Source organism: Paenibacillus sp. D2_2 (assembly GCF_031199965.1).
GTDB lineage: Bacteria > Bacillota > Bacilli > Paenibacillales > Paenibacillaceae > Fontibacillus.
Genome location: NZ_CP133605.1, coordinates 4,307,451 through 4,422,793 on the forward strand (window position 1 = coordinate 4,307,451; position 115,343 = coordinate 4,422,793).

Sequence of the window (115,343 nt, forward strand, 5' to 3'; positions counted from 1 at the left end):
GGCATGTTCGCTTTTGCTCTTGCTGCACTTGGTCTGCCGACTGGACTCGGTCTGGGAATGGATCTGCTCATGTTCCTCTTCACCGCGACTATAGCGATGTTCCTCGTCGCTCATGGGGTCGCTGTTCTGCTGGCCTTAACCGGATTACCGGCACCGCGGCTCTTTATCGGCACTATATTGTTTGATCTTGGGGCCGTCTTCTTTATTTTCGATGGTGATGAGTCCCTTGAGATATCAATCGCCGTAGCGATAATCCTGACGCTAATTGGCGTCATTACAGGTCTTATGGCTGGACTTATCTTTAAGATCTATAACAGCAGTCCAGCTGGAGGGCGACTCAGAACAGGGATACGAATCATGTGTGCACTTTGTATATGTGTCGTGGTATGGTCAGTGATTAGCGGGAGCACTAAATCAATCCAGAGCGTCGCCGATTCGGATGAGGCTATGAACAGTCCTGCTGAGCCGGGCACCTATGCTGTTACTACTTTTAATTACGGTAGTGGTAAAGATATGTGGCAGCCGGAGTTCGGTGCGTCGACAGACTTGGTATCTCAACCTGTCGATGCCAGCGCTTATATTACGAAATGGTCCAAATACCGCACATTATATCTCGGATATGATCAGAAGGCACTGCCGTTGAATGGCCGCGTGTGGATGCCTCAAGGAAGCGAAGATGAGACCTATCCGCTCATCCTGATCGTTCACGGCAACCATCTGATGGAGGATCGTTCGGAAGCGGGTTACGCCTATCTAGGTGAACTGCTAGCCAGTCGGGGGTTCATCGCTGTATCCGTCGATGAGAATTTTCTGAATTACTCGGCATGGACGGGAATTCCTGATAATGACATGAAGGTAAGGGCATGGGTATTGCTGAAGCATCTACAACAGATCCATACCTTTGCACAGTCTCCCGGCACCCCCTTCTTCGACAAGGTTGATATGAACAGCATTGCCCTGATCGGCCATTCGCGCGGCGGGCAAGCGATCGCGATGGCAGCGGACTATACAAAATGGTTCAAATCCGACACTACCCTCGATAACGTGAAGCAGTTCAACATCAAGGCGGTTGCCGCAATTGCCCCAACGGATAAGAAAGTGGACGGCATGAATGCCAAATTAAAGGATATCAACTACTTGACCATTCAGGGTGCTAATGATGGCGATGTCAGTGATTTCGATGGAGATCGCCAGTACAACCGGACCTCCTTTACGAAGGGAACAGATTCCTTCAAAGCTTCTTTATACGTACAAGGAGCGAATCACAGCCAGTTCAATACGGATTGGGGATTGCGCGATATTAGCTTTCCGACAGGTATATTATTAAAGAGGGATAATTTCCTGAGCGGTGTAAATCAGAGAATGGTTGCTAAATTGTATATCTCCGCTTTCATGGAGACATCTCTGCATGGACAGGAACAGTATATGTCATTTTTCCGTGACTACCACGAAGTTCTTCCCATGCTACCAGAGACGACCTATATTAATCAGTATGAAGATGGTCATTTCACAATATGGACGCGGTTTGAAGAGGACTCAAACCGTAAATCTCTTCCGAAGAATGGTATTGCCGATGGCAAGAATATCATTTGGCGGGAGGAGGAGACGAAGAACCGCGGTAAATCCAACAAGGGGGATCACGCCCTAATCCTAGAGAGAAGTCATCCTTCATCTGAGGAGTCTGTCTACAGCATGAGTTGGCCAAATCGAGCGCCGCAACCAGCCGGCGGTCCACCTCAAGCGCTCTCCTTCGCGTTAGCGGATCAGAGCAAGACGCTGGACGAGATACAAGAGAAAGCTAATTCAGACAGTTTCGCTGTTGAAATTGAGCTTATGGATAAACACGGCACAAAATCGCGTCTACCTCTATCCCATTTTAATGATCTACCTGAGTTATCAGAAGTGCAATTTACACTTCATCCTTGGCTCGAGCTTCATATGTCGGATGGGAAATTTAACAATCCTACAGAAGCAATATTTCAGACATATACATTACCGATGACTGATTTTATAAGTGCCAACCCCGAATTTGCTCCTGAAGAAGGCATCAAATCGCTCTCATTCATTCTCATAGGTGATCGGGGTAAAATTATGCTCGATGATATTGGTATGTATTAATTCTGATAAACAAAAATAGCCTCTGCCTGTGCGAAAAAGCGCTCATTGATTAGGCGCTCGCAAAGGCGAGGCTATTTTTTTCATTGCTTAAACCCTTTAAATTGAATAAGGTCATATTACTCTTTTGGCACTAGGTCAAAAATCTCACCGTTCTCCATCGCATCAATCAGACGGTCAAGCCAGCTGTAGTATTTAACTGCCTCATTCATTTTGTGAACATCCTCTTCAAGGACACTCCGCAGAGATGGTTCAATATCCTCCGTTAAGTACTTGCTCATTTCCTTGATGGAACGCTTTAGCACCAGAATATTTCCCTCTACTGCCTTCCGCCATTTAATCGCGAAGAAGTCAGTAAACGTCTGATACCAGTCATACTCCACTTCGTATAAGTCCTTGCGAGAGCCCTTCTCCCACACTTTATTGACCATCTTCATATCGAGCAAGGTTCTTACTCCTGTACTCATGCTCGTCTTGCTCATTTTCATTCCCATACCCATTTCATCGAGGGTCATAGGTTTATCAGCAAAAAAGAGCAAACCATACAAATGTCCCGTTGATAACGGAATTCCATATAGATTCATATTCCTTCCTATCGCTTCTATAACCCGTTTACGCACGTTAAGTACCGCGGTTTGCTGTTCCGGGCTGAGCTGGTCCAAGCTCATGCTTGCAACCTCCTATCGTTCCGATCAAGCTATCTTGGTTGTATTACCTTTTGGTTAACATATTCATTTTAATGATATTTTTATCTTAAGAAAAGCATGCCCAAAAGTAAAGAAGCGAATCATACCGCAATTATGAGTAAACGGCAGTATTCGTAAGATTCTATTCGTACAGTTTTTTCTGTACGTTCTATACGTACGGATATTAACGTTGATTAATTTTCTATCCATTTGTTACACTATAGAACAGCGAAGCATGTTAAATCATATCGTCGTAACTTATGTTCAAATAAAGCAGTTGCGAATTACAGAGAACTGAGAGGAACTCGCAAATCCAGCTATCTGTTAAGTGGAACTCTAAGGGGTGAGTATATGGAGCAAAATATTCTTGAGATTAGAAAGCTGAGTAAACTGTTCGGTCCTAATGCAGAACAAGGCGTTCGGCTACTAGAACAAGGCTATAACAAAGTGAAGTTAGCCAATGAAAAAGGAATAACCGTTGGGGTTAACCAAATGAGTCTCAGCGTCCATAAAGGAGAAATATTCGTCATCATGGGACTATCCGGTAGCGGCAAATCGACGCTCGTCCGGATGTTGAACCGACTCATAGAGCCGACTGCAGGAGAGATTCTTCTACATGGCCAAGATTTACTGAAGATGAATAAAGCACAATTAAGAGAAGTGCGACGCAAGAAGATTACGATGGTATTCCAGAAATTCGCGTTATTTCCGCATCGTACAGTACTCCATAACGTGGAGTATGGACTTGAGATCCAGAAAGTCAATAAGGAAGAACGTAAGCAAAAGGCGCTGCAGGCGTTGGAACTCGTCGGACTTAAGGGTTGGGAGAACAAATTGCCTGATCAACTAAGTGGTGGTATGCAGCAACGGGTAGGTCTTGCTAGAGCACTCGCAAATGATCCGGAAATATTGCTTATGGACGAAGCCTTTAGTGCGCTCGATCCATTGATCCGCCGCGATATGCAGGATGAACTACTGGAGCTACAGGAGAAAATGAAGAAGACGATCATCTTTATTACGCATGATCTAGATGAAGCACTACGGCTTGGAGACCGCATTGCACTCATGAAGGATGGAGCGCTCGTACAGCTTGGTACGCCGGAAGAGATGCTAACACAGCCGGCTGATCGCTATGTTGAACGATTTATTGAAGATGTAGACCTATCGAAGGTCATTACTGCTTCAAGGGTTATGCGTCGTCCCGAGACAGTGGCCCTTGATCGCGGACCTCGTGTCGCGCTTCAGTTGATGCGTGAAAGAGGAATTTCCAACCTGTTTGTCATCGATCGCGGTAAACGTCTACTCGGCGTTATTACTGCCGAGGATGCTTCCAAGGCCTTGAAAGCGGGACAAGGATTACAAGACATTCTGATTACAGATGGTCCGCGGGTATCGCCGGATACATTACTTGGCGATCTGTTCGAAGTGACGAGTTCTGCTAAAGTGCCTCTTGCGGTCGTAGCGGATGACAATCGGTTGCTCGGCGTTATCGTACGCGGTGCTGTTCTGGGGGCGCTCAGCCGGTGAGCTTAGCGATGAAATTAGCGATTTGGAGGTGAAGGAACATGGACAAGATTCCTAAAGTACCAATAGCGGATTGGGTTGAAAATGTCGTTGATTGGATGGAAACCTCACTAGGTGGATTTTTTGACGGCCTGGCAACGGTCATTGAGTGGATCGTCAATTTATTCTCCGATCTGTTCCTTCTTCCGCACCCTCTATTATTTATCGCTATCCTGAGCGTGCTTGCCTATCTCGTCGGCCGATGGTCGCTTACGATCTTCACAGCCATCGGCTTCCTATTAATCGATAATCTCGGCTATTGGACAGAAACGATGAATACGCTCGGACTTGTTATTACCGCAGGGCTAATCTCAATTTTAATCGGGATTCCGATCGGCATTTGGAGCGCCTACAGCAAGACGGTACATCGGATCGTGTTCCCACTGCTTGATTTCATGCAGACGATGCCTGCATTCGTGTATTTGCTTCCCGCAGTTACTTTCTTCAGCCTCGGTGTCGTTCCAGGTGTGATTGCCTCGGTTATCTTCGCCATCCCGCCAACGATCCGCCTGACTACACTAGGAATCCAGCAAGTATCCGGCGAACTGGCTGAAGCGGCAGATGCCTTCGGCTCAACCTCATGGCAGAAGTTATTCAAGGTTGAATTGCCACTAGCCATGCCAACAATGATGACTGGTGTTAATCAGACCATTATGCTATCGCTCTCTATGGTCGTTATCGCCTCCATGATCGGCGCTCAAGGGATTGGCGCAACAGTATATCGCGCTGTCACACAATTGAAGATTGGCCAAGGCTTCGAGGCTGGGCTTGCTGTCGTCATTCTCGCGATCGTATTAGATCGATTTACTCAAGGTCTATTCAAAACCAGAAAAAGGGGAGAATAATATGAAAATATCTAGAAAGCTATTGCTTATCGGTGGTCTTGCCTCCGTGCTCGCGCTGAGCGCTTGCGGTCAAGCAGCCAATAAGAACGGGAATACCTCTGGGAATGGCGGAGCAGAGTCCTTCGGGAAGCAGGTCAATTATCAAATTATTGGTATTGATCCCGGTGCAGGGATTATGAAAGCGACGAATGAAGCGCTCAAGCAATATGATCTAAAGGACTGGACGCTGATCGAAGGATCAGGTGCGGCCATGACAGCAATGCTTGATAAGTCGATAAAGAGACAGAAACCGATCATAATTACGGGTTGGACTCCGCACTGGATGTTCACCAAATATGATCTGAAATTCCTCGATGATCCAAAGAAAGTGTATGGCGATACGGAAGAGATTCATACAATCGCCCGCAAAGGCTTGAAGGAAGATAAGTCGGTAGCCTATGAATTCCTTGACCGTTTTGAATGGACCGAAGGAGAAATGGGCGAGATCATGTCTGCCATCCAGGATGGCAAAGACCCTGAAGTCGCAGCCAAGGAATGGGCAGACAGCCATAGCGACCGTGTTGATTCTTGGACCAAAGGCCTGAATCCGGTAAATGGAGAATCACTTAAGCTAAGTTATGTGGCCTGGGATTCTGAAATCGCCAGTACAAACCTGTTGAAATATGTACTAGAGAGTAAGCTTGGTTATAAAGTTACAGCACTGCAAGTCGAGGCTGGACCCATGTGGACTGGTGTAGCCAGCGGTGATATAGATGCCATGGCAGCAGCATGGCTTCCATTAACCCACGCCGATTACTGGGCTAAGTATAAGGATCAGATTCAAGATCTCGGCACTAACATGACCGGAGTTCGTACCGGACTCGTCGTTCCCGCCTATGTGGATATCAATTCCATTGAAGATTTGAACAAGTAATAGAGGAATATCCTTAGACGATCGGAAGACAACCAAAAAACGGAGCCATCCCGATTCGGGATGGCTCCTTTGTGTTATATATTATGAAGAAGAGGGAGTATATATACAGTAACACTTCATTATTAATAGAACCTTACTGCAACCTGAAAATTAAATTAAAAATACTCAAATCATGGAATTCAACCCATACATCAGGGTACTTGCCGTTACTAGCGGCCATTCTCCTCATACCTTATTAAGAGGTAATTCAAAAGGTCTGGTTAAGATTATTGAACAGCCTTTTACAAAAGGAGGGAAACCGCTTAATGGAAGCCTATTATAACTGTATGCGTTGTAAGAACAGGCGTGTCCGTATCTTAACGGTAGACAGACAGCATTATGTAGGAACAATTGTAGATGTAGATTACAATAACGTTTATCTACGTGTTGATAATGATCGCGAAGTCACAACTTCAGCATTCTATCCTGGTGGATATGGAGCTGGAGCCAGCATATTAACCTTAAGCCTGTTCACTCTACTCGCCATTGCTCTGATATAATGGTCTACAATCGCACTGAAGGCCCTGCTATTAGCAGGGCCTTCACACATATATAATTTATGGGTACCTTTATACTAATTCTCCAACCTTAGAATTGGATTAAAAGAAGATGAGAATACAATAAAAGTTAGACAAGCTCCTCCCCCTCTGCCAAATCCAGCTAATATGAGGAAGGAAGAGCGCTTGATTAATTACTCGACGGATTTCAAAGCTTCAATCATGTCGATATGCTTCAGCTTGTAATGCATCGTGATCATGACGATGCCCGAGAACAACAGGGTCAGCACAGCGGCGTAGCCGTAGCTGAGCCAATGCACCGTTGGGCTAAACATCATCACATCTACTTCTGCCGTCTTCAGAACGAAACGATGCAGTACTATACCGAGGAAATCCCCGGCTATAATCCCCAGAACCGTTAGGATCATATTCTCACGGTAAATATACCTCGTAACCTCCTGATCATAGAAGCCAAGCACCTTGATCGTCGACAGCTCGCGAATCCGTTCGGACACATTGATATTGGTCAAATTATAGAGCACCACGAAGGCCAGCGCAGCGGCAGAGATGATCAATACGACAACGACTACGTTCATACTGTCCATGGTGTCCTTGAACGAGCCGCTTACCCCGCTTGTGAAGCTGACCATAGCTACCCGCTCATTCGCCGTCAATTTCTCACCGAACTGATCCTCAAACGAAGAATCATGATTGCTGTAATTTAACATCTGCATATTAAACTGTGGCTGCTTACCGAACACCATCTCATAATAGTGCGGCGTCATGTACACATAGTGCATAGCGTAGTTCTCCGTGATACCTGCAATTTTCAATTCGAAGGAATCATTACTGTTGTTCTGAATGACCAAGGTACTACCGATATGCAGATTAAATAACTTAGCCAGCTTCTCAGTAACAATCGCACCGTCATCCGGCAAGTTCAGGATTTGCTCATGCCCTCTCTGCCTTAACACCACAAAGTCAGAGAGTTGCTCTGTTGATTCCGGAATGAATAGATGAATCTCCTGACTATTGACTCCTTTACGAACAGCCTGCATAGCTTCCTGAGTCACATTCAGCGTACCTGTAATCTCGGGAGTATCTTCAATAAGCTTATGATAGGAATTGATCCCAGCCGGACTAGACTCGTCCTTAAACACGACTGCCGCATTATATTTCATGATCTTACCATACTGTAGTGGCGCGATATCTCGGATAGAATCTTTAAGTCCGAATCCGGTCAGAATGAGCGCTGTACAACCAGCCACACCACATACTGTCATGAACATCCGTTGCTTATAGCGAAACAGATTCCGTGCCGTCACCTTACCGGTGAAATTGAGCTGCCGCCAAATAAAAGGAATCCGCTCTAGAAAAATACGCGACCCGCTCTTCGGAGCCTTCGGACGCATTAGTACCGCGGCGTTACTGCGCAGCTCCACACGAGCTGCCGTAAAGGCCGTCACCGTTGTGCATAACATAGCGACGATGAGTGACATCAGACTATAACTGATGTGGAAATTAATCCGAACCTCTGGCAAATTGTACAATGAGCCGTACGCATTATAGATGATCGTCGGAAAAAGCGTAAATCCAACCGCAAGACCAGCGGCTGTGGCTAATACACTCGCCAATGTACCATAGACAAGGAACTTCCTCATAATATCTCCGTTGCTATAACCTAATGCTTTTAACGTTCCGATCTGCAATCTCTGCTCCTCAACCATCCGAGTCATCGTTGTTAGACTGACCAAGGCGGCAATAAGAAAGAAAAATACCGGAAATGCCTTGGCGATCGAGGCCAGTCTGTCGGCATTATCCTCAAACTCGGTATAGCCAGGATTGGAATCGCGGTCCAGCACGTAGACCTTTGGCAGCTTCAGATCGTCCAGTTTCTGCTGTCCTTTACTCAAATCGCGCTCACCGTCAGCAATCTTCGCATCAGCATCCTTCTTCTCCTGACGGTAAGTGGTTAAGCCCTCCTCGTAATCGCGGCGCCCTTGATCCAAATCCGCCTTCGCTTTAGCCAATTTGGCCTCGCCTTCTTGCTTGGCCTTAGCCAACGCTTCCTTCCCCTGCGTCCAGTCGAGCTCTCCTTGAGCCAGCTTCTTCTCCGCGGTCTTAAGCTGCGCAGCCCCAGACTCCAGCTCCTTCGCTTTGGAGTTTAGCTCCTGCTCAGCAGCTGTCAATTGCTGTTCCACTTGATTCAAGCCCTGTTCAAACGCTCCGATTGCTTGTTTCAGTGTAGCGGCATCTACTTCACCCGCCATATATCCAGCGACTGCCTGTCCTAATGTGGCATCGGCCGCTTTGGCGCCAGCAACCAATTGGTCTCGCTGTGATTGCGGAATATTGTCTGGAGGAAGTGCAGCAATCTGCTTCAGTGATCCGGCAAGCTCTCGTCCTCCAGCCAGCTTCGGCTGTACCTCTCGCTTCTGTGCATCCAATTGTTCCCGAGCTTCCTGAAGCTTAGCCTGTCCGGCGCTTATCTTTTGCTTATTCTGGGCTAGTTCAGCCCGGCCTTTATCAAGCTCTTTGGTTGCTCTATCCAATTTATCTTGGCCTTTGGCCAACTCGGATTGCAACTGGTCCACGCCTTCTTGATAGCTGTGCTCGCCTTCATCTAGCTTAATCTTAGCATCGCTAAGCTTCTTCTCAGCATCAGCAAGCTGCTGCTTGGCGTCAACGATTTGCTGCTTCGCCTCATCCAGCTTGGCCTGTCCTTCCTCACGCACCTCGCTAAGACGCTGCTCTGGCATCCCTGTCAGTGCTTGCTCAACCGCCTTCGTATGGACTTCGATCTTGGACGTATAATCATCGGAATAGGTGCGTAAACCCACGCTATCCTTGAAGGTCATATAAGCTTCCGTATACACAGACATATTGAAATCCTGCTCCGGAATAACGGCAAATACATCCGCCGTTCCTTTGCCAATTTGGCTTGTGCCCCGTCCAATCGTATTAATAAACTGCGGACTTTGCACGAAGCCGACTACCTTATAGCTCAGTGTATGAAATGTATCGTTCAAATCGACATCAGGATCGGGATTCATGAAAGTAATTGTATCGCCCAACTTGTAGTGCTTCGTCCTCCCACTCTTATCAAGAGCGATTTCCCCGAAGCCTCAGGTAATCTCCCTTCGACGATCAGATAACGATTTATTGTATCATCCGGTCGATAGGAGCGAATCTTCGCTACGAGACTGCTATCGTCCAAGAAAGCATCCGCACTATAGCCTGGCTGCACTGCTTCCACGTCAGGTACTTGCTTCAATGTATCGATATCACCTTGCTTCAATCCATAGGTTGTCTGAACCTTCAAATCCATCAAATTATACTGTTTATAATAATGCTCTGCCGTATCCAGCATATCCGGTCCGGTCGCTTTGATCCCTGCAAAGAATCCGACCCCAAGCATGATGATTGCAAAAATCGACAGGAATCTCGCCTTCGTTCGCCATATTTCCCGGAAAATATCTTTCCAAAGAGCACTCTTCTTCATGCTGTACAGCTCCTTACCACTCAATGTCTTCTACAGAGACCGGATTCGGGTTGACTACCATCCTACGGACTTTGGCGTTATTAATTTCAATCACTCGATTCGCCATCGGCGTAATCGCAGAGTTATGCGTTATGACAATAACTGTCGTTCCTGTATTGCGGCAAGTATCCTGCAGCAGCTTCAGCACTTGCTTGCCTGTATTATAATCGAGCGCACCTGTAGGCTCATCGCATAGCAGCAGCTTAGGCTGCTTAGCCAATGCCCGGGCAATCGCCACACGCTGCTGCTCTCCACCAGAGAGCTGAGCCGGGAAGTTGTTCAGGCGCTCACCAAGTCCAACATCGCGAAGCACCTGCTCCGCATCAAGGGCGCGTGGGGAAATTTGTGCGGCTAGCTCTACATTCTCCTTCGTCGTCAAATTCGGCACCAAATTATAAAATTGAAACACGAAGCCGACATCATTACGACGATAGCCTGTAAGTTCTTTACGATTGAACCTGGCGATATCCGTCCCGTCAACAAGTACCTGACCTTCATCGGCTGTATCCATCCCACCGAGAATGTTCAATACCGTGGACTTCCCGGCACCACTGGGACCGACAATAACCGCAAATTCTCCCTTCTCGATCTCGAAATTGATCCCATCATTCGCAACAATCGTCGTCTCGCCCATCTGGTATCGTTTGTATTCATCTTTGATCACTACAAATGTCATTAGTCCACTCCCTTTATCATCCTAACAAAGAAGCCAAAGAACACCGATTCTTGTATATCTATCTTTAATCCCAGTGTATCACAATCAACTATGTGAATAAAAACTCATGAGCGTGGGGGAGCCTTTTTCACTTAGATCAAGATTTGATATTATAGTAGTGTGATCACAAAATAACGAATTAAAATGAATAAGGTGATAATGATGGAATTTAAAACGAATGTCATGAGAATCTTGGACAAGTTAAAGGTAGAATATAAGAGCTATAGCTATGCGGACACGGATGCGATTAGCGGTACCGAAGTGGCTGAGACTCTAGGCCAGAATCCGGATCAAGTATTCAAGACCTTGGTCACCGTCGGCAAGTCGAAGAAATACTATGTATTTATAATTCCGGTTGCCAAGGAGCTTGAATTGAAAAAGGCAGCACAAGCAGTAGGGGAGAAATCGATTGAGATGATCAAATCGAAGGATTTATTGCCCATCACCGGTTATATTCACGGAGGCTGCTCCCCGATCGGCATGAAGAAGAGCTTCACAACGACAATCGATGAATCAGCCGCCGCTCATGAGGCGATTATTTTCAGCGCTGGCAAAATCGGCTATCAGGTCGAACTAACCCTGGAGGATCTACGAAGAGTCATTCCTATTCAATTAGGGATATTTCACAATAGTTGTTGTCTCAAATTATTGTTTTGTCATTTTACTACCTTCCCTTTTAAAAACCGATACACGTATCCTTCAATCCAGCTCCAAGGCAGGCACCGCTTTCCAATAGCTAGAGACTTTGCTCCATTGCCAACGGGATAACGAAATTTCGGCCTTGCCTTTTGAGCAATTTGCGCAACTAATCTAGCTACCTCCCGGGGATCAGCCCCGTTATCTCTGGATTTCATCGCTTCTTTCACTAAGTTTTCTTGAAAAGCATTCCGGGTCTGCTGATCTGCCACTTTCTCTAGTCCTCGTTCCCAAATTTTCGTCTGATAGGCTCCCGGCTGAACAAGAGATACCCAAATCCCCTCATTGAGCAGCTCCAGTCGTAAACTTTCACCCCAGCCTTCCAGAGCAAATTTTGATGACGTGTAGGCAGACATGCCTGGGAAACCAAAAAATCCGCTCACACTGCTGATCGCAATTATTTTCCCGCTTCCATCTCTTGGTATAAATGGTAATAGAGCTTTTGTGGTTCGCACGGCACCGAAAAAGTTAGTCTGGAACTGTGCCTGCCACTCCTCCTCCGTTAAATCTTGAAAGAAGCCGCCTTGGCAATAACCCGCATTATTCACCAAAACTTGAATCTGTATGGATTGCTGTTCCAAATATTCAGCGACTCGAACTAAATCCTCCTGCTTTGTCACATCGAGCTCCAATATGGTAAGTCTATCCTGAACCGATTGGTATTGTGCTATCGACTCTATCTTAGTGCGATTCTTTACATCTCGCATCGTCGCGAAGACATGAAACCCCTGATGGGCCAGCTCTAATGTCGTATACATGCCGATCCCGCTACTCGCCCCGGTCACGAGTGCATATTTCATCCTTATCCCTCCACTCTAAGATCCGTTCCATCTAGATTGAATTCACCTGCTTGTATAATAATTATACTGTATCGAACCTAAAAGAGCTTTCCTCAGAAAGCAGAAGATTCTACTTTTGGGAAAGCTCTCACCTTATCAATTAATGCGGCAAGTCGGTGGACACGACGGTTTGTAATGTGCGGTTTCTGTCTGCGTTTAATTCCCAGAACATCGCGCCACGTAATCCTTTGGTTTTAATAAACTCATTTTTCAAATGAACGGATTGCTCGTCATCATACGTAATAAAGATTTTCGTCGAAGGATTGTAGAGGAATGGGGTCTGCGTCACACTGTTCCAGTAGCGGGTATATCCTTGGCCAGCAACAGTGTATTTGCCTGTTGAATCGGCGGATAGTAAACCAGAGTTTTGCATGTAGGCAAAATCATACGTCGAGCCGTCAGAACCGCCTGTGGCTTCACCAGTACAACTTTGATACAATCCGTTGTTGTTTGGACCTGCGTTACATCCTTTCCAGCCATAGCCATAGAATGGTTCGCCGACGGTTAGTTTATTGGCAGGAATGCCTTTATTCAAGTAGTTGGTTACTGTGGAGTTGATGTTGAATTGGCTGTTGCCATTCGTGTTGGACGGGTCGTTATAGAGTGGCGATACGATACCACTTGTAGCATCCCATGGACCATAGTAGTCGTATGTCATAATATTGATCCAGTCCAAATACTGTGTAGCATTTGACAACCAGTTGTTGGTGCCGCCTGCATCGGCAAGGAAGCTGGAGTTCGCACTGGAAGCGATCGTAATGTAATAGTGCTTACCGTCTTGTTGTCCTGCTGTATCAAGGGCTTGGCGAAGTGTCTGCAGAAGCAGGACGTAGTTTGCTTTGTCGGCTGTACGTTGGCACGTCTGACCTGATGCACAAGGTACGCCGATGCTGTTCGGATATTCCCAATCAATGTCGATCCCGTCGAATTGATATTGGCGCAAGAAATTGACGGCAGAAGTAGCGAAGTTGCCTCTGGTTACCGGGTCATTCGCTGTGTTAGAGAATTGGTTGGACCAGGTCCATCCACCGACAGAGGCAAACAATTTAAGATTTGGATTGGTGGTTTTAAGCTGTCTCATCTTAACCAATTGATTGTATCCACCATCGGCTGTACCGTCTGTAACTGGATCTCCAAGCACGATTGAACCGTTCGGTGCGTTATTTACAGTGCCATCGCCATTTTGACAGGTCCATGTGTTCGGATTGGGATTATCAGCGCTCTTGGAAGGATTACCATGTTTGCCGTTCCAGCAAATATCCAGGAATGCGTAGTTGATCACAGTTACTTTTGAAGGGTCTATATTGACGGGGGTAAAGGACGGTGAATCGTAAGCAGCCCAGCTTGGGAAGTAACCAATGATCTCATATTGGGTTGAATTTTGAGAAAGGGTTGTAACAGTGAGCGCATTACTAGCGGGGGATACATTACCTGCTGCATCTTTTGCTTTCACAGTAAAAGTGTAAGTGGTGTTCTGAGTTAAGCCTGTAACTGTGTAGGAAGTTGTATTCGAAGAACCAGCCAGCGTCGTGCCATTATAAATATCGTAACCTGTCACTCCGATGTTGTCTGTCGACGCGGTCCAGCTTAATGATACAGAGCTTGTAGTTACTGTAGGTGCTGTTAAATTGGTAGGCGCTGTTGGCGGCTCTGTATCCACAACAACCGTGCCCGTCGTCACGTTGACAGGTCCGCCGGCAGCTGATATGTTACCCGCAGCATCTTTGGCTTTAACGGTGAAGGTATAAGCTGTACTAGCACTTAAACCCGTTACTGTGTAGGAAGTCGTTGTCGTAGTGCCAGCAAGCGTGGAACCGTTATACACCTCATATCCAGTGACACCCACATTATCCGTAGAAGCGGTCCAAGTTAATGTAACGGAGCTGCTGGTGACGTTGATAGCTGTTATATTCGTCGGAGCTGTCGGCGGCTGTGTATCAGGAGGAGATGTCTGTTTGCTCCAAAGTGCAGGAACGTTTGGCGGTTCCCATCCAACAAGAGAGGTATGTCCCTGTACACACTGGTAGGTATCTGTTCCATAGGTGACAAGATCGCCTGTTTTATAGGCAGTATTAGGTGCCCAAGGTGTTGCGCCGAAGGCAGTCAATGGTACGGCTGTGAATACCATGATGAAGACAAGAAGCACGATAGCACTAACTTTTTTGACTTTCCTCAATTTTAATCACACTCCGTAAAATAATGGTTTATGGTTCGTCAGACCTGAAGGGAACTTGATACATCTCCTTTCGCTAATAAATCTATGTAATCGCATTCCCGATTCCTAGAATGATAGAAGGATACCAGATAAGTGAATGGAATAAATGCGAATTACAAGCCAACGGGACTGTCGAGCATCGAATAATGAGATTACAGTGGAACAAATTGAGAACCAAACACTTTAATAGAATGGTTGGAAGTAAAAGGAGATCGTCACAGAGCTTGTGCCGAACTATCAGAGGACTAGGACGGTTGATAAGCGTTGTGTGTGAACTGAAGAGGATACAGAACTGATGAATCAATAGAATTTATAGAGAGGTCATACGAGTCGTTAATGAAGTATTTTCGGTAGTCGATAAGATGAAGCCGGAGAAAGAATCGTAGTTTAGTAGAAAACGGATCGTGACTTTCTATTAATCTAAAGAAATCTTGCCATAAGTATATCAGAGACTGCGACAAATTATAATATAAAATTCAAAAGTTTACATAAAATAGTAAAATCGACCTACATCGTAAAAAACCTCCCACAAGTCACTTGGACTTATGAGAGGCTTCATAATACTCAATATAAGCAAATCTTGGGCATTTAGCGTTTCCTACTCAGGAAACCCTTGATGCATAAGGCTTCGCAAGCCTTATTACATCATGCCGCCCATTCCACCCATTTCAGGCATAGCTGGTTTTTCTGGTTCTGGCTTATCAGCAACTACTGCTTCTGTAGTCAAGAACAAACCTGCTACGGAAGCTGCATATTGCAGGGCGGAACGCGTTACCTTCGCAGGGTCAACGATACCCGCATCGAACATGTTTACCCATTCGCCAGTAGCTGCGTTGTAACCTACGCCAACTTCTTCCTTCTTCAGGCGTTCTACGATGACGGAACCTTCTTCACCGGCATTTGCTGCGATGGTGCGTACTGGCTCTTCCAGAGCGCGCAATACGATGTTTACGCCTGTCTTCTCGTCGCCGCTCAGTTCAAGCGCTGCGACAGCATTGTATACGTTCACGAGCGCTACGCCACCACCCGATACGATCCCTTCTTCAACCGCTGCGCGAGTTGCGTTCAAGGCATCTTCGATGCGAAGCTTGCGTTCTTTCAATTCGGTTTCTGTAGCTGCGCCAACTTTGATAACCGCTACGCCGCCAGCCAGTTTAGCCAGACGCTCTTGCAATTTCTCCTTGTCGAACTCGGAAGTGGTCTCTTCCAGTTGCGCACGGATTTGATTTACACGAGCATCGATATCAGCTTTGTCTCCGCTGCCGTCCACGATTGTCGTGTTCTCTTTGGTTACGATAACTTGACGAGCATTACCAAGCTGGTCGATTGTCGTGCTCTTCAGATCCAAGCCGAGCTTCTCAGTGATTACTTGGCCGCCAGTCAAAGCTGCAATATCTTGCAACATCGCTTCACGACGATCACCAAAGCCAGGAGCCTTAACAGCTACTGCGTTGAATGTTCCACGAAGTTTGTTCACGATCAGCATCGCTTGCGCTTCACCTTCGAGGTCTTCTGCGATCACAAGCAGTGGTCTAGATTGTTGCACGATTTTCTCGAGGATCGGCAGAATTTCTTGCGTGCTGCTGATCTTCTTGTCTGTGATCAAGATGTATGGATTGTCGAGTACAGCTTCCATCTTATCGGTATCTGTGATCATGTATGGAGATACATAGCCACGGTCGAACTGCATACCTTCTACCACTTCAAGTTCAGTGAAGAAGCCGCGGGATTCTTCAACAGTGATAACACCGTCTTTACCCACTTTTCCATCGCTTCTGCGATTTGTTCGCCGATTTCTTCGTCTGCTGCGGAGATCGCTGCTACTTGAGCAATCGATTGCTTGCCTTCGATCGACTTGGAGATCTTTTGCAGTTCCTCAACCGCTACTTTAACCGCTTTGTCGATCCCTTTACGAAGACCGATTGGGCTAGCGCCAGCAGTAACGTTCTTCAATCCTTCACGGATCAACGCTTGTGCAAGGACAGTTGCTGTAGTTGTACCGTCACCGGCAACATCATTCGTTTTCGTCGCTACTTCTTTCACGAGCTGTGCACCCATATTCTCGAATGCATCTTCCAGCTCGATCTCCTTCGCGATTGTTACACCGTCATTTGTAATGAGCGGGCTACCGAATTTCTTCTCCAATACCACGTTGCGGCCTTTTGGTCCAAGTGTTACTTTTACTGCATCAGCCAATGTATCTACACCACGAAGCATAGCACGACGTGCTTCTTCACTAAATTTAATTACTTTTGCCATCGTTACGATTCCTCCTTAAGTATATTAGAACGTGACTAAATTGATCGGGAAAGGCTAATTAACCGACAATCGCGTGGATGTCGCTCTCTTTCATGATCAAATACTCTTTACCTTCATATTTCACTTCAGTACCCGCATATTTGGAGAACAATACACGGTCGCCTTCCTTCACTTCCAGAGGAACACGAACGCCATCCTTCAATGCGCCGCTACCTACTGCTATAACTTTACCTTCTTGCGGCTTTTCCTTCGCTGTATCCGGAAGCACAATGCCGAAAGCCGTTGTTTCTTCTTGTTCGATTGGTTCTACCAATACACGTTCACCTAATGGTCTAATCATGAGAAAATAGCCTCCTTATTAATATGTTGTAATGAAATCATAGACATATTCTTCTATGTATTAGCACTCGACATATTCAAGTGCTAATAACCACTATTATGATACTCAAATTAGGGACAAATTTCAAGTTCCGGGTTACATTTTTATCTGACCAGCCATTCTAGCAGAGGAGGACCAAAAGTGTCTTGAGCCCCTGATATAGAATGCAATGGGGAGAATCCCCATTGCTCAGGGTAAATCCTATTCATGAGTCCATTGTTTACGCTCAATTTGTTCAAAATAAATAGACTAAACAATACCGAAAATTAAACGGCAAAGCATCTCAGGCAGGTTCAGCCGTTTAATTTATGAGAAACAGATGTGTTAACGCCATGTTCCTTATGATCCAACTGGTGGCATATGACAGTGATCGCACAGGCGAAAATAGCTAAAATCCCTGCCATTACCGGGAGCATGGTTAGTCCGCCATACTGGGCTACTATCCCCCAATTGCAGAACCGCCTGCAATTCCCAGATTGGAAGCGACAGGATTCAGCGATGCCGCCAGATCCTTTGTTCTCGGCGAGAACTGCTTGGCCAAATCGATCAAATAAATCTGTGCTGGAGCACTTACCATGCTCGACATCGCTGCGATCACGATCAGCACAATCATGCCCAGCACAGAGACCGAGGCGGCCCAACTGAACATGATGTAAACCAATGACTGAATTAGAAATACGATTCTCAGCTTACCTGTCACATTCCCGGTCGCAATCTTCCCTCCGAGCCAATTGCTAACGATTGTAGCAAGCCCATACAGGAACAGCACGCCGCTAACCGAGCTCTTCGGTATGCTCATTACCTGCTCTAGCATAGGCGTAATATAGGTGTAGACCACGAATACGGCCCCTACCCCCATGACTGGGATCAGGAAGGCAAGAATAATGCGCCCGTTCGTAAGCAGTCCAATCTGGTCTTTAAGAGAACTTGGCACCGGTGTTGGCAATGCACGCGGAATAAACAAATAATTCAATAAAAACGCAATCCCGGCCAGTACTCCATTTAATACAAAAGCTGCATGCCAAGTGAAATAGTGTCCCACAAGTGTACCGATAGGTACACCAAACACATTTGCAATAGCGAAGCCGCTTAGAATAGTAGCTATCGCTTGGCCTCTCCTCTTCTGCTCAACAGATTCACTGGCCACTGTAATTGCTACAGATAGGACAAAGCCACACAAAATAGCCGTTACTACCCGGGTCACTAGCAACATCCCGTAAGATCCCGCTACCGCACTCCACAAATTCAATAACAAAATCAGAATGAGCGATACAAGAATCGTTATCCGTTTCGGAGAACGACTGAATACTGACATCATAATGGGAGTGCCTATTGCATAGGAAATAGCGAAGCCAGATAACGGTCCCCCAGCTGTCGCCAGCGTAACCCCAAGGCCTTGAGCTATTTCCGAGAGTAGCCCTACGATAATATACTCCGTAGTCCCAAGGATAAAAGCCATAAACGTAAATGAGAAAATTAATGCGCTCTGATGTGATGATTTCATGATGTCTCCTATCCCTCAATCATGTAAGGTTTTTTCTCTATATTTTAAAATTCGCAATACCCATAATACTCATTTTGACTACATTCAGCAATCTGTCTTTTGCTCACTCCTTTGCTTCAGCCCATCATAGCAAGAAGATTTCAAGTTCTATAATACAAGAAAAGAGCAATCTCAAATTTTCTACTTGAGACTGCCCTTCTATTCTTACATTTCTACTGAATATGTTAATTTATACCGATCATTTAATAGTCACTTTGATTGCTCCAGTATCTATTTGTTCAATATCGCCGTGAAGCACCTTGCTTACGAACTCGGCAGGAACATACATATTCTTGTTATTCAACTCCGGAGCCGCACCAAGGGAGAACGGTGCCACCTTGTTAATGAAATATTGATCCTTGCCAAGTGTAACGGAAGTGAATACAGCACCTTTGTTCAAATCTGCTCTTTTTCTTTTGCATCCCAAGTCAATTTAAAGCCAAGACCTTCAATCGTGGAGCGCAACGGAATCATAACCTGCCCATTTGCCCTCGTGTAGTATTCACCCTTGTTGATTACAACACTTGCCTTTGTAGCTTCATTTTCTCCTTTATCAGAAGAATCAGGTAGAGCAACAGTGAACTCTGGTGTTCCTTCAGCACCTGGTGCGATCGAGTATTTAGGGAATACGATCACTGCTTTGCCGTCCTTCACATAGAAATCTTCCTCTTGCCCAGCATCGATCCCTTTGAACTCATCAGCGAAGTAGTTTTCTGGGTGCTTGGCCATTTGCTCACGGATTTGCTTATCCAGCATATTCTTGTATTCGGCACCGAATAATCCTTCCAGGGTAACACGCTCAGCTTCAGCCTTATTCCATACATTGTAGAAATATTGAACCGGCGCAGAGGTTCCACCGCTGAAGCCCTCTTGGTTAACTACGAATGAAAGTACTTGCTGTGGTTGATCGGAAGATGACCCTTGCGATTTCACCTCAAAATTAATATACAATTCATATTGGTGGAATTCGTAATTTTTCTCTTTCGCTTCTTTGGCTCCATCCGCAGCTTGCTGCTCCCAATCCTTGATTGCTTTCTCTGCATTCCGTTCAATGATATCATTCATTTCCAGCTCATATTGATTGTCCTTCAAACTCTCAACTACCGGAATCTTCACATCAGCTTTCAAATAAGGACTGTTTGAGGACAACGTCTTCGTCTTGAAAGTAACCTTCTGCTCTTGTTTATTTGAAAGTTCTGCCTCAACAACGCTTTTGGCTGAAGGGGCAACACCTTGAGCCGCACTTACCGGTTGAGCCAACTGGGTAACACCTGCACCGGAGATCAACAATCCGACAGCCACTCCCAAAGCAATAATTGATTTTTTTGTCATCCATGTTTTCATGTCCATCGCCCTTTCAATACTGAGTAGCTTGTACTCTAGATTTTTAAAGTTAGCCTGAATTTACGGGCTTTTTGAACAACCACTAAATTGGGCTAATCTTCCTGTAAATCTATCGTAACAGGGCTGGCGAAGGAGATAGTTACAAATCAACAACAGCCTATATCAGAACCGACGAATCCAAAGGTAATTTAATAGTCACCGTTGTACCTTTATGTAATTCGCTGTTCATACTCATACTACCCCCATGCAACTCAATGATTTCTTTAGCCAGGGCGAGCCCAATTCCGCTGCCGGACTGCTTGCTCTTACCTTTGAAAAACTTAGTCATCATCTTCTCCAGATCAGCCGGAGCGATCCCCTCACCTTCATCGATCACTTCAAGCTGCAGCTCCTGTTCGTACCGCTGCGCTCTAAGCAATACCTCTCCATCTCCATGTGAAAATTTGATTGCATTGTCAAGCAGATTGATAAGCACCTGCTTGATCCGGTTGCGATCTGCGGTAATATATCCAGCACTAGCGTCATACTCTGTCCGTAGTTTAATCCCTTTCTGCTTGAGATGGGCCGAGAATTGGATCTTCAATTCATTAAGCAATTCCCCTACATTCCAACGTGTCGGGTGCATCTCCAGATGCTTCGCCTGGAGCTTAGAGAAGTCCAGTAGATCATTAACCATACCGTTCAATCGCTTCGCTTCATCCTGGATCGTCTGTAGTCCATCGAGAAGTTCTTCCTTATCCTGCATATCACCAGTAAGCAGTGTCTCCGACCAACCCTGTATAAATGTCAGTGGCGTCCTTAATTCATGAGACACTGTAGAAATGAACTCATGCTTAAGCTTGTCGGTCTTCATAATCTCTTCGGCCATCACATTCATCGTCTGACCAAGCACCGCAATCTCATCGCGCCGCCGATTATCGGAACGGACATGGAAGTCCCCTTTGATATATGCATTGGCTACGCGGCGCAGCTCAAGGAGTGGCCCAACCATTCTGCTGGACAAAAATAGACTGACAATAAAGGAAGCACCGATAATGCCTAGGCTAAGTACCAATGTGGCCATGACAATCTCAGCATACAGCTCGTCAATCGCCGATAGAGATGTAACGAACCTGACCACACCGACAGCACTCTCCTCACGATAAAGCGCATAGCTGTATGCCATCAAATGCTCTCCGCCCTGCTCCGCTCTTCCAGTCCATGACCCTTCTCCGGTCTGAATAGCTCTCGCAATATCTGGAGTGGACAATCTCCCCTCCTGCTGAAAGCCATTGGCGTCCATCAATACCTTCCCGGACATATCAAGAACCTGAACACTCATATAGTCAGCTGTAGGCAACTGTTGAAAGATCTCCGTTGCTTTCTCACGTAGCGTCTCATCGTTAATAAATTTATTGTAATAAGCAGACAGAACATCAACTCGTTCCGCGAACGCTTCCTTCGCTCCTTGGTAATAATACCGCTGAACACCATATAGGAAGAGCGTTGAGAACAATGTTGTAACGAGCATGATAATGAAAAAATGACTTAATAATAGCTTGCTCTTAATGCTCTTCATGCTGTGAACTCCACTTGTAGCCGTGTCCCCACACCGTATGAATCCATCCCGGATGAGAAGGATCATCTTCGATCTTGTTGCGTAAGCGACGCATGTGTACGTCCACGGTCTTCACTTCACCTGTATAATCTTGTCCCCATACCGCATTAAGGATATCATCCCTGCTCAGACTAGCATCTGTATTCTCCAGAAACAATTTCATTAACGCATATTCGGTCGGTGTTAGATCCACCTCTACTCCATTCTTCCATACCTTCCGTTCTTTGGACGACAACATAAAAATGCCCGACTGGAGCTGTCCCCCATTTCATACGCTACAGGATGCAATCTGCGATAGAGCGCATTAATTCGGGCCACCAGCTCCGTTGGACTGAACGGTTTACATATATAATCATCGGCCCCCATTTCTAGAGCGGCCACCAGGTCTTCCTCCTGTGTTAGTGCTGTGAGCATAATAATGCCCATTTTGGGAAAAGAACGTCGTAGCATTCTACATACATCAAGCCCGCTAATCGCGGGCAGCTGAATGTCAAGTAGAGCTATATCTATATCCTTTTCCCTCTCAACGGCCTCCATTGCCTCCTCACCAGACTCCGCCTCTATGACAACGATCTCCTGCCGTTTCAAGTTGATGCGCACAAAATTACGGATCGGTCGCTCGTCCTCCACGATCATTACTTTCATCTATACAACCTCCAGCACTGCCTCAATATTTCGTATTTTTAAAGCCGCCGACCAGTTCCATTATTGAAATAGTCAGCGATTTTATCGCATCTGGATATTTATCCAAGCTCTCCGGGAAAATCCCGAAAATCCATTTGTCATTGCCTTCACGCAAAGTAACATATTGATATCCAGATCTCTTCCATTTTTCGATCTCTTTGCTCTTATCAGACACCGGCACTACTTTTATCTCCAGTAGGTAGACATTTGGATTACTCAAAGGTCTGAACGAGATGCTATCTTTATCATTTTCGTAGCTAAGCGTTACCTGATCGGTCCAGCGCATCGGTAGATCAAAGCGATAGTTATACTCAAAATCATAGAAACTGTCCATGATCGTCTGCAACTTACCCTCTGTCGTCCATTGTACCCATTCATGGATGAATGGCATGTCCGAATAAGGGACATCCTCCGTTCCCGGAGGTTCCTTCATCCGATCAACCTCGAGGATTCCATCTCCGTTAACATCCTCACTTAATGTCGTCTGGGCATTGAAAAATTCCGGGTTGAGCGGGTTGGCATTTAGTACATCCTTTAGTTGCCCTTGATCCTCAATTAACATGGATGTAAAAGAGGAGTGAGCACCCATATCGGCCACAATAACGACGCCTTGACGTTCCTCATTCACTTTGCCTGTAACAACCTGGGCGTAGCCGTTAATGGAACCATTGAGATCAAGCGCCGTCTGTTTAACCAATTGGTGGTCTTGAAATTCATATAACGCCGCTTCCGCCACCATTTTCTCGGAATCCCAGGATAGGTTGAACAACTCCGGTTTATTGTCGCCATTAAGGTCTGTAACAAGCATCTTCGTATACAGCATATCTCCATCCAGCTCAAGTTTGTCCTCTTTATTCACCGAATGGATTTGCAGTTCATTGCGTCCGCGAACCCCGCCTTTCCAGCCGGTGATAATCTCTTTGCGCCCGTCTCCATCCAGGTCAGCGAGCTGAAAGAAATCAATGCCTCGACTCGGTACCGTCACTTGATCTAGGCGTTCCCATTTGCCGCTTTTCTCCCCTAATACGATATAGCCGTTCTCAAATTCATCGGCTTCATTCGCGAAGAAAGCGATAACCTGCCGATTCCCGTCCCCAAGAATGTCCTTAATAAATATAGCGGTTGCCCCATATGGCCCGTTATCGGGGATAACCAGCTTGGAATGGGGCGGCAATTGCTGCAATACTTCCTGCCTAATATTAGACTGCTGCTGAGACTCGGCAGGAGGCTGCAGCAATTGAAAAGGTGTACTGCTAAGGCTGCAGCCACTAATAAGTAAGACTATTCCGCTTATTATTAACACACTTATCATTCGATATATTCTCATGTCATCACCATTCAATTCAAAATTCATAGACCTGATTATATCTATAATCATAAAGAATGACATAAGATGAAGAGTTACAGAACTATTACATGAACAAAGGCTATCACACAAGGTCAGATGACCTTAGGATAGCCTACATTTAATTCTGCTCACCATTCAGTATCTCTTTCTTCAGCCTTCGGCCTGTTGGCGTGTCAGCAAGACCACCTTGAGCAGTCTCACGTAACGCAACCGGCATCGATTGACCAATACGATACATCGCTTCGATCACTTCATCGCAAGGAATCGCACTCGTGATACCGGCTAGTGACATATCCGCTGCTACCATGGCGATAGCGGCTCCCATTGCATTGCGCTTCACACACGGAACTTCAACCAATCCAGCGACGGGATCACAGACTAGACCCAGCAAATTTTTGAGAGCAATAGCCATCGCTGTAGCCGATTGCTGCGGTGTTCCTCCAGCCAGAGCAACAATCGAAGCCGCGGCCATACCCGTTGCAGAGCCCACTTCGGCCTGGCAACCTCCGGCGGCCCCACTGATAGAGGCATTGTTGGCGACAACCATGCCGAATGCCCCGGAAGTGAACAAAAAATCAATCATCTGATCTCGAGTCGGATGAAGCTTATCTACAAGCGCGAATAACACACCTGGAATAACCCCCGATGCTCCAGCGGTCGGCGTGGCACAGATCAATCCCATCGCTGCATTCACCTCATTGGTAGCTACCGCTTTGCTAACGGCATCAAGCACTGTAAAGCCGCTTAAACCTTGGCCACTGGAGATATATTGATGCATTTTTACTGCATCCCCTCCCGTCAATCCGGAATGGGACTTCACTCCGCTTAGTCCCCTTTCCACAGCTTTCTCCATCACCTCAAGATTACGCGACATTTGCCCGCGGATCTGTTCAAGGCTCTTTCCGCTAACTTCCATCTCCTGACGAATCATGATTTCTGCAATAGAGCATGACCCTTCCTCTGCCAGTGCGATTAACTCTGCCACATTAGAAAACATTGAAGTATTCCCTCCTTTTGCTAATCCTCCATCGACAGCACACGGTCGACTCCCTCCAGTTGACTAATTGTATCGATGACCTCGCTACCAATCATTTCATCCGTCTCGATAACCATTAGAGCCATTTTGCCTTTCTCCCTACGGGACACCTTCATATTCCCGATGTTGACATGATTTTCACTCAATATATGGGTCACTCTGGCGATCACGCCATAGCGGTCATGGTTAATAATAAGAATGGCTGGACTTTCGCCAGACAGGCCCAATTGAAATCCGTTCAGCTCACGTAATTCAACCTTACCACCGCCGATTGAAATCCCTACTAGGTCGATTTCCTCATTCCCACTCTGCATGGTGATGCGGACCGTATTTGGATGCTCCGGAATCGCCTCTTCAGTTCTAATACTAATTTCTATCCCGGCTTCCTCTGCATATTTCGCAGACTGAGGTAGACGTGGATCATCCGTATCATACCCCAATAATCCGGCAATTAATGCCACATCAGTAGCATGTCCCTTATAAGTATCAGCAAAAGAACCGTACAGCGACAATACAACACGTTTCGGTTCCTTGCCAAATATGCTGCGCGCCAGCCTGCCGATCTTCGCCGCCCCTGCTGTATGAGAACTAGATGGACCAACCATAACTGGACCGATCACATCAAACACGCTTCGGTATTTCATTATCATTCTCCCTTATCCTTAAATCATGAAATATCTCGTACATAAAGAACCACTAATACATAATATGCGCTTAGTAGCGCCGATGCAATGATATATAACCATGTCTGGAAACAACATAAAGGCCACCCCATCGGCCTTTCATGACCGCGAGACAGCCTGTGTATCTAGTTATCCATTATTCAATGTATATTATACTCTTAAACGATAAATTCCTTTATTCTCGAGACCGCGAATGAGCGGGTCCAATCTTCATCCTCCGAGGTTGTGTTCAATGCGTCCTCCACCATTTGCAGCTTCGCATCAAGCGCATCTATATGGTGCAGGGCTACGGCCTCCGCTGTCTGCGGCTGTACGGGGCTTCCCCACTCGCCTAAATTATGATGTGAGAGCACCAGATGTTGCAGTCCCATCACCTTCGGTGAATCAAGGTCAATATCAAGACGGATCGCCGCCTCTGTAATCCAATTGGACGCCATCGAGATATGGCCTAGTAGCTTACCAGGTGTGCTGTATTCTGACACAATGCCGAGCTGCGCCACCATCTCTTCAGGTTTGGCGATATCGTGCAAAATAATTCCCGCCCGGAGCATATCCGGATTCAGAAATGGTCGCTGGCCACACAGAAACTCACCAAGCTCCAGCATCCTAACCATGTGATAGGCAAGTCCGGCAAAATAAGCGTGATGGTGTGTCTTCGCAGCCGGATAATGCATTAGCTTCTCTTCCACTTTATCAACACAGTACGTTACAATTCTACGGATCTCCTCGTCCACAATAGAGGTGATCGTCGCCCGGATCGTATGGATTAAGTCTACTGCCCGGATCGGTGCGGAACGGACGAAGTCCGTTAATTTCACTCCATCTTCTTCTTTGACCGGGCGTATCTGAATAATCTTCATCTGCAGCCGTTCCCGATACGTCTGTACAACACCTCGTACCTTCACAAGTCCCATTGGGAAAAAGGTCTCTTTATCGACTTCTGAAGCATCCCATAGTTTTGCAGAGATTTCTCCACTGGAATCGCTCAGCACGATATCCAAATAATTTTTGGGAGGCGTACTATTGGTTAATTTAACCTCTACTTCCTTCAACAAATAATAACCGATGATTTCCTCTTGATTTACAAATTCCCTAATTAATGTCATGGATTCTCCCCAGAAAATGATCATATCTCTATTATACTATGGGTCCGAGAAAGCAGAAATGAAAAGGCAGGCAGCCCCGGATCTATCCGGTACGGCTGTCGGCCACACCTGCAACTATTCCACTATCGTGGATTCACTCTTACTTCCAATCGCAATCCAAGTAATAAAGCCATAATTGACCGAACTATCCTTCAGTCTTGATATCTCTACAGTAGCCATATCTAGAGACCGATCCTTCAAAGTAACATAGTAGGCTGGATGATTGGTCATAGCTACAAGCACATAATGCGGATGATCAAAGGGCTCATCGAACAGAATCGTAATCTCAGTCGACTTCTCATACCCCTGCAGAAGGAAAGCCGACATACCAAACTGCTGCACAACCTGTTGATCACTGATCGCCTGGATGGGATTAATTCGTAAATGCTCGGAACCGACAGAATGTGGCGATAGATGACGGGATGTGATCGATCCATCCGCCAGGTGACGGGACTGTACTGATTCATCAACCAGATGGTGGCTGGATACAGATCCCTCCTGAATATGTTCAGAGCTGACCGATTGCTTCGATAAATGATTGGATTGTACCGCTTCATCAGCCAAATGGTGCGACTGGACAGTTTCATCAACCAGATGGTGGCTGGATATCGAGCTCTCCTGAATGTGCTCGGAGCCTACGGATTGCGGCGACAAATGATTGGATTGTACCGCCTCATTAGCCAAATGGTGTGACTGGACAGTTTCATCAACCAGATGGTGGCTGGATATCGAGCTCTTCTGAATGTGCTCGGAGCCAACGGATTGCGGCGATAAATGATTGGATTGTACCGCTTCATTAGCCAAATGGTGTGACTGTACTGATTCATCAACCAGATGATGGCTGGATATCGAGCTCTCCTGAATGTGATCGGAGCTGACCGACTGCTTCGACAAATGATTGGATTGTACCGCTTCATCAGCCAAATGGTGCGACTGTACTGATTCATCAACCAGATGGTGGCTGGATATCGAGCTCTCCTGAATGTGCTCGGAGCCAACGGATTCCGGTGATAAATGATTGGATTGTACCGCTTCATTAACCAAATGGTGTGACTGTACTGATTCATCAACCAGATGGTGGCTGAATATCGAGCTCTCCTGAATATGCTCGGAGCCGACGGATTGCGGCGACAAATGATTGGATTGTACCGCTTCATCAGCCAAATGGTGTGACTGTACTGATTCATCAACCAGATGGTGGCTGAATATCGAGTTCTCCTGAATATGCTCGAAGCTGACGGATTGCGGCGACAAATGATTGGATTGTACCGCTTCATCAGCCAAATGGTGTGACTGTACTGATTCATCAACCAGATGGTGGCTGAATATCGAGCTCTCCTGAATATGCTCGGAGCCAACGGATTGCGGCGATAAATGATTGGATTGTACCGCTTCATTAGCCAAATGGTGTGACTGTACTGATTCATCAACCAGATGGTGGCTGAATATCGAGCTCTCCTGAATGTGCTCAGAGCCGACCGCTTGCTCACTAAGCACGTCGGAATCAACCGTATCATCCAGCAGGTGTTCTCGGGATACTGAACCTGCTTGGATATCTTCTCCTCTGATTCCGCCTGCGGGCAGCAGACCCTGTTCTTTAAGCTCCTTAGCCAAATGCTCGCTGCCGATTACATTTGGAAGAATATGATTTGAAGTGATCACCTTCTGTCCAATATGCACCCCATCAATGCAATTCTCTGTTAAATGACGCGAGTTGACCGACTTCTCCGCTAGATGCTGTGGCATCACCGAATCAGCTGTCAAATGAACGCTGTAAATAGAATCCGGTTGAATATGAACCGAGCCCACCGACTGGTTACGAAGAACCTCAGAATCGACAGATTGCTTCTGAAGATGCTTCCTGGTGATTGAATTATGCAATATATGCTCACCCTGAATGCCCTCCTGAGGTAAAATGCCCTCCTGCTTAAGCTCTGGGGAGAGATGCTGGAGAGATACAGCCTCGGGCTGAAGGTGATAGAGCCGATCACCGCTTCCCCGATATGCCGCGCCTCAATGCTGCCCTCGGACAAATGCCCGGATTCCACCACTTCTGCTGCCAGATGCTTCGCCTGTACCGCTTCATCCGTTAGATGCAGACTAAAGATTGAATTGGCCTGTAAATGTATAGCTCCAACAGAGTGGCTCTTCAGCACATCCGCGTCTACTGAGTTTTGTTCCAGATGGACCCGGCTAATCGAGCCAGGCTGCAGATCCTTGCCTCTGAGTCCTTCCTTCGGAAGCAAACCTTCCTGCTGAAGCTCGTAAGACAGATGATCACGGTTTACGACGCCGTCACGAAGATGCCTTGAATCAACTGCCCCTTCATGGATATGGGATTCATCCACGCTGCCTTCGGTTAAATGCTGTGCTCCAATAATCTTCGGGGCCAAATGCTGAATCTGCACAGCTTCATCCGCTAAATGATAACTTTGTACCGATTTCAGCTGCAGATGCAGCGAACCAACCGACTCATTTTGTAGCGTTTCATCATTAATTGATCCTTTTTGCAAGTGAATGCGACTGATCGAGCCGGGTTGTAGGCTTGATCCACCAATGCCCCCTTCGGGCAATATACCTTCTCGAACGATCTCCTCATCCATCAAACTCTTTGATATCGTACCCAGTTGAATGTGTTCTGCTGTAATCGACTGCTTCGCGAGTAATCCGCTATCAATCGCCTCTGGAGCGATATGTCGGGAGTGTACAGCCCCACTAGCCAGATGATCACTTTGTACGGAAGAAGCAACGATATGCTGACTTTGGACGCTATGTGCCTGTAGATGGCCTATACCAACCGAGCCTAGCTGAAGTACCTCTCCATCGACCGTCCCCTTCTGTAAATGGGCGCGGCGGATTGAAGATGGTTGAATATCCATTCCACTGATTCCAGCTTCCGGCAGCAACCCTCCTTCTCGCAATTCAACAGACAGATGCTCTAACTTCACTGCCTTTGGAGTAAGATGATGCGAATCAAGTACTCCTTCCCCAATATGGATGCCAGTAACACTAGCATCTGCCAAATGATGAGACAGAACGGAGTGATCCGCTATCTTGGTGGAAGTGACCGCTTGATCTTGCAGTGATTGCCCGGACACCGATTTTTCTGTAAAGTGAGTTTCCCTGATTACATTATCCTGTAGATGACTGGAATCAACCGCATCTTTTGCTAAATGAAGGGACTGTACGGCACCCACAGCCAGACCATCAGACAGCACGGCTCCTTGTGCCAAATGCCAGAATTGAATCGTCTCCTGGGCGATTTTCGAAGAGACTACGCTACCTTCGGCCAATTTATTGCTAGTAATCGATAGATCTGTAATTTTATCGCTACTCACGCTCTCTGGAGACAGCTTCAAGGCCGTAACCACATGATCCTGTAAATGATACGAGAAGATGGATCCCTTGCTCAAATGCTCCTCATGAATCGAGTCTATCTGCAGCTTATCGCTGCTCACACTGTTACCTGCCAGATGTTGTTGCTCAATTGAACCTGAGGCAATATGACGCGATAGTACTTGATCGTCACCAATTACCTTACTGGAGATTGCTCCCGTAAGATTTTACTCTCCGTTACACTACTTTCGGCCAACTTCTCTGATGTAATGCTTCCGGGCTGTAAATGTCTCCCTGCGATTGCTTCCTCTACAATATGCTCACCAGAGATCGCTTCGAAGTCGATCTTGTCACCAGTAACTGCGGAGCCGGCAATATGCCATTCCTGAATCACGCCTGGGGAGATATGATCGCGATGTACTACCCCTTGTTGCATATGTGAAGCATTAATCGTGTTAGCAGCAATTTGCGGCCCTTGCACGGCCCCTTTAGCCATATGTCTTGTCAGTACGGATTCATCAGCTAGCTTATGAGGCAGGATACTCTGGTCAGCGATCTTCGAAGAAGTAACCGCCTGCTCAACGATCTGTAACGTCCCCACAGACTGATCGGCCAGCTTAGTAGAGGTGACACTACGATCCGCCAAATGCCTCGCCTTGATCTCACCGCTTCCAATCTGTTCATCTCTAACGCTTCCAGCTTGCAAATGAGTGCTCTCAATAGCTGCTGGAGCGATGTGCATAGCCTCTACAATTTGCTCACCAAGATGATGCGCAGCCACGCTTCCCTTCTCAAGCTGCTCAGTTCCTACGCTAGAATGAGCCAAATGCACTTTAGCGATCAATCCGGGCGCAAGATGAGAAACGGTGATTGCATTCCCAGCCAGATGCCGGCTTTCGATTACACCGTCTTGTAACTTGATTCCCGTTACGGACCATCTCGAAGCTTCGTGGACGTCACCGCCCCCTCACCCAGCTTAGAAGCATCAATCGCTCCATTGGCGATATGGTAGGAATGGATACTTCCACTGCGCAGCTTCTCTGCTGATACCGCTTGATCCTGAATCAGATCCGTTGTAACAATCCATTCCCGCAAGTGGCGACTCTCGATGGACCCGTCAGCAAGCTTCTCTCCACCAATCACACCATCGCCGAGCTTATCGGCTGTAATACTGCCTTCCTCCAACTTACTTCCACTAATCGAGCGCTCACGGATTTTACGCCCTTCAATAGCTCCGTCTACCAAATGATCGGCTGTGATAGAGCCAGGGGCAATCTTGGAGGAATTTACTGCCGATTCAGCAATCTTAATACCGCTTACCGCATAATCAGCAATCCAGGCCGTTCCGATTGCACCATACTTGATCTTGGTAGAGTCGATCGCAAACGGTGCAATCTTATCACCGGTTACGGATGAACTCGACAGGTCGTCGGTATAAATAATTCCTTTTTCGAGCTGTGTTGCTCTTTTTCCTGCAAAGCTTCCTTAACCATCTCATCATGCCGATCGGGCTGCTCAGACACCTCATTAGAATGAAAGTCCTGTTCACTCTTCTCTTCCACTTTGTTGTCATCAACCTCGGCCAAAGCAAGAGACTGGTGCAGTTCAACTTCCTGTTCTTCCTGCTTGTTCTTTGTCTTGACAGAACTTAGTAGCTTCAGTTCATTCTTATCCGGATTATCCACGAAGTATAGCGAGTTTTTTGACTTGCCGTTTTTCGCGGTTTTCGTTCGCTTTTTCAGATCCGTCCTCCCCTTTGCCAAAAGATAAATCTCCTTAGGCATCATATGCGGGCATTTAGGCACCTGTCACAGCCAATCCACGACTTATCCAGCTTCTCAATCGATTTTATAATTCCTAAACCGTAATAAAGACCCTGCTCCAGATGGTCAAGCCCCTATTTTGTAGACATTGAAAAAGCCCTTAGGCCACGAGCTGGCGTCGGTACTGTACTGGCGTCAGCTTGTTTAGTTTTCTTTGTGGTCGATTATGGTTATAAAACTGGATATATGTCTCAATTCTCCTTTGTACCTCATCCAAAGTTCGGATATCATAGGGATAGAGTCCTTCCGTCTTTAGATGTGAGAAGAAGCTCTCCATCGAGGCATTGTCATAACAATTGCCTCTGCGAGACATGCTGATTTGGGCGCCAACCTGTGGCAGCATGTCGTGGTAAGCATAGGACGTGTACTGGAACCCTTGGTCGCTGTGAACGATCAATCCAGACACGTCCTTAGTCTTTTCAAAGGCATTTCTGAATGTCTGTAAGACCAGCTCGTTATCATTTCGCAAACTCATATGGTAGGCTACAATTTCGTTATTAAACAAGTCTTTGATTGCCGAAAGGTAAACCCAGGTGTCCAAAACTCGGAATTGGGTCACATCTGTTACCCATTTTTGATTGGGCTCATCCGCCTTGAAATTACGACTCAAGAGGTTATCTGCAAAGCGTCCACCAACAGAGGAGGAATAGTTATAACGCCGCTTACGACGTATTTTAGCTTGTAATTCCAAGGCTTGCATAAGACGCAATACTTTCTTGTGATTCCACCACACCTGATGGTCTTGGAGCAGAAATAATTGGATCTGCCGGTATCCGTACTTGCCTTCATATCGATCATATACGGCTTGGATCAAGGCTTTGCAAGACTCATCCCGATCTGTTTCTCCTCGCTTCAGATAGGCATAATATCCACTTCTTGAGACTTTCAATAACTTACATAGTGCATAAACATTTGATCCATCGGCTAATTCTTTGATTATAGAAAACTTCTCTTTCGTACCTCCCGCATCCAGATTTTCAAACACTTTTTTAGCATAAGATTCTCCCGTTCTAATTGTTGAACATACCGATTCTGATCCACATATTCTTTGCGTCTTCCTCGTTGATCCAGCAGACCAAACTCCCCTTGCTCACGGTATTTCCTCATCCACCTTTTCACTCTGTCTTTATCTTGAATTTCAAGATGCTCGGTTATCTGTCGATAGGTCCATTTCTCCTCAACATGTAATCGAATCGCTTCTATTTTGGTTTCTTCAGAATATGATTTAAACTTTTTCCCTTTGTTTGACACAAAAATACACCCCTAGAATTCATCGGTTTACCCAGGGGGTTTTTCCAATGTCTATTCTAAAGGGTGCACGTCAAGATAGAGCAGGGGTCTTTATTAACTATAAATTTTCACCTTGAGAATTCGATTCTGTCGGCTTGTGCATCGCGTTCAGCATATTCGACACTCTCTGATATAGATATGAAATACCCAATAGTAGCAGACCAAAGCTGAAGTACGCGATGATCTTGCTACCGGTTGTCATCAAAGACAGATCAAAGAGCAGCATTTTTCCCGTAGACAGCGACGTCAACCCGAGTCCCATTCGACGGATAAAGACGTACCTCCTGTGGAACCCATATGCAATATAAGCGATCGCAAGCAGAAGGTAGGTTAAGCTGAACAGCCAGCTCACATCCCCTAGTCTAAATTGAATACCTAAAAAGGCGGTGGAAATGGCAAATATATAAACTCCGAGGCATACCGGAATCCATTCCAGCCCCCAGGCTTGGCGACCAATAACCCGAAGCAGTAAATCCCGTCCACTGAAAAAGACAAATACGTTGTACATGATCAAAATGACCAGTGCCAAATAATTCTCAAACGAATTATATTCCCCGTTCGTATTCAATGCAGGCATCCCCAGCGTAACTCCCAAGGACATCACATACCCGATGAGATACAGGATTCGGCTATAATATTTAATTACCCTGTCATACAATATCTTCGCCTTGTTCAAACCATAGGCCATACCGAACGTAATCACAGCAAAGAGCAGCCATTGATAGAAGCTATATAAAATGGCGTCCGAAGGCATCAACGTCTTGTAGATCCGGTTGATTTCATACAGTAGGTAGAACCATATATTTACAGATGATATATACTTTAAGACCGCCAGCAGAGAATGATCTGACTGCTTATAGCGCTTGATCTCCTGTTCATCCCGAAGACGGTAACCATAGAAGCAAACCAAACCGATCAGACCCATCGAGATAAAGCTGTATTTCCAAGCGAAATCAACTTCAGGATTACTGAATAAGCCTCCCACCAAATCGACCAGGATAAAAGCTCCCATCGTCAGCGCCAGAATCCCCCAGCCAATCCTCTCCACAAACTTCGAGCGCTGCAAATGTCCCAGCACGGAGAAGACGATTCCCTCAATTAGCCAGCCTAGCGACATATAGTTAATTCCGAACTGGAAAGGGATAACGAGTAGGGAGAAGGTAAGAGATGTGCCATAGAACAACAGCCGCGTCTCGATTTCTTTGTCCAGATACTTGCGATTGAAACGTCCGAGCCCGTAATAGACGACACAGAAAATAAGTGCGAGCAAGCCGCGCAACTGATTCCAGTCCGCCTTATCGAATAGGCTGTACATTATGCTACAACTGATAATCGTATTTAGTGCTAGCAATGAGAAGTCAAGCCAATTCAGCTTCGATTGATAACGGAACGGTACCCACAGCGTGATGCTGAGATACATTAAGAATGTAATCAGTGCATAGCTGATGGCGATCACGGTTAGATCTGCAAGATTGACTAGGATTAGCATCGAGAGAGTGTTCAATCCAAAGCTTATGTAATGAACGATTGGCCAACGTTTCCGGAAGGAAATAAGTAGAATCAGTGCATTGAGTAGGAATAAATATCCCATCGCTACATAAACAGCACTACCAGCCAACCCATAAACCCCTAGATAGGAAAAGAACGGGAGATATCCTCCTACGAGTGCGAATGAACAAATCGTCTTAGATTGATATCGCAGTGACATTAGTGCAGCTACTGCAGTTATTAATACGGAAAGTACTAGCCCCAGCGATAAATTGATAATTTCTAGCAGGAAATAGCTATAGAAGACAGAGCCATAGAGTACTGAGATCCCGCCTCCCAACAGTCCTAGGGCGAAAATCTGCTTATTTCTCCGGAACAACCATTCCCCGCCTGCTAGCATCAGTAGGCCTAGTACAAAGAAGATAGCTCCTTTTGTATATGCATTAAACCAATTGCCATATGTATATTTGAATGCCGCACCCACTCCAATAATCAGCAGCAGAATACCCAGCTTGTTAATCCAATTCAAGCCGATCTTCATCTCCAGTTGATTCTGCTTTATGCGACGTTGAATCGTATATTCGTCTACTCCTTCGGCCTCCAGGCTCTGATAACCATTCAGAGCTTCTTCATGAATTCGCCGCTCTTCCGCATATAAGTACTGCCGGTGGCTCTGAATACGTTGAGTAACCTCTCCTTGGATATCGTCTAGCTTCGCGGATATCATCTGTTGATCGCCCTTTAAATAATGTTCCGCCTGTTCATACAATTTCTGTATTTTTTGCCTACTGGAATATTCAAGTGCTTGAAGTCGGTTCATATGTTGATGGGACGCAGAGGTGAAATAAGTATTCAGCTTCTCCTGAGATACTCTGATGAAGGTGAGCTTCTCGTCCAGAATCTGCTCGGCCAGAGCTGTGCGGAGCCCTCCGTTCTCCTTCTCTAGCTGCTGCAACCTGCTCTCTAATGCCGTAACCTGCTGCTTATACTCCTCATAATTGCGCTTAAGCACTTCATTCTCTTGTACAAGATCGCTTCCTTCGTATTCTTTAAGAAGTGCTTCATACTCATGGGCAATCATATTCTGTTGATCTCGAAGCATATTCAATCGGTCTTTGAATTCCCTCATACTTCCTCCTTTTTGCTTCTCATTTGGTTCGTTCTATATATTTCTATATCCCTCCACAAATTTCCTTTTGATTTTAACTATTTATGGTGCTACTTCGTCAGCATCTGTCCATCCTTAAAATTCTCAAACGCTTCAATACTGCTTATGTAAACTCTTTGGTATGTTTTATCATATTTATATATACGCAAAAGAGGGAGAGTAACGACTCTCCCTCTTTTGAACTGGATAAGCTGCACCATTCACTTATCAGAAATCTATGAAGTTATACTTGCTGCGACTCTTGTAGATCGGTGGGTGCTTGCACCTTCTTGTCTGACTTGCGAACTGCAAGCAAAAAAACAATGATCAAAATAAATGCGATCAGACACATCAGAGGAATTGTTAGAAAACCGAACCAGTTCAGATAGTCGAAGTCGCACGGTATGCCCACCTTGCATGGTAGTGCTTTAGCTAAGGCTGGAATTTTCTGTTCTGCATAATGATATACCGAGATGGATCCACCGATGAAACTAAGCGGGAGGATATAAGGGATCACATTCCGATCATTACGGTACGCTGCAATTCCGAGCAGTATCACTTGCGGGTACATGAATATACGCTGGAACCAGCACAGCCTGCACGGCTCAAAATGCAGTACTTCACTTAAGTACAAACTTCCTGCTGTAGCAACCATAGATACGATCCAGGCAAAATAAATACCATAATTTCTGAACAAAGAACGCACTATTCTCGCTCCTCCCTTAATTAACGGATACAGTATACTACAGGTGTGTGTTCAAAAGCGGACTTTTGAACAACCTCTTCAGGTTCTAGTCCCCGAGTGCCACCTTAATCTGTTGCTCGAACTCAGCATAATCATCATAACGACCAAGGTACTCCACACCATTAATATAATAGGTTGGTGTTCCTGAGACACCTAGCTTACTTGCTTTACTCTGATGTTCGTTCACTTCTTTGATATAGGTCTGATTCTCGATATCTTTCCGAAGCAAGTCAAAATCGATAGAGAGATTCGCCTGCTTCGCCAAATCTACCAAATAATCGGGAGTCGCCCATGCGAGCTTCTCATCCGGCTGATTGTGATATAAGGCATCAAAATAAGTCCAGTAATCATCCTTGTTCTGGTGGAATACTGACTGTGCAGCTAATGCGGCTGTTGTTGAATCCGGAGAGATGAAGGGCAGGTTCATGAAATAAAAAGCCACCTTCCCGGAATTTATATAATCGCTGGTCAAATGTGGTTTAATGACATCATTGGCCGTTTTACATGCTGGACACTTGAAATCGCCGAATTCGACTATTTTAATTGGAGCATCGGCTTGTCCTAACCTTGGAAGATTCTCATAGTCAAAAGATGCTGCCGACGCTTTAGGTTTTATTGATAGCACAACCACAATCAAAATTAGCAAAATACCGACGGTCGAGAACCAGACAATCCGCCTTGTCCGTTGCTTCTTCTTCGCTTGCTCTGCGGCGGCATTGCGCTGTGCCATTGCGCTCTTTTGTTTTTTTGGTGGCATTCTATCCCCTTCTTTCTACCAAATTTTATTAGTTTATATTAGAATATCTTAAATGCCAACAATCCTGCAACCATTCTAGTTACAAAAGCTTCTTTCGTCAAGTAATTACATCCTATCCATAATCATTCATAAAAAAAAGGCGACCCTGTCGGTCGCCATCATTCATTCTATATAATCAGTTCATACTATCCCATTATTCGCCGATCGAGCGAACGAGTTCTACCACCTGCTGTGCTGTCTGCAGGCCAATTGCCTTGGCTGCAAGCTGCTCCATCTCCACCTTAGACAGGCGAGAAATCTGTGAACGAGCCGGAAGAATGGATGTCGCGCTCATACTGAACTCATCAAGCCCAAGTCCGAGTAAGAGCGGAATCGCCGTAGCATCACCGGCCATCTCGCCGCACATGCCAACCCAGCGTCCTTCTTGATGTGCTGCATCGATGACCATCTTCACCAGACGCAGAATCGCCGGATTGTATGGCTGATACAAGTAGGATACGCGTTCATTCATCCGGTCTGCGGCCATCGTATATTGAATCAGATCATTGGTTCCAATGCTGAAGAAATCGACTTCTTTGGCAAATTGATCAGCTAGTACTGCTGTCGATGGGATCTCTACCATAATCCCTAGCTGAATTGAATCCGAGACCTGGATCCCTTCAGAAGCTAGCTTCTGCTTCTCCTCCAGGAGTAAAGCTTTGGCCTGACGGAATTCATCAAGTGTAGCGATCATCGGGAACATAATTCTCAAATTGCCATACACGCTTGCCCGTAGTAACGCGCGCAATTGTGTGCGGAATATATCTTGACGCTCCAGGCATAGTCTAACTGCACGGAATCCAAGGAACGGATTCATCTCCTTCGGCAGATCAAGATAAGGCAGTTCCTTGTCCCCACCGATATCCAGCGTTCTGACGACTACCGGCTTTCCTTCCATTCGTTCAAGAACGGTCTTGTAGGCATTGAACTGGACGTCTTCCGATGGAAGCTCTGAGCGTCCCATATAGAGAAACTCTGTACGATACAAACCAACGGCTTCCCCACCGTTCTCAAGCACACCTGTAACATCATTCGGAGTGCCTATATTGGCAGCAAGTTCTACATGAACACCATCCTTGGACTGAGTAGGAACCTCTTTAAGCTTCTTCCATTCCTCAATCTGACGGAGATATTGGTCACGTTTAAGCTGGTACTGCTGTAGTACCTCTTCAGACGGATTAACAATAACTTTGCCGTCCAAACCATCAACGATGACTGTATCTCCGCTATGGATTTGGGCCATGACCTCTTGAGTGCCGACAACAGCTGGAATCTCCAGAGAACGGGCCATAATCGCCGAATGTGAAGTCCTTCCTCCGATGTTCGTCGTAAACCCTTTAACATATTGCCGGTTCAATTGCGCTGTATCGGATGGAGTCAAGTCCTCAGCGATTACGATAACTTCCTCGCTAATATCGGCAGGATTGGTATAATTCAACCCTAGCAGATGAGTGAGTACCCGCTTGGTTACATCTCTCATATCTGCAGCGCGTTCTCTTAAGTAAGCACTCTTCATATTCTCGAACATCGAGATGAACTGCTTAGCTACTTCATCCAGCGCGTATTGAGCCGTCACCTTCTCGGCTGTTATCTTATCGCGAACAGCGTCAAGCAGCTCTGGATCATTCAGAATCAACAAGTGCGATTCGAAGATCTCCGCTTTTTTGGCGCCTAACTGTTCCTCAGTCCGCTGCTTGATCCCTTCGAGCTCCTTCTGCGATATAGCCAGAGCATCATCCAGACGCTTCAGTTCCGAATCGGAATCAGCTGCATTCTCTTGATGCACTGTATAGTCAGGATGCTCCAGCCGGAATGCTGTTGCGATCGCCACTCCCGAAGATGCGGCAATTCCTTTAATCTCAAGCATGGACTTCGCCTAACCCTTCGTTAACCATCACTTCCGCAAGCGCCTGAATAGCCTCTTCCGCTTGATCACCCTCAACGATTAATTTCAGGGCATCCCCCTTCTCCAACCCAAGGGACAAGACACCAAGAATCGACTTCAAAGTTACCTTCTTACCATTTGCCTCAGCAAAGGCCTCAGAATCTTTAAATTTATTCGCCGTATTTACCAAAGCGGTAGCCGGGCGGGCATGAATTCCATCCTCATCAGTAATTCTAAAATTTTTTTCCATGTTTATTTCATCTCGCTTTCCACAATTTTATGTCTGCAAATCTCTCTCCCTTAATAATACGGGAATGCGACATTATTTGCCAAATTGTAACTCACATTTCAATTGCATCATATGAGAATAATTTCACCAAATTCTGTACTTTTATCAAATTCAAATCGAATTTATGACCACATAAGGGAGCGTTCCGGCGACCCCTTAAGTTGAGCAACATCCCTCCTTTGGCTTACTATCTCAAAGGTAATTCAAAAAGTCCGCTTATGATAAGAAAACCTTTATCGAGGCCGTTTCATGACTGAAAACCGTCCTTTTTGAACTTGCATTTTTAAAAAACAAAAAGACATGAGCAATCAAGTCTCTCATTGCAAGCGCATATTCCTGGGGGTAGTATCCCCAACAAATAGCGTTACAATCAAAACACTTTAATCAACTCATGCCTGATCGAATCAGTCACACATTGTGATAACATATTTGGCTTTTGTATTACTTGTTAAAAGTATAACAAACCTGCATGGTGAGTGCAAGTTCCCTATTCTCCGGATTGTGCGGTAGTAATGCGTTGTAAATGCATCGTTAAATAACTGAGCTCAGCATGGCAAATTGGCTTATGCAGACGCTGCTCCATAATATCGGTCAGCTTCCCCGCTAATGTATACAACTTCGGGTATTCCTGTTGCAATAGCGTGTCCAATCGCTCGATTTCTCCAATATGCTCGCCTCGGCGTACTCGCTCAATTGCAAATCTCAAATGGGTAAGAAGTCTGGAGTAATCCAGTGAATGGCGGGAAATTGAAATGTGCAGTTCCTGCTCAATGGCAGCTACCAAATCAGCTATCAATTGCGCATGACCCCGAACCTCGCTAATATGTCGATTTGTAATCGCGCTATTAATATGAAGCGCAACAAAACCAATCTCGTCATCACCGAGGTCCACCCCCAACTTCTTATGAATCAGATCGATCGCATATTCAGCCAATTCAAATTCAAGGGGATATATCTCTTTTGTCTCATATAGAAAAGGATTATGGAAGGCAAGATCCTGTTCAGCACGCTTAATAGCGAATGCTAGGTGATCGGTTAGCGCAATATGTATATGTTCATTGAGCTCCGATTGCGTTTTCCGGGAAATATACGAGATGATTTCGCCAATGACCTCGATCAGTTGTTCATCCACCTGCCGCACGAGCTGCTTGTACTGCTCCTGCTCCAACTGACTCGTAAGAATGAACATTTTCTCGATCGCTTCAAGAGGAATGGTATCCCCGGTCTTGCGACTGAAACCGATGCCTTTGCCAATCACGACAACTTCACCATGCTCAGGATGTTCGGCAATAATGACGTTGTTATTCAATACTTTGGCCACTCGTAGGCTCTTCACATTTGCACCTCATTTAATAAATATTCAGTTGTCCGGAACGCTTACACACATTATAACTGACCGAATAAAGCGTTGCCAGTAATTCTGGACAAAAGGCCATGATATCCAGAAATTTCTTGTGTTTTTGCCTAAAATGGCAGCTTGTAAATTGGCAATGTAAACAAAAGACGTCTCACTTAAATGTGAGACGTCCGTATACATTATGCAAATATAAAGGAATTATTCCTGTGGTGGATGGATCGGATTCACAAGGGAAGCTGGAGAATTCGCTGCAGTTGGAGCTGGATTCGTCTTTCTCTGTGTAAGCCCCTTGATCAGTTGATCCACTTCAATACCGGATATATTCTTGATCATTTCCGGAGCTGTGGCCATCAGTTCAGTCACATAATTACTGACACGAGCCGCACCTTCTCCCTTTCCAGTATCCACTACCGTAAGTTTATCGATCGATGCGATCGGAGCCGCGATCTTCCCTGCTAATTCAGGCAGCATCTTGGCAACGATATCGAGCACAGCCGCTTCGCCAAATTTCTGGAATGCATCGGCTAGCTTCTCCTTGGCTTCGGCCTCAGCCAGACCACGAAGTCGGATAATCTCGGCATCAGCCGTACCTTTGGCACGCTCCGCATCGGCGATCGCCAGACCTTCCAGGCGCTTCTGCTCGGCCTGAGCACGCGCTTGAGCTTCGATGGAATACTGTAATGCATCAGCCTCACGCATTTTACGTGCTTTATCGGCTTCAGCAGCCTGTTCAACCGCATAACGGTCTGCATCAGCCTTCTTCTTCACTTCCGCATCATACTGCTTCTGCCGGACGACAATTTCCTTATCCTGCAGATCGATCTCCCGCTCTTTACGGACCAATTCTACCTTCATTTGTTCCTCGACCATGGTCTGCTTGGCCCGGGCTTCCTGAATATCATACGCCTGATCCGCTTCGGCCTTGGCCGTATCTTGATCCTTCTTAAAGGCTGCAACCTTCAGTTCCTTTTCCTTGGTCGCTTCTGCAATATTAGTATCGCGCAGCAACTCGGCTTTCTGTCCGGATTCCTCAGCAAGCGCCTTCTGAACCCTTGCGTCCCGAAGCGCCTCAGCCTCGGCGATATCTGCATCACGTTTTACAGCGGCGATCCGCGGTTTACCGAGCGCTTCCAGGTAACCATGCTTGTCACGCACATCCTTGATCGTAAACGACACGATCTGTAGTCCCATCTTCTTCAGATCACGGGCAGCTACTCCCTGTACCTCCTGGGCGAATTTATCGCGGTTGCGGTAAACCTCCTCAACCGTCATTCCGCCGAGAATCGAGCGTAAATGCCCTTCCAGTACTTCCTGAGCTTCACTCTTCAGCGCTTCAATTGGTTTGCCCATGAACTGTTCCGCTGCCGTAGCAACGTCCTCGACCGAACTTCCCACTTTAATGATGGCGACCCCGTCAGCGGATACTGGAACCCCTTGCTCTGTATAGACCTCTGGCGTCATCACATCCAACTTATGTGACAGCAAGGACATGAACTCCGCCTTCTGGAATATCGGCCAGATAAATGCCCCGCCCCCACGAACGATCTTAATCTTGCGGCCAGACCCATCATCTGCCACATTTTTACTTCCAAGAAAGGAACCGGTTACAAGCATCGCTTCATCTGGGCTAACCGTCTTATAGCGGGCCCAAAAGGCGATACCTAAAATAATAATTACAGCAATGATAATAAATGGAACTAGCATGTAATCTGGAATTGCATCGATCAATTAGATCATCTCCTCTTCTTTACTGTTGTCATACAATTCGGATACGAGGGCGACTCCCTCCTTCATATCCACAACCACAACCTCTGTACCGACGGAAATATTCCTCTTATCCCAACTCGTTGCGATATGTAGCGTGTTCCCTCCCACCTGCTTAATCATGATTTCCCCGAAGCCCGCAGAAGCGATTGGGATTGTAACTTCCCCTAGCTTGCCAGGGAGATCGGTCTCCGAAAAGCCAATTGAGTTCTCGCTGTTATCCATCGGCTTGACATAAATGAAATACACGATGACGGAGAGGAGAAGGGCGATTAAGATCGAGAAAATAACAATCGAAGTACTTCCCAGGCTGGTATATTGACTTAACAAAATACCGCTGCCCCAAAGGTCGTAATCGCTGAAGCACTAATGATCGGCTTGAAGAAGTCAACGGAGATCAAATCGAAAACCCCATCGATCCAGCTTCCGATTATATCTCCCAGGAGCGTACTCACCAGAGCAAAAATCGCTCCCCTATAAAGCAGCCCCAAAATAATCCGTCCATCCCTTCCCCTCCTTAAATCTAAATGATTGATCATATCATGATATGTAATATTTACTACGCAATATCCTAAATTTGGTTGCAACAGCCCCTTCCCAAATATTGCATCCAATTCCATTATACTCGTAACTCTAATGGAGCAACAGTGAATTTCCCTCAAACTTTATTCCTATTCTCCTAATATCGATATCCCTGTTTCGTTAGTTGCAAATTTCCTACAAAAAAATAGGGCCAAGCACCCAACCTAGTGCTTAACCCTGTTCATTTCAATGATTACTAATTCAGCGACTCATACCCAGTGCTTGTAACGAAGCGACGGAATGCTTCCGCCCTTCTTCAGTAACCTTGAACACACCGGCATGTCCCAGAATCTCGGCAAACTTACGGCCCACTTCATCGCGAAGCAGTGCTTCCGCATCCTCCTTGACCATTGCCTGCCCATGAGCCGCAACCAATTGCTTCACCCATGCGGTATGAACAGCCAATTTGGACTCAGGATTGGAGATGATCTCATCGTACAAACCCTTGTCTCCGCTCAAAATACTAGCAATATCAGCCAGTTCTTCTTTGAGTCGGCCAGGTAAAATCGCTAGTCCCATCACTTCAATCAGGCCGATATTCTCCTTCTTGATATGATGCATCTCGCGGTGTGGATGGAAGATTCCTTCCGGATGCTCCTCATTCGTGCGATTGTTGCGCAGCACGACATCCATCTCGAAGCTGCCATCTGCGCCACGGCGAACAATCGGAGTAACCGTATTATGTGGAACCTTCTCTTCTCCGGCCATACTGTAAGCAAACACATCTGCTGCCGGATCGCTGTATTCTTTCCACTGTTCATATATATCATTTGCCGCTTCCAGTAGAATATCGGGATTCTGACTATTCAAGCGCAGCACCGTCATTGGCCATTGGACAATCCCAGCTGTTACGCCTGGATAAGACGGATGCTGGAACTTCGATAGGATCGGCGATTTCTCCAGTGGGAAGGTATGCCTACCCCCTTGGAAATGATCATGCGTCAGAATCGACCCGCCCACGATCGGCAAATCGGCATTTGATCCGATAAAATAGTGCGGAAACTGCGCTGTAAATGCCAGCAATCGTCTTAGGGTATCCTTTGTCAGCTTCATCGGTACATGATCGTGGTGGAATACGATGCAATGCTCGTTATAATACACATACGGTGAATATTGAAAGAGCCATGGCTCCTTATTTAGTTCCAATGGAATCACACGTAGATTCTGACGTGCCGGATGATTGATCCGCCCAGCATAACCTACATTATCCCGGCATAGCTGGCATTTCGGATAGACCGGAGGCGGAAGCAGCTTTGCCATCGCGATCTCCTTCGGATTCTTCTCCGGCTTAGACAGATTGATGGTAATCTCCATCGAGCCATAATCTGTTGGCTGGTCCCAATATATATTCTGTGCAACCCGATCCATACGAATATAATTGCTAGCTACAGATTGCTTATAAAATTGATCTGTCGCCGCCTGAATACCTTGATCCGCTTCCGTCTTGCGGAAGGCCGTGATCATCTCGGACGGGCGAGGCATCAGCAGTCCCATAATCCGCGCATCAAGCAGATCGCGATAAGTCACTGTATTCTCAGGGATTAGTCCAATTTCAAAGCCATAATCGATCAATGTCTCAAGCGGCTGTTGTGGACTCGTCAACGCCTCTTCTGCAAGTTCTCCCATATAAGGCTCATCAAAGGAGAACAGCTCCAGCAGACGGTTGCGGGAATACTCCAGATCCCACCAATCTATCAGTCCTTGTTCTAGTGTATAGTGAAGCAGTCTTTCGATAGCTGCCTGTGCATCCTGCTTTTTCTTGTCTTCAGCTTTCACTTCTGCCCACTCCTTAGTCGTTATAACCTTCTTGATGATTACTGTGCCATGTCCAGGCACTGCCTATAATGTCTTGCAGCTTGTCGCGCGATGGCTTCCAGCCAAGCACGCTTCTTGCTTTGTCAGAAGATGCGATCAATACAGCAGGGTCTCCGGCCCGGCGAGGTGTGATCTCCACAGGGAAGTCACGGCCGGTCACTTCACGCACAGCCTCAATCATCTCTTTGACCGAGAAGCCTTGCCCGTTGCCGAGATTGAACACATCGCTGTCTCCGCCACCAAGCAAGTACTCTACAGCACGTAGATGAGCATCTGCTAGATCGCTCACATGAATATAGTCACGGATGCATGTACCGTCAGGTGTATTGTAATCATCACCGAAAATTTTGATCGAATCACGCTGTCCTAGCGCTGCTTGAAGAATAAGTGGGACAAGATGCGTCTCTGGATCATGATCTTCACCGATCTTACCGCTGGCATGAGCCCCGGCCGCATTGAAATAGCGTAGCGCTACATATTTGATACCCAGCACCTGATCGAACCAAGCCATCATCCGCTCCATTGTCAGCTTCGTCTCCCCATAGACATTCGTCGGATGGGTAGGGTCGCTCTCCTCGATCGGCACTTTATCCGGCTCACCGTAGGTTGCTGCTGTCGACGAGAATACAATTTTGCGCACATTGGCCTTATCCATAGCTTCCAGCAGACAAAGTGTACCGTAGACGTTATTGTCGAAATATTTTACCGGATCCTTCATGCTCTCGCCGACCAGAGAATTAGCCGCAAAATGGATAACCGCTTCGATCTCATTCTCTGCAAATAATCTCTTCAGCAGTTCCTTATCGCGCAGATCACCCTCATACAGCTTCCCGCCAAGCAACGCATCCCTATGCCCTGACTGTAGATTGTCGATGACGACAACCTCCTTGCCTTGCGCAAGCAGCTCCGCAACTGTATGGGAACCGATATACCCTGCTCCACCCGTAACTAAAATCGCCATTTTAATACTCCTCCTTCATTTCATGTACTCCATTGCCAACGCCACATACATAGAACTCACCCTTCAAGCCTGTTCTCTTCTCGTACGCCTCACCTACAAGTGACAAGAACTGCTCAATCGCATCTTCATGAACGAGGGATACCGTACAACCACCGAACCCAGCACCGGTCATCCGCGAGCCCAGCGTTCCTTCGATCTTCCTTGCTTCTTCCACCATAACATCAAGCTCCATACAGCTGACCTCATACAGATCACGCAGCGAATCATGGGAAGCATTCATCAGTTGCCCGAAGCGAACCAAATCGTTAGCACTTAGCGCCTCAACGGATTGAAGCACTCTATCATTCTCTTCAACGACATGTGTTGCCCGTCTTAGCAGCACTTCATCTGCGAATTTATCCTTTAACTTCTCAAATTGCTCTATGGATAGATGCGCCAGAAATTCCAAACCAGGTACATCCAGTTGCAAAATTGTCAAAGCCGCGTCACATTGCTCACGACGTTCATTATATTTGGAGTCAACGAGTCCTCTGCGTTTATTGGTATTGCTAATTACAAGCTTATAATTACCGGTAACGAATGGTACAAGCTTATATTCCAGTGTATCGCACATTAATAGGATCGCATGATCCTTTGCCCCGTTCGCAACAGCAAACTGATCCATAATGCCACTGTTCACACCAACAAATAGATTCTCGGCCCGTTGCGACAGCTTAGCGATTTCTACCTTATCAGCAGGCTGATTCTCCATAATCAAGAGTCCATACGCGGTGACAACTTCAATTGAGGCGGAAGATGAGAGACCCGCACCATTCGGAATTTCACCATGGAACAGAATTTCGTAGCCGCTACCAAGCTGCACACCATGCTTGCCAAGCTCGACAACAACACCGATCGGATAATCAACCCATTCCCCGGTCTTACTGCTTCCAAGCTTCTCCACATCGAACTCAGCCTGATAAGGGAGATTCGTAGATGAGAACAATACTTTGCGATCCGAACGCTTGCGAATCGCCATCGTTGTTCCAAACTCCAACGCAGCCGGTAGCACATATCCACCGTTATAATCAATATGTTCGCCGATTAGATTGACGCGTCCCGGTGCATTGAAGACAGATACTGCTTCACTACTCTCACCGTACCTTGATATAAACAATTGTTCCATCTCTTGTCGTTTCATCGTTATGGACACCTCATTATTTAGGATTGTTTGCCTTGCTCCCTTGAACTTAGTATAAGAAATATCAGCTATTATCGTAATGCATCTATGCGAGTTTTATATGGATAAATGTGACCTCAGAGAGTAGAATATAGACAGGATAATAGAGGAGGTCACCCTATGCTCCATGAAACCTATAGTGCCGCTGCTAATCCGGAAGTGTTCGAGACGAGTGATCTGCATGTCCTGTTCGCAGGAGAGAGCCAGACCGCGACTGATCATAGACTAGGCCCGAAGGTATATGACTATTTCCTGCTGCATTTTGTGGAGAAAGGGAGAGGCAGCTTCCAGACTGAATTTGCCTACTATTCTCTTAGCGCGGGGGATTGCTTCCTAATTCAGCCAGACCAGCTCGTAAGCTACGCTTCGGATAAGCTTGAACCTTGGCGCTATCGCTGGATCGCTTTCGCAGGTGATAAGGCAGCCGAGCTTGTCCATCGTGCGGGATTTACCCCGCAATTAGCGGCGTTCAGCTCCGGGTCGACTAGCGCCATTCCCGAGATGCTTGAATCCGTACTTCGAGTCTTCAGAACGCGGAAGCCAAGTTCACATCCAGCCTCATTAGGCTATCTACACTTGATTATGGCTGAAGCCGAGGAGAAGCTAGTGCGTGAATCAGCCCTGCCAACGGGAGAATCAGGAGTTCAACGTACCGTTAAGCAAATGATCCATTATATGAGTAGCCAATATGCTCATCCCATCTCCATTGAATTAATGTGCTCTAGTCTAGGGTACAACCGCGCTTACCTGTCACGCATATTCAAGAAGACGACAGGGTTGTCCCGGTCACTTACTTGCTCAAACTACGAATTGATAAATCCCGTCAGTTGCTGCGAGAGAGACCTGAATTGTCGATTGAGCAAATTGCCGCCTCCGTCGGCTTAACCGATGCCTTGTATTTCTCTCGTCAATTCCGCAGATTTCATGGCGAATCACCAAGCGAGTACCGCAGGAATGCAGCCGGACAGAACTGACTAATACCGCATACTTCATTAGAAGATTTCTATTCAAATCTTCAAAAAAGACACCCTCCACAGCCTGACATAGCAGTTGAGGGTGTCCCCTATAATTTCCACTTTACACAAATTAGGATAGCTGATGCCTGTTCCGATATCAAGAAAACAAATAGAACCGGGTACCGATTCTCGCCACACCATTACTCAACTTCTGCGTATAAGCAAAATCCAAGGAATCCACATCGTCCATCAGGTATGCCGATGTTGTACTCCCCGGATTCCTTTTCGCATTTAAAGCATGGATAATATCATCCGCACTTACGATACCCATGCCGTGGGCGAAATAATTCCCGTCCGGTAGCAAAATCGCGTTCTCCCCCTGCCATTCCGGCATAGAAGGATCGAAATCAGGATTTTTGAAGTAGAGCACATCCCCTGGGAATGCCTCCGCCCCACTGATCGAATTGATGCGCAGATGGTTGTCATATTTCCAATCATACAGTATCAGATTGGCGAAGTAAGTATTAAAAGCCTGATCGCCGATCATATCTAGTACTCCTTTATATAAGGCGATCACCATAGCAGTAGCACATTCGAAAGCATATTTGTGGCCATTCTGAAAAATGTCGCGGATTGCATCCGCTGGCGCGACATCACTGCGCAGTTGGAGTCCCCGTTGCTAAGTCGAACCCAGTAATTCGGATTACCGCGTGAGTTCTCAAAAGTCGCAAAGTCTGCGCCGCTATTATAAAGATCTCTGGCAGCTTCCACTATTTTCGCCCTAGTTGCTAATTCAAATTGCAAATCAGCGATAGAATCGTAGCGATATTGTACTGCACTGTCTTGCTTCATCCGTAAAATTTGCTGCTCCAATCCAGTCAGATTCATCTGCCCAATTTTCCCCGCATCCCCCGGCGGTAGAACAATCATCATACACACCTCGCACTCGCTGAATTATCCATCGTATTAGGTTATTGTACGCGAGCGGTGAATGATAGGTGCCTATGGAAGCAATCGACTTACCTCATTCATGACTGAACCGATCGGTTCTGTAATTAATAGTTCCGCATGATGATCATAAGCCGTTGGCGAAGCATTGAGCAGTACCGTTCGTTTCCCAATAAAATAAGTGATGAGATGCGCTGCCGGTTGAACAGTTAAGGATGTTCCACCAATCAGCAGCATATCCGCGGAAGCAATTGCTTGAATACTCTCCGCTAGCACCTGATTGTCGAGATTCTCTCCATAGAGCACTACATCAGGCTTGACGATCCCTCCGCAGACGTGGCAGATCGGTACGACAGAGGAGCTCTGCATTACCTCATCCAGGCTGTGAGATTGCTGGCAGTTCATACAATAATTGCGATGAATAGAGCCATGAAGCTCAAGCACCTTCTTGCTTCCAGCCATCTGATGTAATCCGTCGATATTTTGGGTAATGATATGGGTCAGCTTACCCGCCTGCTCCAGCTTGGCTAAACAACGATGCGCCGGATTCGGTTTTGCCTCCATGTGTATCATTTTCGTCTTGTAGAAATCATAGAACACTTCAGGATGACGGTTGAAAAAAGGGCGACTCAAAATTTCCTCAGGTGAATAAGGTGAAGCCGTCTCCGTCTGATAAATTCCCGCAGCTGAACGGAAATCAGGGATTCCGCTCTCCGTTGAAATTCCCGCACCGCCGAAAAAGACGATCCTCTGGCTCTCCTTGATCCAGTCGGCTAACTGTTCTATCTTCGTCATATCCATCGTTATATGTCCCCTTTTTTATTAAGTAAAGGCCGGTCTTCAGCACCGAGAAGGTTGAATTGATAATTCATCATACCCGCGAATGATTAAGTCCGCGTCGAGCAAGTATTGTTCACCGTCACCGTCCGGAGCGATGCCAATCGTACACAAAGCGCCAGCCTGTTTGCCCATCACCATATCACCATTACTGTCTCCAATGACGATGCATTGCTGTGGTGGCAGACCCATCTCCTGTAGTGCGAGCAGTGCCATCTCCGGATCCGGCTTCCCTCTAGCGACCTTATCCCGACCTACAATGACGGGAAAATAACTTCGTAGCTCCATCCAATCCAAATGCTTCTCCGCCTCATGCGTCGTATCCGATGTCACCACCGCCATCTTCATTCCAGATTTGTGACAAGCCTGCAGGAATGGTGTGAGCTCCGGTAGCGGCACAGCCTTCCTGTCCTGTTCCAGTTTCTGCATCGCTGATTTGTTATAGTGCCTGACCAGCACCGTTGCTTCATTCCAAGGAATTCCAGCTGTATACAGATGCCAAGCCAGCAGCGCCGTTACCTCTTCCTCTGTCCCCATCGCTACTGGCCCAGCCTTATCATACCCAATGATCGTTCCCGTCTGGTCACTGATCAGCCCAAGTGACTCCTTTCTCTCGCCTATCGGTTCTTTGCCCAAGGCAGCTAAATACTCGTCCAGCAACCCGATCAACACGGTGGCCCATGCTCCCCACATTTGCATGAAATCCAACAATGTACCGTCCTTGTCGAACAATATCCCGCTGCATAGAACCTTACGGCCATGTACTAAAATTTGCGGCATTGACTCACTTCCTCTCATTAATCTTCACGGTCATATTGTCTTCTTCTATTGTACCTTTAAGTGTTTATTCAGACAAAACGAACAGGGCAACAGTTGTCAACAGATCGACACATTCGATCTATCTGATAGCGCTTTCTATTGTGATAATAATCACAAGGTCGTTGCTGCAAAAATAGTAATTTAAAGCTGAACCAAGATTCCTCAAAATTTTCAATAATTTATTTTAAAACGTACGTACAAACATACATGCGGAAGCAACCGGATAAGGAGAGAATCGTCATGGCCAATCATTCAATCAGTTCGCGAGGAGAGACCTTTTTCTGAATCTACGCTTTCTGCTAATTGTTTGTGTATTTATAGGCAATGCTATTGAACCGTTAATAACAAGGCTCGATGGTATGGAAGCTCTATATATGTGGATTTTTACGTTTCATATGCCTCTGTTCGTAATGGTCACTGGGTATTTCGCTAAGAGCAATCTATTTGGAGGGGCTGGGCGCAAGATACTGCTGCAAATCGCGATGCAGTACATTATTTTTCAAACCATTTATCTAGCGATGGACGCCCTATTATTCCATGTGCATAACACGCATTATTCTTACTTCGCTCCCTACTTATTGCTCTGGTTCCTGGCCAGTCATATCTTCTGGCGTTTACTGCTGATCATGTTGCATAAGCTGACGCCACTTCAACAGGTTATTACTGCGGTTCTACTTGGTGTGCTGGTCGGCTACCTACCCGTAGATGGAGTCTGGCTCAGTATTTCGCGGACATTCGTATTCTTCCCTTTCTTTATTATCGGCTATCATTTCTCTTACTCACGACTCCAAGTCTTGTTCACACACAAAATAAAAATCGTCGCATTAACCACATCAGTCCTGCTATTCATCTGGATCGCCATAAGCGGACTGAATATATCCCCGGCTGGCTTTATGGCAATATGACCTACGGCCAATTGGGACAGATTACATGGTACACAGGGGTATTCCGCATGATGCTATATTTACTGCAAGCTCTGGCAGCGGTTGGATTCCTCTCCTTTGTACCCTGGAAGAATAGCAAGATCACCGATATGGGACGCAGAACCCTATACGTATTCCTGTTGCACGGATTCATTATTCGGCTTGCTGCCCTATCCCCAATCTATAACTGGATTCATAGCGAAGTCGCATCATTAGCGCTTATTGCAGCTGCCATTGCCATGACCCTTCTGCTCTGTCAGCCGTTCGTGCGCAGACTGGCATCGCCGCTGATCGAGCCATCAGTACAGTGGATCTTCAACCTGGAGCGCCGGGCCACACACTCTTTCGGCACAGGGACAGCCAGCAAGAATTAAGACTTTTCGAATCTAGGCATAGTCTAGACTGTCTGAGCCTTTAGAGATTTCAAGTAAGCTCAGGCAAGAATCGACCAAACCGCCATAGCTTCTTCAACAGCCTGAAGTCTACAGGCATTATAAATCCCTTTATACAGAAAAGCCTGCGAACACTCACAGGCTTTTTTCCGTCTTATTCGAACCCATCTCTATGCTCTGTTACATGTACCCATGAGTCTTTTTTGCTCAAACTTCCATTCAATTCGACGTTATTTTCTGATATTTTACTGTTTTTGATTGCTAGAAAAAGCAGAATACATATGATAGACTGTAAAGAAAACCTTTAGCGGTGTAAAGTTCCAAAATCTTATAAATTCCAAATCATGGGGGATCGTCTATTATGACAGCCAAGAAAATGCGTTCAGACATGATCAAAAAAGGCTTCGACCGTGCGCCGCACCGTAGCTTGCTACGCGCCGCCGGTGTTAAGGAAGAAGATTTCAACAAACCATTCATAGCCGTGTGTAATTCCTACATTGATATTGTCCCTGGACATGTTCACTTGCAGGAGTTCGGAAAAATTGTCAAAGAGGCGATCCGCGAAGCTGGCGGAGTTCCGTTCGAATTTAATACAATCGGCGTTGATGACGGCATTGCCATGGGACACATCGGAATGCGCTACTCTCTGCCAAGCCGAGAAATTATCGCCGACGCATTAGAGACCGTCGTATCCGCTCACTGGTTCGATGGGATGGTCTGCATCCCGAACTGTGACAAGATTACCCCTGGTATGATGATGGGTGCGCTTCGCGTCAATATCCCAACCATGTTCGTTAGCGGCGGACCGATGAAAAGCCGGCGTAGACAGCAAAGGACGTAAGCTATCGTTGACCTCCGTATTTGAAGGCGTAGGCGCGCATCAAGCGGGCCAAATCGATGATGCGGATCTGCTGGAGCTTGAACAGTTCGGTTGTCCAACTTGCGGTTCCTGTTCAGGAATGTTCACCGCCAATTCCATGAACTGTCTGGCTGAAGCACTCGGACTTGCTCTACCAGGCAATGGCACAATTCTAGCCGTATCTGATGAACGCCGCGACTTCGTAAGAAAATCCGCGAAGCAGCTGATGGAATTGATTAAGCTTGATCTTAAGCCTCGCGATATCGTTACCAAGGAATCGATCGACAATGCTTTTGCCCTGGATATGGCAATGGGTGGTTCCACCAATACGGTATTGCATACCCTTGCTCTGGCGCAAGAAGCTGGTATCGATTATCCATTGGAACGGATCAATGAAGTAGCTAACCGTGTCCCTCATATCTCCAAGCTTGCACCGGCTACAGATATCTTCATTGAGGATGTTGACCGGGCAGGTGGCGTCAGCGCCGTTATTCATGAGTTGCTGAAGAAACCAGGGGCCTTCTTCGGAGAGCAAATTACAGTTACTGGAAAGACAATTGCCGAGAACGTGGCTGGCTGCGAGATTAAGGATACAAGCGTCATCCATACGATCGACAATCCTTACTCCGAAAAAGGCGGGCTCGCTATTCTGTACGGCAACCTGGCTCCGGAAGGATCTGTCATTAAGGTCGGTGCTGTAGATCCGTCGGTGGGCGGATATCATAAAGGCCCGGCGATCTGCTTCGACTCCCAGGAAGAAGCATTGGAAGGTATCGCTAATGGCAAAGTCAAAGAGGGCTCTGTCGTCGTTATCCGTTATGAAGGACCGAAAGGTGGTCCTGGTATGCCGGAAATGCTCGCTCCTACTTCACAAATCGTAGGTATGGGCCTTGGCGCCAAGGTCGGCCTGATCACGGATGGACGCTTCTCAGGCGCTTCGCGCGGCATTAGCATTGGCCATATCTCTCCGGAAGCTGCAGAAGGGGGGCCGATTGCATTCGTCGAAGATGGCGATATTATCGAGCTTGATCTGAATAACCGTAAAATCGAGCTTCTGGTCGATGATGAAGTGCTCGCCTGCCGCCGCGCAAACTGGAAAGGCTTCGAACCTAAGGTGAAAACTGGCTATCTGGCTCGTTATTCCAAACTAGTTACTAATGCTAGCTCAGGTGGAGTTTTGAAAATCTAATGCTCATTGTACTTTCGTCATACATTTATAAAAAAGCCTTGGCTCCTATTACAGGAGCCAAGGCTTTTTTTATAAACAAATAAATAATAACTGATTACCGGCAAGGAAGAGTTGAGCTGACCACCGTATCCTCTTCCTCCTCGATAATCCTGTCATGTTTAATCTTGTGATGAGAACCATCCTTAAGATATTGCTTCAGCAGAGTATCAATTGGCATCAGAATCATCTTCGGTACCAGAAGCTCAGGAGACTGCTTCAATCTCGTTCCTCCATCAGGATGGATAACTCTCATCAAGAACTTCAAATAAATTTGCGAGGAACTAGCAAATAATCCCTTCGGTAAATCCGTAACCGTAAATCCAAACTTCTCAGGTCCGCGGTTGATCATGGTCACTCCATACAGCGCCTTTACATTGTGCAGTTCAGGATGGTCTACCACGTACCTTGCAATCTCGGGCAACGCCTTCTCCACCTGCCTGATCAACTGAATGGCCAAGTGAACGGTCGATTTTGACTTCATGCCCATCTGGAACAGCTTCTTATTATCTAAGTGCAGCTCCAGTACCTCATCACCAGCTTGCAGCATGGTTCCGTCCGTCAACTCAACCGACTCACCATGATAAGGACGACTGCGGAAATGAAAAATCGGGTCCTGTTCATTCGTCGTATGCAGCTGGAACACCAAGTGGAACAGCTTCTCCCATAAGAGCCATAATGCCACGACCAATCGCTTCCACCAACTTAATGAGCGGGTGATACCTACAGCCTTCTTTTGTGTCTTGCTATGCTTCAGGCTACTGTCAGTCTCCATCAAGCGATCGATGCGAACGCTACGCAAGCCCCGCTTCTGCGCTTCCTCCAGTACTCTTTCCAGTGCAATCAGCATTTCTCTTGGAGCCTCATTGTCGGCACCAAGTGTAGCTCCGCAATCATGCAGCAGAAATACCTCTCCACCACCAAGCTTCTTCAACATCCGCTTCGTTAAGCGTTCAGCACCAATACGCTTGCGCCAATCGCTGAACATTGCCGACCAAAGCACGATCTTGACATTGTTTCGGTTAGCGAAGTCAAACAAATTTACAATCCCCCACGGCGGTCTGTAGTAATGCGTATCTTGTCCTGTAACCTCGTGGATGATCTTATTCGTCTTCTGAATCTGCTTCTTCACCGCACCAGGACCCATTAGCCAATTTGTCTTATGAACATAATTGTGAACTCCGATCAAATGTCCTTCTTCGTGCATCCGTCTGATCAACTCAGGATTTCTCTCTGCATTGGAACCCACAACAAAGAAAGTAGCCTTGGCATCATAGCGCCTCAGCAAATCAAGGAGCTGAGGAGTATAATAATGGTCCGGACCATCATCAAAGGTAAGGGCAAATTCATCCTTGCTCGTACTATGCTTGAAGACACGATAACCAAACAGACGCGTGATCAGCCCTGGTATAAAAGCATACAACGATGAAATGTAAAACAGCCATATCAGCAAAGTATCCATGTCGCTTTCCCCACTTCTCTCTGATCTTAGCTTTATTCACGCACACATATAGAGGTGGTTCAAAAAGTCTACCTGGTCTTTTTGAACACGCATATATTAAATAGCATCCTAACTATTTTAGCACATACTGAGCACAATGAGGCGCATTTTTTAAAATTTGAAAATGAACTAGCATGATGAATCAGATCTGTTCCGGTCTGTAGGCAGCGAGTAGATCCATCGTATGCCTGAACAAAGCCGTTGCTTGATTCTCCGATCCTTCCGGCCTGTACTGAACAAGTACGCTTACCGCATATTTGGGCTTCTCTGTGGGACCATAGCCAATGAACCATTGATGATTATAGTTTTTGTCACTTTTAGCAACCTGTGCCGTCCCAGACTTGCCAGCCAAATGCCAATCAGCTTGTCTAAGTGACCTTCCCGTTCCCGATTCGACAACCTCTTTCATCCAAGACAGCAACAGAGAAGACGTGCGAGGTGATACTTGACCAGCAGATGTAGGAACTCGGTGCTCTGGCATTTGCGTGAGCAAGGATCCGTCCCGGAAGCGGATCTCGCTAACCAGACGCGGCGATGTTACCCTTCCTTGATGAAGCAGCGTCACAATCATATTCGCCGCCTGGAGGGGAGAGACCAGTACATCGCGCTGTCCGATAGCCGTCTGGGCCAGGACACCTCCGTCAACAGAGTTGCTGTTGTGGAAGACGTCTCCCTTCTCCTCGTGATCGAATTGCCAAAGATCTTTACCTCCCATAAATTTCTCTTCATGCCAACCAATCTTACGGCCAAGACCGAGCCTAGCTGCTGTAAGCTCAATACTTCTTGCTGACAAGCGCTCCCCTAATGTCGCAAACACATTGTTGCAGGAGTAGGCGAACCCCTGTTCCAATGTAAGATCGCCGTGTCCCCCTTCTTCCAACAGGCTAATCCGTATTTACCATACTGTCCTGAGCAGTGGAACACTTCGCCCGGCTTGGTAACTCCACTATCCAACGCAGCCGCAGCGATAACGGTCTTGAAAATGGAACCGGGTGGTACAGCCTTCAGGGCACGGTTGCTCCAACTTCCCCCAGCCAAGTCAATATGATTGGGATCGAAGAACGGTCTTGAAACCATCGCTAGAACATCACCGTTCTCCGCATCAAGTACGACTACAGCTCCCTCCTTCACATTCATCTGCTCCGTAAGCGCTTCTAATTTTTTCTGCAGCACGATATCAATGGTTGTTTTGATCTGTAGAGGATGGAAGCGTTCTTCTGGTCCCTTGATCCGGGTACCTACATTCGGGAATGACTCCCGTTTACCATCTACCGCATAATATGCCCTCGTACTTCCTGCACCACGCAGGAATCTGTCGAACGTCTTCTCCAAGCCTGCCGCACCCACCTGCATCGTCAAAGGCATTTGTTCGTTCTGCTTCCTGCTTCCACGGATCTGCTGAATTACCTCAGGCCGCTGAGCCACGTAGCCGAGCCATTGCTGCCCTGTCTGGCCGGATTGATAGCGTACAACATGCGGAAGCACTTCTATACCTTCCAAATGAGCAAGCGATTGTGCCTTGATCTCGGATGAATGATTCAGCAAACCATAATTGCCACCGGGTCCGGACCAAATAAAAGGTACCTCTAGGCTCGACCATTTGCTCCTAAGCTCGCTCTCAGATACCCCTAGTGTAGCGGCAATACGTGCCAGATCATCTTGAGCAGGCAACTTTTTGACAGGGAACAGCACTGGCGACCAAGTTGTAATCCCGGTCAATTGTCGGCCATATCGATCGAAGAAATTTCCTCTACCGGGATCTAGCTCGACCCCTTGCTCACGCTGGTGCACAGCCAATTCATTTATCGTTTTCCCTGAAGAAGTCACTGCAGCAAGCGCAGCATGTGTCTGAATCCAGGCGATTCTCAGTGTATATACAGCAAATAAAATACTAAACACTATTAGAATATAAAATATGCGATTTTTCCGAGCTAATGACATTTACATCCCCCTTTTTACCTTACTGCTTCATTATTTCCCTGGAGAGAGATGTTAACACATAGAGTGACGGTATAACCAAGTCCTACATCTGAGCAACAAAAAAACTGCCCCGAAAGTATGATTTACTCTCGGGGCAGTTCATATATATTCTGCTTAGACTGTAAATTTAGACAGCGATTCCTTCAAGCCGTTCGATACATTCTCCAACTTGCCGGAGAGTTGAACGAGTTGATCGCTAACCGTCTGCTGCTCACTACTAAGTGAAGCAACCTCTTCGGATGTTGCTGATGACTGCTGAGCTACGGCGCTGACGTTGCTCATCGCTTCAGACAGAACATTCTGTGATTCATTCAGATCATCAATCGAAGACGTGACCATTTCAATTTGCTTCACGAAGCCTTCCATCTGCACTTGCACAGATACAAAGATCTGACTTGTCTCCTTCACAGAGCTGATCTGTTGCTGGAACAACGGACCTGCATCCGACAATGCCTGTACCGTCTCATTCATTTCCTGTTGTATATTGTCCGTAATCTCCCCTACCATCTTGATTGATTGACGGGATTGGTCTGCCAATTGACGGATTTCATCGGCTACGACCATGAAGCCGCGTCCTGCAGCACCTGGCACGAGCCGCTTCAATTGTTGCGTTCAGGGATAAAATATTCGTCTGCTGCGTAATATTCTGCATCACTTCCAGCACCTTCAAAACAGAAGATGTGCTAGATTTCAGAGCGTCTACCTTCTCGGTCAGCGAATTAACAATATCCACCGTAGAGTTCGTTTGTGCCAGAAGACCGTTCAAATACTCAGTACCTTGCTGACTCGATTTCTCTACCTGATGAGCAGCTGTCTCCATCTGCTTGTTTGCCAAAACAACCTGATCCATTTGTCTAGAAATGTTCTCTGTGAGCTCATTGCCGCGTTCAGCTTCATTAGCTAGGCTCGTTGCTCCGTTAGCAATCTCTTCCGTCGCGATGGCAATCTCCCTAGCAGAGATGGCTGTCTTATTGGAAGCCTGGGTCAACTCGGTCGCCGTATCCAGAACATCCTTCGCAGAATGGTTCGTCTGCTTCACGAGCTCGGTAATATGCTCCATCATTACGTTGAAGCTGTTAGTCAGTTGACCGATCTCATCCTGAGATTTCGCCTTCATACGTACATTCAGGTTACCCCTAGAGCCTTCTTCCATCAAGTTCTTCAACTGTGCCAGCGGATGAGCAATCATTCTAACCATCCACATAGCAATCAATGTAGTGATCAAGGCAACGACAGCAGCCGATATGTATGTTGTAAGCAAAATGCCTTTAGCATCCTTCACCAGTTCGGCAGTGCTGACTGTACCAATCAGCTTCCAGTCGGTAGCAGCAAAATTGTTATAGACAGCTAGTACGGAATTGCCATTGGCATCATTGATCCGAATGCCTCCTTTTTTGCTCTCACCAGCTTTGGACAAATCATACTCCGAAGTTTCCCTGTTTCACCAATTATTGATGAACCGATAACAACATTATCTGGTCCGATGATTTGCAGCTTCGAGTTGTCCCCGAAATTAATTTCTTTTAAGTAATCTTCCAGCACTTCAACATTCAAATCTTGAACGAGTACGAAACGCTTCGAAGTTGTAACGCTCGACAGTGAACGAATCAATCGCACGACTGATTTGCCGTTACTCTTCTCCTGCACATGGATCCAACGAGAACCTACGGTCTTAGACATTTCGTCGTACCAAGATTCCTTGCGTGCCTCTTCAAAGAATTTCTGACTGGTGCTTCCAGTGGAGACGTCATCCAAGGATCCATCAACACTCATCATATAGACGGATTCGACACCCTTATTTGAATAGACTAGCGAATTCAGGCGATTCCTAATATCATTAATCGTTGTAAAACGGTCATAATCGGACGTACCCGAGAGAGAAGCATTCATGATCGCCTTCTGCATCTCATTATCTAGGAATGTCTGTTGAAGATTCTCCTCATACTTTTGCAGGATAATATCTAGCTTCTGAGAAGTTTGTACAATGGTTTGCAGGTTGGCATTTTCCGCATTTTTCTGTATCGTCGACTTCGCCATCTGATAGGACAATATTCCGATAGCTAATACGAAGAACATGATCGCCACGAAGAAAATAAGAAACAGACGGACACCCACAGATTTTGAAGGATTTATTTGGGTTGGAAGACGATTCGCTACCTTGTCTCTCCAACTTGAAATAAGCTTCTTTCTCCACTTGATTTAATTTCCTTATTCTGCTTGTTCTTGTTGTCAGCTGTTTGGCCCTCCTTCTTCGGAACCAGACCCATGTCAATCACCCACCGCTCATAATAGTTGTATACTGTAAAGCTAGGATAGAGGTCACCCCTCTAACTACTCATTACCAACATCGTCTGCATACTTAATCTATTCGACAAACAATGTCATACTCCTATGTTTATCGGTATTATATGGGGGTATTTTTTAGTGACAATTGTTGAATTTTATCAAATAACACAAAAAAGGGCCTTTCGTCCTATAAGCGAAAAGCCCTAAAATTATTTATTTTCAAGTCACAAATTGTCTATTTCTTCTTACGCATCATATCGAAATAAGATACAGGGTGATCAACTTTCATCTTGATTCTTTGCAACGGATGACGGGCTGCATCCAGTTCATTACCCTCTTCGTCCCAGATCTTGCCTACTGACTGCTTGAAGAAAGTTCCATTCGGACCGAAGAACTCAATCTCCTGACCCGGCTTAAAATGGTTGCGCTGTTGAATGACAGCAATCCCGGTCGATTGATCATAATCCATGACAAGACCAGCAAAGTCATAAGGCATTGCCTTCTCTTCCGGTTCATAAATATGATCCTCATGATCTGGAATATCATAGAAGAAGCCTGTGTTAACTGGTCGATTGGCAGCCTTCTGAATCTCCTCCAACCATTCCGGCTTGAGGACATAATTGTCTGGATCAGCCATGTAAGAATCTATCGCCTGACGATAGACATTAACGACCGTAGCTACATAATGAATTGATTTCATACGACCTTCGATCTTGAAGCTGTCTACGCCGACATCAATCAAATCAGGAATATGCTCAATCATACACAAATCCTTAGACCCCATCGTAAAGGCATTGTCTTCTTCGTTGAACAGTGGCAATTGATTCACACCAAGCTGAAAATTGCCCAATACAGAGTTGTCTCTGGCCTCCTCTTCAGAGATCCAGGCCTCAACCGGTCTGGCATCTTCGAACAGGTCATATTTCCAGCGGCAGGATTGACAGCATCCGCCCCGGTTAGAATCACGATCTGTGAAGTGATTGGACAGCACACAGCGGCCAGAATAAGAGGAGCACATCGCCCCGTGAATAAAAGCTTCGATCTCAACATCTACATGTTGCTTAATCTCTTCAATCTCTTCCAGGCTTGTCTCCCGTCCCAGAACTACACGCGGCAGCCCTTCTTCCTTCCAAAACTTCACAGCTTGCCAATTCACTGTCGATTGTTGGGTGCTAAGATGCACCTCTAGCTCGGGTACAACCCGGCGGGCCGTATCCACAATAATCGGGTCAGCGGCGATAATTGCCGAAATCCCAACTGAATGCAGACCGCGTAAATATTCCTCAATCCCGGCCAAATCCTCATTGTGCGCATATATATTTGTAGCCACGAATACTTTAGCTCCATATTTCTTGGCAAACTCCACGCCTTCACGCATTTCTTCCAGACTAAAATTGTCGGCTCCCGAGCGAAGACCGTATTTTTGTCCCCCGATATAAACCGCATCTGCTCCGTAGTGGACTGCAAATTTCAATTTCTCGAGGTTCCCTGCCGGAGCCAGCAGCTCTGGCTTCTCCAAACGGTATCGCTTGCCGGTATATTTACGTGTATGTTTCTCCGCAGTTTGCATTTATTCGTTCACCTCTAGAAATTTATCATCATTAAATTGCATGTTCAAAATGTCCGGTTTTCAGCACCGACTTTTGAATTACCTCTTAAATTAATATACTTGTTCAAAAAGTCCGTTTTTCAGCACCGAGAAGGTTGGATGAAGCTAGGGTCTGAGGAGCGGAGCGTACGTAGTTTGTACGTGAGCACCGGAGGGCCCGGCTGAATTCAAGATTCGATGCCGATTATGCTATCAGTGTTACTTCGTGATCAAAAGTGGACTTTTTGAATTACCTCTTAAATTAATATACTTGTTCTTTATAGAAGAACCCAAACGACAACTCGCGCTCAGGGTCCTGAGCCTCACGAATCGCCTCAATCCAAGCTTCATCAAATTCATAAGCTTCCGGATCGGCGAAGTAAGTGTCAATCGCTTGACGATAGACACGGATAACTGTCTCATTATAGCTTACTGGCTTAAAAATCGTCTCAATCTTCAAGCTGTCCACGCCAGCGCCCAGCAGCATATGAAGATCTTCCAGAATACAAATATCGTCTGAGCTCATAATATGAGTTCCATTGCGGTCCTCATAGATTGGGAATTTCTCATCCGGACGCTCCGCCTCGATCAGGAACAGTCCGCGCTCCATACCTACGGATTCATTCTCGGTAATTACTCGGCCCTGATGCGCCATGTAACTGCGAACCAGACTGCGCTTGGAATGATAAATATTCGTCATACCATGGATCTGCACCTCGGACTCGATTTGTAAATGCGGCTGCATTTCTGTAATCTCATCCATATTCAGTTCACGCGCTAGCACAACGCGACTAGCCCCTTTGCTTCCCCAATAATTCGCTGTCATGTAATTGGTTGAAGTCATTTCCGCATTCCAATGTAGCTTCACTTGTGGAGCTAACTCCTTTACCGTCTGCAGTACGGACGGATCACCAAATTCAATGGCATCCACCCCGGCAGCCCCAAGCTGCTTCACATATTCCGGCAGGTCCTTGAGCAACTCGTTGCTCATCAAAATGTTGATACATACATATATTTTAGCCCCACGCTCATGAGCCATCTTGACAGCTTCAGCAATTTCGTCCGGGTAAAATTACCTGGCAGCCGCATGCCGTATTTATCCTCACCAATAAGGAAAGCATCCGCTCCACAATCAAGATATGCCTGCAGCTCCGCAAGGGAGCCTGCGGGAACAAGCAGTTCTGGTCTGTTACCCATTCTATACACCTCGGTTATTTAGCTGTTGCCTTGCTCTTCTCAATATTCTTCAAATGCTCTTTATACGTCTTAGCAAATAGATGCTCGCCGCTGCCATCCTTCTTTGTAACATAGAACAGATACTCCGAAGCTTCTGGCGCTAGCGCGGCCTCGATGGATTTCAGGCTCGGTGCAGCGATCGGTCCTGGCGGCAGTCCCTCATACAAATAAGTATTATATGGGCTGTCCACCTTTCTCAGGTCCGAATTCATTAGTCGTTCCTTAGGTTTATCCAACAAATACTGAACAGTGGCGTCAATCTCAAGCTTCATGTTTTTCGCAAGTCGATTATAGATAACTCCAGCCACCAGGCTACGTTCCGAATCGACAACGACCTCACGCTCCACGAGTGATGCGACTGTCATTATTTCGTTCAAACTTAGCCCACTCTTCTTCAGCTTTTGTTCAAAATCAGGAATTTTATGCAGACGATGATCTGTCTCCGTGAACATCCGGGTAATAATCTCCTGCTCGCTACTGCCCAATTTCAATTCATAGGTTTCTGGGAATAAATAACCTTCAAGCCTGAATTTCATCTCTGCCTTATCTGGAATATCGGCTAACAGCAGACTATCGATGCCTGTAGGAGACTTGGCCAATTTCAAGAAGGTTTCCTCATTAACGAATCCTTGCTCGGACAGTAACTCCGCCATCTGCTTGATGGTATAGCCTTCTGGAATGGTGAAGCGAATCATCTCTGCTTTGACAACATCACCGCTGTTCAGCTTGGCGATAATCTCATCATAATCCGCTCCAGGATTTATATCATAGGTACCCGCTTGAAAACGGCTGCCCTCAGATTTCAGCTTTAAATACGATTTGAACAAGAACGCATTCTTGATAAGTCCTTGTTGCTCCATGGTATCAGCTATGCTGCTAGTCCGCATTCCAGGTTCAATCGTAACCCTCACTGCTTCTTCCGAAGCCTTCACTGGCTGCATGCCATAATAAACATAGGCACCGCCCGCTCCCGCTACAATAACAATAATCAGAATAAATGCGAGGAACCATTTCAACGCAGTCTTCATAGCCCACTCCTTTACAGCAAAAAGAGCGGGATTCCCGCCCTTATGCCGATTTATATTAGCTCATAAGATAACACAATCGATCGTATTCAAGAGATGCTCCGTAGAACTCATTCGGGGAACGTAAGCTCACCGTAAAGTTCGGAGATATCCTCCCATTCCTCATCATCCTCGATGGTAACAAGCTCCAAATCGCCATCCGGAGACTGGACAATCTTGAACAGTTCAGGCTCTTCCTCAGAAGAGGCCTCCCGCTCAGGACGCAGAGCGGCATAGGATGACCCTGCTACGTCAAATTCATTCTCGACGGTATAATAAGAGGCCTTGCCCTGTTCATCCTGGAGCTCGACGATGGGACCGTAAGCGTCACGAACTCGCGACGCCCACACTACCTTCTCTGCTGAAAAATCAGTCATCGTTGTCCTCCCCGTCGAATTCATCAACCAGGGTATTGAACGTCTCTTCAACGATCTCCCATTCTTCATCGCTCTCGATTGTGTACAGTTTCAGGTCATCGCCGTCTTCCTCGTAGCGGAAGGCATATACTTCTTCGCTCTCTTCATCATCATCATGGTCCTCGGAATCCAAAGGAACGACCATCATATACTTGGCGTCGGAACCGTCAACTTCGAACTTCATAATCACTTCGAATTCTTCTTCATTCCCCTCTTCATTGGGAATATAAATAATTTCCGGTTCTTCTTCATAGCCAATACGATCTTTAGACATAGCGATCACCCTCACTTTATACTCTTAGAGTCCAAATAATTTTGCAAAATTAAGCTCGCGGCCATTTTGTCCACGACCCCTTTGCGTTTCTTCCTGCTCACATCTGCTTCGATCAGCGTTCGATGCGCTGAGACCGTAGTTAGACGCTCATCCCATAGGTGTACAGGAATCTGCAATATTTCATGCAGCTGTTCCGCAAAGGCCTTGCATATTTCACCACGGGGGCCGATAGTTCCATTCATGTTCTTCGGAAGCCCAACAACGACCTCTTCCACTACATGCTGGTTTACTAACTCGGTAATCCGCTTCAGTTCTGCCCCTTCCTTCCGGCGCTCAATGACCTCAAGTCCTTGGGCCGTCCAGCCGAGCTCATCGCTGATCGCGACTCCGATTCGTGCATCCCCGTAATCAAGACCTAGAATTTTCATAACTTCTCCTAACGATGACCAGCCAGATAGTATCTCACCAGTTCCTCAATCAGCTCGTCGCGCTCCTTCTTGCGAACCAAGCTTCTTGCGTTGTTATGCCGTGGTATATACGCCGGATCACCCGACAGCAAATACCCGACAATCTGGTTAATCGGATTATAATCCTTCTCTTGAAGCGCATCATATACCGCAAGAAGAATATCCTCTGCCGACGCTTGCTGTTCATCTCCTGTTACATTGAACTTGACGGTTTTATCCATGGAGTCCATGACGACACCTCGCTTCCTCAGACATCCACCATCTGCTTAAATCGTCTTGATCTAATCTTACTATATCATATCACGGGCTTCATAAGGAAACATTCGCGGAATAAAAAGCTTCCAGTAATATTAGCTGAACTTATGATTGTGCAGATGAAGGCAGCCGGGTGAAATGTTCCTCCGATCGCTGTTGTTCACGGATTTCCTGATTCAATAGAATCAAATAAGGTAGAAATCCGTTCACAAAGGCGAACGCAGCATAAGCTTTCGTAGTAGCTTTCTTCCAGAAAGCTTTCAGCTTCTCCAGAATCATTTCACCAATGTTCGAAATTCAAATCCTTCTTATTTTGAATTTCGAACCCTCTTGCCTTTTCCATACGCTTATAGCTCACCTAATTTCAGGACTTTATGCCTGCGAAGCGATCCATTCTTCTGCTACCTTCAGTGCTTCTTCCAGTTTGGAAGCATCCTTGCCGCCGGCTTGGGCCATATCCGGGCGGCCGCCACCGCCACCGCCGCATACTGCAGCGACTTCCTTGACCAATTTACCAGCGTGCAGCCCGCGCTTCACTTCCGACTGCGGAACTACGACAACAAAATTCACTTTATCTTGTGCAGGCGCCCCAAGAACTAGTACCGCATCAGGCAGTTTACCTTTCAGCTCATCTGCCATGCTGCGCAGCGCCTCCATGCTTCCAGCATCGACGCGAGCGGCCAACAGCTTCGTCTCGCCAATGGTCACGACTTGACTGGTCAGTGCCCCAGCTTCAATCGAGCTCAGCTTGCCTTGCAACGATTCATTCTCACGCTCTAGCTCTTTCAATTGGTGCTGTAATGCCTCAACCCGCTTTGGAACATCGCCGATGTTTGCTTTGAGCATTCCACCAGCCTGCTTCAGAAGATCAAGCTGTTCTTCCATGAATTGATAAGCTCCGCGGCCGGTTACCGCCTCGATCCGGCGTACGCCCGAGCCGATTCCACTCTCGCTGAGTAGCTTGAATAGACCGATTTCCGCGGTATTATTCACATGACATCCACCACACAACTCGAGGCTATAGTCGCCTGCTTTAACCACACGGACAACATCACCATATTTCTCTCCAAACAACGCCATAGCTCCCAGTGCCTTCGCTTCGTCAATCGGCATTTGCCGGGTGACGATATCGAGCGCATTCCAAATCTGCTCATTGACACGGCGTTCAATTACAGCAAGCTCCTCAGCAGAGATGCTGCCCAGATGGGAGAAGTCGAAACGCAGACGTTGCGGTTCTACCAGGGAACCAGCTTGATTGACATGCTCGCCAAGCGTCTCTTTCAATGCTTTGTGAAGCAAGTGCGTAGCGGTATGGTTCTTCACGATGTCGCGGCGCAACTCGCTGTTCACTTCCGCTTTCACTTCCGCGCCGGAACGCAGCTCACCGGACAGCATGGTTACTTGATGCACATGTTGACCGCGCGGTGCCTTGAACAATCCAGTTACTTCAGCACGTCCAGAGACGTCTGAGAGAATCCCCTGATCGCTAACCTGTCCGCCGCTCTCCGCATAGAAAGGCGTCTTCTCCAGAATGATCTGTCCTGTCTGCCCTGCAGTCAGCACATCAACAAATACATTCTCAGATACGATCGCTACAATTTTAGTAGTAACATTAAGCTCATTATATCCAACGAACTCCGATTTAGTCGTTAAATCAGAGAGGACTCCGCCCTGAATCTTCATGCTTGCTCCGTCATGGCGGGCCGAACGTGCTCGTTCACGCTGTTCTTCCATCGCTGCTTCAAAACCTTCACGATCTACATTCAGACCATGCTCAAGTGCAAAGTCTTCTGTCAAATCAAGCGGGAATCCATAAGTATCGTAGAGCTTGAAGGCATTGGATCCACTGATCACTGTATGACCTGCTGCTTTGGCTTCCGCACTCATCTCTGCCAGAATAGCCAAACCTTCGGTCAGTGTCTCATGGAAGCGTTCCTCTTCGTTATGAACGACCTTCTCAATAAATTCACGCTTCTCTACGACATCCGGATAGTAGCTGCCCATCACTTCACCAACGGTTTCCACCAACGAGAACATGAATGGCTTGTCTAGGCCGAGCATTTTACCGTAACGGACCGCACGACGCAGCAAACGACGGATGACATACCCGCGGCCTTCATTCGAAGGAAGCACGCCATCGGACACAGCGAACGTAACCGTACGAATATGGTCAGCGATAACTTTGAATGCTACATCCAGCTCTTCCTTCTCCCCATACTTCACATTAGCCAGCTTAGCCGTCTTCTGAATCAGCGGCTGGAACAGATCCGTATCAAAGTTGGAGTTCACGTCCTGCAAGATCGAAGCGAACCGCTCCAGACCTGCACCAGTATCAATGTTCTTGTTAGGAAGCGGCGTATAGCTGCCATCCTTATTGTGATTGAATTGCGAGAATACGAGGTTCCATACTTCCAGATAGCGCTCGTTCTCTCCACCCGGATACATTTCCGGATCAGAAGGATCATTTCCATATGCTTCGCCGCGATCATAGAAGATTTCTGTACAAGGTCCGCATGGTCCTTCACCGATATCCCAGAAGTTGTCCTCCAGCTTAATGATCCGCTCAGCCGGTAAGCCTACTTTCTCATTCCAGAATTTGAAAGCTTCCTCATCTTCAGGATATACCGTTACAGACAGGCGCTCTGGATCGAAGCCGATCCACTCTTTGCCAGTCAGGAACTCCCAAGCCCAAGTAATCGCTTCTTCCTTGAAATAATCGCCGATGGAGAAATTACCCAGCATTTCAAAGAAAGTATGGTGTCGGCGTGTCTTACCTACATTCTCAATATCATTGGTACGGATACATTTCTGCGAGTTCGTCAGGCGCGGATTCTCCGGCTTTACTCGACCATCAAAATAAGGCTTGAGCGGTGCCATACCAGCATTGATCCAGAGCAGGGACGGATCGTTATGCGGTACGAGCGAAGCACTCGGTTCGATTTTATGCCCTTTGCTGGCAAAGAACTCCAGCCATTTGGAGCGAATTTCACTTGCTTTCATTGAATACTCCCCCTAATTATTAACGTTTGATCCAGCTTGTTTGCTACATCGAATTGTAAATAGTTGTGAAGATTTGTGACATTTTAAAAAACAAAAAAACGCCCTCTGAAATTCAGGGACGATTAATCGCGGTACCACCCTGGTTATCGCTGGAACAGTGCCGGATGGAGCTTCCTCTGGAACATCCCCAAAGTCATCATCCGTAATCCGGATTTCTAGCGATCGCCTTGTCAGTCTGATAACGGGGACCTACCGGTGAATTTTTAACTCACACTCTGAAATCAGCTTTCCATACGCCCGTATTTCGGGTTCTCTCAGCCATCATACCATGTTCTGCCCATAACAGACACTCAGATATGAAGAAACCCTTCTCTGCAAAAAATCCGTCTGCGAATGTACTTCATTTCATCATCGCTTTGTTGCTATTACCGGGGTCTCCCCCATGGCTTAAAGACATACTTTCGAACATAACATTTTTAGTATATAGGGCAATATGCGCAGTGTCAATGCACCTAAAAGCGAAGGAAAGCCCTCTATCCGAGCAACTGCCAAGTTGTTATCATCAAGATGCTGCAGCACACGGATATTTGGCGATCCTTCACTTTTGTATTCTATCTCTATATAAGGTTGTTTAATGGTCTTCTATCTATTATTTCTTCGTTACAAGCTCCAATTGAACCGGAACGGACTCGTCTACTTTCTCACCGGCTGCAACCTTCAACGCGGTGGCGATAGCTTGTTCACCGATAAGCTCCGGCTTCTGGGCTACGGTCGCTGATAGTGTACCGTCATTAACAGCGTTAACGGCATCATCTGTTGCATCGAAGCCAACAACAACGATACCTGTCTTGCCTGCTGCTTCAATAGCTTGCAATGCGCCAAGGGCCATTTCATCGTTATGGGCGAATACCGCTTGTACGTCTCCGTTGCTTTGCAGAATGTTCTCCATAACGCTAAGTCCTTTGGCCCGATCGAAATCGGCTGGCTGAGAAGCAATAACCTTCACACCATCTTTGCCGTCAACCGCATTGTGGAAGCCTTCGCCACGGTCACGAGCTGCCGAGGTTCCAGCAATACCTTGCAATTCAACGATATTTCCTTTTCCACCGATTGCTTCGAGAATGTAATCGCCCGCCATCTTGCCACCGGCTATGTTATCCGAGGCGATGTGCGATACAACAGTTCCGCCATTAGCCGCACGGTCTACAGTGATCACTGGAATGTTGGCGTCGTTAGCCGATTCCACAGCGGTCACGATCGCGTCACTATCCGTCGGGTTGATCAGAATAACGTCTACCTTTTGTTGGATCAAATCCTCAATCCCGGCAATTTGCTTCGAAGTATCGTCCTGTGCATCCACGACGATCAAATCTGCCCAGCCGCTTTGGCTGCCTTTTCAGCACCATCCTTCAGGGTAACGAAGAACGGGTTGTTCTGAGTCGAGATCGACAGACCAATCTTCACTTTACCACCAGAAGTGCCATCTTTCCCTGTGTTCCCGGCTTTATCCGTCGTTCCGCCTTCATTTCCCGTCGTACACGCCGAAAGCATCAGAAATACCGCAAGAAGAAGCGACCATGTGATAGCTAATTTTTTCATGTGTTTATGTCCCCTTTACTTATGAATTAGGCTGTTCTTTTCTTTGAACGATCGAGAAGTACTGCAATGAGAATGACCAGACCCTTTACTACTTGTTGATAGAACGATGACACGTTCATCAGATTCAGACCGTTGTTCAGCACCCCGATGATAACGGCACCAATCAACGTACCTACAACCCAGCCTTTACCGCCTGATAGGCTTGTACCGCCGAGTACTACCGCTGCGATGGCATCAAGCTCATAAGAGGCTCCTGCTGTCGGTTGGGCGGAGTTGAGCCGCGATGTCAAGACAATGCCGCTGATCGAAGCCAGCAGGCCACTGATCGAGTAGACCAACACTTTAACTCTGGTTGTGCTAATCCCTGATAGCCATGTCGCCTCCTCGTTGCTTCCGACTGCGTAGACACGCCGTCCGAAAGTAGTATGTTTTAATACAATGTATACAACTGCAAACGCAACAACCATCCAGATAATCGGCGTTGGGATATGCAGGAAATACCCTTTCCCAGCATGGCAAAATTTTTATTCAATCCAGTAATCGGCTTCCCGTCCATGTACACTAACGTTAGACCACGGAAGATCGTCATCGTAGCCAGCGTTACGATAAATGGAGCAAGTCGTCCCTTGGCTACAATGAAGCCATTCACTGCGCCCATCAAAGTTCCGGCGCCAAGTCCGATTAGTACAGCTAGCCAGGTATCCATGCCCCAGCCATCATTCCTGCTGTCAATGCGCTGGATAGAGCAAGAATGGAGCCAACAGACAAGTCGATCCCACCTGTTAAAATAACGAACGTCATACCAAAAGCAATCAAAGCGTTGATCGACACTTGCCGAAGTACATTCAATAAGTTGTTAACAGTCAGGAAGTTATCCGCTGATATCGCCAGCACGATGATGATTAGTGCTAATCCTATGAGTGAACCAATCCCCTGAAGCTTGACCCGTTTCTGTTTTTGAACATCTGCTGCTTTAGCTTGCATAGTGTTCTCCTCCTCCTGTAGCGCACATCATTATATTTTCCTGGGTAGCCTCTTCCCTCTTAAAATGCCCAGTAAGCTTACCTTCACGCATCACTAGGATTCGGTCGCTCATTCCAAGCACCTCCGGCAACTCGGAGGAAATCATCAGAATCGCCACTCCTTCGGAAGCAAGCCGATTCATTAAATCGTATATCTCCTTCTTCGCGCCGATATCAACGCCTCTAGTAGGTTCATCGAGAATAAACACCTGTGGTTTTGTTGCTAGCCACTTACCTATGACAACCTTCTGCTGATTGCCCCCGCTCAGTGATCCGACCGCTTGACTGCTACCCGCTGCCTTAATGCGCATGCTGCTGATCATCGTCTCAGCCAATTCATCTTCCCTGGCACTACTCAAAAATCCGAGATTCGAAACCGCTGCCAAATTGGTCATCCCCAAGTTATCGCGGATGGACATCGACAAAATCAGACCTTCATCCTTCCTATCTTCTGTTACTAGTGCCAGACCAGCGCGGATTGCATCCATCGGCTTGTGGATCTGGACAGGCTTGCCGTTAAGCATAACGGAGCCGCTGTCAATCGGTGTTACCCCGAACAAAGCCTTAGCCAGTTCCGTTCTACCGGCTCCCATCAAACCTGCAATGCCGACGATTTCACCTGCTCTAACTGAGAACGAAATATCTTGTAGAACTCCTTTTTGGGATAGTCCTTCAACCTTCAGCTTCTCTTCTCCAAACTCAATATCTACCTTCGGGAATCGATCCTTAATCTCCCGTCCGACCATCATCTTCACAATTTGGTCCATATCGGTACTGACCACTTTTTCAGTTCCGACGTACCTACCATCCCGCATTACCGTGATCCGGTCGCAGATGTGGAAGATTTCTTCCATTCGGTGGGAGATATAAATCATGCCCACGCCCCGCTCTCTCAAGGAAGCGATTACACGAAACAGACCTTCAATCTCCCGGTCGGTCAGCGCAGCGGTAGGTTCGTCCAATACGAGGATCTCTGTATTCATAGAGAGCGCTTTCGCAATTTCCACTAATTGTTGCTGACCAACAGACAAATCCCCAACTAACGTCTCCGGATTAATCTCCAGCCCAAGCTGAGATAGATAACGGGTCGATTCCTGCTTCATCTTGCCCAGCGAATCAACCGTGTTGGGCCAAAGGTAAATTCCCTGCCTAAGAATATATTTTCCATGACCGTTAAATGTGGGATTAGATTCAGCTCTTGGTGAATCATTACGATCCCAAGCTCCTGAGCAGCGGATGGAGACGCGAGAGACTGCTCGGTTCCCTTGATGCGAACGCTTCCATTATCCCTCGTATAAATACCGTTAAGGATTTTCATGAGTGTGGACTTCCCCGCACCATTCTCTCCCATTAACGCATGTACCTCACCGGCTTCCAGCGAGAACTGCACCTGCTGCAGCACTTTTACGCCGGAAAAGCTCTTGTCGATATCTTTCATCTCCAGCAATGGTGTGTTCAACTTCGTGACCCCCATTCTTCAAAAAAATCGTCTATTCTCAAAAAGTAACTCCCGCCTGCAAAATCACATTGGCATATGGTGTGCATTCCCCAGTTCTAATGACGGCTCTTGCCCTCTCTGTCATTTGTTTGAACTGCTCATGCGTAACCCTCTCTTCCTGCGATGGAGTTAACAACTTCTCTGTTGCATGGTACAGCTCCGGACTGATCTCTTCCATCTCCATAGTTACGGTATAACGTTCTACCTGCATCTCCTCTAGAATCGTCTCCAGTGTCTCCAAATATCCAGGCACGCCTCTCTTCAGGGCCAGATCGATTCTTCTAATGCCTGGAGGGATTGGCAGCCCGCAATCCCCAATTACAATCGTGTCCGTATGTCCTAGCTCGCTGATGACTCTAGACAGTTCACTGTTGATGACTCCTATCTTCTTCATGTCTCTCTCGTCTCCCGTCTATCTACTGATGTTCTGCTGCGAACTTCCGTGCTTCCTCTCCTGTCGGCATGCCCGTCTGAGCGCCAAATTTAGTGACAGCCAGAGCGGACACGATCGCTGCATAGCGAACAGACTCTTCCAAGCTCTGCCCGCGGGCAAGCGATACAGCCAATCCGGCATTATAGCAATCGCCAGCTCCTGTCGTGTCCACCACCGACACTTTATAGCCCGGTATATTATGCATGTTACCCTCGTCGTCCAGATAAGCCGACCCGTCAGCGCCTAGCGTTGTTACAACATGAGCAGCTCCCTTTGCCCTCATTCGTTGCATCGCTGGCACTAATGCTTCGCCGTCCGCATCGACGCCGGAATATCGGCTGAGTTCCGTACGGTTTGGCGTAATGTAGTCGATATAAGCGAATAATTCATCGGGAAGCAGCTGTGCCGGTGCTGGATTGAGCACGACCGTCTTACCTAGTGCTTTCGCTTTTTTCGCTGCATAGAACACGGTCTCAACTGGAATCTCGAGCTGCAGCAGTACGATATCCGCCTGCTTCAGCTTATCTTCATGCCGGTCGATATCGGCCGGTTGCACCTCATAGTTCGCACCGGGGACAACGACAATACTGTTGTCTCCTTCTGCTACATAGATGGAAGCGATGCCTGTCGTCGTTCCTTCCAAGCGCTTCACACCGTCAACGTTAACGCCATCCTTCCGCAGGGAGCTTAGTAATTCCTCACCAAAAGCATCGCTGCCGACAGCCCCGATCATCGAAGTCTCAGCGCCGATCCGAGCTGCGGCCACCGCCTGATTGGCCCCTTTGCCGCCGGGAATGAAGCGTACCCGCTCGCCCAGTAGCGTCTCTCCAACCTGCGGGTATTGCTGTGTTTCAACTACTATATCCATATTTAAACTTCCGATAACGACCACTTTGATCTTGTCCATTAGCATTCAGTCCTTCTTGAACATTTTGAAGTGCACACCTTGCCAGTTCACTTATAGCGGTATATTATTGATTGACTTTTGGCGTGAAGGCCAAGGTAGATTCCCGCGCCAGCAATTTGACATCCAGTTCATAGGTCAGATCCTCTTCTAATGCGCCCTCGATCTTCTTGATCAATAAGCGTGAGATCATTGCACCCATCTCATAGATCGGCTGAGCAATCGTTGTCAGCTCAGGCGTCATAATCTCCGTCGTCTGGATTCCGTCAAAGCCGCATACGGCAATATCGCTGCCAACCTTAATTCCTTTCCGACTCAGTGCTTTCAAAGCGCCTATCGCCATCAAGTCATTCCCGGCAAAGATGCCGTCAATATCTGGATGGCGCTCGAGAAGCCGCTCCGTTGCGCTGATACCGCCGTGAATCCGGAAGTCGCCTGCCTCAAGCAAGGTCGGTGTGAACCATGGCGAATGATGAACCGACTCTTCGAACCCGATTAGACGATCCTTAGCAGTGATCAACTGCTGCGGCCCGTAGATGTGAGCGATCTTGCGGCAGCCGATATCAAGCAAATGCTGCACGGCCAGCTTGGCTCCTTCCTTGTTCTTCGATCTTACGACGCTAGCATTCTCTTTAGAGGGCCCCCGGTCCAGACAAACAAATGGAATCCCGAGCTTGGTCAGCATTTCCGCTTCTTCAGTACTGAAAGTCTGCGAAGCGAAGATGAAGCCGTCGATATATTTCTTCTTAAGTGTCTCAATGTATCTCTTTTCCTTATCCGCCTGATCATCTGAATTCCCCAGAATGACGGTATAACCATAGGTTGCTGCAACATCCTCTACCGCACGAGCCAAATCCGAGAAGAACAAGTTCGAAATATCCGGAAGGATAAGTGCGATCGTATTGGTCTTCTTACCGGCGAGGCCGCGAGCGACCTGATTAGGCGCATAATCCAGCTTCTCTATTGCCGCCTTGATCGAGCGCTCTGTCTCCACATTGACGTAGCCGCTTTTATTCAAATACCGCGAAATGGTCGACACAGATACACCAGCCAGCTTCGCTACATCACGAATCGTTGCTATGACAATCACTCTCCACTCGAAAAATGGTATCGGTACCATACCGACATCATATAACAATATATTTCCAATATAATTAGCTATTTTTATCTATTATTCTAATGTGGTACCGTTACCACATTTCACATTGCAAATATATCATACCTGGATACAAAAAACAACCCTCCAGGGCCATTCCAAGCCAAGGAGGGTTTAAGTACCAATATTACGTATATGAGGAATACGGCAGCTAAGATTCGCTCTATACCGTTTTCCGACGTACATAATAAGCATAGAAATGCTGTAAGATGACCTTACCTACTGCAAACATCGGGACCGCGACGATCAGTCCGGGAACGCCAGCGATCTCGCCACCTACCAGTAGAGCGAAGATAATCAGCATCGGGTGAAGATGCAGCGTTCGGCCCACCACCTGTGGTGAGATAATATTACTCTCGATTGTCTGGCACAGCATGTTAACAAGCAGGACGAACAGAACCATTTTCCACGAAATTGTCAAAGCCATCAGCATGGCCGGTGCAGCTCCCAGAAAAGGGCCTAGATACGGGATAATATTGCATACAGCAACGACGCCCGCCAACAAGAGCGCAAATGGCATGCCGATAATCATATAGCCGATATAAGCCAGTACACCGATAATGACGCAGACAAGCAGTTGTCCGCGAATATAGTTCCCTAACGCCTCATCAATCTCCTTCAGCAGTGAGACGATCGATTTGCGATGTGTTCGGGGAAGATACTGCAGAATCATACGCTCGAAGGTATCAAAGTCTTTTAGGATATAGAAGATGAGGAAAGGAATAATGAACGCATTAAAGACGATGTTGATTGTCGTGCCTATATTGTTCAGAAAATCGGAGATCGTCGTGGCCATTCGCTGTTCGACCTGAAATAACCAATTGTTCATTCCCATTCGGAAGCTTCCCGGAAAAATACCGTTATCGAAGCGGTTCATAAATTGTTGTGTATGCATCGTAAGCTGCGGCAAATGTTCGCCCAATTCCTCAAGCTGCTCTACAAACATAGGAATGATATTCATCAAAATGACGGATAGGCTGGTCAGGAACACCGCATATATTAGCAGCACTGCAATTGTACGTGGAACTTTGCGTCCTCCAAGCATTTTCACAATCGGATTTAGGACATAGGATATAATCATGGCGATCACAAATGGGGCAAAGATCGCTTTCAGGAATCCGTAAATGACAGCAAACATCGGGCGAAGCTGCCAAATAAAAAATAAAATAATGAGCCCCAGCAGCAGCCAGACTCCATAACGGAACAGCTTGCTCTTTAGGAACGGCTCCATTGTCTCACATTCCTCCCTGCATATGGACCAGCTATGGAAAGTATATGCGAAGGCTTGGAAAAATAACCGCAGACACGCAAAAAGCCCTTCCCCGAACATGGGAGAAGGGCTTCGTGACAGACAAAATTTAGTTTATTAAGAGAGATGTACTTGCGAGAAATCCTGCATGGATTCATCGCCAAAGAACAAATCATCCAGGGAACTGAGTGTTCCATCTTCTTCTACTTGATAGACCGACATCTTATCCCCGTTCACGGTTAATTCGATAAAGCAGCCCCAGCAATAATATTGGTGCGAACCGATCTTACCAATATCTTTGGAGCTGCAGTTTGGACATTTCATCATCATTCCACATCACCTATCCTATACGTTAACTGAATTCAGCGTTCTCCAGAAGTTTTTGCTCACTGTTTGCAGGGACCATAATGGCATGTTCCCCCTTCGTCATTTCCGGAATATAAGGAAACTTCTTACGACCCTCGATTAGATCGGATAAGAAGCCATCACTAATTTCAATACCAGTAATTGTATTTCCCATTTCCCGGTCAAAATAAACATCGCTAACACAACCTATCATCGAACCGTCTGCCGTAAGGATGGGCAGTTCTTTAATTCTGCCGCTACCTGATAAGAAGGTAAGCTGTATATTCTCGGCATTCCAAACCTGGATAGCCTGTTGATTGCGAATCATTACGGCATCTTCACCGTATGCGACGATATCATTCCAAGGGACCGCTCTAAGATGTGGGGAGAACAACCTCTTCCCCTCTAATAGAATACCCGAGATGGTCCAATCCTTGCCTAACAGGATATCAGAGACCTTCCCGACCCTTCTTCCGTTCTCTACATCAAATACAGCAAGTCCTATTAATTGCTGTAGCCTCACAGTATGCGGTCCTCCTATACAGGACATCCCTGAGCGTACCGCATTAGAAAACCAAAGCCTCCTTCCTTTTAACAGGATAGAAAACGACTAATATTTTCTACTACGTATACGATCGAGAATGGTTGCAATTTTTTTTGAAGTAATTTTAATTTCATCTATAGTATTGCCCAACCCGAAACTAAATCGAACCGCCGATTGCAAAAGATTTGGCGATAGATGCATCGCTTCTAGCACATGGGAAGGCTCCAACGAGCCTGAAGTACAAGCCGAACCGCTTGCGATAGCAATGCCCTCCATATCCAGATTCATGAGCATCGTCTCCGTATCACATTCCGGGAAGCTGATGTTTAGAATATGAGCTATATGATACTCCGGATGTCCGTTAATATGGTAACGGCTACTGCCAACCAGTTCTTCAAGATTTGTAAGTAACGCCTGGCGCAGCTCCTCATCATGGCTCGTCCGCTCTTGTAGTTCCAGCTTAACCAACTCGGCTGCTTTCGCAAAGCCGGCGATACCGGCCATATTTTCCGTACCAGCACGGCGCGTCCGCTCTTGCAGTCCACCGTATTGCAGCGGCTCCAGCTTCATATTCTTGTCCACATACAGCGCACCTACGCCTTGGGGACCGTTAATTTTATGAGAAGAGAAGCTCATTAAATCGACTGGCAGTTCGCTAAGACGGATCGGTACTGCTCCTAGCGCCTGAACAGCATCGACATGAAAAGCGATGCCACGCTCTGCGGTAATCTGCCGATCTCCGCAATTGGCTGAATCGTTCCGACTTCATTGTTCGCGTATATGACCGAGACGAGAATCGTATCGGGACGGATTGCTTCTGCAACCTGTTCTGGATGAATTCTACCATAGCGATCGACTGGCAAATAAGTGACTTCATACCCATCTTTTTCCAATTTCTGGCATGTATGCAGCACCGCATGATGCTCTATCATCGTCGTAATAATATGCTTACCCCGTTCCGCACGGGCTGCAGCGATTCCGAACAGAGCTAAATTATCGCTCTCCGTACCTCCCCCAGTAAAGATAAGCTCATCTGGACGACATCCGATCACAGAAGATACCTGATCCCGTGCCGAACTAATCAGCCTCTTTGCTGCTCGTCCAAAGGAATGGACGCTGGAAGCATTGCCGTATTGTTCTGTCATTACTTTCATCATTACTTCAGCCACTTCAGGCCGGATGGGCGTAGACGCCGCATGATCCAAATATATATTGTTCATTTTCATGAATATCACCTTATTCTTATAGATCTATGTTAGCCAGTAATAGCTGCACCAGATGCTACTATCTGAATTTGAATTTGATACTTCATCATTCTGGACTTCAATCGGGTAATCCAACCTTCCGCAAACCTGCCAACGGGCTTCCCCAACGACTTTGGAGAAAAACTGCAAAAGTGCAGGCTTTTCGGCCAATTCCTTTAAAATCGAGCTGCCCTCTGCTGTTTAGCCCATTAGACGTTCTCCGTTACACAAAGGTTCTTTATACTAATAAGCCTGTCCAATCCATCCTATAAGTTTCAATTCGATAAAACCATTTATGTCTCTTTTTATGCTGATCTATTCTGTCTCGAATCTACCCTAGCCGCTCAACAATGCGCTTCTTGCATGGATACTATAGCACTGATGCTGTGGCTCAGCAATGCAGATATATGCTTTTTTGATGCAAAAATGACCCCTGGCGTGGAGTCATTTTTGAGAATATATCTGGATTTTCACTTATGGCGGACAAGAAGTACCGGATTGAACTAAATATAGAACATATAGTTCTCTTTAGTACTTTGCTCTTCGAATGTAATCAAATCCTCCAGGGTCGTAGAATCCAACACTTCAGCGATGCCATCGCGGATTCTAAGCCACAGATCACGTTTGGCTGGATCATCCTCCTCCGTGAAATCCACCGGCGAGATTGGTCCTTCAAGTACGCGGATAATATCCCGGCTGTAATCTCGGAGGCGTCGCGGGACAGGATGTAACCGCCATACGCGCCGCGGACGCTCTTGACGAGGCCAGCATTACGAAGCGGGGCAATCAATTGTTCCAGATAATGCTCAGATAATTGATTTTTCTCAGCGATGCTTTTCAGGGAAGTTGGTCCCTCGCCGAATTTTGCCGCCAGCTCCATCATGATCGTTAAGCCATAGCGTCCCTTTGTAGAAATCTTCAAAGAAGCCACCTCTTTCAATTTTCAAATAATCTTTATATAATGGAACCTTGATCAAGAAGAGAATTGTATAACTCTCTATTCCTATCACTTACCTCTGCTTATCGTATCATATCCTTTATAGCTTTGGGAAATAAATCTCTCATCAAAATCGTACAATTTGTTCAACGATGCTAATCAAAGGCAATCTGATCGTATACATCCCGGAGGTATATGTTACAATAATGAACAGGCCGATATCGGTCCAAAAGGAGTGATTAGGTATGTCTAAACCAAATAGCGAGACTCGCATCGTAGTGGGTATGTCCGGCGGCGTAGATTCCTCGGTAACCGCACTGCTACTCAAACAACAGGGCTATGATGTGATCGGGATTTTCATGAAGAACTGGGATGATACCGATGAATTCGGGGTCTGTACTGCAGAGCAGGACGCTGAAGACGTACGGCGCGTCTGCGAACAGATCGATATCCCTTACTATACAGTCAATTTTGAAAAAGAATACTTCGATAAAGTATTTGCCTATTTTCTCGAAGAATATAAGCGTGGCCGCACCCCAAATCCGGATGTGATGTGCAATCGCGAGATCAAGTTCGGGGAATTCCTTCAAAAAGCTCTCGATCTTGGCGCCGATTATGTTGCTACCGGCCATTATGCCCGTGTAGTAAATGACGGTGAAGGATACCAACTGCTTAGAGGAATCGACAATAACAAGGATCAAACCTACTTCTTGAATGCCCTGAATCAGGAGCAACTGTCCAAAGCGATGTTCCCGATCGGCCATCTGCCGAAGCCAGAGGTGCGGCGGATCGCTGAAGAAGCTGGATTATATACGGCGAAGAAAAAAGACAGCACAGGCGTCTGCTTCATCGGCGAGCGGAATTTCCGTGAGTTCCTAAGCCAATATTTGCCGGCTAAATCCGGTGAAATGGTCGACATCGTAACTGGCGAAGTCAAAGGTCGGCACGACGGCCTGATGTATTACACTCTCGGTCAACGACAAGGACTCGGCATCGGTGGCTCAGGAAACGGAGAGCCTTGGTTCGTCGCCGAGAAGGATTTGGAGCGCAACATCCTGTATGTAGTGCAAGGTGACAAGCATCCAAGCCTCTACTCCACCGAACTGACTGCTTCCGGTATCCACTGGATCGCTGGTCAAGACAAGCTACCGCAAGAGTCGTTTAAATGCACTGCCAAGTTCCGTTACCGCCAGCCTGATCAAGGCGTAACGATCATCCCGAACGAGGATGGTACCGTACGAGTCGTCTTCGACCAACCGCAGAAGGCCATTACTCCAGGACAAGCAGTCGTTTTCTACGACGGCGAAGTTTGCCTTGGCGGTGGCACCATTGAAGCTCCAAAGAAGGTTGCTATCGCAAATTCTTAAGCTGGAACAAATAAAAGGCAGATTCACTCTTTGTAGTGAATCTGCCTTATTTTATTTCTAACGAAACGTGGTATCGTTATTTCGGCCAAATGAGGCTGCTAAAAATTGTAACGAAACTGGATATCGCTATTGTGGCAATTTAGAAGCTAAAAGTCGGGATTTGTCCCGAATAACGTTCTGTAGGTTCGTTAGGTTTAATATGCTGCTGTTTTTGAGGGAATAGCGTTCTGTAGTTTCGTTAGAAATGAAAACCTTCCGTTTTCAGCACTTCAATGTCCAAAGCGGAGGATAAAACACTACACTACTGCCTACGCCGCAGCTCCTGGTTGTGCCGAATCTTGGCCTCATTGCCTTGCTCAGTAGCTTCATAAAATACCCTCTTGGATATACTATCCGGCAAATATTGCTGCTTCACATAATGCCCTGGATAGTTATGCGGGTATTTATATCCTTCATGCCCTAGCTTAACAGCGCCTTTATAGTGAGTGTCCCGCAAATGAAGCGGCACTTCTGCCGACCTTACCTCTTCGATCGCCGTCATCGCTTTGTCGATGGCCATCGTCACCCCATTCGATTTTGGGCTCTCAACCGCGAACAAAATGGCCTGAACGATGTTCAGCCTAGCCTCGGGCCAGCCATTGTTCCTGTAGGCCTGTAGAGCGCTGACTGCCTGTACCATCGCCTGTGGATTAGCTAGGCCAATATCCTCGCTGCTGGCTGCAATCAGGCGGCGGATGAAGGTCATCGGGTCCATGCCCAACTTCTCGACCGCGTAGAGGAACCAGAACACCGCAGCATCGCTGGAGCCGCGAATGCTCTTATGAAATGCCGATAAAACATCATACTGTGTCGACTCATCCGCCTTGACTAGCGGACGGCGGATCGATTCCTCCGCAACTTCTTGAGTCACATGAACCGTGCCATCGCTAAGCGGAGGTGTTGTCAGCACAGCAAGCTCCAATGCGTTCAGAGCCCGACGAATGTCACCGTTGGCCATCGTAGCGATATGCTGTAGCGCTTCCTCATCGACCCCCAGCTTCATGAAGCCAAGCCCTTTCTCCTTATCCTCAAGCGCTCGGCGCATTGCCGAGAGCGAATGATCCTTATTCAACGGCTCAAGCTGGAACAGCGTCGAACGGCTCATCAAGGCCCCATTCACATAATGGAACGGATTCTCCGTCGTTGCGCCGATAAATATGATCGTTCCTTTCTCCACTGCTGGCAGAAGCGCATCCTGACGAGAGCTGTTGAAGCGATGAACCTCGTCCAAGAACAGGATTGTTTTTGTCCCATAGAACGCTTTATCATTATGCGCTTTCTCAATCACTTCACGCACATCCTTGACGGAAGCATCCACCGCATTCAGTCGTACGAATTCTGCCTGCGTATGATTCGAGATAATATGAGCAAGCGTCGTCTTACCACAGCCCGGTGGACCATACAACAGGATCGACGATACCTGATCCGCTTCGATCGCCCGCCGCAGCAGCTTACCAGGTCCGATAATATGCTCTTGCCCGATATATTCATCCAGTGAAGCAGGTCGCATCCGGTCCGCAAGCAAGCGCCCCGACGGCTTCTGTTCCTGGCCATAAGAGAATAAATCCATACCGTTCACTTCCTTACTCCTTGTTCAATGCTTAATAAGTTCAACAAAATATACAGGAATAGGCGAAGGGTAAAATGATTCTGAAGAAGCTAAAAGCTTTCTGCAAGAAAGCTGCTTCGAAAGCATATGCTGCGTTCGCCTTTGTGAGTGGATTTCTACCTTGTTGGATTCTATAAAATCAGGAAATCCACGAACAACAGCGATCGAAAGAACATTTCACCCGATTGCCTTCATCCGCACAATTAGTCTAACTTATTAAGCAAGCTCACTCCCTCTATTTTAGCACACCAGAAGTAAAAAACATTTATAATCGTTCTTTCGCTTCCAACTACTGGCTATATATGAGTTAATATGAATGTCGGCCGACGAATCACGTGAAAGGGGGCTGATCGAAGTGATTTCAGTGATTGAGGTGGTTTCCGCGTAACGCGGAAGCTCTAACAGCGAGGGTGGCTTTACAGCCATCCTCTTATTTCCGTTTGAACCAGACTATGCTAATATAAATGTTATGTACGACAATAAAATGCCGAAAGGGGGATTACGTGCCATGTTAACTTTACTTGACCTGCATTTCAAATTCGAATTACTATGCAAGGAGGAACATGACCGTGAATTACAAAAATGGGAAGGATGTGCTTCCCCTAGGCTGCTGAAGGAGCTCCAGTATTATATCCAAGGAGAGCTGCTCTACATTCCCAAACCGGAACGCGCGAAGGCGCATTGGGGAGAACTCAGCGGAACCCGCAAGCAAATTGCCAAGCGAAATGAAGAAATATATTATCATTACCGTACCGGACGCTCTGTTAAGGATTTGGCTGAAGACTATTACCTGTCCGATGAGAGTATCCGTAAGATATTGTGTAAAATGCGTGCTTCTCTCAAAGAAGTCGCTTCGGTTACAGAATGAAGCTTATGAAAATCATGAAGAAATTAAAGAGACCGCCCGAACAATCGTAAGATTTCGGACGGTCTTTATTTTATCTATAACGGCAAGCTCAACTGGAATTTACGATTCAATAACCACATAATCAGGAATTTGATCCCCATACAACAGCCACAGTTCATGCAAGGCCCGTGTGCATCCAACATATAGCAGCTTTGCATCCTGTGCACCATAATGCTGCGCATCTACATCCGTAACGATAACCGCATCGAATTCAAGCCCCTTGGACAAATAAACCGGAAGTACCGAGATTCCCCCGCATACTTCGTCTTGTCACCATCGATTAAATTGGCCTGCAATCCTTCAGCTATTAATGCATCATACATCTGCTTCGCCTCATCCAGCGTTCTTGTCAGAATCGCCGTAGTACGATACTCACCATTCAGCACTTTGGACAATGCCTGCTTAATTAGCTTCATCTTGCTCTCTCCGGACGACGTATGCTCCAAGCGAACAGGATCACCACTACGGAATACGGGAACGGCCAGTAAGTCGGTACCTACTCCGCGTCTCAATATCTCATTGGCGTACTCGATGATTTCCATGGTCGAGCGATAGCTTCGAGTTAAAGCATAATACGCCGTCTCTTCCTGAGCGAACAGCGTCTGCATCTCCTGCCAATTATCAATTCCTTTGTAGTAATGAATCCCCTGTGACAGATCCCCCAATATGGTAAAAGAATGCCCCTTCACGAACCGATCCAGCACCGCCACCTGAAAAGGACTGAAATCCTGCGCCTCATCGATGACGATATGGTCAAAGGTTAGCTTGCTATCCAATTCATTGACTCCGGCGTAGAGATATAACAGTGCGGCTAGATCCGCTTCCTGCACGATTCCATCCTTCAAGCAATCCTTCGTCTCCTTCCAGACCGCTGTCGGGATTCGGGCTTGTAAATCCTCCACCTCAAAATCAGCATTCTTCTTCACCTGGAACAGATTCCGGTACAGCTGAAGCGAATCCAGCTCAGGCCATTTCTTCGCATAAGCCTTCTCGCGCTGCTGCGCCTTCTTCTTCCGTTCCTTTAATGCCGCAGCCGAAGGCGACTTCTTCAGTTCCATTTCAACCCAGCGATGAATCCGGGCTAATACCCGCTCCTTGCGCCGGGCCACCGGATAGTATTTATACTCTCCTTCGAACCACTCCATAATTTCCGCCCGTGACAGCCGCTTTCCGTCCCAAGGCTCAAAATCTACCTGAGGCACACAGTTCGCCTCAATCCTCAAAATATAATCGTCCAGCAAAGCCTTGAACTGGGTTGAACCTTTATATTTACCCGGATAGATTTGCTCCGTCCGTCCTTTTTGCTTCTGTGCATCATCGTCGAACCAGCGCATCAGACCAGCAGAACCATCCGATGGTACTGTAGTAAGTCCGATCACCTTAGCAGCCCAATCGGTAAATGTACACTGTTGAATGTCGCCAACCCCTAACTCAGGTAGCACATCAGAGATATAATCGATAAACATCAAGTTTGGGGCGAAAATAACCATCCGCTCCGCTTTAATCTGTTCTTTATACTGATATAGCAAAAAAGCCAACCTATGCAAGGCAACTGTCGTCTTCCCGCTCCCTGCGACCCCTTGAATAATCAGCGCGGTATTTTTCAGGGCACGAATAATCTGATCCTGCTCCGCCTGAATCGTCGAGACGATATCGCGTAGACGGTTATCCTTATTCTCACCGAGACGATAGACGAGAAACTCATCAGACACTCCAGGCGTATCGGCATCCTTATTAAAAGTATCCACGACCCGTTCCAGCTTCCTCTGACGGATCACGATATTGCGTTTCAGAGAGACTTCGCCCTCGATCAATCCTTCCGGAGCCTCGTATGATGCCGAATCTCCACCGGTAAAAGAATAGAATAAGCTGGCAACCGGGGCCCGCCAATCGATCACCATCGGCTGCTTGCCCTCTGTATCGCTCACGCCTGCTTTTCCAATATATAGCGGCATAAGCTCACGACCAGACTCCTCAAAATCCAAACGTCCAAAATACGGCTCTTGTGCGGACTGCACCAGCTTTTGTCGTTGTCCTTCCCTACTTGCCTCGAGCGCCTGCTCCGTGAAATCATCCCCTACATAGACCGGGATGCTTCGGAGCTGCTGCAGCTGATCATCAATACTCGCCAGAGCACGGTTGAGCTTCCGTTCCTCTTCTTGATAGGCACTTTGAAATTCACTCACTTTCAGTTACCTCCTAAGATAAATTTGTCAAAAGGAATTCAATTATATCACTGCGCTCCTCAAAAAGCGAACAATTACTTGCAACATAAATAAAATAGACGCCAGGGACTTCAAAACCACCACAGCGTCTATTGTTTTATTTATTTTGCTTCTTATCCAGCAGATCACGTACTGCTACACTCACCATGATCAGACCAACAACCGGCGGAACAAAGGAGTTGCTTGCTGGAGGCTGCTTCGCTTTGCGAATCTCTGGTGCATTGTCAGGGACGATTTTCTTCGTTACTTCGGCGCGCGGCTTAACCGGCTGCTCAGTAGAGAAGACAACCTTAACTCCCTTCTTAATGCCAAGCTCACGCAGCTTAGTGCGCACAACTCTGGCCAGAGGGTCCATATGAGTCTTGGAGATATCCGCGACTTGGAATTTCGTAGGATCCATCCGATTCGCCGCCCCCATACTGGACAAGACCGGGATGCCTCTCTTACGGCATTCAAGAATAAGATGGATTTTATAAATAATTGTATCCGAAGCATCAAGCACATAATCGATATCGTATTTGAACAATTCCTCATAGGTTTCTTCCGTATAGAACATGTTCAAGGCGATCGTTTCACATTCGGGATTAATCAATTTGACCCGCTCGCACATCAGATCGGCTTTATTTTGCCCAATCGTCGTTGTCAGCGCATGAATTTGCCTATTAATGTTCGTTATATCAACAACATCCTTGTCGATCAGAATAATACGGCCTACTCCGGTCCGAGCCAGAGCTTCCACCGCCATCGAACCAACGCCACCGATCCCCAGCACCGCTACAGTACTATTTTTTAGAATATCCAGCCCTTCTGCTCCGATGGCCAGCTCTGTCCGTGAAAATTGATGAAGCATGATTCATATACCTCCCATTAGCCCTGACGATAAATTCAATTTTCTGTATGCAAATTAGTAGAGGTTGTTTAAAAAGTCCCCCTTTTAAACACACACTAATATTAATAATAAATACAGAAGATTGTCTCGTTTGTCATCATATCATCCAGATGTATCTCTGCTCAAGATTATACACCAGATTTACACAAATTACATTTAAACAATCAACTTAATGGGTATTTTTCATAATGTCCGTATTCATAGTGACAAATTGAAGCGCTTGGGGATCTTTTATAAAAAAGACCCTACCCCGCCCAAGCGGAGTAAGGTCCTTCTGTATTATAAGCAAGCTAATCGGACAGATGTCCGAGTCTGCTATATTTATTTTGCTGCTACAGGTGGCTTGGTAGCCACTTTGATGTGCAGTTGCTCCAATTGAGGAGTATCTACCTCGGACGGTGCGTTCATCAACAGATCGGTCGCGCTCGCCGTCTTAGGGAATGCAATCGTCTCACGCAGGTTGGAACGGCCAGACAACAGCATAACCAGACGGTCGAAACCGAAGGCGATACCGCCATGTGGTGGAGTACCATACTCGAATGCATCCATCAGATATCCAAACTTGTCCTTAGCTTCTTCTGGGACAGGCCGATCGCGTTGAACATCTTCTCTTGAACATCGCGTTTGTAAATACGCATCGAACCGCCACCGACTTCATAGCCATTCAATACAAGGTCATAGGCTTGAGCCAGAATCTTACCAGGGTCTGTATCGAACAGCTCCAGGTCTTCTTCGCGTGGACGAGTGAACGGATGGTGCTCCGCTACATAGCGCTTCTGTTCTTCATCCCAACCCAGCAGCGGGAAGTCAACTACCCAAGCGAATTTGAAGACATTGTCATCGATCAGGCCAAGATCACGTCCGATCTTCAGGCGGAGTGCGCCAAGCACATCGGCAACAACCTTCTTGTTATCTGCGGAGAAGAGCAGCAAGTCGCCTTCCTCAGCTCCAGTACGTTCTTTCAGCGTCTCGATTTCTTGCTCGCTCAAGAACTTAACGATAGGTCCACGGAACGTCCCTTCCTTCACCTGTACCCAAGCCAGACCCTTGGCGCCATAACGAGCCGCATATGGACCAAGATCATCGATATCTTTACGGCTCCAAGTTCCGCAGCCCTTCGCATTAAGAACTTTAACCTCTCCGCCCTTCTCAACAACGGAGTTGAATACCTTCACGCCGCTTGCAGCGACGATATCGCTAACGTCTACGAGTTCCAGACCAAAGCGAAGATCCGGCTTGTCCGAGCCGTATTTACCTATAGCATCGGCATAAGTAAGACGTTGGAACGGAGTTTCAATGTCGATCCCCTTTGTTTCCTTGAACAGACGAACAACCAGCTTCTCCATCATTTCCAACAGCTCATCACGCGACAGGAAAGAGGTCTCAATGTCCACCTGAGTAAATTCTGGCTGGCGGTCAGCACGCAGATCCTCATCGCGGAAGCAGCGTGCAATTTGATAGTAACGCTCAACGCCACTTACCATAAGAAGCTGCTTGTACAACTGTGGAGATTGCGGCAAAGCGAAAAATTCACCCGGATGCACACGGCTAGGAACGAGATAGTCGCGCGCACCTTCCGGAGAGCTCTTCGTCAAGATTGGAGTCTCTACTTCGATGAAGTCTTCTCCATCGAGGAAGTCACGGAATACCTTGGCTGCCTTGGAGCGAAGCAAGAGCGTCTTCTGCATTTCAGGACGACGCAAATCTAAATAGCGATATTTCAGACGCAGTGATTCGTCCACTTCCACTCCATCTTCAATGAAGAACGGAGGTGTCTTCGCTGCGTTCAACACTTCGATCTCTGTAATTTGCACCTCGATGTCGCCGGTTGGCATATTCGAGTTGATTGTCTCAGCATCGCGCTTTACTACTTTACCGCTGACTGCAAGGACATATTCGCTGCGCACTCTGTCAGCAACCTTCAGCGCCTCACCGGAATAAGCTGGGTTGAATACGACTTGCACTAGACCGCTGCGGTCGCGTAGATCGATGAATAGTACGCCACCCAAGTCGCGACGGGTTTGAACCCAACCATTCAGCGTAACTGTTTCTCCAATGTTTGCGGCGCTAAGCGTTCCGCATTGATGAGTTCTTTTCATGATATTATCTCCTTTTATACTTTTATGAGAAAAAGCTCACTTAAAGTGCGTGTTCAAAAAGGCCGGTTTTCAGCACCGAGAAGGTTGAATAAAGCTAGGGCCTGAGGAGCGGAGCGTACGTTTTGGGTACGTGAGTACCGGAAGGCCCGGCTGAATTCAAGATTCGATGTTGAATTTGCTTCCTGATTCACTTCGTGATCAAAAGCGGACTTTTGAACAACCTCTTGAAGCTCTTGATCATTTCATTACTTCTTCAATTCTTCAGCCAGATCGCTCAGCTTCACGATACGCTGTTCACCAGTCTCCATCGATTTCAACGTAATCTCACCGCGTTCCAGCTCGTCATCCCCGAGGATCGCAGTAAACTTAGCCTGCATTCGGTCTGCCGATTTCATCTGTGCCTTAATCTTGCGTCCCAGATAATCGCGGTCCGCTGAGATGCCTGCCTGACGCAGCTTGGCAAGTTGAATCGTAACCTCTTTGTCGGCTGCGTCGCCTAATGCCACGAGATAAATATCAAGCGGTCTGATCCCGCTGATTTCGATCTCCTGCTTCTCCAGAATTAGAGCAATACGCTCCAGACCGATCGCCATGCCGATACCCGGCTGATCTGGACCGCCCACTTCACTAACAAGTCCGTTATAGCGTCCGCCGCCGCCAATCGTATCGATCGCACCGATTCCCTGAGCTTTATATTCAAACGCAGTGTGCGTGTAGTAGTCAAGCCCGCGCACGAGGCGAGGATTGATGACAAACTCAACCTCCATTGCGGTGAGTAACTCCTGTACCTTAGCAAAATGCGTTGAGCACTCTTCATCCAAGCTCTCCAGAATGGAAGGAGCATTTACGAATTTCTCTTGATCCACCTTGCAGTCGAGAACACGCAGTGGGTTGCGTTCCATCCGGGACTGACAGTCCTTGCAGAGCGTATCCTTCATTGGAGTAAGGAAATCGAGCAGAGTCTGACGATAAGCAGCACGGCTCTCCGCATTTCCCACCGAGTTAATCTCCACCTTAACATCCTGAAGGCCGAGCTCACGGCAGAACTGATAACCAAGTGCCACTACTTCTGCATCTATCGCCGGATCTGTCGCTCCGAACGCTTCAATACCGAATTGGTGGAATTGTCTTTGCCGTCCAGCTTGTGGACGCTCATAACGGAACATTGGTCCGATATAATACAACTTGCTGACATTCGGTTCCCCGTACAGCTTGTTCTCAACATAGGCACGTACAACCCCGGCAGTGCCCTCCGGGCGTAGTGTCATGCTGCGATCTCCCTTGTCCGTGAAGGTGTACATTTCCTTCTCTACGACGTCTGTAGTCTCGCCAACACCACGTTCAAAGAGTGATGTTTGTTCAAATATCGGTGTACGAACCTCTTTATAGTTGTAACGCCGACATACATCGCGTGCTTTATCCTCGATGAACTGCCATTTTTCCACCGTGCCTGGCAACAAATCCTGTGTACCTGTCGGTTTCTGAAAAGCCATAATATCGATCCTCCATCGTTATGAATTACTCGAAAATAAAAAAACTCCGCCCCTGTTATCTATAACAGGGACGAGAGATTATATTTTCATATCACCCGTGGTACCACCCACATTCCGAATACGTGCAAGAGAATTCGTTCTCTGTATACTGCACTTATGTACTGTATACATACAATCTCGCCAGCATTCGCTTCATACGGTTAACGCCCGTTAACGCTGCACGTCTACTAAGCATTCTGCGCAATTACAATTGCAAATGCCTTTCGTCGCCAGTTCTCGGGGAAGTCCTTCCTTCAATCATCAACCAGAATCCTTCCAGCCAGCTGCTTCAATTGCAGTCACAGCGGTGATGCCGCCATACAGCATATTGAACAGTCAGGGATTCCTCTCTGCGGTTGTGGGGCTGAAGTACTCGTCCCGTCATCAAATCACTATAGATGTTGCTTATACTCAAACTAATATATATTTTTTGATTTTAAGTAACTAATGCGACAAAGTCAAGCCCCAGATAAAAGAAAAAAACCTGTTACCAACGGGGTACAGGTCCAAAAGGTATATATTAAAAAGGGGGTCATGTCTTTATTATAAACAGGCTATGTTAAAGGACTGTGAAGCTAATGTTACAGTTAGATTACAAAGATCAGATATCAGTCGATTCAATATAAGCGCCCAAAGACCGCAATTTATGAACGATGTTCTCATACTGGTCATCGCTTACTTTAGTGCTGAGCGTATATTGGAACCGGTCCATCTCACCTGCTGCTACGTCATCCAGCGCATCATCTCTGACCGTATTTTCCTGATCAGCATCTATTTCATTCTGACCCCCTCGTACTTCCCCATCCTCCATGTCAACGAGATGGTACAATCCTTGCGCAGACAATGTCGCCGGACCAGTTCCAACTATAAATCCATTGTTGCTCATCGGATAGAAGGCAAGTGCAGTCAAATCGCTGCGAGCTATTGAGTCGGACAATCGCCCAACCTCAACGTCATCGGCTTGAAAAGCCATCAAGCTTGCTCTGGCGCCTTCAGCCTCATCCTCATTACGGAAATAAGCTTGTAGATACTTGGACATCTTAATCACTCCCTTATAGAGGTTGTTCAAAAAGTCCGCTTTTGATCACGAAGTGAATCAGGAAGTCAGTTCGGCTTCAAATCTTGAATTCAGCCGGGACTTCCGGTGCTCACGTACAACTACGTACGCTCCGCTCCTCAGTCCCTAGCTTCATCCAACCTTCTCGGTGCTGAAAACCGAATTTTTTGAACTCAAATTTTATGAAGAAGATATGATCTTGCATTTCTGCTTAACGACGTGGCAAATATTCTCTTGAAGGTCGGGATTCCCGCAAAGATTCGAACTCATCCTTCTGCCCGGACTTCGCCAGCATTCCAGCCTCACCACTGCCACCCGCCGGGATGAGCGAGAGGCTCTGCCATACTTTTGATTTTAAGGATTGGCGCATAACAAATAGGCTCCCTCTCTGAACATCTTCTATGCGGCAAATGCTTGTCCAAAAAGTCATCATGATCGAACCAATCTCGATGACTTTATTGAACTCTTTACATAGAAGGGTATCCAGTGAAGAAGCCCTTTATCCGTGATATATAGCAGTAATCAATAATCGATCAAACGTTAGGGCTGTCCAGCACAATCGTAACAGGTCCCCAGTTTGTCAGAGCAACGTCCATGTTGGCTCCGAATTGGCCGGCTTCTACCACAAGCCCTTTCTCCCGTAACATCTCATTGAAGCAGTTATAGAGTGGCTCGGCTTGCTCTGGTCTGGCTGCAGCAATGAAGCTTGGACGCTTACCCTTGCGACAATCCCCATATAGCGTGAACTGTGAGACCGATAAGATCGCTCCCCGATATCTGTCACGCTAAGATTCATTTTGCCTTCTTCGTCTTCAAAAATCCGCAATCCAGCAATCTTCTCAGCAAGATAAGCGGCTTCTTTCTCGGTATCCTCATGCGTAATTCCGACGAGCAGCATAAGGCCTTGCCCAATGGAGCCTATTACCTCACCTTGTACCGTAACATTAGCTTCTTTACACCTTTGTAGGACGACTTTCATTTTTGCATTAACTCCGTTCTCATGTAAATGCTATTGCATGATCCGATGCACTGTATAGACATCCTTCACTCGTTTGATCTTCTCGACGACGGACTGCAAATGATCCGTATTCCGAATAAGGATCGTCATATGAACCTGCGCCATTTTATTTTTATCCGAACGCCCCGACACCGCGGAAATGTTCGTCTTGCTCTCCGATACGGCTTGAAGTACTTCATTAAGGAAGTTACGCCGATCATGGCCGGTTATCTCGATATCAACACTATAGTTGGCTTCGATCGCTCCAACCCATTCAACATCAATAATACGCGCTGCCTCTTCGCCTTCTCCGTCATGAGGAATATTCGGACAGTCGCTGCGATGGACAGACACGCCCCTACCTCGGGTAATGTAACCAACGATTTCATCGCCCGGAACCGGATTGCAGCATCTGGCGAAGCGAACTAGCAAGTTGTCGATTCCCTTTACGACAACGCCATTCGTTGGACGAGGCTTGCGCGCCTCCGTACTTGGCTTCACTTCTTTTATCTCTGAAGTAAGCTCGATGGAATTGCTCTCTTCCTGCTCCTTACGCAGCTTCTCCGTCAGCTTGGTGCATATTTGCGCTGCCGTAATACCGCCAAATCCGATCGCCGATAGCATATCATCGATATCATTGAACGAGAATTTCTTCGCGGCATCCAGCATTTTATCGTCAGTCATCCATAGCGATGAATCGATCCCTGCGCGCTTCAGTTCGCGTTCAATCAATTCGCGCCCTTTTTCAATATTTTCCTCGCGCTTCTCTTTCTTGAACCACTGCTTAATTTTACTCCGAGCATGAGAGGATTGTGCGATTTTCAGCCAATCCTGGCTAGGTCCATAAGAATGCTTCGAGGTTAATATCTCAACAATATCCCCTGTCTTGAGCTGACAATCCAGAGGAACAATCCGTCCATTCACCTTGGCCCCGATCGTTCGATTGCCGACCTCGGTATGAATGCGATACGCAAAATCGAGCGGAACCGAACCTACAGGCAGTTCGATGACCTCTCCGGAAGGCGTGAATACGAATACCAAGTCAGTAAAGAAGTCCATTTTGAGCGATTCCACGAACTCTGACGCATCCTTAGCTTCATGCTGCAGCTCAAGGATTTCATTAAAGAACGTCATTTTGTTCTCTGGACCACCCTTATAGCTACCTTCCTTATAGGCCCAGTGCGCCGCGATCCCGTACTCTGCTGTACGGTGCATTTCCCAAGTACGGATTTGTACTTCTGTCGGCTCGCCATTCGGTCCAACCACAGTCGTGTGGAGGGATTGATACATATTCGCCTTAGGCATGGCAATATAATCTTTGAATCGTCCAGGCATCGGCTTCCATAACGTATGGATAATTCCAAGGGTTGCGTAACAATCCTTAATATTGTTAACGATAATACGAATGGCAAGCAAATCATAAATTTCATTAAATTGCTTGTTCTTCATCGTCATTTTATTATAGACACTATAGATATGCTTAGGACGACCTGATAGATCAGCTTCTACTCCCATTTCCTCCAGCTTCTCTTTAATCCGCCCGATCACATTCGCAATATATTCTTCTCGCTCTGCCCGTTTTTTGCGCATTAAATTAGCAATCCGGTAATACTGCTGAGGATTCAAATAACGAAGTGCAATATCTTCCATTTCCCATTTAATCGCAGAAATACCGAGCCGATTTGCTATTGGACAGAAAATTTCCAGTGTTTCATAAGCTATACGCCGCTGGCTCTCTTCAGATTGATATTTCAAGGTCCGCATATTATGAAGGCGGTCAGCAAGCTTAATTACAATGACGCGAATATCCTGCGCCATTGCTATAAACATTTTTCGATAATTCTCATTTTGTTGCTCTTCCTTGGAACGGAACTTAATCCGCTCGAGCTTGGTTAGACCATCAACCAACAAGGCGCACTCCATGCCAAATTGATTCTCGATCTCCTTCAAGGAGACGGTAGTATCCTCTACCACATCATGAAGAAGCGCTGCAATAATGGACAAAACGTCCATCTGCATGCTTACGACGATTTCCGCTACCGCCAAAGGATGTTGGATATACGGTTCTCCGGATTTACGCACTTGGCCGTGATGGGCCTGGTCTGCGAAGTCATACGCCTCCCGGATACGAGGAAGATCCGGTTCTTTTATATAGGCAGACGCCTTTTCAAGTAATCGCTCTATGCCCATTTAATCCTGTCCGAGTCCTTTCTATATATCAATCTAGATTGAGATTTGTATGTTAGAGGGCACTATACCCCCAGTTTTGATTTCCTATAATTATGCCTCTTACATACACTGCCGTCAACTATTGTGTCTTGATTTTGAACAGCTATTAGAGAGAGGAGAGGAATCTGTCCGACAGGTTTCAACTAATTTCCCGTATATTTGAAAATAATGTTTCATTCTTGAGAGGAATTATCCACCAACTGACGAATATCCATATAACAGAAAATTTCAATTTTATTTAGGAGGAATCCCATTCTTATGAACAATCCGAATGTCGATCCATCCTCGACCGGGATAGACCCCAAAGTGGCCGGTCTTCTATGTTATGTATTCTCTTTTGTATCAGGCATCATCTTCCTAGTTATCGAGAAAAGAAGCTCTTTTGTTAAGTTTCACGCAGCCCAATCTCTCATCGTCTTTGGTGCTTTAACGCTAATCAATATTATTCTAGGCTTCATTCCGATCATCGGGACAATCATCTCGTTTATTCTCGTGCCGCTCTCTTTTGTACTATGGATCGTGCTTATGTTGCTTGCCTTGCAAGGTAAGCAGACGAAGCTGCCAATCATCGGCGATTACGCCGAACAACTAAGCAGAAGCTTCTAAAGGGTTAATCATTCACTTATAGAGAAATTCTAATGATGGTACCTTGGGTCCGGATTTGCAGCAATGCATACACCGGGCCTTTTTGGCATCCGCGCTTCATATCAACTCCAAGGATGATTGTGTAGATTCAACTTTACTCAGGTTTTCTGAAAAGACCGATAGCGGGTTAAATTTATTGTTGAAAAATGTTGAGATTGTCCTTATCATATTAGGGATGTCTAAGAACGTTAAAATAATAGAGGAGTGACCCTGCTTGCAACGTGAAATTCAAGTTAATGAGAAAGTTCCTTTCGGGCCTGGCGTATTATTAAGTCTTCAGCATTTATTCGCCATGTTTGGCAGTACGGTACTGGTACCGAATCTATTCCACGTAGATCCGGGCATGATCCTGCTGATGAACGGAATCGGCACCCTGCTCTACATCCTGATCTGTAAAGGCAAAATCCCTGCTTATCTCGGATCGAGCTTCGCCTTTATCGCACCTGTTAGTCTAGTACTCGATAAATACCCAGGAAATGGGTACTCACTCGCTTTGGGCGCTTTCATCATTACTGGTCTTATCTTCATCCTGGTAGGATTACTCGTAAAATATGCCGGAACTAAATGGATTGACGTCGTATTTCCTCCGGCTGCAATGGGCGCTATCGTCGCTTTAATCGGTCTTGAACTGATTCCTGTAGCTGCAGGCATGGCCGGATGGATCTCTAGTAATCCAGGTGAGCCATTTGTTCCAAATGCAACAGCTATTACTCTCTCACTGGTAACTCTCGGTGTGACCATTCTCGGTGCGGTACTCTTCCGCGGCTTCCCTAAGATCATTCATATCCTGATCGGTATCGTAGTCGGTTATATCCTCGCTCTGATCCTCGGTGAAGTGAATACCGGAGCAATCAGCGCAGCGAATTGGTTCTCCATGCCAACTGTATCTACACCTCAATTTGACCCTGCAGCTATCGTTACGATCATCCCAGTTGCAGTCGTTGTCATCGTAGAACATATCGGCCACTTGCTCGTCACAAGCAATATCGTCGGCAAGGATTTATCGAAGGACCCTGGTCTGCATCGATCCTTGTTAGCAAACGGAATTTCTACTGTGTTCTCCGGCTTTGTCGGCTCAACACCGAATACGACATATGGTGAGAACATCGGTGTTATGGCATTGACCAAAGTCTACTCTACTTATGTGATTGGCGGAGCAGCCATCTTTGCTATCCTACTCTCCTTCTCGGGTAAATTCTCGGCTGTCATTGCCAATATCCCTGTGCCGGTTATGGGCGGAGTATCGCTGCTATTATTCGGCGTCATCGCTGCTTCCGGTCTTCGTATCTTCGTCGAACAGAAGGTCGATTTCTCCAAGGCAACGAATATGATTCTCACTACCGTCGTATTTGTGGTTGGACTTAGTGGCGCTACACTTCAATTCGGTAACATTCAATTAAAAGGCATGGCTTTGGCAACGATTGTAGGTATCGTACTCAGCTTGTTCTTCAAGTTCATTCAGCATTTCGGCCTCTCTAACGAGAAGGAAGACGCTGCTTAATTATTATCCTATAGAAAAGGGCGGTCCCCAATGTAGTAATCACTACTGGAGACCGCCCTTGTTGTATCATTAGTCAAGTTCAGAAGTACCTAATTAATAATCATACTTTGCGAGAGAGAATACGCTAATGTCCGGTAGCTTCGCCCGTCCGTTCAGCTCGCTAAGCTCAATCAGGAAAGCAGTTCCTACGACATTACCTCCAAGCTCACGAACGAGCTCTACGGAAGTAGCGATTGTGCCACCTGTAGCCAGTAGGTCATCAGCGATCAATACATTTTGCCCAGGCTTAATAGCATCCTTGTGCATCGCCAGTTTATCTTTGCCATATTCCAGATCATAACCTGCCTCGATCGTCTCATACGGCAGCTTACCGCTCTTGCGAATCGGCACGAAGCCAACCCCAAGCGCATAAGCAAGCGGAGCTCCAACGACAAAACCACGAGCTTCTGGCCCGGCGATGACATCGATTTTCAAGTCGCTGATCATCTCTTTGATCGCGTTGATTGCTTCCTTGTATTTCTCACCATCATTCAGCAGGGTCGTAATATCCTTGAAACTGATACCCGGTTGCGGAAAGTCAGGAATGACACGAATATACGGTTTTAAATCCAATAAAATCTCCTCCATCAAAATATAATATAGACTTCTACGTATGCCTTGAACAAAATTCAAATACTATGAAACCCCCTGTAATTGGCAGGTGATCCATTCCGTGATTTGCGGTACTTCTTCATAGAGCAATATTTGCTCCATCTCGGCAAGCAGTCCTAAGGCTTGATACCCCCGTGCCGATTCTAATGGACGCTTCGATGGCGTAGGATTCACTTCAATCCGTCCTTCGCTCCGTACGATGAAATCCAATTCAACAAATATATCCAGAATAAAATATAACATACGGCGAGAAATTCCAAAACGGGTCATTACTTCAGCGATCACTCGTTCTTCATCGCATTCACTCAGCCCAACATATTTCCTGAGGAATATATAAACCTGCTTGAAGCGATCACGCGACGGTGCTTCGAGCAGATCCACAGATGAGCGTGGATGAAGCAGAAATACCCGCTCCAGATTACCGAAGCTAGACAATGTATTGTTCCAAATTTCCGGCGATTCCGGAAGTTCCATCACAAATAATGTTTTTACTGTAACCGCATCTCCAGTATCCGATTCAGACCTGCCGGGACTGATACCCTGTTCTTGGTCATAGACCCAAACCGAAGTCCTCTCCAAATGTCCAACAGAGAGTAAATCAGCTCTGCGACTGGAGACAACAGCCATCGTTTCGGCGCCGCAATACGAAGTTGTTAACAGGCTCTTCTGCAATTCCTCGATCTTCGTACCAGGGTCCCGTGCATCGCGATAATCAAACACCTGCAGATGCGGGATCGAAATGTCTTGAATGAATAACTGTGGTTTGCGCTGTCCATTCCATTCATTAATCGCCGCTTCAACGACCAGATCAACTCTCGCTTCCGGTGTTAAAAGATTAAATACTTCCCCTTTGCCGAAAGCAACGGCCTCTATCATACTTCCATCCTGACGGATCGTCAACTTCAAATGCTTGCCATCCTTGCCCATCTGCCTATAGTCCAGTAATTCAGCATCACGGACGAGCAGTCGCGGGGATGGGTTCTCCATTCCGAACGGCGCCATACGGGACAATTGTTCAATCACAGGTATTGTGATCTCCCTTAATCTGCATTCAAGATCAGCCTGTAGAGACGGGATAAAGTGCTCCGGCCTAAGAACGTTCTGGGCAAACTCATTCAGCTTCTGTTCGAACTCTTCCAGACGGTCTCTATGCAATGACATGCCTGCTGCGGAAGGATGTCCCCATAATGATCAAGCAGCGCATCACAATGCGTTAAGGCCTCATAGATATCAAAGCCTGGAATGGAGCGCGCTGATCCTTTGCATTCTCCCGTGACAGCATTAATACCGAGCACAAGAGTTGGACGGTAGTATCGTTCTAGGATCTTAGAAGCAACAATACCGACGACGCCAACATTCCAGCCTTCTCCGGCAACTACAAGCACATCGGGGAGCGTTCCTGCGGCTTCTGCGGCCTCGATTTGTTCGAATGCTTCGCCTACGATTTCATCCACAAGCTGCTGACGCTCTCTATTGAGCAAATCCAGCTTCTCTGCCGAGTCCTCAGCCACTTCCATGCTCGTTGCGGTTAGAACATCGAGCGCGCTAAATGCATGGCTCATTCGCCCCGCCGCATTGATACGCGGTGCCAGACCGAAGGCTACATTCGTAGAGGTAACCTCTCCTTCTTTCCATCCAGCTGTATAAAGTAATGCCGAGATACCTGGGAAGGAAGATGCTGTCATCTGCTCCAGCCCCATGCGAACGAGTACTCTATTCTCATCCATCAACGGCATCAGATCCGCTATAGTTCCCAAGGCTACAAATTCAAGCCATGCAGCAGGTGTGTCCTCACCGAGTAGAGCACAAGCGAGCTTATATGCTACTCCCACTCCAGCCAATCCTTTGAAGGGATAAGAACAATAGGGAAGCTTCGGATTGATCAGCGTATAAGCTTCAGGCAGCTTTGCTGGTGGCTCGTGATGGTCGGTAACAATCACGTCAATCCCTAGCTCAGCAGCATAAGCGATTTGCTCCACAGCGCTAATTCCGGTATCAACAGTAATGATCAGGCTGACTCCATTGTCATGAGCCTGCTTGAGAACATGGTTATGTAATCCATAACCTTCCTTCGAGCGATGCGGTATATAGAATTCAAAGTTGGCCTGGAGCGTTCGCATCAGCTCAATCATTAGGGCGGTTGAGGATACTCCATCTGCGTCATAATCCCCGTATATTAATATTCGCTCCCCGGCCTCTATGGCCTTACGAATCCTTGGAACCGCTTCCTCGATTCCACTCATCTGATATGGATCATGCAACCCCGTTAAGGAGTGATCCAGGAAATTTGATACATCCTCGGGATTTGTCATTCTCCGTGTCACTAACAATGAAGCAAGCATAGCCGGAATCCCCAGCTGTTGTTGTAATTGATGAGAGACCTCCAGATCACAAGGAGATAAATTCCAATGGTATTTCGATTGCAGCAACGACTTACACCTTCTTTCTCCTGTCGGACCCCCGCTTTTGACAACGAAGTGAAACCAGAAATATGTTCGAACTCTATTGCAGTAAGTTTGGGGTATCCTCATTCGATCCGAGCTGATTACTCTTGTAGGGATAGCCGGGATCATAAGGCTGTACAAGAATACTAACATCATTCACATGAGAGAAGCGATGCATGAGCAGCACCTTGGCCCGGTTAGCGATATCATTCGCCTCTGTAACAGTAATCCGCGGATTCACACTAATCTTGGCGGTTACCTTCACATAATGCCCCTGCTCTTGTGCAAGCAAATCTTCGACAGTAATAATTCCGTGAACGCGCTGAACAGTTTCAATGAACCTCTCTGTATCTTCTTCGACCAACGTTGTCACTAGCGAATTGTTGATTGCCCTGCGAACCATCAAATAAGCTCTGTAGGCTACGAGAATCGCCACGATCATTGCCATAATCGGATCGATATAGAGCATGAACGGTATATCTAGAGCATGACCAGCCATCGCTCCAAATACGCCCAACATGACAATGATTGAGCAATAAAGTGAATAACGGTGGTTCTCAACGTCATCCTCACGTTCCTTCTCTCCCGTAATTGAAAGGCGGAACTGTAACTGAAAAATAAGTTCCTTCAAGACAAGAGAGACAACAACCACGACACCGGCAACATATCCGGGCGCAGCAACCTTCCTATCAAAAATGGCCGTTAATGTCGTAATAATCGTCTGCATAGCACCGAGCAGAAGCAGAACCGCTACAAATACAGCGATCGGTAAGCTCGTATTAGCTTTCTGCACGGGATCTCGCCGTGAAAATGGTGATTTACGATGATAGAACAATCTCCATTTATCCGTCAATTTAGAAGCTATAGTAGACAAAACCTCAGATAACGAGAATAGCGAATCAGCTAGCATTGCACGGCTGTTGAACAATAAACCTACGGTTCCTTTTAAAGCCGCAAGAGCCACATTACTCACCATACTAACTGCAGCAACAGAATCATCACCGATAGTTTGTTCGCGTCCCATGATATCCCTCCTGAAACCCGAGAACTAATAAAGAATGATAGAGCCGCGTCGTAATCGACGCGGCTCCACACATACCAAGCAACAATACTACTCTCTATTTAATCGCTTAAGCAGCCTTAGCCGGTTTTTTCTTTTCTCTTACTTTAAGCACATACCACAGCGGGCTGGCAATAAAGATAGTCGAATAAGCCCCGAGCACAAGACCGATCGTCATAGCAAGTGAGAACATCTTAATCGATTCTCCACCAAGTAAGAACAGGAAGAGAGCTGCAATGAATACGGTCAAAACCGTATAGATCGAACGCATGATCGTCTGAGCGATACTATGATCGACGAGTTCCTTAAGATCCTCTTTGGTCTTCAATTTGCTAAACCGCATATTTTCACGAATCCGGTCAAAGATAACGATCGTATCGTTGATAGAGTAACCAATAATGGTCAGTACAGCAACGATAAACGTAAGATCGACCTTAAGATGGAAAATAGAGAAGAGCGCTATAACCAGAATCGCATCATGCAGCAGAGAAATAACTGCCGCTACGGCAAAACGCCATTCAAACCGAATACTTACATAAACAATAATCCCTAAGCACGCAATAAGAACCGCTTTAATCGCATTTTGCGCCAGCTCTTTGGCCATTTCCGTATCTACCGTATTAACCTCAAAAGCTGCATTCTCATCAAGCTTGCTTATTTCTTTCTTCAGTGCTACGTCCTGATCTTCATCGAGCACCTTTGTGAAGCGGATGCTTATTGTCTCCTCACCGGCATTGATGGTTGTTCCCTCTGCAATGTCGAGATTCTTCACAATCGATTCAATCTCACTCTTCGTAATCGACTTGGTTGTTTTTACATCAACGTTAGATCCTGATTGGAAGTCTACACTATAATTCAATCCAAAGAAGGACAAGGAAGCTACGCCAAGCACGATTAATGCAATCGATATAGCGAAGAAGTATTTACTTAAATGCACATAATCCAGTTTCTTAATGCTTTTATCAAAGTGCACGAATCTCACTCTCCTTAACACCGAAATATTTCGGTTTCATCAGCTTACCAGCTTTGAGCAGCAAGTTAAGGAGGAACCGGACAAAGTAAACATTCGTTGCGATACTAAGTACGATTTCTACGATAAGGACAAGGGCAAACCCTTTAACTGATCCAGTACCGTAAATATACATCACGATAGCTACGATAATCGTCGTAATGTTGGAGTCCAATACCGTCCGAAGAGAATGCTTGCCCCTGCTTTTACAGACGACATCACGCTCTTGCCGCTCCTAAGCTCTTCTCTTATCCGTTCATTGGTAATGATGTTGGCATCGACAGCCATCCCGATCCCGAGAATGATCGCCGCAATCCCTGGAAGAGTCAATGTGAAGTTGGCCCACGCGAACACCGCAATCAAAAGCCAAGTGTGCAAAATCAAAGCAAAGCTAGCAATAAGTCCAGGTGCCCGGTACATTCCTACCATGAACACTAGAATAAACACCGAACCAATCAAACCTGCTTCGATCGTAGATTTCAGCGATTGCTGACCAAGGGTTGCTCCGATGCTCTGCGAGTATTTCTCGTGAAGCTTCAAAGGCAAAGCACCCAAATTGATAACGTCACGGAGCTCTTTCGCTTTATCCATATCGTTGCCTACGCTGATAGAAGCAGATCCATCGGTGAGAACAGCTTGTACAACCGGGTCAGAGACCAATTCATCATTCATATAAATAGCAAGCGGCTGTCCTAGCAAACGCTTCGTTATTTCAGCAAATTTATCTTTACTCTTCACCTTAATACTTACCTGTGGTCTATTCATACTATCGAACTGAACCGCAGCACCGTTCTCGGCGAAGTCAGTACCAATCATTTCGATCTTGTTATATTCGTTTGCGTTCTTCTCAGTTCCATCCTTACTACGGAACGTCAATTCTGCAGGTTCTTTCATCATCTTACGTACTTCTGCTTCATCAGTTACACCGGCCAATTTCACACGGATCCGGTTCGTGCCTTCCGTTGTAACCTCCGGTTCGCTCGTGCCGAGCTTGTTAGCACGTTTCTCCAAGCTTTGCGCGGTTTTGACCAGCGATTCTTTGGTTACTTTAGCCCCGCCTTCCAAAGGTGAAGCCTCGTACAAAATCTCGAAACCGCCCTTTAAGTCCAGGCCGAGACGCATGCTTTTCAGTAAGCCTGGGGTTGTCCAACCCATTACGGCTGATAGGACAACCACGACGGTTATGAATGCCAATATTCTTTTCATCCCGTACTTCGATCCCCTTTCAATTCTCAATATTCCTATTATAGCTAGGCAAGAATCGACCGTCAATTTAACAAATTTTGTCGTTTTTATTACGGCCGACTCTCATATGTGTGTTTTAAAGACCCGATTTCATTGATAGAGCACAAAAAAGATCCCCTAATCTAAATGGGATCCGCGAAAAGCTGAAATCGTCAAATAGTTCATAAAATGGGTTATCTTCAAAGAAAGGATATCATTTACCAATTGATGCAATGGCGGAAAACCATTCTTCTCATACTTCTGGCTGACACAGCTCCATACTTCATCTTCAGTAACATGCTCATATCCGATCATCCGGAATTCTTCTACTTTGCTGCGGCACAGATTCTCGATCGTCTCAAGCAGTTCCTTCTCCGTGTAATCCTCTTCAGCCATCCTGGTGCCTCCTTCCTCATCCCCATCTACATTAACATTCTACTTCATTTTCTCGATTCCTGCTTGATAGAATTATCGACTTATATTAAGGGTTCGAAACTTCCTCGTAAAGTGAGTGTTCAAAAATTCGGTTTTCAGCACCGAGAAGGTTGGATGAAGCTATGGACTGAGGAGCGGAGCGTACGTAGTTGGTACACGAGCACCGGAAAGGCCGGCTGAATTCAAGATTCGATGTCGAATAAGCTCTCAGTGTTTCTTCGGGATCAAAAGCGGACTTTTTGAACTTCCTCTAAAAGACAAGTCATGAATTGGGACAGGATCAGCATAAGGTTAATTAACATCAATATTCGTAGACGCTCATTTAGGGAGAGAGGGAATCACTTTGAATAAACAAACCTTCATCCAGGGCACGATGATCCTGCTCATGGCAAGTATTGTTAACCGAATTCTCGGCTTCGTTCCTCGTATTATGCTTCCAAGGATCATCGGTACAGAAGGCGTTGGCTTGTATCAGCTCGGCTACCCCTTCTTCTTGGTGATTGTTACCCTCATAGTGGGCGGCCTTCCGCTGGCCATTGCCAAGCTTATAGCCGAGGCGGAGTCTGCAGGAAATTCGCAACGCTCTGCTACTATTTTACGGACGAGCCTCGTCTACGCGACTGGAGTCGGATTCCTATTTACGTTCGTCTGTCTACTCGGGGCACCATGGGCAAGCCGCTATGTTCTCACGGACCCACGGGTCTACCATACCTTCATCGCGATGAGTCCGATGATTGTGATTGTCTCCGTATCTTCCGTCTATCGCGGATACTTCCAGGGTAAACAGAACATGGTTCCCTCCGCAGTCTCATCGGTTACAGAGACCATTGCGAGAATCGTCTGCGTCCTCTTGTTCTCCTACCTACTCCTTCCTTTAGGAATCGAATACGCGGCAGCAGGAGCGATGCTTGGAGTCGTATTCGGAGAAATTGTCGGCCTAGCAGTCTTGTTGTGGCAATATAACCGTATACGCCGCAAGAATCAACCCACTTCCAAGACGGATACCGACGTTGTGGAGCTGCAGGACAATGACTCCTTCTTCTCACGAATCTGGCAAATTCTCAAGGTAGCGATTCCGGTAACCGGAGGTCGCTTGGTCGGTTCCATGTCCTACCTGCTGGAATCGATCATTACGGCACGCAGTCTCGCCATTGCCGGTGTCGCCACTGCCATCGCCACCTCTCAATATGGCGCATTACAGGGGATGGTCATCCCGCTCCTGCTGCTTCCTGGCGCGCTTACTTCATCACTAGCCGTCTCACTAGTTCCTTCCCTGGCGGAAGCACAGGCTAAAGGGGATATTAAGACGATTCATTTAAGGCTTCATCAATCAATCAGACTAGCGTTAGTGACAGGTGCACCGTTCGCTGCGATCATGTATGTATTGGCCGAACCGCTATGCCAAATTCTATATGACAATGGGAGCATCGCAGGAATGCTGAAAGTAATGGCTCCGATCGCCCTCTTTTCCTATGCACAGGCCCCACTGCAAGCCGCACTACAAGCACTGGATAAACCCGGACGGGCGTTAATCAACACTCTAATCGGAGCTACCGTGAAGCTCATTCTCATCTACTATCTCGCATCAAACCCTAACTTAGGTATTTACGGAGCTATATTCGCAATCATTATCAACATCATTATCGTTACTATACTGCATGGCTTCAGTATCTCACGTGCGCTTCGTTTCCGATTTCCCCTGTTTGATATTTGTAAAGTCGGTTGTCTGATGATCATTATGAGCGGGGCAGCAGCCTATCTCTATAATGGATTGACCTCTATCTCAAGTATGGGCTTTCGCTTTGTCATTACCTCTCTGATCGCCGGAATAATCTATTTAATCCTGTCCGTATGCTTAAAATTGATAGATTGGCATGATATTAGCCGAATTCCATTTTTACGGAGATGGATTAAGAACTAACAAACTGCGGACTTGTCATATCCAACCCTGCTTGACCATAAAATAATACTATTAGAGGTTGTTCAAACAGTACGCTTTTGATAAGAATACCGACCTTTTGAGCATTCACTATTATTAGGAATGGAGGACCGCGTCATGAATTTCCGCCGTATAGCTTCAATCCGTATTTCTCATCCGACCATATCCGGGCTGTGGTACGCATTTCTCTGGATGATGATCGGCGCTCTCGTACTCTCTCTGCTTCTGCAATCCAACATGCTAGAGGAACAAGAGCTCAGCCTGTATACTTACATCATTCATTCCATAGCTATCTTATTTGGAGGACTAGTCTCCGGCAAACGCGCCCAGATGAAGGGAATGTACCAAGGCAGCATTACCGGTCTAATCTATGGGATTCTGGTATTCGTGATCAGCTTTCTTGCTCTCGACAGTTCGGTTCAGCTTGGTACATGGCTCTTGTTACTGCCGGCACTAGCCATCGGTGCGATTGGAGGAGTATTTGGGGTTAATTTGAATAAGCGGTAGCGGATACAAAAATAAAAAAGAGCCTAATTCAGGCTCTTTTTGTCATTCACTCATGGGTTAGTCTTACGACTCTTTAACTTGGTGACTTATCGCACTGCGCTCAAATGTAAGCTTAGTTACATCATTGACGCGAATCACAACGGTGTCGTCTGTCATCTCCAAGATCGTACCATGCAAACCGCCGATTGTTACAATCTTATCGCCCTTTTGCAAAGCATTCAGCATGTTATTGCGCGTATTCTGTTTTTTCTTTTGCGGACGAATCAGCAAGAAATAAAATACCGCAAACATAATAATCAGAGGTACAACAAAGGATAGCAATTGACCAGATGTCGATGCTCCTGCTCCAGCTTCAGCAAGTTGAAACATATTTCTTATCCTCCTTCCATTTATCTCCTAAATAATTTAAAATCCTTTGTCATTGCCAAACAAACCATACTGTTCGAAGAACTCGTCCCTGAAATCCAGCAGTCTATCGTCCATAATCGCCTGCCGCACTTTCTTCATCAGATTAAGCAGAAAATGCAGATTGTGATATGTAGTTAACCGCAATCCAAATGTCTCATCACTCTTAATCAAGTGACGCAGATAAGCCCTGGAGTAGTTCCGGCATGTATAGCAGTCACATTCAGGATCCAATGGTCCAAAATCTCTGGCATACTGGGCGTTACGAACAACCAGTCTTCCCTGGCTTGTCATCGTCGTTCCATTGCGGGCAATCCGGGTCGGCAGTACACAGTCGAACATATCGACACCGCGAATCGCTCCCTCGATCAGAGCATCCGGAGACCCCACGCCCATCAGGTAACGAGGCTTGTCTGTTGGCAAGAGAGGAACCGTGTAATCCAGAACCTCATACATGAGATGTTTAGGTTCGCCTACACTCAGTCCACCAATAGCATACCCCGGGAAATCAAGGGAAGTCAAATCCCTCGCACTCTGCTTACGCAGGTCTTCATACATTCCCCCTGCACGATCGCAAATAGTCCTTGATCATGCGGACGAGCATGGCTCTTCAGACAGCGCTCTGCCCATCTTGTTGTCCGTTCCATGGACTTCTTCACATAATCATACTCTGCAGGATAAGGGGCACATTCATCAAAAGCCATCATAATATCCGAGCCGAGCGCATTCTGAATCTCCATGGCAACTTCCGGTGATATGAACAGCTTGTCACCATTCAGATGGGAGCGGAAATGAACACCCTCCTCAGAGATCTTTCGCATCTCACTCAGAGAGAACACCTGAAATCCGCCGCTGTCGGTCAAAATCGCCCGATCCCAGTTCATGAATTTATGAAGACCGCCAGCTTCGCGGACAATCTCATGACCCGGACGCAGGAACAGATGGTAGGTGTTACTGAGAATAATTTTTGCTTCCATCTCTTTCAATTCTTCCGGACTCATCGTCTTGACTGTGGCCAAGGTGCCTACTGGCATAAAGATCGGGGTCTCGAAACTCCCATGCGGAGTATGCACGATCCCGAGCCTTGCCCCAGATTGTTTACAAGTTTTGATATGTTCATAAGTAATTGCAGCTGTCACTTTATTCCCTCATTCCTAGTAAGCCTAATAAATAAACATCGCATCGCCAAAGCTGAAAAACCGATATTTCTGCTCAATCGCTTCCCGATAAGCATTCAATATATTCTCACGCCCCGCTAATGCACTAACTAACATCACCAGTGTAGATTTCGGCAAATGGAAGTTAGTTATTAAAGCATCGACCAGCTTATACGTATATCCAGGATAGATAAAGATCCCCGTCCAGCCGCTACTCTTCACGATCGGACCATCTCCGCACTTCTGTGCCACAGTCTCTAGCGTCCGCGCGGAAGTCGTACCTACAGCAACGACTCTCCCGCCCCGCTGCTTCGTATCGTTCAGCAGGTCAGCCGTCTCCTGCGGCAGTACATAGTATTCTTCATGCATCACATGGTCTTCTATACGATCAACAGATACCGGACGGAAAGTACCAAGCCCAACATGCAGTGTAACAAAACCGACGTCTACACCTTTATTGCGAATCTGCTCAAGCAGTTCCTCCGTGAAATGTAATCCTGCTGTCGGTGCTGCCGCAGATCCTTCGTGCTTGGAATAGACCGTCTGATAACGCTCCTGATCATCGAGTCTTTCTTTGATATAAGGAGGCAGCGGCATCTGTCCCAGTCGATCGAGTATTTCATTAAAAATTCCTTGGTAAGAGAAGCGCAGCACTCTGCCACCCATCTCTCCTTCGGATTCAATAACCGCCTTCAATTCATCACTGAAGACAATGACTGATCCGGTCTTCAGTTTCTTGCCAGGTTTTACTAACGCTTCCCAGCTGTCATTGCCCAAATTTTTGAGCAATAGTACTTCCGCCTTGGCGCCTGTATCTTCTTTGACACCGAACAGACGAGCCGGAAGCACTCTTGTATCATTCAATACGAGTGTATCTCCGGGCTGTAAATATTCAATAATCTCCGAGAAATGATGATGCTCAATGCTTCCGCTACGCTTATTTAACGTCAATAAACGCGAAGAGCTCCGCTCCGCTAGTGGGGTCTGAGCGATCAGTTCTTCAGGAAGCTCAAAATCGTACATATTTATATCCATATCATGTTCATTCCTTAACGATAGTTACATTTTGATAGTAGTGTTGCAAAATTTCCTGGTAATCATACCCGGCATCCGCCATTCCCTTGGCTCCCCACTGGGATAGTCCAAGACCATGTCCGTTGCCACGACCTACAAAGAGGAACTGATTAGATTGATCAACCACACGGGCAACCCCGTTTCCATCCATAACGACCATATTGCCGCCGCTCCAGGTCTTCTGACCGGAAGCTGTTAGAACAGGTGTACCAGACGCTGCAGTACCACTCGTAGTTGCTCCTGAAGTACCCAGTACAGTATACCTTCCTGTTGCCTTAATATCAAACAGTGTGCTTGGCAAGCTGCCTAATGCTGTTCGGTAAGCATCCGGGTACTTCACATCGAGGATCTGCCCGTTCGCCTTGATCTCCAAGACCCGACCCGAAGGACCTCTTTGCGTAACCTCCATATTATAAATCGACGACGGAGCCGGCGTCGAGGTTTTACCACTTAGGGATTTCACTAACTGATCTGACGTAAATGGGCCGCGAACCCATGCATAAGTGCTGGATTCATCAACTTTATCGAGCACGATAACCTCATCGCCAGGATTCAGCTTAGCTACAGGATCAACGTCGGATTGAATCTGTGGCAGCGGGCGAACAGCAACGGAACTGGTCGTTACCCCCAGCTTCTTCAAACCAGCGGCCGTAGTTCCACCAGTCAATTCCGTATTATCCTCACGGACATATCCGGTCTTACCATTAGGAAGCAGAACATAGTACCATGATTTCAACGCAGCCTGCGCCGCCTTGTCCCATTCACTGTTCACGCTTGAGAACGTCGGATTCACACTGCTCCATACCTCGGAAGAATCAGCCGAGACGCCACCGCTATTGGATGAAAATATAGCTTCGACAATTTTGCCATTAGACTTGATGACTTCACCAGCTGTGCTGTCCACAGCCTGTATGATGCTGTCCTTCTCGTTATCCACGCCGTTATATACTTGACTCAGGGTTGTATCTATAAGTCCGGCAACTTTGAAGCGGTCGGTCGAAGCTGAATAAAGCGCGTAACTACGAGCAGCAACTGCCTGTGCCTTCAAGGATTCCTGAGGCCAGGATGCCGGAACTTCACCGGAAACGACTGAATACAAATATTTCTCAAGCGGAAGCTCATTAACCAGAGCAAGTTGCCCGTTAAGTAGGCTAATCTCAAAATCGCCCCGATAGTTGCGACCTGATCTTTCCACGACTTGAGTTGTATAAGAATCATCTCCGTCAACGAGAAGCTTACTATCGTTCCCCTTCAGTTCATAATGATCAACTGGGGAAGGCGAATTAAGATTGAGAGTTACGTCCTGATTAACGATCACTCCTGGCTGAGAATCATCAATCTGTGACCAGGATGCCTGAGGCAAAGAACCTTGAAGTGCCTTCAGATCAGCCTGACTTGCCGCTCCGCCTGCCCATACCGTATACTGTTGCGGTCCGATCAGGACGAGATAAGCATCCACACCCGCGGCAGCCGTAGCCTTACGTAATGACTCAGCTTCTGACTTACTACCAAGAGATCCAGCGGAATAATAGAAGCTACCTTTGACTACAGGTTTCTGTCCACTTATGACCCCAGACAGACTGCCAGAAACTCTGCTTACCGCTTTCTGAGCTTCTGCCGCGCTTGCATATGGCCCTGTATAAATCTGATAAACTGTTCCACCGGACTGCTCTACAGCAAAGGCAACAGGGCGATCTGCCGTACCTTGCAGCTTCTTAACAGCCGCAGCAATCGACTTCCAATCAGAGCTCTCCGCCGCTTTTATCTTATAGCTTCCTGCGCTGAATCGCACAGATTGGCCCGAAGCCAACGTAAGCAATGTATTATTACCACCAACAGCAGACTGAAGCACCAGATCCATAGCGGAGCTGGGATTCAAGGTCACTGCGGGTACAGTTAACTTATAGGTACTGCCAAGATCCAGGAACATCGCAACGCGTACGTGGTCCCCGACCAATCATCAGCAGATACGGGCGCCGACACCGGAAGCTGTAATGCACCTGCCAGCAAAAATCCCGCTAATATCCCCCTTCCCCAATTTCGCAGCTTAAATGTTGTTTTCTTCGCTTTCACTCTCGCTCCTCCTTCATGTTGTCATATGGTATAAATTAAAATAATAATCTTGTTAATTGTCCTTTAGGCCCTATCCTCTGGATAAGGGATTCCCAAGTGATTGTAAGCAGCAGCTGTCACAACTCTTCCACGTGGTGTCCGCTGCAAATAACCAATCTGCAATAGATAAGGCTCGTAGACATCCTCGATGGTCTGGCTCTCTTCGCCGATTGTAGCTGCGATCGTATCCAGTCCAACAGGACCGCCCCGAAAAGCAGTAATCATCGAATTCAGCATCTTATGGTCGATCATATCCAGTCCCTTCGGATCCACCTGCAGCATCTGCAATGCTTCTCCGGCGATCGCTTCCGTAATCATCCCATCGCCGCGAACCTGGGCATAATCACGCACTCGCTTCAGCAGGCGATTGGAAATTCTTGGCGTCCCTCGCGAGCGAAGCGCAATCTCGTCAGCCGCATCACCAATGATCTGTACGCCGAAGATATCCGCACCACGAGATACGATATAGCTCAGCTCTTCCATGGTATAGAACTCGAGTCGACTAACGATACCGAACCGGTCTCTGAGCGGTGCAGATAACAGTCCAGCCCGAGTCGTTGCCCCTACCAAAGTAAAAGGAGGCAAGTCAAGTCGTACGGAGCGTGCACTTGGTCCCTTGCCAATCATAATATCCAGCGCGGAATCCTCCATCGCTGGATACAGTACCTCTTCGACAGTCCGATGCAGACGATGAATCTCGTCGATGAACAGGACATCGCCCTCTTGCAGATTGGTCAGCAAGGCCGCCAAATCCCCAGGTCGCTCAATCGCCGGCCCTGAGGTCGTACGAAGGTTCACGCCAAGTTCATTGGCAATAATGTTAGCTAATGTCGTCTTCCCGAGTCCTGGCGGGCCATACAATAGCACATGATCTAACGCCTCTTTGCGCATTTTGGCCGCTTCAATATAAATCTTCAAATTCTCTTTGATCTGATTCTGTCCAATATATTCAGACAAGTAGCGGGGCCGAAGGCTCAGCTCCTCCACTTGATCTTCCATCATTAAATTCGCGGAAATGATTCGATCCTCCATCGCTCTCCCACTCTCCTTCTATCAGTCACACTATTAACCTGCATATAGCAGCTTGAGGGCTTTCTTCATTAACGTATCAACCTCATCATCCGGCTTCAATTGATCCTTCAATTTCGCCCACACACGGTCAAGCTCCGTATCCGTATAGCCCAACGCCTTCAGAGCTTCTCTAGCCTCTGGCCAGCCAGGTGTGACATTGACATCATCCAGCTCAGACACATCCGCCGAGATGGGATTGAACAGAGTCGCCCCGCCCAGACCTTCAAGCTTATCCTTGAGATCCAAAATCATTCGCTGCGCTGTCTTCTTGCCGATTCCCGGTAGCTTGGTCAAGAAAGCGATGTTCTCGTTATGAATCGCCGCAATCACACCATCCGGATTGCCGCCGCTTAGAATACCGAGCGCTACGCGCGGACCGATTCCCGATACCTCGATCAGCTTACGGAACAACCGTAGCTCCTCCCGGGTCGGGAATCCGAACAATAGCTGGGCATCCTCCCTAACATGATGATGTGTAAACACCGTAATCGTATCCTGCCCTTTGGCTGGGAACACGTACGGATTAGGACAGAACACGCGGTAACCCACGCCCTGTACGTCAAGCACAACATATTCCGTTTCTACATAAGCAACCTGGCCTCGTAAAAAATCGATCATGACCTCAATACCTCATTTAACTTGGAATTTAAAGTGTATGAATGCGCGTGGCAAATCGCAACCGCCAATGCGTCGGCAACGTCATCCGGCTTCGGAATGGCCTTCAGTTTCAAGAACATTCTGGTCATCTCCTGGACCTGGCGCTTCTCTGCCTTTCCGTATCCGACAATGGCCTGCTTGACCTGCATTGGCGTATATTCCGCTACCGGCAGCCCCTTCTGGACCGCTGCAAGCACAAGCACACCCCTCGCTTGTGCGACCGTCATCGCCGTCGTTACGTTGCGGTTGAAGAACAGCTTCTCGAGTGCAACCGCATCAGGTTTATATTTCTCAATTAACTGAACCATTCCTTCATATACATAGAGCAGCCTATCTTCCTCCGGCGTATGAGCTTTCGTCTCAATGCACCCATACTGTACCGGTGTACATTTGCTGCCCTCCTTATCGATAAATCCAAACCCGACAATCGCAATTCCCGGGTCTATCCCCAATATTCGCAAATACAATCTCTCCCTAATATCCACTGAAAAATGGACCTTTTGAACTCAGGTTTTAAGCCATTATATTAAGAAATCCACTAGTAACCTAGCATCATTTCGCTTCCCCGATCCGGGAAGAACGCATGTCCGATAAGCGAACATATGTATTCAATTCATTATAACAAAAGATTTCTACGCTTGCGGAAAAAGTTTGCGAGAATAACAAAAAGAGCTATTCCAGTTATGGAATAGCTCCCGACTTTGGGAATTGCTATTATTTATGCTGCTTTAGCGCTTCCTGCGATATATCAACCGCAAAATCACTGAAGGTTGATAGTACACTGTTGTATTCATCAACATCCTGCACCCGGATTCCTTGCTGCAATTGTCTCACTACATCCTCTGGTAGCACACTCTCCATCGTCTCTACATCTAATTGAAAAAAAGTACGTAGTACCTTCTCCTCCTTAGGTGGTCCTTCGAACAAGCTCAAATTCCCTTCCTTATCGATGCCCATATACCCAGAACGCTGACACTCCTCGGATAATCCGAAGATATGCTCTTCAAGCCAGACTTCACCGAGTGAATCCACACGACCTGTCCACTTCGGATGCTCTTTGGCCAACGTTTCGATTTCATTCGCATCCATAATGCCAAGTACAGAGCGTTCTTCACCACAGGTATATATTTTATTTAAATGGACGATACGTGCCCGCTTCCGATCCTGGAGTCCCTTCAACCAATCAGCAGACGGCTGTCCAGACTGTTCTTCAGTATAGCTACGAAGCTTGCCAAGTGTCTCAAGCGCGAGCGGCTTACCTGTCATCAGCTTCTCAAGCTGACCCGACAGCTGCAATCCCATCCATGCCATTACTGCAACCAGAGCACAAGCACTAAAGGTCCAAATCGCACGTCTCCATCTTTTCCAGCGTCTTCTCCATTGCTTTTTTGTACGAAATATATTCACAATAATCCCCTTCTATCGACCTTTTTGAACATGCACTTATATTGTGACCGATAGAATCAGGAAATATACGGTGTTTTCATGCTGTACCATCTTCTAAAAACACAAAAAAACAGCCATTCGCAAATGACTGTTCTTGATCGGGACGACACGATTTGAACATGCGACCCCCTGGTCCCAAACCAGGTGCTCTACCAAGCTGAGCTACGTCCCGAAATAAAAAACCTGACAAAGAAGATAATAGCACATTCAACTTGGTATAGCAAGAAAAAAATAGATACTGAGGAAAAGGGGAATAATCGTTGATTACGCCCCTGCCATGGCCACCCAATGTCCTTGAGACACCTCTACCAATCTGGATTGCTCAAGCTGATACTTATCCGCCTCGGAATAATCATGAAGCGCCGATCTTGTCTTCTTCGCTTCAATCTTCGGATCGGGCACCGGGATCGCATTGAATAACGACTTGGTATATTCATGCTGCGGATTGGCATAAAGCTCCTCACTTTCGGCCAACTCTACAATTTTGCCCATATACATTACAGCTACACGATCACTGATATGCTTCACCATGGAGAGATCATGCGCAATGAACAGATAGGTTAGACCCAGCCGCTGCTGAAGCTCTTCCAACAGCTTGACGACCTGGGACTGAATCGATACATCGAGCGCGGAGAGCGGCTCATCGCAGACGATGAACTTTGGCTCAACCGCAAGCGCGCGGGCAATACCAATCCTCTGTCTTTGTCCTCCCGAGAACTCATGAGGATATCGCATGGCGAAGGATGGGTCTAATCCAACCATATCCAGCAGCTCCTCAACCCGCTTCTTCCGCTCCTCCCGGCTACCGACAAGACGATGAACATCGAGCGCTTCTCCGATTATATCGAGCACCTTGTAGCGAGGATTCAGTGAAGCATACGGGTCCTGGAAAATCATTTGCATGTAACGGCGCATCGTCTTCATTTCCGCTGTAGACATACGGTTCACTGCCATTCCCTGATACAGCACCTCTCCACCTGTTGGCTGATGTAGACGCAGAATCGCTCTCCCGGTCGTTGATTTGCCGCTGCCCGACTCACCGACAAGCCCCAACGTCTCTCCTTCGCGGATATGGAAGCTGATATCATCAACGGCCTTCAATATATTACCTTTACCCAGATCAAAATGCTGTCTCAGCGATCTGACCTCAAGCAGTGGGCTCGCGTTATCCGAGTTCGTCATAATAAGAGGCGATGGCTTCACCTTCTTCTTCTCGTCCAACCTTGGCAGCGCATTTAACAGCTTCAAGGTATACGGATGAGATGGCTTCTCGAAGATTTCTTCGGTCGTGCCACTCTCTACTATGGATCCTTCCTTCATCACGATGACCCGATCGCACATCCCAGCGACCACCCCTAGATCATGTGTAATTAGTATGATCGAGGTACCGAATTTCTCCTGGATATTCTTCATTAGACTCAGAATTTGCGCCTGAATCGTTACGTCAAGCGCCGTTGTTGGTTCATCAGCAATCAACAAGGCAGGACGGCATGCGAGGGCAATCGCGATCATAACACGTTGACGCATCCCGCCGGAGAATTCATGCGGATATTGATTATACCTAACTTCGCTATTGCGGATTCCTACCAACTTAAGCATCTCAATAGCCTGTTGCTTCGCTTCCTTCTTCGATAGACGCTGATGCTTAATCAGACTTTCAGAGATCTGTTTCCCGATTTTGATGGTCGGATTTAACGAAGTCATCGGATCTTGGAAGATCATGCCGATGTCGCTTCCACGGATACTCTCCATCTCTTTCTCCGAATATGTTGCCAGATCTTTACCCAGAAAAGTGATCTTTCCTGCTTTCATATATGAAGGCGGCGAAGGCAGTAAACGCATAATCGAACGAGCCGTTACGCTCTTCCCGCTGCCAGATTCCCCTACTATCCCCAGCGTCTCTCCCTTTCTAACTTCGAA

At 46.8% G+C, this 115,343-nt stretch carries 86 protein-coding genes, 1 tRNA gene and 20 pseudogenes (2 of these 107 cut by a window edge); 16 read left to right on the forward strand and 91 right to left on the reverse strand.

The genetic code is table 11. The annotated features are described in order from the left end of the window. Positions 1-2,118 carry the 3' portion of an alpha/beta hydrolase family protein gene (locus RE628_RS22050; RefSeq protein WP_309155048.1) on the forward strand. It extends 135 nt beyond the left edge of the window, so 2,118 of the gene's 2,253 nt are visible here — the last part of the coding sequence; its start codon lies off the left edge, out of view; the stop codon is at positions 2,116-2,118. A gap of 116 nt (positions 2,119-2,234) precedes the next feature. Here RE628_RS22050 and RE628_RS22055 read toward each other — a convergent pair whose 3' ends face one another. Beyond that, on the reverse strand, positions 2,235-2,783 hold the full coding sequence (locus RE628_RS22055; protein WP_309155051.1) for a GbsR/MarR family transcriptional regulator: 549 nt from the start codon (positions 2,781-2,783) through the stop codon (positions 2,235-2,237). A 369-nt stretch (positions 2,784-3,152) separates the two neighbouring features. Between RE628_RS22055 and RE628_RS22060 the strand changes: the two genes are divergently transcribed. The 4 genes from RE628_RS22060 to RE628_RS22075 all read left to right on the forward strand — a co-directional run bounded on the left by RE628_RS22060 (position 3,153) and on the right by RE628_RS22075 (position 6,661). Further along, positions 3,153-4,328, forward strand: a complete 1,176-nt coding sequence (locus RE628_RS22060; protein WP_309155055.1) for a quaternary amine ABC transporter ATP-binding protein — start codon at positions 3,153-3,155, stop codon at positions 4,326-4,328. 38 nt (positions 4,329-4,366) lie between these two features. After that, on the forward strand, positions 4,367-5,209 hold the full coding sequence (locus RE628_RS22065; RefSeq protein ID WP_309155059.1) for an ABC transporter permease: 843 nt from the start codon (positions 4,367-4,369) through the stop codon (positions 5,207-5,209). Position 5,210: 1 nt separating this feature from the next. Beyond that, positions 5,211-6,122 carry a glycine betaine ABC transporter substrate-binding protein gene (locus tag RE628_RS22070; protein ID WP_309155062.1) on the forward strand — a complete coding sequence of 304 codons (912 nt, stop codon included), beginning with the start codon at positions 5,211-5,213 and terminating at the stop codon, positions 6,120-6,122. 305 nt (positions 6,123-6,427) lie between these two features. Continuing rightward, positions 6,428-6,661: an LSm family protein gene (locus RE628_RS22075; protein WP_309155064.1), complete on the forward strand. Its 234-nt coding sequence runs from the start codon at positions 6,428-6,430 to the stop codon at positions 6,659-6,661. Between the two features lie 191 nt (positions 6,662-6,852). Here RE628_RS22075 and RE628_RS22080 read toward each other — a convergent pair whose 3' ends face one another. Genes RE628_RS22080 through RE628_RS22090 form a run of 3 tightly spaced genes read right to left on the reverse strand, consistent with a single transcriptional unit; the run spans position 6,853 to position 10,875 of the window. Further along, positions 6,853-9,732 carry an FtsX-like permease family protein gene (locus tag RE628_RS22080; RefSeq protein WP_309155066.1) on the reverse strand — a complete coding sequence of 960 codons (2,880 nt, stop codon included), beginning with the start codon at positions 9,730-9,732 and terminating at the stop codon, positions 6,853-6,855. After that, positions 9,708-10,160, reverse strand: a complete 453-nt coding sequence (locus RE628_RS22085; protein ID WP_309155067.1) for a hypothetical protein — start codon at positions 10,158-10,160, stop codon at positions 9,708-9,710. The genes RE628_RS22080 and RE628_RS22085 overlap by 25 nt, the downstream gene beginning before the upstream one ends. Before the next feature lie 13 nt (positions 10,161-10,173). Further along, positions 10,174-10,875: an ABC transporter ATP-binding protein gene (locus RE628_RS22090; protein ID WP_309155069.1), complete on the reverse strand. Its 702-nt coding sequence runs from the start codon at positions 10,873-10,875 to the stop codon at positions 10,174-10,176. 198 nt (positions 10,876-11,073) lie between these two features. Here RE628_RS22090 and ybaK point away from each other — a divergent pair. Next, positions 11,074-11,532: pseudogene (ybaK, locus tag RE628_RS22095) on the forward strand (Cys-tRNA(Pro) deacylase); the annotation flags it as partial. Between the two features lie 38 nt (positions 11,533-11,570). Here the strand turns inward: ybaK and RE628_RS22100 are convergent. From RE628_RS22100 to RE628_RS22260, 32 genes and pseudogenes are all read right to left on the reverse strand, one after another. Next, the gene (locus RE628_RS22100) at positions 11,571-12,410 is read right to left on the reverse strand and encodes an SDR family NAD(P)-dependent oxidoreductase (protein WP_309155072.1); all 840 of its coding nucleotides are present in this window, start codon (positions 12,408-12,410) and stop codon (positions 11,571-11,573) included. Positions 12,411-12,549: 139 nt separating this feature from the next. After that, positions 12,550-14,625 carry a glycosyl hydrolase family 18 protein gene (locus RE628_RS22105; RefSeq protein ID WP_375142979.1) on the reverse strand — a complete coding sequence of 692 codons (2,076 nt, stop codon included), beginning with the start codon at positions 14,623-14,625 and terminating at the stop codon, positions 12,550-12,552. Between the two features lie 679 nt (positions 14,626-15,304). Then, a pseudogene (gene groL, locus RE628_RS22110) lies at positions 15,305-16,923 on the reverse strand (chaperonin GroEL). Positions 16,924-16,981: 58 nt separating this feature from the next. Beyond that, the gene (groES, locus tag RE628_RS22115) at positions 16,982-17,263 is read right to left on the reverse strand and encodes a co-chaperone GroES (RefSeq protein ID WP_309155076.1); all 282 of its coding nucleotides are present in this window, start codon (positions 17,261-17,263) and stop codon (positions 16,982-16,984) included. A 478-nt stretch (positions 17,264-17,741) separates the two neighbouring features. Continuing rightward, positions 17,742-18,806 carry an MFS transporter gene (locus RE628_RS22120; protein ID WP_309155079.1) on the reverse strand — a complete coding sequence of 355 codons (1,065 nt, stop codon included), beginning with the start codon at positions 18,804-18,806 and terminating at the stop codon, positions 17,742-17,744. 238 nt (positions 18,807-19,044) lie between these two features. Continuing rightward, positions 19,045-19,245: a stalk domain-containing protein gene (locus RE628_RS22125; protein WP_309155081.1), complete on the reverse strand. Its 201-nt coding sequence runs from the start codon at positions 19,243-19,245 to the stop codon at positions 19,045-19,047. Continuing rightward, complete coding sequence (locus RE628_RS22130) at positions 19,242-20,177, reverse strand: DUF3298 domain-containing protein (protein WP_309155084.1); 936 nt, start codon at positions 20,175-20,177, stop codon at positions 19,242-19,244. The genes RE628_RS22125 and RE628_RS22130 overlap by 4 nt, the downstream gene beginning before the upstream one ends. A 169-nt stretch (positions 20,178-20,346) precedes the next feature. Beyond that, entirely contained in the window at positions 20,347-21,747 is a 1,401-nt protein-coding gene (locus RE628_RS22135) for a sensor histidine kinase (RefSeq protein WP_309155087.1), read from the reverse strand. Further along, positions 21,734-22,431 (reverse strand): annotated as a pseudogene (locus tag RE628_RS29790) (response regulator transcription factor). The gene RE628_RS22135 and the pseudogene RE628_RS29790 overlap by 14 nt, the downstream one beginning before the upstream one ends. Positions 22,432-22,453: 22 nt before the next feature. Beyond that, positions 22,454-23,782 (reverse strand): FG-GAP repeat domain-containing protein, encoded by a 1,329-nt coding sequence (locus RE628_RS22150; protein WP_309155091.1) that lies wholly within the window; start codon positions 23,780-23,782, stop codon positions 22,454-22,456. A 154-nt stretch (positions 23,783-23,936) separates the two neighbouring features. After that, positions 23,937-24,815: an L-serine ammonia-lyase, iron-sulfur-dependent, subunit alpha gene (gene sdaAA / locus RE628_RS22155; protein WP_309155092.1), complete on the reverse strand. Its 879-nt coding sequence runs from the start codon at positions 24,813-24,815 to the stop codon at positions 23,937-23,939. Positions 24,816-24,835: 20 nt separating this feature from the next. Next, positions 24,836-25,498: an L-serine ammonia-lyase, iron-sulfur-dependent subunit beta gene (gene sdaAB, locus RE628_RS22160; RefSeq protein ID WP_309155093.1), complete on the reverse strand. Its 663-nt coding sequence runs from the start codon at positions 25,496-25,498 to the stop codon at positions 24,836-24,838. A 189-nt stretch (positions 25,499-25,687) separates the two neighbouring features. Continuing rightward, positions 25,688-26,643, reverse strand: a pseudogene (locus RE628_RS22165) (3'-5' exoribonuclease YhaM family protein). Between the two features lie 114 nt (positions 26,644-26,757). Continuing rightward, positions 26,758-28,428, reverse strand: coding sequence for a WIAG-tail domain (locus RE628_RS22170; RefSeq protein WP_309159531.1), 1,671 nt, complete (start codon positions 28,426-28,428; stop codon positions 26,758-26,760). 14 nt (positions 28,429-28,442) lie between these two features. Continuing rightward, positions 28,443-30,140, reverse strand: a complete 1,698-nt coding sequence (locus tag RE628_RS22175) for a hypothetical protein (protein WP_309155094.1) — start codon at positions 30,138-30,140, stop codon at positions 28,443-28,445. Between the two features lie 74 nt (positions 30,141-30,214). Beyond that, entirely contained in the window at positions 30,215-30,862 is a 648-nt protein-coding gene (locus tag RE628_RS22180; RefSeq protein ID WP_309155095.1) for a hypothetical protein, read from the reverse strand. 83 nt (positions 30,863-30,945) lie between these two features. Next, entirely contained in the window at positions 30,946-31,263 is a 318-nt protein-coding gene (locus RE628_RS22185; RefSeq protein WP_309155096.1) for a hypothetical protein, read from the reverse strand. 161 nt (positions 31,264-31,424) lie between these two features. After that, entirely contained in the window at positions 31,425-31,781 is a 357-nt protein-coding gene (locus RE628_RS22190) for a hypothetical protein (RefSeq protein ID WP_309155097.1), read from the reverse strand. A gap of 160 nt (positions 31,782-31,941) precedes the next feature. After that, positions 31,942-32,826, reverse strand: a complete 885-nt coding sequence (locus tag RE628_RS22195) for an IS3 family transposase (protein WP_309153810.1) — start codon at positions 32,824-32,826, stop codon at positions 31,942-31,944. After that, complete coding sequence (locus RE628_RS22200; RefSeq protein ID WP_309153811.1) at positions 32,778-33,092, reverse strand: helix-turn-helix domain-containing protein; 315 nt, start codon at positions 33,090-33,092, stop codon at positions 32,778-32,780. The genes RE628_RS22195 and RE628_RS22200 overlap by 49 nt, the downstream gene beginning before the upstream one ends. Positions 33,093-33,189: 97 nt before the next feature. Continuing rightward, positions 33,190-35,748, reverse strand: coding sequence for a DUF2339 domain-containing protein (locus tag RE628_RS22205; protein ID WP_309155098.1), 2,559 nt, complete (start codon positions 35,746-35,748; stop codon positions 33,190-33,192). 262 nt (positions 35,749-36,010) lie between these two features. Next, positions 36,011-36,472: a disulfide oxidoreductase gene (locus RE628_RS22210; RefSeq protein WP_309155099.1), complete on the reverse strand. Its 462-nt coding sequence runs from the start codon at positions 36,470-36,472 to the stop codon at positions 36,011-36,013. Positions 36,473-36,557: 85 nt separating this feature from the next. Continuing rightward, on the reverse strand, positions 36,558-37,268 hold the full coding sequence (locus RE628_RS22215; protein WP_309155100.1) for a DsbA family protein: 711 nt from the start codon (positions 37,266-37,268) through the stop codon (positions 36,558-36,560). Positions 37,269-37,461: 193 nt separating this feature from the next. After that, entirely contained in the window at positions 37,462-39,174 is a 1,713-nt protein-coding gene (ptsP, locus tag RE628_RS22220) for a phosphoenolpyruvate--protein phosphotransferase (RefSeq protein WP_309155101.1), read from the reverse strand. Continuing rightward, a complete protein-coding gene (locus RE628_RS22225) occupies positions 39,167-39,442 on the reverse strand; it encodes an HPr family phosphocarrier protein (RefSeq protein WP_309155103.1) in 276 nt (91 codons plus the stop codon). Before RE628_RS22225 ends, ptsP begins: the two co-directional genes overlap by 8 nt. 526 nt (positions 39,443-39,968) lie before the next feature. After that, complete coding sequence (gene glcT, locus RE628_RS22230; RefSeq protein ID WP_309155106.1) at positions 39,969-40,817, reverse strand: glucose PTS transporter transcription antiterminator GlcT; 849 nt, start codon at positions 40,815-40,817, stop codon at positions 39,969-39,971. 219 nt (positions 40,818-41,036) lie between these two features. Continuing rightward, a complete protein-coding gene (locus RE628_RS22235) occupies positions 41,037-42,542 on the reverse strand; it encodes a flotillin lipid rafts scaffold protein FloT (protein WP_309159532.1) in 1,506 nt (501 codons plus the stop codon). Between the two features lie 24 nt (positions 42,543-42,566). Then, complete coding sequence (locus tag RE628_RS22240) at positions 42,567-42,932, reverse strand: NfeD family protein (RefSeq protein WP_309155108.1); 366 nt, start codon at positions 42,930-42,932, stop codon at positions 42,567-42,569. Continuing rightward, positions 42,926-43,222: an NfeD family membrane protein gene (locus RE628_RS22245; protein ID WP_309155110.1), complete on the reverse strand. Its 297-nt coding sequence runs from the start codon at positions 43,220-43,222 to the stop codon at positions 42,926-42,928. The genes RE628_RS22240 and RE628_RS22245 overlap by 7 nt, the downstream gene beginning before the upstream one ends. A gap of 158 nt (positions 43,223-43,380) precedes the next feature. Continuing rightward, a pseudogene (locus RE628_RS22250) lies at positions 43,381-44,960 on the reverse strand (UDP-glucose--hexose-1-phosphate uridylyltransferase). 13 nt (positions 44,961-44,973) lie between these two features. Next, positions 44,974-45,960 carry a UDP-glucose 4-epimerase GalE gene (gene galE / locus RE628_RS22255; protein WP_309155112.1) on the reverse strand — a complete coding sequence of 329 codons (987 nt, stop codon included), beginning with the start codon at positions 45,958-45,960 and terminating at the stop codon, positions 44,974-44,976. A gap of 1 nt (position 45,961) precedes the next feature. Next, complete coding sequence (locus RE628_RS22260; RefSeq protein WP_309155113.1) at positions 45,962-47,140, reverse strand: galactokinase; 1,179 nt, start codon at positions 47,138-47,140, stop codon at positions 45,962-45,964. A 159-nt stretch (positions 47,141-47,299) separates the two neighbouring features. Here RE628_RS22260 and RE628_RS22265 point away from each other — a divergent pair. After that, positions 47,300-48,153: pseudogene (locus RE628_RS22265) on the forward strand (helix-turn-helix domain-containing protein). A 139-nt stretch (positions 48,154-48,292) separates the two neighbouring features. On the opposite strand, the pseudogene RE628_RS22270 reads toward RE628_RS22265, so the two are convergent. The 3 genes and pseudogenes from RE628_RS22270 to RE628_RS22285 form a co-directional block, all read right to left on the reverse strand. Then, a pseudogene (locus RE628_RS22270) lies at positions 48,293-49,068 on the reverse strand (protein-glutamine gamma-glutamyltransferase). 69 nt (positions 49,069-49,137) lie between these two features. Next, entirely contained in the window at positions 49,138-49,878 is a 741-nt protein-coding gene (locus RE628_RS22280; RefSeq protein ID WP_309159534.1) for an NAD-dependent protein deacylase, read from the reverse strand. A gap of 45 nt (positions 49,879-49,923) precedes the next feature. After that, positions 49,924-50,700: an HAD family hydrolase gene (locus RE628_RS22285; protein WP_309155115.1), complete on the reverse strand. Its 777-nt coding sequence runs from the start codon at positions 50,698-50,700 to the stop codon at positions 49,924-49,926. A 413-nt stretch (positions 50,701-51,113) separates the two neighbouring features. On the opposite strand from RE628_RS22285, the gene RE628_RS22290 reads away from it, so the two are divergent. The 3 genes and pseudogenes from RE628_RS22290 (at position 51,114) to ilvD (ending at position 54,102) form a co-directional block, all read left to right on the forward strand. Further along, positions 51,114-51,644 (forward strand): acyltransferase family protein, encoded by a 531-nt coding sequence (locus RE628_RS22290; protein ID WP_309155117.1) that lies wholly within the window; start codon positions 51,114-51,116, stop codon positions 51,642-51,644. Between the two features lie 47 nt (positions 51,645-51,691). Next, entirely contained in the window at positions 51,692-52,036 is a 345-nt protein-coding gene (locus RE628_RS22295) for a hypothetical protein (protein WP_309155119.1), read from the forward strand. 379 nt (positions 52,037-52,415) lie between these two features. After that, positions 52,416-54,102: pseudogene (ilvD, locus tag RE628_RS22300) on the forward strand (dihydroxy-acid dehydratase). A gap of 94 nt (positions 54,103-54,196) precedes the next feature. Here ilvD and RE628_RS22305 read toward each other — a convergent pair. The 25 genes and pseudogenes from RE628_RS22305 to cymR all read right to left on the reverse strand — a co-directional run bounded on the left by RE628_RS22305 (position 54,197) and on the right by cymR (position 79,121). Next, complete coding sequence (locus tag RE628_RS22305; RefSeq protein WP_309155120.1) at positions 54,197-55,600, reverse strand: polysaccharide deacetylase family protein; 1,404 nt, start codon at positions 55,598-55,600, stop codon at positions 54,197-54,199. A 181-nt stretch (positions 55,601-55,781) separates the two neighbouring features. Then, positions 55,782-57,580, reverse strand: a pseudogene (locus RE628_RS29795) (peptidoglycan D,D-transpeptidase FtsI family protein). 153 nt (positions 57,581-57,733) lie between these two features. Beyond that, entirely contained in the window at positions 57,734-58,222 is a 489-nt protein-coding gene (locus tag RE628_RS22320; RefSeq protein ID WP_309155127.1) for a methyl-accepting chemotaxis protein, read from the reverse strand. Next, the gene (locus RE628_RS22325) at positions 58,167-59,036 is read right to left on the reverse strand and encodes a methyl-accepting chemotaxis protein (protein WP_309155129.1); all 870 of its coding nucleotides are present in this window, start codon (positions 59,034-59,036) and stop codon (positions 58,167-58,169) included. Before RE628_RS22325 ends, RE628_RS22320 begins: the two co-directional genes overlap by 56 nt. Next, a complete protein-coding gene (locus RE628_RS22330; RefSeq protein ID WP_309155132.1) occupies positions 58,967-59,704 on the reverse strand; it encodes a cache domain-containing protein in 738 nt (245 codons plus the stop codon). Before RE628_RS22330 ends, RE628_RS22325 begins: the two co-directional genes overlap by 70 nt. Before the next feature lie 436 nt (positions 59,705-60,140). Continuing rightward, the gene (locus RE628_RS22335; protein ID WP_309155135.1) at positions 60,141-61,475 is read right to left on the reverse strand and encodes a peptidase U32 family protein; all 1,335 of its coding nucleotides are present in this window, start codon (positions 61,473-61,475) and stop codon (positions 60,141-60,143) included. A 280-nt stretch (positions 61,476-61,755) separates the two neighbouring features. Then, positions 61,756-62,690: pseudogene (locus RE628_RS22340) on the reverse strand (peptidase U32 family protein). A gap of 14 nt (positions 62,691-62,704) precedes the next feature. Further along, positions 62,705-63,757, reverse strand: coding sequence for an endolytic transglycosylase MltG (gene mltG, locus RE628_RS22345; protein WP_309155137.1), 1,053 nt, complete (start codon positions 63,755-63,757; stop codon positions 62,705-62,707). 107 nt (positions 63,758-63,864) lie between these two features. Then, positions 63,865-64,170, reverse strand: a complete 306-nt coding sequence (locus tag RE628_RS22350; protein WP_309155139.1) for a DUF1292 domain-containing protein — start codon at positions 64,168-64,170, stop codon at positions 63,865-63,867. Next, positions 64,163-64,483 (reverse strand): DUF1292 domain-containing protein, encoded by a 321-nt coding sequence (locus RE628_RS22355; protein WP_127002048.1) that lies wholly within the window; start codon positions 64,481-64,483, stop codon positions 64,163-64,165. Before RE628_RS22355 ends, RE628_RS22350 begins: the two co-directional genes overlap by 8 nt. A gap of 11 nt (positions 64,484-64,494) precedes the next feature. Next, on the reverse strand, positions 64,495-64,911 hold the full coding sequence (ruvX, locus tag RE628_RS22360; RefSeq protein WP_309155144.1) for a Holliday junction resolvase RuvX: 417 nt from the start codon (positions 64,909-64,911) through the stop codon (positions 64,495-64,497). An 8-nt stretch (positions 64,912-64,919) separates the two neighbouring features. Next, a complete protein-coding gene (locus RE628_RS22365; RefSeq protein WP_309155146.1) occupies positions 64,920-65,180 on the reverse strand; it encodes an IreB family regulatory phosphoprotein in 261 nt (86 codons plus the stop codon). A 130-nt stretch (positions 65,181-65,310) separates the two neighbouring features. Then, the gene (locus RE628_RS22370) at positions 65,311-65,484 is read right to left on the reverse strand and encodes a hypothetical protein (protein ID WP_309155148.1); all 174 of its coding nucleotides are present in this window, start codon (positions 65,482-65,484) and stop codon (positions 65,311-65,313) included. Positions 65,485-65,577: 93 nt separating this feature from the next. Next, positions 65,578-68,205 carry an alanine--tRNA ligase gene (gene alaS, locus RE628_RS22375; RefSeq protein ID WP_309155151.1) on the reverse strand — a complete coding sequence of 876 codons (2,628 nt, stop codon included), beginning with the start codon at positions 68,203-68,205 and terminating at the stop codon, positions 65,578-65,580. 649 nt (positions 68,206-68,854) lie between these two features. Next, positions 68,855-69,804, reverse strand: a pseudogene (gene rbsB, locus RE628_RS22380) (ribose ABC transporter substrate-binding protein RbsB). A 26-nt stretch (positions 69,805-69,830) separates the two neighbouring features. After that, positions 69,831-70,788: pseudogene (locus RE628_RS22385) on the reverse strand (ABC transporter permease). Next, positions 70,778-72,300, reverse strand: a pseudogene (locus RE628_RS22390) (sugar ABC transporter ATP-binding protein). Before RE628_RS22390 ends, RE628_RS22385 begins: the two co-directional pseudogenes overlap by 11 nt. Positions 72,301-72,322: 22 nt before the next feature. Next, on the reverse strand, positions 72,323-72,718 hold the full coding sequence (gene rbsD / locus RE628_RS22395; protein WP_309155153.1) for a D-ribose pyranase: 396 nt from the start codon (positions 72,716-72,718) through the stop codon (positions 72,323-72,325). Between the two features lie 22 nt (positions 72,719-72,740). Next, entirely contained in the window at positions 72,741-73,664 is a 924-nt protein-coding gene (rbsK, locus tag RE628_RS22400; protein WP_309155155.1) for a ribokinase, read from the reverse strand. 64 nt (positions 73,665-73,728) lie between these two features. After that, a complete protein-coding gene (locus RE628_RS22405) occupies positions 73,729-74,742 on the reverse strand; it encodes a LacI family DNA-binding transcriptional regulator (RefSeq protein ID WP_309159535.1) in 1,014 nt (337 codons plus the stop codon). Between the two features lie 238 nt (positions 74,743-74,980). Continuing rightward, positions 74,981-76,048, reverse strand: a complete 1,068-nt coding sequence (locus RE628_RS22410) for an AI-2E family transporter (protein WP_309155157.1) — start codon at positions 76,046-76,048, stop codon at positions 74,981-74,983. 135 nt (positions 76,049-76,183) lie between these two features. Continuing rightward, positions 76,184-76,390: a YrzR-like zinc ribbon domain gene (locus RE628_RS22415; protein ID WP_309159536.1), complete on the reverse strand. Its 207-nt coding sequence runs from the start codon at positions 76,388-76,390 to the stop codon at positions 76,184-76,186. A 28-nt stretch (positions 76,391-76,418) separates the two neighbouring features. Continuing rightward, positions 76,419-76,934 (reverse strand): PRC-barrel domain-containing protein, encoded by a 516-nt coding sequence (locus tag RE628_RS22420; protein ID WP_309155158.1) that lies wholly within the window; start codon positions 76,932-76,934, stop codon positions 76,419-76,421. Positions 76,935-77,021: 87 nt separating this feature from the next. After that, positions 77,022-78,175: pseudogene (locus tag RE628_RS22425) on the reverse strand (cysteine desulfurase family protein). Between the two features lie 527 nt (positions 78,176-78,702). Beyond that, positions 78,703-79,121 (reverse strand): annotated as a pseudogene (gene cymR / locus RE628_RS22430) (cysteine metabolism transcriptional regulator CymR). A 260-nt stretch (positions 79,122-79,381) separates the two neighbouring features. On the opposite strand from cymR, the gene mnmA reads away from it, so the two are divergent. After that, positions 79,382-80,503, forward strand: a complete 1,122-nt coding sequence (gene mnmA, locus RE628_RS22435; protein ID WP_309155161.1) for a tRNA 2-thiouridine(34) synthase MnmA — start codon at positions 79,382-79,384, stop codon at positions 80,501-80,503. Positions 80,504-80,804: 301 nt separating this feature from the next. Here the strand turns inward: mnmA and RE628_RS22440 are convergent, their stop codons facing one another. Then, on the reverse strand, positions 80,805-82,112 hold the full coding sequence (locus tag RE628_RS22440; RefSeq protein ID WP_309159537.1) for a replication-associated recombination protein A: 1,308 nt from the start codon (positions 82,110-82,112) through the stop codon (positions 80,805-80,807). A 547-nt stretch (positions 82,113-82,659) separates the two neighbouring features. Here RE628_RS22440 and RE628_RS22445 point away from each other — a divergent pair. Further along, complete coding sequence (locus tag RE628_RS22445) at positions 82,660-83,019, forward strand: CD3324 family protein (RefSeq protein WP_309155163.1); 360 nt, start codon at positions 82,660-82,662, stop codon at positions 83,017-83,019. A 99-nt stretch (positions 83,020-83,118) separates the two neighbouring features. On the opposite strand, the pseudogene RE628_RS22450 reads toward RE628_RS22445, so the two are convergent. The 8 genes and pseudogenes from RE628_RS22450 to RE628_RS22485 form a co-directional block, all read right to left on the reverse strand. Beyond that, positions 83,119-85,244: pseudogene (locus tag RE628_RS22450) on the reverse strand (HelD family protein). A gap of 136 nt (positions 85,245-85,380) precedes the next feature. Beyond that, a complete protein-coding gene (locus RE628_RS22455) occupies positions 85,381-86,133 on the reverse strand; it encodes a tRNA threonylcarbamoyladenosine dehydratase (RefSeq protein ID WP_309155164.1) in 753 nt (250 codons plus the stop codon). Between the two features lie 360 nt (positions 86,134-86,493). Further along, positions 86,494-88,271: pseudogene (aspS, locus tag RE628_RS22460) on the reverse strand (aspartate--tRNA ligase). A 245-nt stretch (positions 88,272-88,516) separates the two neighbouring features. Next, positions 88,517-89,764 carry a histidine--tRNA ligase gene (gene hisS, locus RE628_RS22465; protein WP_309155166.1) on the reverse strand — a complete coding sequence of 416 codons (1,248 nt, stop codon included), beginning with the start codon at positions 89,762-89,764 and terminating at the stop codon, positions 88,517-88,519. A gap of 640 nt (positions 89,765-90,404) precedes the next feature. Beyond that, the gene (locus RE628_RS22470) at positions 90,405-90,842 is read right to left on the reverse strand and encodes a hypothetical protein (RefSeq protein WP_309155168.1); all 438 of its coding nucleotides are present in this window, start codon (positions 90,840-90,842) and stop codon (positions 90,405-90,407) included. 229 nt (positions 90,843-91,071) lie between these two features. Further along, positions 91,072-91,230 carry a hypothetical protein gene (locus tag RE628_RS22475; RefSeq protein ID WP_309155170.1) on the reverse strand — a complete coding sequence of 53 codons (159 nt, stop codon included), beginning with the start codon at positions 91,228-91,230 and terminating at the stop codon, positions 91,072-91,074. A gap of 163 nt (positions 91,231-91,393) precedes the next feature. Beyond that, positions 91,394-91,839, reverse strand: a pseudogene (gene dtd, locus RE628_RS22480) (D-aminoacyl-tRNA deacylase). 30 nt (positions 91,840-91,869) lie between these two features. Further along, positions 91,870-94,047, reverse strand: coding sequence for a RelA/SpoT family protein (locus tag RE628_RS22485; RefSeq protein WP_309155172.1), 2,178 nt, complete (start codon positions 94,045-94,047; stop codon positions 91,870-91,872). A gap of 297 nt (positions 94,048-94,344) precedes the next feature. Between RE628_RS22485 and RE628_RS22490 the strand changes: the two genes are divergently transcribed. Beyond that, positions 94,345-94,692, forward strand: a complete 348-nt coding sequence (locus tag RE628_RS22490; RefSeq protein WP_309155175.1) for a DUF4870 domain-containing protein — start codon at positions 94,345-94,347, stop codon at positions 94,690-94,692. A gap of 253 nt (positions 94,693-94,945) precedes the next feature. After that, complete coding sequence (gene uraA / locus RE628_RS22495) at positions 94,946-96,232, forward strand: uracil permease (protein ID WP_309155177.1); 1,287 nt, start codon at positions 94,946-94,948, stop codon at positions 96,230-96,232. Between the two features lie 93 nt (positions 96,233-96,325). Here the strand turns inward: uraA and RE628_RS22500 are convergent, their stop codons facing one another. From RE628_RS22500 to RE628_RS22530, 7 genes and pseudogenes are all read right to left on the reverse strand, one after another. Next, the gene (locus RE628_RS22500) at positions 96,326-96,844 is read right to left on the reverse strand and encodes an adenine phosphoribosyltransferase (RefSeq protein WP_309155179.1); all 519 of its coding nucleotides are present in this window, start codon (positions 96,842-96,844) and stop codon (positions 96,326-96,328) included. A 63-nt stretch (positions 96,845-96,907) separates the two neighbouring features. After that, a complete protein-coding gene (locus RE628_RS22505) occupies positions 96,908-98,044 on the reverse strand; it encodes a single-stranded-DNA-specific exonuclease C-terminal domain-containing protein (RefSeq protein WP_309155181.1) in 1,137 nt (378 codons plus the stop codon). Then, positions 97,999-99,312, reverse strand: a complete 1,314-nt coding sequence (gene recJ / locus RE628_RS22510) for a single-stranded-DNA-specific exonuclease RecJ (protein ID WP_309155182.1) — start codon at positions 99,310-99,312, stop codon at positions 97,999-98,001. The genes RE628_RS22505 and recJ overlap by 46 nt, the downstream gene beginning before the upstream one ends. A gap of 73 nt (positions 99,313-99,385) precedes the next feature. Next, positions 99,386-100,351 carry a cation diffusion facilitator family transporter gene (locus RE628_RS22515; protein ID WP_309155183.1) on the reverse strand — a complete coding sequence of 322 codons (966 nt, stop codon included), beginning with the start codon at positions 100,349-100,351 and terminating at the stop codon, positions 99,386-99,388. Positions 100,352-100,457: 106 nt separating this feature from the next. Continuing rightward, positions 100,458-101,369 (reverse strand): protein translocase subunit SecF, encoded by a 912-nt coding sequence (gene secF, locus RE628_RS22520; protein ID WP_309155184.1) that lies wholly within the window; start codon positions 101,367-101,369, stop codon positions 100,458-100,460. After that, a pseudogene (gene secD / locus RE628_RS22525) lies at positions 101,350-102,602 on the reverse strand (protein translocase subunit SecD). Before secD ends, secF begins: the two are co-directional and overlap by 20 nt. Before the next feature lie 156 nt (positions 102,603-102,758). Continuing rightward, a complete protein-coding gene (locus RE628_RS22530) occupies positions 102,759-103,016 on the reverse strand; it encodes a post-transcriptional regulator (protein WP_309155186.1) in 258 nt (85 codons plus the stop codon). A gap of 382 nt (positions 103,017-103,398) precedes the next feature. On the opposite strand from RE628_RS22530, the gene spoVB reads away from it, so the two are divergent. Together spoVB and RE628_RS22540 are read left to right on the forward strand one after the other, a co-directional pair. Continuing rightward, the gene (gene spoVB, locus RE628_RS22535) at positions 103,399-104,976 is read left to right on the forward strand and encodes a stage V sporulation protein B (protein ID WP_309155188.1); all 1,578 of its coding nucleotides are present in this window, start codon (positions 103,399-103,401) and stop codon (positions 104,974-104,976) included. Positions 104,977-105,111: 135 nt separating this feature from the next. After that, positions 105,112-105,501 carry a TIGR04086 family membrane protein gene (locus RE628_RS22540; RefSeq protein WP_309155190.1) on the forward strand — a complete coding sequence of 130 codons (390 nt, stop codon included), beginning with the start codon at positions 105,112-105,114 and terminating at the stop codon, positions 105,499-105,501. Positions 105,502-105,564: 63 nt separating this feature from the next. Here RE628_RS22540 and yajC read toward each other — a convergent pair whose 3' ends face one another. The 11 genes and pseudogenes from yajC to RE628_RS22595 form a co-directional block, all read right to left on the reverse strand. Next, positions 105,565-105,870: a preprotein translocase subunit YajC gene (gene yajC, locus RE628_RS22545; RefSeq protein WP_309155192.1), complete on the reverse strand. Its 306-nt coding sequence runs from the start codon at positions 105,868-105,870 to the stop codon at positions 105,565-105,567. Positions 105,871-105,906: 36 nt separating this feature from the next. Continuing rightward, positions 105,907-107,045 (reverse strand): annotated as a pseudogene (gene tgt / locus RE628_RS22550) (tRNA guanosine(34) transglycosylase Tgt). Between the two features lie 24 nt (positions 107,046-107,069). Continuing rightward, the gene (queA, locus tag RE628_RS22555; RefSeq protein WP_309155194.1) at positions 107,070-108,098 is read right to left on the reverse strand and encodes a tRNA preQ1(34) S-adenosylmethionine ribosyltransferase-isomerase QueA; all 1,029 of its coding nucleotides are present in this window, start codon (positions 108,096-108,098) and stop codon (positions 107,070-107,072) included. Positions 108,099-108,105: 7 nt separating this feature from the next. Beyond that, positions 108,106-109,998, reverse strand: coding sequence for a SpoIID/LytB domain-containing protein (locus RE628_RS22560; RefSeq protein WP_309155197.1), 1,893 nt, complete (start codon positions 109,996-109,998; stop codon positions 108,106-108,108). 35 nt (positions 109,999-110,033) lie between these two features. Beyond that, positions 110,034-110,210, reverse strand: coding sequence for a hypothetical protein (locus RE628_RS22565; RefSeq protein ID WP_309155199.1), 177 nt, complete (start codon positions 110,208-110,210; stop codon positions 110,034-110,036). 63 nt (positions 110,211-110,273) lie between these two features. Beyond that, the gene (gene ruvB / locus RE628_RS22570; RefSeq protein WP_309155202.1) at positions 110,274-111,281 is read right to left on the reverse strand and encodes a Holliday junction branch migration DNA helicase RuvB; all 1,008 of its coding nucleotides are present in this window, start codon (positions 111,279-111,281) and stop codon (positions 110,274-110,276) included. 33 nt (positions 111,282-111,314) lie between these two features. Beyond that, positions 111,315-111,938 carry a Holliday junction branch migration protein RuvA gene (gene ruvA, locus RE628_RS22575; RefSeq protein ID WP_309155205.1) on the reverse strand — a complete coding sequence of 208 codons (624 nt, stop codon included), beginning with the start codon at positions 111,936-111,938 and terminating at the stop codon, positions 111,315-111,317. Continuing rightward, the gene (gene ruvC / locus RE628_RS22580; RefSeq protein ID WP_309155207.1) at positions 111,935-112,438 is read right to left on the reverse strand and encodes a crossover junction endodeoxyribonuclease RuvC; all 504 of its coding nucleotides are present in this window, start codon (positions 112,436-112,438) and stop codon (positions 111,935-111,937) included. Before ruvC ends, ruvA begins: the two co-directional genes overlap by 4 nt. A 253-nt stretch (positions 112,439-112,691) precedes the next feature. Next, a complete protein-coding gene (locus tag RE628_RS22585; protein ID WP_309155209.1) occupies positions 112,692-113,384 on the reverse strand; it encodes a BofC C-terminal domain-containing protein in 693 nt (230 codons plus the stop codon). 137 nt (positions 113,385-113,521) lie between these two features. Beyond that, positions 113,522-113,595, reverse strand: a tRNA-Pro gene (locus tag RE628_RS22590). A 92-nt stretch (positions 113,596-113,687) separates the two neighbouring features. Continuing rightward, positions 113,688-115,343, reverse strand: the 3' portion of a protein-coding gene (locus RE628_RS22595; RefSeq protein ID WP_309155211.1) for an ABC transporter ATP-binding protein. The gene runs 84 nt beyond the window's last position; 1,656 of the gene's 1,740 nt are visible here — the last part of the coding sequence; its start codon lies off the right edge, out of view; the stop codon is at positions 113,688-113,690.

What these genes read in the sequence shown, in the direction of transcription:
- RE628_RS22055 (WP_309155051.1), bottom strand. Translation starts at nt 2,783, where the DNA reads ATGAGCTTGGACCAGCTCAGCCCGGAACAGCAAACCGCGGTACTTAAC.
- RE628_RS22060 (WP_309155055.1), top strand. Translation starts at nt 3,153, where the DNA reads ATGGAGCAAAATATTCTTGAGATTAGAAAGCTGAGTAAACTGTTCGGT.
- RE628_RS22065 (WP_309155059.1), top strand. Translation starts at nt 4,367, where the DNA reads ATGGACAAGATTCCTAAAGTACCAATAGCGGATTGGGTTGAAAATGTC.
- RE628_RS22070 (WP_309155062.1), top strand. Translation starts at nt 5,211, where the DNA reads ATGAAAATATCTAGAAAGCTATTGCTTATCGGTGGTCTTGCCTCCGTG.
- RE628_RS22075 (WP_309155064.1), top strand. Translation starts at nt 6,428, where the DNA reads ATGGAAGCCTATTATAACTGTATGCGTTGTAAGAACAGGCGTGTCCGT.
- RE628_RS22085 (WP_309155067.1), bottom strand. Translation starts at nt 10,160, where the DNA reads ATGAAGAAGAGTGCTCTTTGGAAAGATATTTTCCGGGAAATATGGCGA.
- RE628_RS22090 (WP_309155069.1), bottom strand. Translation starts at nt 10,875, where the DNA reads ATGACATTTGTAGTGATCAAAGATGAATACAAACGATACCAGATGGGC.
- RE628_RS22100 (WP_309155072.1), bottom strand. Translation starts at nt 12,410, where the DNA reads ATGAAATATGCACTCGTGACCGGGGCGAGTAGCGGGATCGGCATGTAT.
- groES (WP_309155076.1), bottom strand. Translation starts at nt 17,263, where the DNA reads ATGATTAGACCATTAGGTGAACGTGTATTGGTAGAACCAATCGAACAA.
- RE628_RS22120 (WP_309155079.1), bottom strand. Translation starts at nt 18,806, where the DNA reads ATGAAATCATCACATCAGAGCGCATTAATTTTCTCATTTACGTTTATG.
- RE628_RS22130 (WP_309155084.1), bottom strand. Translation starts at nt 20,177, where the DNA reads ATGACAAAAAAATCAATTATTGCTTTGGGAGTGGCTGTCGGATTGTTG.
- RE628_RS22135 (WP_309155087.1), bottom strand. Translation starts at nt 21,747, where the DNA reads ATGAAGAGCATTAAGAGCAAGCTATTATTAAGTCATTTTTTCATTATC.
- RE628_RS22150 (WP_309155091.1), bottom strand. Translation starts at nt 23,782, where the DNA reads ATGATAAGTGTGTTAATAATAAGCGGAATAGTCTTACTTATTAGTGGC.
- sdaAA (WP_309155092.1), bottom strand. Translation starts at nt 24,815, where the DNA reads ATGTTTTCTAATGTGGCAGAGTTAATCGCACTGGCAGAGGAAGGGTCA.
- sdaAB (WP_309155093.1), bottom strand. Translation starts at nt 25,498, where the DNA reads ATGAAATACCGAAGCGTGTTTGATGTGATCGGTCCAGTTATGGTTGGT.
- RE628_RS22170 (WP_309159531.1), bottom strand. Translation starts at nt 28,428, where the DNA reads ATGCCACAGCATCTAGCGGAGAAGTCGGTCAACTCGCGTCATTTAACA.
- RE628_RS22205 (WP_309155098.1), bottom strand. Translation starts at nt 35,748, where the DNA reads ATGAGGGAATTCAAAGACCGATTGAATATGCTTCGAGATCAACAGAAT.
- RE628_RS22215 (WP_309155100.1), bottom strand. Translation starts at nt 37,268, where the DNA reads ATGCCACCAAAAAAACAAAAGAGCGCAATGGCACAGCGCAATGCCGCC.
- ptsP (WP_309155101.1), bottom strand. Translation starts at nt 39,174, where the DNA reads ATGCTTGAGATTAAAGGAATTGCCGCATCTTCGGGAGTGGCGATCGCA.
- RE628_RS22225 (WP_309155103.1), bottom strand. Translation starts at nt 39,442, where the DNA reads ATGGAAAAAAATTTTAGAATTACTGATGAGGATGGAATTCATGCCCGC.
- RE628_RS22235 (WP_309159532.1), bottom strand. Translation starts at nt 42,542, where the DNA reads ATGCTAGTTCCATTTATTATCATTGCTGTAATTATTATTTTAGGTATC.
- RE628_RS22245 (WP_309155110.1), bottom strand. Translation starts at nt 43,222, where the DNA reads ATGGAATTGGATGCAATATTTGGGAAGGGGCTGTTGCAACCAAATTTA.
- galE (WP_309155112.1), bottom strand. Translation starts at nt 45,960, where the DNA reads ATGGCGATTTTAGTTACGGGTGGAGCAGGGTATATCGGTTCCCATACA.
- RE628_RS22260 (WP_309155113.1), bottom strand. Translation starts at nt 47,140, where the DNA reads ATGAAACGACAAGAGATGGAACAATTGTTTATATCAAGGTACGGTGAG.
- RE628_RS22280 (WP_309159534.1), bottom strand. Translation starts at nt 49,878, where the DNA reads ATGACGAAGATAGAACAGTTAGCCGACTGGATCAAGGAGAGCCAGAGG.
- RE628_RS22285 (WP_309155115.1), bottom strand. Translation starts at nt 50,700, where the DNA reads ATGCCGCAAATTTTAGTACATGGCCGTAAGGTTCTATGCAGCGGGATA.
- RE628_RS22290 (WP_309155117.1), top strand. Translation starts at nt 51,114, where the DNA reads ATGTGGATTTTTACGTTTCATATGCCTCTGTTCGTAATGGTCACTGGG.
- RE628_RS22295 (WP_309155119.1), top strand. Translation starts at nt 51,692, where the DNA reads ATGATGCTATATTTACTGCAAGCTCTGGCAGCGGTTGGATTCCTCTCC.
- RE628_RS22305 (WP_309155120.1), bottom strand. Translation starts at nt 55,600, where the DNA reads ATGGATACTTTGCTGATATGGCTGTTTTACATTTCATCGTTGTATGCT.
- RE628_RS22335 (WP_309155135.1), bottom strand. Translation starts at nt 61,475, where the DNA reads ATGCAAACTGCGGAGAAACATACACGTAAATATACCGGCAAGCGATAC.
- mltG (WP_309155137.1), bottom strand. Translation starts at nt 63,757, where the DNA reads ATGAAGACTGCGTTGAAATGGTTCCTCGCATTTATTCTGATTATTGTT.
- RE628_RS22350 (WP_309155139.1), bottom strand. Translation starts at nt 64,170, where the DNA reads ATGACTGATTTTTCAGCAGAGAAGGTAGTGTGGGCGTCGCGAGTTCGT.
- RE628_RS22355 (WP_127002048.1), bottom strand. Translation starts at nt 64,483, where the DNA reads ATGTCTAAAGATCGTATTGGCTATGAAGAAGAACCGGAAATTATTTAT.
- ruvX (WP_309155144.1), bottom strand. Translation starts at nt 64,911, where the DNA reads ATGAAAATTCTAGGTCTTGATTACGGGGATGCACGAATCGGAGTCGCG.
- RE628_RS22365 (WP_309155146.1), bottom strand. Translation starts at nt 65,180, where the DNA reads ATGGACTCCATGGATAAAACCGTCAAGTTCAATGTAACAGGAGATGAA.
- RE628_RS22370 (WP_309155148.1), bottom strand. Translation starts at nt 65,484, where the DNA reads ATGATTCTGGAGAAGCTGAAAGCTTTCTGGAAGAAAGCTACTACGAAA.
- alaS (WP_309155151.1), bottom strand. Translation starts at nt 68,205, where the DNA reads ATGAAAGCAAGTGAAATTCGCTCCAAATGGCTGGAGTTCTTTGCCAGC.
- rbsD (WP_309155153.1), bottom strand. Translation starts at nt 72,718, where the DNA reads ATGAAGAAGATAGGAGTCATCAACAGTGAACTGTCTAGAGTCATCAGC.
- rbsK (WP_309155155.1), bottom strand. Translation starts at nt 73,664, where the DNA reads ATGGACAAGATCAAAGTGGTCGTTATCGGAAGTTTAAATATGGATATA.
- RE628_RS22410 (WP_309155157.1), bottom strand. Translation starts at nt 76,048, where the DNA reads ATGGAGCCGTTCCTAAAGAGCAAGCTGTTCCGTTATGGAGTCTGGCTG.
- RE628_RS22415 (WP_309159536.1), bottom strand. Translation starts at nt 76,390, where the DNA reads ATGAAATGTCCAAACTGCAGCTCCAAAGATATTGGTAAGATCGGTTCG.
- mnmA (WP_309155161.1), top strand. Translation starts at nt 79,382, where the DNA reads ATGTCTAAACCAAATAGCGAGACTCGCATCGTAGTGGGTATGTCCGGC.
- RE628_RS22440 (WP_309159537.1), bottom strand. Translation starts at nt 82,112, where the DNA reads ATGGATTTATTCTCTTATGGCCAGGAACAGAAGCCGTCGGGGCGCTTG.
- RE628_RS22445 (WP_309155163.1), top strand. Translation starts at nt 82,660, where the DNA reads ATGTTAACTTTACTTGACCTGCATTTCAAATTCGAATTACTATGCAAG.
- RE628_RS22455 (WP_309155164.1), bottom strand. Translation starts at nt 86,133, where the DNA reads ATGCTTCATCAATTTTCACGGACAGAGCTGGCCATCGGAGCAGAAGGG.
- hisS (WP_309155166.1), bottom strand. Translation starts at nt 89,764, where the DNA reads ATGGCTTTTCAGAAACCGACAGGTACACAGGATTTGTTGCCAGGCACG.
- RE628_RS22470 (WP_309155168.1), bottom strand. Translation starts at nt 90,842, where the DNA reads ATGTCCAAGTATCTACAAGCTTATTTCCGTAATGAGGATGAGGCTGAA.
- RE628_RS22475 (WP_309155170.1), bottom strand. Translation starts at nt 91,230, where the DNA reads ATGCGCCAATCCTTAAAATCAAAAGTATGGCAGAGCCTCTCGCTCATC.
- RE628_RS22485 (WP_309155172.1), bottom strand. Translation starts at nt 94,047, where the DNA reads ATGGGCATAGAGCGATTACTTGAAAAGGCGTCTGCCTATATAAAAGAA.
- RE628_RS22490 (WP_309155175.1), top strand. Translation starts at nt 94,345, where the DNA reads ATGAACAATCCGAATGTCGATCCATCCTCGACCGGGATAGACCCCAAA.
- RE628_RS22505 (WP_309155181.1), bottom strand. Translation starts at nt 98,044, where the DNA reads ATGTCATTGCATAGAGACCGTCTGGAAGAGTTCGAACAGAAGCTGAAT.
- RE628_RS22515 (WP_309155183.1), bottom strand. Translation starts at nt 100,351, where the DNA reads ATGGGACGCGAACAAACTATCGGTGATGATTCTGTTGCTGCAGTTAGT.
- RE628_RS22530 (WP_309155186.1), bottom strand. Translation starts at nt 103,016, where the DNA reads ATGGCTGAAGAGGATTACACGGAGAAGGAACTGCTTGAGACGATCGAG.
- RE628_RS22540 (WP_309155190.1), top strand. Translation starts at nt 105,112, where the DNA reads ATGAATTTCCGCCGTATAGCTTCAATCCGTATTTCTCATCCGACCATA.
- yajC (WP_309155192.1), bottom strand. Translation starts at nt 105,870, where the DNA reads ATGTTTCAACTTGCTGAAGCTGGAGCAGGAGCATCGACATCTGGTCAA.
- queA (WP_309155194.1), bottom strand. Translation starts at nt 108,098, where the DNA reads ATGGATATAAATATGTACGATTTTGAGCTTCCTGAAGAACTGATCGCT.
- RE628_RS22560 (WP_309155197.1), bottom strand. Translation starts at nt 109,998, where the DNA reads ATGGATCTGGTGCTTCAGTCTGCTGTTGGTGGTAATAATACATTGCTT.
- ruvB (WP_309155202.1), bottom strand. Translation starts at nt 111,281, where the DNA reads ATGGAGGATCGAATCATTTCCGCGAATTTAATGATGGAAGATCAAGTG.
- ruvA (WP_309155205.1), bottom strand. Translation starts at nt 111,938, where the DNA reads ATGATCGATTTTTTACGAGGCCAGGTTGCTTATGTAGAAACGGAATAT.